This is a genomic window from Corallococcus exiguus, from assembly GCF_009909105.1.
Lineage (GTDB): Bacteria > Myxococcota > Myxococcia > Myxococcales > Myxococcaceae > Corallococcus > Corallococcus exiguus.
In genome coordinates, this window is sequence record NZ_JAAAPK010000005.1 from 514,395 (window position 1) to 626,938 (window position 112,544).

Genomic DNA, 112,544 nt, shown 5'->3' on the forward strand with positions numbered 1-112,544 from the left:
CATTGGAGGACCGGGAGCAGCCCGTGAGCGACAGCGCGGCCAGCACCGCCAGCGCGGCGAGGGGGTGAGACAAGATGCCACCTGTCACGGCGGGCCAACCTCCAGCACGGGGGAGTCCCCTGGCGCATACCATTGGAGTGCCGAAGGTGCACCCGTCGAGGCCTCGACACGCGCGGCGATTGAATCCGCGCGAACGCGGTGCGTCCTCTGCTACGCCCATGCCCATGAAGAAACGCGCGTTCCTGGTCCTCTTCGCCCTGTCGCTCACCACGCTCTCCGGCTGCGCAGCGCTGCAGAGCCTGCTCAACGGTGCCTTCAAGAAGCCCACGCTGAAGTTCAAGACAGCCCGGCTGGCGAACGCCTCCCTGTCCGACGCCACGGTGGACCTGGTGTACGAGTTGGACAACCCCAACAGCCTGGGCCTGAAGCTGGCGTCGGTGGACTACGCCTTCTTCGTGGAGGGCAAGCAGCTGGTGGCCGGCAAGCCGAAGGAGGGCTTGAACCTCAAGTCCAACGGCAAGAGCCAGATTGTCTTCCCCGCCAACGTGAAGTTCGCGGACATCGCGCCGGTGGTGACCACGTTCCTGGACAAGGACGTGGCGGCCTTCAAGGCGCAGGGCTCGCTGGGCATCCAGACGCCGCTGGGCGTGCTGAAGTTCCCCCTGGAGAAGGAGGGCACGTTCCCCGTCCCCAAGATTCCCCAGGTGCAGTTCCAGGCGCCGCGCATCACCAACGTCACGCTGAGCGGGGCCACGGTGGAGTTCCCCCTGGCCATCACCAACCGCAACGCCTTCCCCCTGCCGGTGGCGGGCATCACCGGTGCGCTCAAGGTGGCGGGCGCCAACGTGGGCAACCTCTCCACGGGCAACCTGGGCATGCTGGACGGAAGTGGGACGAAGCAGGTGACCCTGCCACTCACCATCAACTTCGCGAGCGCCGCTTCCGCGGCCATGGCGCTGCGCTCGGGTGGTAACGCGCAGGTGAGCCTGACGGGCAACCTGACGTCGGACGCGCAGTCCGTGCCCCTGAACCTGAGTCAGCTCGTGAATTTCACGAAGTAAACAGCAGGGCGTGCAGGGAGGCAGGCGGTGCGTGGGACACCGGGGATGTTGTCCCCGGGCAGGGGAGCCGTTACGGTTGCGCCGCTTCCCGAGGGCCCCCCATGCGCCGCATCCTCTTCAAGTCCAAGATCCACCGCGCGACGGTGACCCAGGCCGACCTCGACTACGAGGGTTCGGTAACCATCGACCGAGATTTGCTGAAGGCGGCGGACATCCTCCCCTTCGAGAAGGTCGCGGTGTGGAACGTCACGCGCGGCACCCGGCTGGAGACGTACGCCCTGGAGGGCGAGTCCGGCAGCGGTGTCATCTGCATCAACGGCGCGGCCGCGCACCTGAACCAGCCGGGCGACCTGGTCATCCTGGCCACCTTCGCGGAGGTCGAGGAGGCGGAGGCCGCCCACTGGAAGCCCACGGTCGTCTTCGTGGACGGAAAGAACCGGGCGGTTCCCGGCGTCACCGAGGAAATCCCCGGGCCCGCGCGCCGTATCGCGTAGAGACGCCCACGGGTCCTTCCGGCACCTTTTGCCGCACCCAGCCCTGTCTGCCATGCTTCCCGCCCTTTCCTTGTTGGCGCGGAGGCGCGGCGACGCGCGTCCCGGAGGCGATGACGCGATGAAGTGGACGTGGGCGGGCCTGACGGTCCTGGTGGCGGTGACGGGGTGCAAGCAGGTGGGCTCGTATCAGCGCGACCCCAACCAGGAGGACGCGTTCATCTCCAACGTGCCGGTCATCCGGGCGCCCGCGCAGGACCGCTGCGCGGCGTTGGGGAAGTCCTCCGTGCGCAGCGGCTGTGACGACGCCCTCTACCTGGCCCAGGAGTACACCCGGCGCCTGTCGGTGGGGGACGAGGTGTGCCTGGAGGGCGGCTTCGGCGAGGAGCCGGGCGCGGCGTGCAAGGCGCGCGCGGCGGTCATCGACACGGGGCCCAACCGGGTGAAGCTGGAGGTGCGTTCGGCGCGTCCGGATTCGCGGTGGTTCAAGTCGGAGATGCGACACGGCTGGTACGAAGAAGGCGCGTTGGTGGACCTGTACCTGGCCGAGCGGGGTTACTAGAGACGACCGGCCGCGTGCATCGCGGCCAAGGAGGAGGACATGGCCTTCTACGACGGCGTGACAGAGCGGCTGGGCTTCATGAAGAAGCTGACCCCCGCGGAGCTGAAGAAGCTGGGGTCGCTGCGCCTGTCGGACCTCATCCAGGGGGAGATCGGCCGGGCGCGAGTGCGCGTGGCGGCGCTGGAGAAGCGCTACCCGTCCGCGACGACCAAGGAGCTGGCGCAGCGGCTGGTGGACGAGAAGAAGAGCCTCGCGAGCATGGTCGGCGGAGTGAGCGGCGTGTTCGGGCTCATCTCGCTGCCGGCGGACCTGACGTTCATGGCCTACCTGCAGCTCGTCCTGCTCACGGACGTGGCCACGCTCTACAAGGCGAACCTCAAGACGGACCGGGCGCGCGGGGAGATGTTGGACCTGTTCGGCTACGCCAACGGGCTGGGGCCGCTGCACCGCTCCGGGCCGAAGGTGCTGGGGAAGCTGGCGGCGCTGCTGCTCGCGAAGGGCGGCATGACGACGCTGGGCCGCGCGATGCCGCTCGTCGCCGCGCCCATCACCGCGTACCTCAACAACCAGCACATCCAGATGGTGGGTGAGCAGGCCGTGCGGTTCTACGAGGGCTTCGACAAGGCGCACGCGAAGGCACGTAGCGCGAAGCGCAAGGCGGCGAGTGGCGAGTAGAGCGCCCCGAGAAAATCCGGTCAGAAACCAGTTCGATATGTCCGTCACGTATTTCCGTTGATGTCTTCGCGGTCCCAGGGGGCCGCGGGATGCCGGATGCGTCGCACGCGGGGCCGGACGCGGCGCTTGCTCATGGCAGGGAGGGGTGCATGACGGAACTCTCGGCGGAGGTGCGCGTGCAGGTGGCGCGTTGGCGGAATCTCCTCGTGGACGCGGCCCGCTGCGGCGCGCTGGAGAGTCCCCTGGACGTCCTGAGCCATCCCCACTGGGAGCCTCGGGAACTCCAGGCGATCTGGTGGCTGCGCTCGGAGAGCCTGCTGCCCGTGGGCGTGCTCGCCACGCGCCTGGGGGGACTGGCCATGCCGCGCTTGAGCCGACTGGTGGACCGGCTGGAGGACGGCGGCCTCGTGCGGCGGGAGCGCTCGGTGCGGCATGATCGCCGGCGCGTGCGCGTGCGCCTCACCGACGCGGGCCGCGCGCTCGCGGATCAGCTGGATGCGCAGGTGCAGGGGCGCATGGCGCAGCGGCTGGCCCCGCTCCAGGGCGAGACGCGCAGCGCGCTGATGGATGTCCTGGAGCTCTGGGTGCAGGCCCTGACCATCCAGGCCCGCACCGCCGAGGAAGTGGCCGAGGAGAACGCCGAGCTGGCCAACGCCCCGGACGAGCTTCTAGCGGCGTCGGCCGCCTGACGAATCTACAGCCGCACCTCCACGACGCCCGAGCGGAGGCAGGCTTCCGCTCCGTCGCCCTCCCATTCATTCCCGGCGCCCTGCACGAACATCGGCAGCACGTCCGAGGTCACGGCGCCCAACCGCCAGTGCCCCGCGCTGTCCGTCTCTCCGCGCATGGGAGGCATCGAGCGATACTTTCCGCCCACCATCACCAGGGCTCCCGCCACGGGACGTCCTTGATGGGTGACGTGAACCTCACAGGACGCGCCGGCGGAAGGCGCTGGCGACAGCCGCACGTCCACGCTCGTGTCGTCCGCGCCCATCTGCGCCACGCTGCTGGGCCGTGACGCATAGGGCGCTGACGCGACCTGGACGCGGTAGGTCCCGGGCTCCAGCAGGGACACCGCCATGCCGTCCTCCTCCGGAACAAACTCCCGCGAAGGCACCGCGCTCCACAGGCCCTGCGCGTCGCGACGCTCCAGCAGGTACACCGGATAGGGCGGCACCACGCGCTCCTTCAACTGCGCTCGCGTGAAGCCATCCATCCTAACGACCAACCACCGGTACAACGGCACGCGCCACTCGACGTCCACCACGCCCCGCATCTCCTCCGTTGGCGTGAAGTCGAAGTCCCACATCGAAGGCGCCGCCGGACGGCCTTCCTCCTTCAGTCCCCGATAGACGTTGAAGCGCGTCGCTCGCCATGCCGGCACGTCGGGGATCGTGAAGCGCCCGTCCGCGTCCACCGGCTCCTCTCCGCCCGGCCAGCTCACCATCCGCCCACCGGACCGGGACGTGTTCCCCAGCAGGACCCGTCCGCGAAGGGTCACCGCGCGACTCAGGCCTTCGGGGAACAGCCGCGCCACGTCCAGCGTCACCGGGGTCACGGTGCCTTCCCGCAGGCGCACCTCGACCGGGCCACCCTCCCGCCCCGAGGGCGCGCGCAACCACAGCCTCACCCCGCGGTCCGGAGGCAGCGGCGCCAGGCGCGTGTCCGCGTCCGGGCTCAGTGGCACCGGCGAGCCATTCACGAGCGCCCAGCCCAGGTCCGGGTTCACCAGCGCCAGCATGGGCTGAAGGGCGCTGGCCCGCTCGGCGTCGTGGGGATCCACGTCGCGTTCGATGCGCACGGAGAACGCCCCCTCCATGTTCCGGGCACCGTCCAACCGGATGCTCACGCCCGTGGGCCGGTTCGCTCGCAGCACGCCCGCGTTCAACGTGCCCGTCTTCGGCAACGCGCCCGGCACGAAGTCCGCCCACCAGAAGGTCCCGTCCGGTTCGAACGCGACCACCTGGTAGCGCGGCGCGGGCGGCACGGCGACGGGCCCCACCACGCCTCCCTGCGACGAAGCGGTGGCCGGCGCAGTCATCCACTCACGCACGTTGGCCAGGTCCTCCAGGCTCGAAGGGCCCACGAGGCTGATTGCCTTCTGCCGCTTCTCCTCCTCCCACCACCCCTCATCCCCTTCAATGATGAACGCCGCGCCCACGCGCGCCTCACCCGCGAACGGATGCGCCCCCTCCAGCGTCGCCGTCAGCCACAGGCCCGCGTCCGAGGCCGCCGCGGCCTCCACTGGATGAGCCGCCTCCAGCACACCAGCGTCCTCGACCCACGTGGACACAGGAGCTGATGGCGGCGCCAGCGGTGACGCGGGCTCGGGACGCAACAGCATCCACAAGCCCACGCCCACGAGCACCACCACCAACATCCCGCCCAGGACCCGCTTCAAGCGCATGCGGCGTCAGTCCGTGTCGCTGTTGGAGTACAGGGACAGCCACACCGGCGCGTGGTCCGACAGCCGGGTGACGTAGTCCAGCGGGTTCGCGATGTAGTCGCGGCCCGTGCTGGAGAACTCCGTCACGTACGTGTCCTGCATCCAGAAGTGGTCGTACGCGTTGGCGTAGCCACCGGACGTGTTCATGGTGGTGGCCACGTCCAGCTTGCACGTCACCGCGGGCGACAAGCCCTTCAGCTGGCTCCAGGACGCGTGGGTGCAGGCCATGTTGTGGTCGCCCACGAGGATGACGTCCTGGTCCGAGGTGCTGGCCGACTGCACGGACGCGAACACGCCGTCGATGGCCTGCGCCTCCAGCGTGCGGTCCGCCGCCGTGCCCCACACCGCGTGCCAGTTGAGGAAGGTGTAGTCAGCGCCCGTGGGCACGTGGCGCACCTTCACCACCTGCGGCTCGCGCTCGAACAGGTCCCCCGTGTCCGTCCACACCGTGGAGGACAAGAGCGACACCGTGTCCGTCCGGTACAGCACCGCGTAGTGCTCCTTGTAGGACGACCGGCCGATGAGCGGCGTCACCACCGCCGTCCACGACACCCCGGAGACCTGCGTCAGGTTCGTCGCGATGGCCGTCGCCGCGGACGCGTCCATCACCTCCTGGAGGAACACCAGGTCACAGCCATTGTTCGAGTTGCTGTTCGCACCGAACTGGTTCCACAGCTGCTTCGCGTCATCCAGGTAGGTCTGCTCGGCCGCCCATCCCTCGTGGCGGAGGTTCCAGCTCACCACCCGGAGATACGAGCCCGCCTGCGCCAACGCAGGGAGCACCAGCACGGACAACACCAGGACGCGCGACAAGAAGGACGGCCCTCTCATTTCACGGCACCTCCAGCCCTACGGGAGAAAAGCGCCCCATCTTCGGCATGCCAGCGCCCCAGGAACAGCCCTCCTTCGTGGAATCGAGGTGACAGCCCGCCCCGCACGACACTCCCCGGACACCGCCCATTAAATGCAACTTGATTGCATGTGAATCCCTATGGCACTTATTACGGGTCCTGCCTTCACCCGCGGTACCCACCCAAGGCCCCCCATGTCCATGTTGAAGCATGCCCTGCTCGCCGCTGGCGCCGTCGTCCTGCTCGCCGGATGCGGGACCGAAGAAGCTCCCGCCCCGGAGTCGCAAGCCCCCGTCACCCAAGAGTCGGAGCTGCTCGCCGCCTGCGAGGACACGGAGGAGTTGGAGGAGGTCGCCGAGCACTCCTGCATCCACGCCGAATACGGTCCCTTCGAGTCCGTCACCGCCGCGCCCCATGGCGGCCCGTCCTTCGTGGACGTGAGCGTGGGGCACACCGCGTACAACGTCACCCTGCCGGCCATCAGCTACCAGAAGTGGACGCTGGGCTACGCGGGCTCCGTCATCTTCACGCCGGAAGAGTCCACCGAGTACGCCTTCCTCACCTCCGGCTACCGCGCCGTCCGCGTCTTCAACGCGGCCACGAATGAGGAGGTCGGCCTCGAGTGCCGCTACCACGTCCCGCAGGAGGTCTGCGGCAACCTGCGCACCGCCGTCACGGCCGACCTGGAGGGCGGCGTGGACTACCGCCTGGACTTCGCGGCCGTCGTTCCCCAGCCCGCCACGTTCCTCCTCGTCGTCGAGGAGACGGGCCACGACCACCACGAAGAGTAGGCCCTCGTGAGTGAAGGCCCGTGGACACCTCCAAGGCCCACGGGCCTTCCCAACATCCAAAAACTTCTGTATCTCAATTGCATCTACATCACGGATTCCGATGAGGCAGCCCCATGCGCACCCCGTTTCCAGCCCTCCTCCTGGCCGGCGGCCTCGCGGTCCTGACCGCCTGCGGCGACGACGCCTCGCCCAGCCCGGACGACACGCCCCAGGAGCAGGGCGACCCATGCGCCCCCAACGGCCACATCCACCGCGAACCTGAGGGCGACTGGTGCCACTGCAACCGGGGCTACCTGGCCAGCGAATCAGGCCTGTCCTGCGTGGCGGACCCGGACTACGTGCCGCGCACGGACTTCGACTTCGGGGACAATGGCGAGCACGCCTGCTGGCACGTCACGAATGGCCCCTTCGCCACCGTCACCGCGTCGCCGGAGCGGCAGCCGCGCGTGGACGACTTCCACACGCACTACACCGTCCAGCTGCGCCCGGAGAACGGCCAGTCCGTGGGCACCTTCAGCTTCAAGGCCTGGGCGAGCGGTGACTTCATCCTCTACCTGAGCACGCCCGACGTCGCCGTCGCCGTGAAGGAAGGCGAGCGCGTCGTGGAGCCCATGGGCACCCAGGCCACGGGCGGCTTCTGCGATGGCCTGAGGCAGATGGTCGGCTACGAGCTGACGGACAAGGTCCAGTACACCGTCACCTTCGGCCCCACCGCGCTCACGAATCTCGGGCTCGTCATCGAACACCTCCAGTGATGGGCTGAATCGCACCGGGCATTATTGCAACCAAGTTGCGTTTACGGCATGAGTGAGTCACCGGACGCACCGGCGGCTTCCTGTCCGCCTGGCACTCCGCCGCGCCCGGCATCCCGAAAGGAAACACCCATGTTGAAGATGAAGCGCATCGCGCTGGGCGCGTTGTTGTCGCTCGGCCTGACGGCCTGCGGACCGATGGAGGAGGCGCCGGAGGCCTCCTTCGAGGCGCAGGATTCACAGGAGTTGGAGGCCGGTTGCACGTCGCTGGGCACGGGCATCACCACGCACGCGTGCACCCACTCCGGCAACCCCACGGACCACGTGTCCGTCACTGCGAGCGCCACTCGCGTCACCAGCGCGCCCGCCATCAGCACGAAGCACAAGGCCTATGACCTGGCGCTGCCGTCCGGCGCCGAGGGCTCCGTCACGTACGTGCCGGCCACCACCGGTTCATACGCATTCTACCGGGCGCAGAACGTGGCCTTCACCGTCGTCAACGGCGCCACCAGCGCCACGGTGCCCTCCGCGCTGACGCACACCGTGTCGTCCTCGGGGTGCTCGCTCACGCACGTGTCCGTCTACGACCTGACGGCGGGCACGACGTACATCCTCGCGGCGGGGCCGGCGTCCGGCAACGCGCTCACCGTGGTGCCGGAGTTCCTCAACGACACGCGCACGCGCTACTACCAGGACGCGGACGGTGACGGGTACGGCAACAACGCCACGTCCGTCCTCACCGCGTGCACGCCGCCCTCCGGCTACACGACGCAGCGCTTCGACTGCAACGACACCCCGGGCTCCGGCGCCAGCATCAACCCGGGCGCCACGGAGATCTGTGGCAACGGCATCGACGACAACTGCGATGGGTCGCAGTGCTGACCGCGCTCCCCTGAGCGGGTCCGCTCCCGCGCCGGAGCATCTCACCTCGGAACGGTGCTCCGGCGCGGGCCTTTCCCTGCATGCATGAAGGACTCCCCTCGATGCGTCTCTCCTCCGCCACCTTCCTGTTCGCCACCTGTGCCGCCCTCGCGCTGAGCGGCTGCGATGACGACGCCCCCATCGTCACGCCAGACGCCGGCCTCCCGACGGACGCGGGCTCCGATGCGGGCACCGGCACCGACGCGGGCACGACCGCGTCCACCGCCACCGTCACCACCGCCCATCCTTCCGAGGGCGAGACGGACGTCTACCCACTGGAGATGTACCTGGACGCGTCCGGACAGACGCCGGTCATCGCCTTCCGCAAGGTGCTGATGCTCACCTTCAGCGAGCCCATGGACCCGTCCGCCGCCCAGGTCACGCTGCACGACCGCACGGACACCACCGTGCCCGCCCGCGTCCTGACCGGCACCTGGTCCGAGGACGCGCGCACGCTCACCGTCACCGTGCCGCGCACCGAGGAGAGCACCCGGCCGCTGGAGGTCTCCACGCACCACGCCCTGGCGCTGGACGCGCTGAAGGACGCGGCCGGACGGGCGCTGGCAGCGGCCACCGTGGGGCTGGGCGGCGACACCGCGCTGGACTTCACCACCGGCGAGCGCGCCCCGGAGCTGGAGCACGCGTGCACGCACACGCTCGTCAACACGCCGGAGGCGGTCACCGCGGGCCGCACGCCCTTCGACTTCCCGCCTGACACGCACACCGGCCACGCGCGCTACGACGTCACCTTGCGCCCGGGTGAGTCGGGCTTCGGTGGCTACACGGGCTTCATCTCCGACCCGGAGAACGCCGAGCACGTCACGCTCTACCTGAACCAGCAGGTCCCCACGAAGGTCACCAACGACACGGCGGGGACGGACGTGGCGTCGGTGCTCGCCCCCGCGCGGTTCATCTGCGCCGGCATCACGCACACGGTGACGTTCACGTCGGAGCCGGGGGATCAGATCCACCTGTTCCAGTTCGGTCCCGTGGCCACGGAGCACCTCCAGTTCGTGCTGGAGCGCGAATAGCAATCCCCCTCAGCCCGAGGGGAGGGCGTGCGTCCACCAGGACAAGGTGGGCCACCCCGCCGGTCCAATGCCGCGTGAAGGTCTGCCCGCTACGGTGACGGTATCTCTCGGACCCGGAGGCCTACCGCATGCGCCACGCCGCTCCCCGAAGGACGCTCGCCCCTCACGAGGAAGTGCAGACGTTGCCCCACTACCTGGTGGGCGAAGCACTGGATGGCATCCTCTACGTCTCGTCGCCACCCATCACGCGCAAGCAGGGCATGACGCCGCTCATGGGACGCGCGCCGGAGGGCTGGTGGTGGACCTCCGAGCCCCGGCTGCTGTTGGGCGAGGACGTGCTCGTCCCGGACCTGGCGGGCTGGATGAGCGGACGGCCGCCGACACTGCCGGATGGCTCGTTCATCGACCGCGTGCCGGATTGGGTCTGCGAGGTGCTTTCGCCCGCCACCGCGAAGCTGGACCTGACCATCAAGCTGCCGCGCTACGCCCGCGCGGGCATCCGACACGCGTGGATCATCAACCCCGTGCACCGCGTGGTGGAGGTGTTCCGCCAGGACCACGAGCGCTGGGTGCTGCTGAACACCTTCGTGAGCGAGGACCGCGTGCGCGCCGACCCCTTCGGCAAGGCGGACCTGGTGCTCGCGCCGTTCTGGACGCAGGTGTGAATCACACCGCGGGCTCCCACGCGCCCGTGAATGCGTCGAAGCGGCGCACGTTGACGCTCAGCGCCCGGTACACCTGCGTGTCCGTCCCCACTTCCACCGGCGTCCCATCCGCGGGCACCGTCAGCCGCTCGAAGCGCGCGCCGGTGAACCAGCGGTGCGGCTGCGGCTCCAGGACGAAGAGGCCCTCGTCATCCAGGTCCACCTCGATGGGCACGAAGTCCACGCGCTGGAGCTCCACGGGCGGCGGGAAGTCCATCGCGACGCGGAAGGGCACGCGCACCGAGTCCTGGGTCGCGACGCCCTCCAGGAACAGCGAGCGCCCCTCCATCACGTCCGCCTCCGCTCCCAGGGCGCTCGATGGCGGCTGGAGCAGCAGCGACAGCGACAGCGCCATGCCCGCGATGCCAGGAGAGCGCCCCAACACGCGCGCCTGCCCTGCGTCCGCGAGCAGGTCGAAGACCCCTTCTCTGTCCCACTCGCCCAGCACGCGGCCCCCGGAGAAGAAGTCCCCTTCGTGCGCGTGCGCGGTGGGCAGCAGCACATCTCCCAGGCGGCGCAGCAGGGCCTGGGGCTGGAGGGGCGAGGCCTTCTCGAACAAGTAGATGGGCCCCAGCACCAGGCGCGCGGTGGTGAGCGTCACGCGCCAGCCGGTGTCGGTCGTGAAGGCGCCGACGGTGGACTCACCGGACGCGAGCGCCGTGCGCAGCCCCATGCGGAAGGTGATGCTCCGGCCTCCAGTGCCGGACAGGCCACAGCCCGCCGCGAGCGCTCCGCCCAACATCCACGTGAAGGCACGACGCGAGTAGTGCTTCATGGCCGGTCCTCCTGGAGGTCCAGGTACACGGTGAGGGTGCCGCGCACGGTGCGGGGTGCACCGGCGGAGAAGTGGCGCGTGGCCAGCAGGGACGCGGGCGCATCGGGGCCACGGAAGTTGGACACGTAGTTGAACTCGGACTCCCGCCAGCGCGCGTCCAGCAGGTTCTCCACGGACAGGCCCAGCTCCACGGCGCGCCAGCGCGCTCGGGCCGCCACGTCGAAGAGGAAGATGGACTCGCTGTAGCGATCCAACGGCAGGGGCTTGGGCCCGATGGCGCTGTGCCCCAGCGCCACGCTCCACCCCACCGGCTGCCGGGCCACGGTGGCCGTGCCCCGCCACGACGCGTCCACGCGCCCCAGCAACTGCGGGATGTACGGCAACACCGCGCCATCCCACAGCCTCCATGAGGGCGCCCCGGGCAACGGCTGCGTCGCGCGAGCCCACGCGAGGCTCGCCTGCACGTCCAGGTGTTGCTCCCACTGGAAGCGCGCGCTGCCGAACGCGCCCAGCCGCTGCGATGGGCCAATGGGCTGGTTGCGCCCCGTCGTCTCGCTGAACACCAGGTCCTGCGACACGCGCGTGGCGAACACCGCGCTTCGCAGCTCCAGCGAGGACGGACCGTCGCCCCACCGCCAGCCCAGGCCCGTCTCCCCGGATGTCACTCGCGCGTAGGGCGCGAACTCCGCGTCGGACAGGCCCGCCGCGTCGCTGGAGCGCGCCCCCAGGCCCGCGCTGGTCAACCACGTGAGGCGCGGCGTCAGGCGCACCTCCGCGCTGGCGCGAGGGCTGGCGAAGAAGCCATAGGCCTCCACGGACTCCTCCGGGATGCGAGCCCCCTGCCGGTCCTCCGCCGGCCGGTTCAGGTCCTCCACGCCGAACAGGAACGTGTCCACGCGCACGCCGCCGCGCAGCGTGAGCCATTCCAGTGGCGCGCCTCGTAGGGACAGGTACGCGCCCAGGTTCGTCACGCGCACCTGGTTGTCGAACACGGTGGCGTAGGGCGCGCCGCCCTTGTCGCGCAGGCGCCGCGCGCGGGTGTGCACGTTGTCGTAGCGGGCCACGTAGCCCAGCTCCACCGGCTGCGGCTGCCCCCACCAGGTGAGGCCCGGCGTGTAGCGGCCGCGCAGGCCCACGGTGGTGCCCTGATAGGACTGCTCCGTGTTGTCGCCGCGCTGGGCCTCGCCGATGGGAGGCGTGTCCTGGAGGAAGCCGGTGAAGTTCTCGCGGCTGCGCATCTGCCGGGCGATGGCGAAGGCCTGCTGCACGAAGCGGCCTCCGCGCTCCAGCCGGGACGTCAGCTCCACGGAGGCCATGTGGCGCTGGCTCGCGCCGCCCTGGTTCGGATCGTAGAGGCAGAAGAACTGCGAGTCCGCATCCGGCTCACACGGCAGCCGAGCGTCCACGACGTCTGTCTCACGCACCACGCCTGCGGAGCCATAGCGCGCGCCGTAGCTCGCGCCGAACAGGCGCAGCTTCGTCTCCGGGCCCAGGCGCAGCTCCGTCTGGGCCATCAGGCCCGCGTTCGCGTACGCGCGGTTGGGACCGAAGCCGTGCCCCTGGCGCAGCAGCACGCCGACGAAGGTGGCGGCGGTGGACTCGGGTGGGCCCCACACCAGGGACAACCGGCGCGACGCGAAGCTGCCGTAGCTGGCGGACGCGGTGATGCCCCGCTGCTCCAGCCCCAGCTGGTACTCCACGGTGCCCGCCACGCCGAAGTCGCCCTGGGACGGATCGTACGGACCCTCCGTCACGCGCAGCGACTGCACCAGCTCCGGGATGATGAAGTACGTGTCCGCGTAGCCGTGACCGTGGGCGTTGGAGACCTCGTTGAGGGGCACCCCGTCCAGGCGGATCTCCACGTCCTTGCCTTCGCCCGCGTCGAAGCCGCGCAGGTAGACAGTCTCCGCGTGCCCTTCCCCGCCGTGGTTGGCCAGCATCACCCCCGGCGCCAGCAGCATCAGGTCCGTGGCTGAATTGCGAGGCACGTCCGCCAGCTGCCCCACCGTGATGTGGAAGTCGCCCACCGCGACTGGAGGCGGAGCGACGGACTGCCCCCGCACCGTGGTGGAGAACGCGGGTGGCTCCGGCTTCGGAGGGGGTGCGGACTCCTCCACCTCCACCACAGGCGACGAGGCCACCGGCTCGAACATCACCGGCACGTCCACCCGCACCTCCAGCGGTTCTTCTCCCTGGCACGCAGGCTGGAAGCGCCAGCGCAGGGCCGCCGACATCGCGGCCCGGTCGAACGCGGTGCCCCCGGACTCGCGCACCTCCACCTGGGACACTTCGCCCCCGCTGTCGATGGTCAGCCGCAGCAGCACCCGCACGGCCTCTGTCAACGGTGGGACGTCCGCCGGCATCACGGGCGGCGGTGCCTCCACGGGAACGGGCGGCGTCACGGGCGCTTCGGGCGACGCGCTCAACAGCCAGAGCACCAGCGTCGGGATGAACACGGGCAACGACCTCGGCCTTCGGGGCCCACCCGGCACGGGCAGCCTCTCCAACGGCCGTCCGTGGATATCGCAACCCAGACTTGACTTGCAACATAGTTACAAATACCAACCGGATGCATGAACCGACGAAGCAAGTGGACCCGGGGCCTGCTGCCAGGCGCGCTGGCGCTCATGGCCTCCGGCTGCGGTGACGCCGTGGCGCGAGGCGACGTGCGGGTGTCGTTGAGCGGCGGGGACGGCACGCAGCGCGGCTACGCGGATCACCTCTTCCAGGACGGCTGGTCCGTGCAGTTCACGAAGTACCTGGTGTCCCTGGGCGACTTCACCCTCACCTCCGCGGCCGGCGACGTGCACGCCACGACGGAGCACCTGCTCGTGGACGTGCAGAAGGGGGACGTGCCGCTCACCGGCCTGACGGGCCTGGAGGCGGGGCGCTACGGCGTGGCCTTCCGTGTGAGCCCTCCGGAGGCCCGCACCGTGGCGGGCACGTCCGTGTCAGCGGACGACCTGGCGATGATGCGTAAGCGCGGCTTCAGCTACTTCGTGGAGGGCCGCGCGCAGAACCGCGACCCCACGCTGGGCCTCTACACCTTCCGCATGGGCTTCCCCGTCGACGCGCGGATGGTGGACTGCATCAACGGCGTGGACGGCACCCAGGGCATCGTCGTGCCGGAGAACTCCGTGGCGGAGGCGGAGGTCACCATCCACGCCGAGCACATGTTCTACGACCGGCTGGGCACCCACCGCGGCGTGCAGCTGCGCTTCGAGGCCATCGCCGCCACCGCGGACGCGAACCACGCCATCACGCCGGAGGGACTGGCCTCCCAGGACCTGCTCGACCTGCGCGGGTTGGACGGCGGCGAGCTGCGCGACGCCCAGGGCCAGCCTGTCGTCTACCAGCCCGGCGCCTACGCCCTGCGCACGCTCCAGGAGTTCGTCACCCAGAGCATCGTGGATCAGGCGCACCTCAACGGCGGCGGCGTCTGCACCGTCGCCGCGCCGTAGGGCCTCCCCGTCACGCAGGAAGGCCCCGGCGGGACCTCAGGCCTTGGGGGCTTCCTTCGCGGCGCGCTGCGCTTCGACCTCGCGCCGCACGTCATCCATGTTCAGCCCGCGGACCTGCCGGAGCAGATCCTCCAGCGCCGCCGCCGGCATCGCGCCCGGCTGCTCGAACAGGAGGATGCCGTCCCGGAACACCATCAGCGTGGGGATGGAACGGATCTCGAAAGCACCAGACAGCTCCGGCTGCGCGTCGGTGTCGATCTTCCCGAACACGATGTCCGCGTGCTTGGTGGAGGTGCTCTCGAAGATGGGCGCGAACGCGCGGCAGGGACCACACCAGGTCGCCCACCAGTCCAGGATGACGATGCCGCTCTTGCCCACCGTCTCCTTGAAGTTGTCCTTCGTGATTTCGAGCGTCGCCATGAAGTCCTCCTACTTGACGTCCAACAGCTCCACCTCGAACAGGAGGGTGGCGTTGGGGGGAATCACACCGGCCGCGCCGCGCGAGCCGTAGCCCAGCTCCGGCGGGATGGTGAGCTTGCGGACGCCGCCCACCTTCATGCCCGCGACGCCCTGGTCCCAGCCCTGGATGACCTGGCCCGCGCCCAGCCCGAAGGTGAAGCCCTGACCGCGGTCCCGGCTGCTGTCGAACTTCTTGCCGTCCGTGAGGGTGCCCACGTAGTGCACCGTCACCCGCTTGCCCGAGACCGCTTCCGCCCCGGTCCCGACCTTCACGTCTTCCACTCCCAAGCTCATGCCAGGCTCCTCAAGGCGGAAATCCGCCGTGGAAAGATGGGCACTCTAATGCCGGGCGCAGCCTCCTGCCTCCCTGAATGCCCCGCCCTGGACCGGAATAAAGGTGACGGCGGGGCCCCGGATGATTCCGGACACCCCGCCGCCAGGTCCTGCCATGGACTTCAGGTCAGAACGTGCCACCCACGTTCAGCGTGGTCGTGTAGCTACCGCCGCCCGACGGGTCGCTGCCGCCCGGAGCGATGTCCGGAGCGAACTGCTTGTCGAACAGGAAGTTGTAGTAGCCACGCAGGTCCGCGGTGAAGCGGCCGAAGTGGCCGCGCACGCCCACGCCCGCCGGGACGTTGCCCACGGTGTCGTCGCTGTAGCCGAGCGACTCACCGCCGCGGAAGTGGTAGTTGCTGATGCCGATGCCGCCCAGCAGGTAGGGCTGGACCGCCGTCGGAGTCACGGCCAGGGTCAGGGCCGCCTGACCACCGTTGCGCACCAGGTCCGGACCGTCATCCGCGCCCGCCGAGCCCGCGTTCTTGATGTTGTTCAACGCGCCGGAGTAGCCGACTTCGATGCCCAGCACGGACGTCGGCTTGAGCGACGCCGTCACGGCCGCGGAGGGACCGGGAGCAAGCTGCGGAGCCAGGGCGCCGGTGTAGCCTTCCACACCGCCACCGATGAGGAGCGTCAGGCCCTTCTTGTTGTTCTTGCTCTTCTTCTCCACCTCCAGCGGCTGGATCTCCTCATTGGCTGACGCCGAGGGCGTGTAGCTCGGAGGCGGCGTGGTCACGCCGCTGCCGCCCGTGGCCGGCTCGCCGTGCAGCGAGCTGTCACGCTGGCTCATGCCACCGCTGCTCGTGCCGGACGGAGGCGGAGGCGGAGCGGGAGGCTGCGCCGCGGGAGGCGGCGCCTGAGGAGCCGGCTCGATCGGTTCGCTCTGCGGCTCGACGCCGCTGGAGCCACTGCCGCCCACGCCGGACGGGTTCACCGGCTCGCAACGCATCGGCGTGTTCAGGTAGACCACGCCGCTGCTACCGGTGCCGCTGGAGCTGGGGCTGCTCAGGCCCTGGTCGCTGGTGCCCAGGTTCTTGCTGCTCTTCGAGGACTCATCGATCGACCCGGACGAGCCGCTGCCGCCCGTGCCCTGAAGCGATTCATCCACCGGCGCCTCCTCGATGGTGAGGTCCTCCTCCTGGACCCCGCCCTGAGGGGATTGCGCCGACATGTCCTTGTTCTTGTCCTTGTGCACCGCGGCCTGCCCTGGAGGGCAATCCTTCTCCGCCGCACCCGCGCCCGTCCCATACATGAGCGCCGCGATGGCGCCCGCCAGAATCTTCGCTTTCATCCAACCCTCCTTCGTCGACTGACTGACATGAAGGTTGTCGTGCGAGGGACATCCGGCAAGCCTTGCACAGGTGGTTAAAGACAGCCGACCTGCCCGCTTGCCCTCCAGGGGGGAAGGCGTGGCTTCAGAGCCACTTCACGGGGGCGGGGGGCTTGAACGCCTCCCCGTCCACCGTCAAAGACAGACATCAATAGACATCCGTCACGCTTGCCGCAGCCAGGCCGAACCGGTGACGACAGGCAATTGCAGCGCGCGTTCGCGGTCCAGGTCCAGATTGCCGATGTGCAGCGACAGCGGCGCCTGCACCCACTTGTAGATGGACTGATGGAACAGGCGCACGAAGCGGTCCACGTACCCGCCCAGCCGGTCCGCATCCACCTCCGGGAACATCGCGGTGAGCGCGGTGCGCATCTCCGACGGGGTGAGCTTCTCGCCCGCGTGCAGGTAGAAGCACGCGTCCAGGATGGGGAAGGGCATCAGCTCCTCCTCACCCACCTGATCATGCGCCAGCTCCGGCCCGGCGGGCTTGGCCAGCACCTTGCGGATGCCCTCGTAGCCGGTGGTCTCCTGCAGGTAGTCCAGCAGGTACATCACCACCGTCTTGGGGACGTTGGCGATGACCGCGAGCGCGCCCATCAGGTCGCCGCCGATGGTGGTGTAGCCCACGGACTTCTCGCTCATGTTGCCCGTCTGCAGGAACAGGCCGCCGCAGGAGTTGCTCCAGTTCCACATGCGCTGGGCGCGGATGCGGGCCTGGATGTTCTGCTCGGTGATGGGGGTGAGCTTCGTCTCGCCCAGCATCGTCTGGGCGGCGGCCTTCTCCCGCTCGAAGGCCTCTTCGATGGAGACCACCTGGAAGGGCACGCCCAATTCGCGCGCGATGGTCTCCGCCGCGTCGCGCGTCTGCAGACTGGAGTACGGGCTGGGCATGTAGAACGCCTGGATGAGCGAGCCCGGGTTGTCCGGCCGCGCGCGCTTCGCGTACCGGTGCGCGACGAGCAGCGTGAGCAGCGAGTCCCGTCCGCCCGACAGCGCGATGCCGAACAGCTTGAAGGCGCGCGTCTTCTCGAAGTAGTCGCCCACGCCCAGCGACAGCGCGTCCAGGATGTCCTCGCACAGCGCCACGCGCGCGGTGCGGCGGGTGTCCGGCGCGGGCAGGAAGAAGCTGCGGTGCGCGGGCACGGGATACGTCAGCTTCTGGCGCTGCGTCTTCACCGCCTGCGTGCAGTCCAGGGTGGGCACCTTCCTGCCACCGGCCGTCACCCAGTCCTCGCGGTCCACGCGCCAGGTGGTGTTCTCCGTGCGCAGGCGCAGCGTGCGGTCCAGGTCCACCACGGCGGAGCTGAAGCCCTGCTGGAAGCGCGGCGTCTCCAGCACGTGGCGGCCGTTCTGGTTGATGAAGCCGCCGCCGTCGAAGATGAGGCCGTCGTTGCTGCCCACCGCGTTCGCGTAGGCGATGGTGACCTGGTGGTCGGACGCGCGCGTGGCGATGAGCTCGCGGCGCGTCTCCCAGAAGCCCAGGCGGAAGGGGGACGCGGACAGGTTCACCACCAGCTCGCCGCCGGAGTACGCGCGCCGTCGCATGGGGCCGTCCGCGCTCCAGATGTCCTCGCACACCTCTGGCGCCAGCGTGCCGAAGTCGAACTGGAAGAGGTAGTCACCCAGCGGCACGCCCCGGTGCGTCTCCGCCATGCCCGGCTGGCCGTGGCCGAAGGTGCGGCCCTCGTAGAAGACGTTGTACGTGGGCAGCTTCTCCTTCGGCACCAGGCCCAGGACCTTGCCGCCCGCCACCACCGCGGCGCAGTTGAGGCGCACGCCCTGGTGGGCCACGCCCACGCCCACGATGCTCACCAACGGCAGCGCCGCGGTCTCCCTCGCGAAGCGCTCCAGCTCCGGCCACTGGTGGTCGATGAAGCCCTGCCACTGGACCAGGTCCTCCGCGGGGTAGCCGGCAATCACCTGTTCGGGGAAGACGCCCAGCGTGACGTCGTCCGCCGCCATCTTCCTCGCCAGGTCCAGCACCCGGTCGGTGTTCGCCTGGAAGGCGCCCACGGTGGTGTTGACGCTGGCGATGCCAATCTTCACGAGCCGCATGGTGCGTCGCTCTCCCTCAAGAAGGCGTGACGCCCCCGAGCAATGCGCGCATGGGGGGGCCAGGGCAAGCGGATGATGCGGCCCTGGGCCCCGAGGCGTTCAGTTCCCCCGCCAGGAGGGCCTCTGGCTAGTTCAGCGGTCCGCTGGGGCGCACCGGCTGCAACTGGCTCAAGAGGTCGCTCACGTCCACCAGCACCTGCTCCAGGCGGCGGCGCACGTCCAGCTCGCCCAGCAGCTCCTGGCGCCGTCCGGGCTCCGGCACCAGCGCGGACGCCACCACGTCCGCCAGCATGCCCCCACCGGCGCGGGCGGCCACCGGCAGCAGGCTCTCCGCGAACGAGGGCGGAACCCTGCCCGCCAGCTCGAAGACGGCCTGACGCAGCTGCTCCTCCTCCGGCCCGGTGTAGAGCGGATCCGCCAGCACCTGGGCGCGCACCTGACGGTAGAGCGTGTCCGGCGACAGCTCCTTCACCATCTGTACGCGGCTGACGCCCTGCAGGAGGATGTTGTAGCGCCCGTCCTCCACCTGTTCGTCCCAGACGATGACGCCCGCGCACATCAGGGGCTGCAGCGGCGGACGGCCCTCGTAGTTGCCCTCCCAGCCCGGCTCCAGCTGGCCCAGCGCCAGCACCCGGTCCGTGGCCAGGGCGTCCTTCACCAGCGCCCGGTAGCGCGGCTCGAAGATGTGCAGGGGAATCACGGTGTGCGGGAACAGGACCGCCGACGGCAGGGGAAACACCTTCAGCGCACCGGCGGCGCGTTCCACGGTTTCTTGTGCGGTCATGGTCACCCTTCCCCGTGTGTAAGCCCCCGGGGCATGGGGCGCATTCCAATCAGGCAGGCGCCCGGGCCCGGGGTCCCGGTGGCAAGGGCCCCGGGTTCCGCTAGGGTGCGCCCCCGAATGTCCTCTACCGAGCCTTCCTCCCAGACCTCCCCGGCCACCCCGGCCGCTGACGCCCCGAAGCTGTCCTGGTACCGCCGGCTGTACCTGCGCGTGGAGGCCGCCTCCTCCACCCCGCACGCGCTCGCCACGATGATGGCGGTGTCGGTGGTGGATGGCTCCGTCTTCCCCATCCCGCCCTTCGCGGTGCTGGTCCCCATGGTCCTGGCCCAGCCGAAGAAGTGGGTGCGCTACTGCCTGCTGGGCACCCTGGCGAGCCTGGTGGGCGGCCTCATCGGCTACGGCCTGGGGGCGTTCGTGGGCGAGGGCATCACCCAGCTGCTGCACATCGACCTGAACGTGCGAGTGGACCGCTTCGGCGTGTCCGGCACGGTGGGCGAGCTGCTGGGCCAGAACTTCTGGGTGCTGGCGCTCCTGTGCTCCATCCTGCCCACGCCGTTCAAGATCGTCGCCATCGGCAGCGGCCTGGTGTCGGTGCCGCTGGAGCGCTTCCTGCTGGCGTCCATCATCGGCCGCTCGGTGCGCTTCTTCCTGGTGGGCGGAGTGGTGCGCTTCTTCGGCCCCACCGCGCGCAAGTGGCTGCGCGTCTGAGCTGACTCAGCGGGCCTGGCCGCGGCGCGTACCGCCCACCGCCAGCTTTGGGGCGCTGCCCTCCAGCACCGCCTCCACCGTGGACAGCAGCACGTCCGGGCGCACCGGCTTCTCCAGCACCTGGAGGGCCACCGTCTCCACGAACGCGCGCGCCTCCGGGGATGACGCACCTCCGGAGATGAACACCATCCGAGACGCCAGCGCGGGCGCCTCCTGCTGGAGCCACCGGTACACCGCGATGCCGTCCATGCCCGGCATCTGAAGGTCGCACAGCACCACGTCGAAGGACTCGCCCGCGGCCACCTTCGCCAGCGCGTCCTCGCCGCGCGTGACGGTGACGACCTCGTGGGCAGGCTCCAGGAGCAGGCGCATGGACTGCGCCAGCCGGGGCTCGTCGTCCACGATGAGCACCCGCCCGCGCCGCCCGGAGGCCGCCGGCTCTGGAGTCTCCTCATCGCGCGCCACCGCGTGCAGCGACGGCGGGCTCCCCGCGCTCTGCACGGGCGCGGGCGGAAGGAGCAGCGTGAAGGTGGCGCCCTGGCCCGGCACGCTGTGCACGCTCAGTTCGCCCCCGTGCGTGCGGACAATCTGCTGACAGATGGCGAGCCCCAGGCCGGTGCCCTCGTCGCTCCCCTTGGTGGTGAAGAACGGGTCGAAGATGCGCGGCAGCACGTCCGGCGGGATGCCGCCGCCCGTGTCCTCCACCTCCACGCGCGCATGGCCGGACGCGTCCGTGCGGGTGCGCACGCGCACCTCGTGGCGGCCGGGGTCCCCTTCCGGGATGGCCTGCAGGGCGTTCACCAGCAGGTTGAGCAGCACCTGCCCCAACCGCGCCTCGCTGCCCATCACGCGCGGCACCGGTCCGAAGTCCTCCACCAGCCGCGCGCGCGAGCGCAGGGCGTGCAGCACCACGCGCACCGCGGGCGGCACCAGCGCGTTCAGGTCCACCAGTCCGCGCTCCGGCGCGCCCTCGCGGCTGAACACCTGCAGGTCCCGGACGATGAGGCGGATGCGCTCCGCGCCCTCCTGGGCCCCGCGCACGCTGGAGAGCGCGTCGCGCACCCCAGACGGAGGCTGCGCCCCTTCCGCCGCGAGGCTCGCCGCCAGATTCTTCCGGGCGGCCTCCAGGTTCAGCGCCAGGTAGGCCAGGGGGTTGTTGATTTCATGGCCCACGCCCGCGGCCAGCGTGCCCACGGCCGCCACGCGCTCGGCGGCCACCAGCCGCGCCTGCAGCTCCTTGGTCGCGGTGACGTCGCGGTGGGTCGCCACGAAGTGCGTCACGGCCTGGCCGTTGGCGCGCACCGGGGACAGCTGCATCTCGCTCCACACCCGCGTGCCGTCCGGCCGAGTCAGCGCCACCTCCGCGCGCAGCGAGCGCTCCTCGCGCAGCGCCTCCAACAGCCGCTGCCGGTCCCCGCCGTCGGCGGACGCCAGCAGCTCCCCCGGCTCCGCGCCGACGAGCTCCTCGCGCCGCCGGCCCACCAGCGCGCACAGGGCCTCGTTGACGAAGACGGTGTGGAGGCCGCCCGACTCGCGCACCTCGCAGATGAGCACGCCCTCGTGCACCGCGCGCACGGTGGTGGCCAACAACTCCAGCAGCTCCACCGCCTGGCGGCGCTCCGCGCGCGCCGCCGCGAGCAACAGGCCCGTCAGCGCGGTGATGCCGATGAAGAGCTGCAGCACCACCAGCCCCCGGTGCGGCAGGTCCACCGTGAAGAACGGGCCCAGCTCCCGCGCCGTGCCGGCGATGGCCGCCAGCGCGATGGAGAGCGAGGACAGCGCCGCCCCCCGCTGCCCGAAGCCCAGGGCCCCCCAGGCCATCAGCGGGAAGAGCAGGAACGTCATCGCGTGCGCCGCGGCGGAGCCCGGCCGAGGGAAGGCGAAGACGCCCACGCACACCATGACCGTCAGCGCCGTGAGCAGCAGCACCTCCCACGAGCGCGCCATGCGCCGCGGCCTGCGCAAGAGCAGCACCGGCGTCACCAGCAGCATGCCCAGCAGGTCCGCCATCCACCACAGCCAGCCGGAAGCGCCCCACTCCGCGGCGGGCACCACCCCGCCCAGCACGAGCCCCAGCGTGCCCATCCCCGAGCCCAGGAGCGCCCCCAGCCCCGCGCCCGCGCCCAGCCACACCACGTCGCGCACGCGGTGCAGCTCCCTCGCGCCCCCCATCCGTTGGAACAGCAGCGCTGGCAGCACCGCCTCCAGCGTGGAGCCCAGCACGACGGACAGCCCCACCCCCGGAGTCACCCCCATGGCGTACGCCACCGCGCCCGCGCCCAGCGCCACCGCGGGCCAGCGAGACACGCCCAGGAGCAGCAGCCCACCCAGGGCGACGCCCGACGGCAACCACACGGGACAGATGTGGCTCTGCTCCGCGGCCAGCGACAGGGCCACCCTCGCGGCCACCAGATACACCGCCGCCAGCGCGAGGACCTCCACGAGGCCCCGGACCGGGAACGCCGCCACACGGGCCTGAGGACGACCTTGGATGATGAATCCCCCCGTCCCTTCCAGGCCGTGACACCAGGGCCGGAGGAACATGCGTCATGCTAGCGGGGAACGCAGTGCGTTGCACCCCATCCGCCAGTACGCCCGCCCGGCGGGCAGGCGGTGTCCGGCAGGGGATGCAATGGACACACTTGGGGGCCGTAGGAAGAGGCAAGGAGGAACGAAATCCATGTCGCGTCCCGGTCTTGCTGCGCTGCTGTCGTTCTTCATCCCCGGCGTGGGGCAGATCTACAACGGTGACATCCTGCGCGGGGTCTTCTGGCTCATCATCACCCCCGGCTTCTGGTTGGGCACGGGCGGCATCCTCGGCTGGGTGTGCCACGTCATCGCCGCGGCCACCGCCTACAACCGCGCCGAGGACAAGGAGCGGATGAGATACGGCATGGGCTAGTCACGCGATTCCGGAGCTCGGGAGCCCGAACGAGCGCGGACATGAAAAAGGGGCCCACCGGCCCCTTGCCCACCGCCGCCCCGGTGCCCTCATGGGCCGGGGCGGTGTCGTTGCATCAGCCTCAGGTGTTGAACGCGTCGGGCAACGGCTGCGGGCCCGGGATGATACCGGCGATGTCGGGATCTTCTTCGCCCGGCCCGCGAGTCGGACGCTGGTCCTTCTCGGTCTTGCGCCCGGCCTTCTTGGCGTCCTTCTCGCGCTGCTTCTGCGCGCGCGCCATCTCCTTCTGCCTCTTCGTGGACCTTCCCTGCATGGAACCTCCTGGAAAACATTGGCCGAAAAAGAGGCCCGGCCCCGTCAAGGCCGGACCTCGTGGATGCGTGAAGAGCAGCCGAGCCGGTAGGCTCAGCCGACCGGGCGGACGTTCTCCGCCTGGAGCCCCTTGGGGCCCTTCTTCACCTCGAACTCCACCTTCTGGCCCTCGGCCAGGGTGCGGAAGCCGTCCGACTGGATGGCCGTGTGATGGCAGAACACGTCCGGACCACCGCTGTCCTGCGTGATGAAACCAAAGCCCTTCGCATCATTGAACCACTTCACCGTACCACTTGCCATGATCTGCTTCCTTGTCCCACTGGCAACCCTGCGAAATCGCCGGACTGCCCGCCCCCATATTTTGGGGCGAAGACCGCGCCTTAACCCTGAACAGGCATGAAGTCGAGCCGGGAACCACTCCCGGTCTCCCTCACGCCGACGAAGGTAACAACCTCGATCTCGGGGTGAAACGCCTTCTCGGGGCGGTACATTTCCCGCTGGCTGACGCTCCAGGCAACCAGGGGTAACAGGTTTCGGGCCCGGCGGTGTTTTGGAATAGTTTCTACCCCCGAACACTTCCGCCTGGACGTGTCCTATCGTGGAGTCCGCTCGTCCCGCTCCACCTTGCCGTCCCCTCTCGTGAGGCGTCCCTCCCAGTGACAAACCCGACCCGTGTGACCTTTGGCCAGCGCGATGCCTCTTTCGCGGAAGACCTGAAGCGGCGCGTCTCCGAGTACTTCGAGACCCGGAACCTCTCGCAGCGGGCCAACAAGGCCATGTACGTGAAGGCCCTCTCCATCATGGGCTTCACGGGGGGCGTCTACGGCCTGCTGCTCAGCGGCTACTTCAACGCCTGGGGCATGCTGGGCCTGGCGGTGCTGATGGGCGTGGCCATCGCGGGCATCGGCTTCTGCATCGGCCATGACGGCGTGCACGGCTCCTACAGCGACGACGCGCGGGCGAACGCGGTGGTGGGCCTCGCGTTCGACGTCATCGGGGCGAACAGCTACATGTGGCGCATCACCCACAACGTCCTCCACCATACCTACACCAACATCCAGGGCATGGACGAAGACCTGACGGTGAGCCCGCAGCTGCGGCTGTCGCCGCACAGCGAGTGGAAGGCGTACCACCGCTTCCAGCACCTGTACGCGTTCGTGGCCTACTCGCTGACCACCGTCTTCTGGGTGTTCGCCAAGGACTACAAGTACTTCTTCCAGAAGGACCTGGGCCCCTACAAGGACAAGAAGCACGCGCCGGCCGAGTGGGCCCGCCTGATTGCGATGAAGGCCGTGTACTACGGCTGGACGCTGGTGATTCCGTGGCTGGTGCTGGACGTGACCTGGTGGCAGTTCGTGGTGGGGCAGCTGGCCATGCACATGACGGCGGGCTTCATCCTGGGCATCGTCTTCCAGCTGGCCCACGTGGTGGAGGACGCGGAGTTCCCCCTGCCTGACACGGAGGGCAAGGTGGAGGACGCGTGGATGGTGCACCAGCTGCGCACCACCGCGAACTTCGCCCGCAAGAACCGCCTGCTGAGCTGGTACGTGGGCGGGCTCAACTTCCAGGTGGAGCACCACCTGTTCCCCAAGGTGTGCAGCATCCACTACCCGGCCCTGAGCGAAATCGTGCAGGCCACCGCCCACGAGCACGGCCTGCCCTACATCGAGGCGAAGACCTTCCGCAGCGCCGTGGCGTCGCACTACCGGATGCTCAAGATGCTGAGCCGCCCGCCCGCGGTGGACGCAGCCGCGGAGCAGTCCAAGTCGAACCTCGCCGTGGCCGCCTGATCCACGAAGCCACCTTGCGGTAACCCAGGGGCCGTTCTCCTTACGCTCACGCGAAGGAGGCGGCCCCTTCCGCTTTCTCAGGGGGCCGCGGTCCGGAGCGCGGCCAGCAGCTCGCCCGCCGAGGAGACCACCGCGCGAGCCCCGTGCGCGTGCAGCTCCTCCGCCGTGCGGAAGCCCCAGGTGACGCCCACGCCGTACATGCCCGCGGCCTTCGCGGTGTCCATGTCCACGGAGGTGTCCCCCACGAAGCCGCACGCGTCCGGCGCCACGCCCAGCTCCGCCGCCAGGGCCAGCGCCGCGGTGGGGTCCGGCTTGCGCGGGATGCCCGGCCGCTCGCCGTACACGGCCGTGAACGTCACCCCCGGCAGGAGCCGCGCCGCCAGCCGCTTCACGAAGTCGTCGGACTTGTTGCTGAGCACGCCCAGCCGAGTGCCTTCCGCCGCCATCTCCGCGAGCGCGGCCTCCACGCCCGGGTAGGCGCACGTCCGGTCGAACAGGTGGGTGTCGTAGTAGGCGTGGTAGGTGGCCAGCACCTGCCCCTGGAGCGCGGCCGGCGCGCTGGCCGTGGCCCGCTCCGCGAGCTTCGCCACGCCCTCTCCCACGAAGCGCAGGTAGGCGGCCTCCGGGTGCGGCGGCAGGCCATGCTGCGTGAGCGCCTGGTTCATCGCCGTGGCGATGTCCCCCAGCGAGTCCACCAGCGTCCCATCCAGGTCGAAGAGCACGGCGCGCAGGCGCATGACGGCGGAGAGCCTTTCTTTGCAAAAACGCGAACGCCCCGACCCATGCAGGGTCAGGGCGTCTTTTGTAAAGCGCGGATCCCGGAACCGGCCGGGATCCGCCGCGAAGCTGGGTTACGGGGTGGCTGCGGCGGTCTTCTCACCGGCCGCGGCGCCACCGGCCTGGATGACGGCGAAGTTGATGTTGTTGTAGCCGGCCGTGGCGCAGCTGAACATCACCCGCTTGATGACCTTGAACTGAACGTCCTTGTTGGCCTGGATGTTGACGTCACCCTTGAAGGTTTCGCCACCGCCGGCCATGGAGTGCAGGTCCTCGAACTGCTTCTTCATGTCCCGCAGCTTCTCTTCCAGCGCGGGGATGTTGAGGTACTCGTCCTTGGTGAGGTCCTCCACCCGGCCCACGATGGTGCCCGACACGCTGACCTGGTCGTTGGACACCATCACCACCGGGTGCATCTCCACTTCCTTCACGTTGACTGCTTCGGGAAGGACGATGTCCTTGGTCATCATCAGCACCTCGCCCGTCGCGGAGAAGTTCGCGATGAGGAAGAGCACGATGATGACGAACATGTCGACGAGCGGGGTGATGAGCAGGTCCGCGTTGCCGTTCTTCTTGCCGTGACCGCCGTGGCCGAAGACCTTGGAGTGCTCCAGCCGCTTGCCGTACCGCTTACCGGGAACCTTGATGCCCATGGCTTGGGTGCTCTCCTGTTAGCCCATCGCCGCGGAGACCGACACCTGGGGCAACCCGGAGCCGATGCACTCGTCGATGATGCGGACCAGGTCCTCGTAGCGGACCAGGTCCTCGGTCTGAAGGGTGATGGCGGACTGGTCCGGCAGCTGCGCCTTCAACTCCTTGAAGCGCGCCACCAGCTTGGTCAGGTCCGGCCGGCCCTTGTCATCCCGGGTGAGGGGAATGGGGTCGAAGGTGCTCTGGTCGGCGGTGAGGCGCATCTCCGTGGCGGACACCAGGAGGGTGAGCTGGACCGTCTTGGTCGTCTCCTCCTTCTGCTCTTCGTCCGTGGAGGCCCCGCCGGCCTGCGACACCTGGAGACGGCCAATCTGGGTCCAGACCGCCGTCATGATGAGGAAGCTGATGGTCACTGCCATCAGGTCGATGAAGGGCACCATGTTGATGGCGGTATCGAGCGGCTTCTTGCCACCCTTCCCACCTGTGCCCAGGTCCATTCCGCCGGCCATGGCGACTACCTCCCTGCTCTACCGCGCTCTTCGCGCACGAACGACGTTCAAGAAGACTCTGGGGACGGACGCGCCTGTCTGGGTCCACCACTTCGGGGCTACCAGACAGCGCGCCGGTACATCCGGTTCCAAACCGGCGCTGCCGTGAGGAGGACTACTCCTCGGCGTGCGCGTGGGCGGACGCGGGGATGTTCAGGTTCTTGAACTTGTCGCGGTTGGCCACGATGAGGTTCAGCACGGAGACGCTGGTCTCGTTGATGTCGTTGATGAGGCCCTGGGTGCGGCCCATCAGCACGGAGAAGGCGATCAGCGCCGGGATGGCCGTGAGCAGACCGAAGCCCGTGCAGTTCATGGCTTCAGAGATGCCGTTCGCCAGAATGGTCGCCTTGTCGGCCGGGTTCACGTTCGCCACTGCCTCGAAGCAGGTGATGAGACCGTTCACCGTGCCCAGGAGGCCGGCGAGCATCGCCGCGTTGCCGAGCATCGCCAGGTAGCCCGTGCGAGCCTCCAGGCGGGGCGTCTCACGCAGGCTGGCCTCGTCGAGCGCCGCCTGGACCTCGTCCTGCCCCTTCGGCACGTTCATCAGACCGGCCTTGATGACGTTGGTCAGCGGCGTGTTCTTCTGGCCGGCCACGTAGTTGATGGCCTTGTCCAGGTCGCCCGCGTAGATGTGCTTCTTCAGGCCGCGCAGGAAGCCTTCCTTGTTGATGGAGGCCTTGCCGAACAGGACGATGCTGCGCTCGATGATGATGGAGAGCGCGACCACCAGGCAGACCGCGATGGGGTACATGCCGGCCTGACCGGATTCCCAGCGGCGCCCCAGCTCCTGCAGGAAGGTCTCATTGCTTCCGCCGGCGTTGGCGAGAACGGACAGATTGGCTACAAACCCCAGGTTCATCACGGAAAGCCTCCAGATGGGCGGCGCGGCGCGCGCTTGCGAGCCGTTCCGCACTGCTACCGGCCGGGTGGACATCCACCCAGGTCAGCAGCAGGAATTTTGGATCACGGTGGCGCCGAGTCTAGGAACCGCTCCCAGGCGTGTCAAGGCAGGCACCCTCAGCGTTAGTTACTGAAATCTCACAGGAATTTTGCGTTGGCTCGCGGCTTGCCAAGTCGCTCCACAGGGCAAGTACCAGGCCCTTTCCAGCGGCTTGCGCAACAGGCGTGCCAGCGATTTGGGCACCTTCGGGTGACGTGTTAGGCGGGGAAACCATGGCCAGGAAGCGCATTGGTGAGCTGCTCGTGGAGCGCGGCGCGATCACCCCCGAGCAGTTGGAGGCGGGGCTCGCGGCGCAGCGGCAGACGCGGCAGCGGTTGGGCGTGACGCTCATCGGTCAGGGCGCCATCACGGAGGCCACGCTCGCGCAGGCGCTGAGCGAGGCGCTGGGGATGCCGCAGGTGGACCTGGCGGCGATCACCCCGGACTGGGCAGCGGTGCACCTGCTGCGCGCGCGCTTCTGCGAACAGCACGACCTGTTCCCCTACGCGTTGGAGAGCGTGGGCGGCAAGCGCCAGCTGGTGGTGGCCATGGCGGATCCGCTGAACATCACCGCCATCGAGGAGATTGAGTTCACCAGCGGACTGAAGGTCAGCGGCCGGGTGACGGCGCTGTCCGCGGTGCGCGGCGCCATCCTGCGCTACTACCACAAGGTCCCCGTGGCCTCGGGCTCCCGCCCCGCTCCGGCGCGTCCGCCCGCAAGGGCCGCTCCGGCGCCCGCGCGGCCGGCCGTGGTGGAGGACGACGAGGAGGTCATCGTCGGCGAGGAGCTGCCCGCGTCGGAGAAGACCCAGCGCACGTCGCTGGCGGACCTCATCCGCGAGCGCGAGGAGCAGGCGAAGCGCAAGCGCGGCGGCGCGGTGGACAAGGGCAAGCCGCGGGCTCCTGCGTCCGGCGGGGGCGGCGGCGTGCTGGACGACCTGGACTACCTCTTCGGCCAGGCGGCGCGCGAGGAGCCGGACCGGCTGGAGGAGCTGGAGCGCCGCTTCTGGGCGCTGATGCGCATCATGGCGCGCAAGGGCCTGCTCTCGAACGAGGAGTTCCGGCGAGAGCTGGACGACGAGGGCGGCGAGGGCTGAAGCGCCCCGCACCGCTCGCGCTCAATCCGCGGCCAGGGGCAGCCGCACCGTGAAGGTGGTGCCCTGCCCCAGCGTGCTCTCCACGGTGAGGCGTCCGCCGTGGTTCTCCACGATGCCCTGGCAGATGGACAGGCCCAGGCCGGTGCCGCGCCCTTCGGGCTTGGTGGTGAAGAAGGGCTCGAAGATGCGCGACAGGTTGCGCTGCTCGATGCCGGTGCCGGTGTCGCGCACGCGCACCACCGCCTCCGGGCCCTCCTGCAGCGTGGACAGGTACACCCCTCCGCCGGGCTGCATGGCGTGGCAGGCGTTGGTGATGAGGTTGACGAACACCTGCACCAGGTTGGCCCGCACGGCGGCCAGGGGCGGCACGTCGCTCGCGTATTCGCGCTGCACGCTGACGCGGGCCTGGGAGACGACGTGCTCGCAGAAGCCCACCGCCATGTCCACGACGGCGTTGAGTGACACGCGCTCTGGCCGGTCCTGCGCGGGCCGCGCGTAGCTCACCAGGTCGCGGGTGAAGCGCAGGATGCGGTGGCTGCTCTCCAGGATTTTCTTCAGCTTCTCCTGGTCCGCGGGGTTCGCGCCCGGCGTCATCCGCGAGCGCTGCAGGAGCGCGTCCGCGTAGGTGGCCACCGCCGTCATCGGGTTGTTGATTTCATGCACCACGCTGGCCGCGAGCTGCCCGATGGAGGCCAGCTTCTCCGCGTGGATGATGCGCTTCTCCAGCTCCTTCACCACCGTGACGTCCTGGCCAATGGCGATGACGCCCTCGACCTCACCCGGCTGGGTTTGCATGGAGGAGGTGGCGAAGGACACGCGCACCTCGCCGCCGTCGCGGGTGAGCAGGCGCGTCTCTAAGTTGTTCACGGACTCGCCGCGCATGGCCGCCGCCAGCACGGGCGCCAGCCGCAGCTGCTCGCTGTCCGCCACCAGCGAGGACAAATCCCGCCCCAGCACCTGCTCCTTGGTGAGGCCGGTGAGCGCGCTCAGCGCCTGGTTGAAGACCACCACCTGCTTGTCCCGGTTCACCACCAGGATGAGGGCGTTGGCCTTCTCCAGCAGCTCCTCCAGGTACTTGCGCACGAACGTCAGCTCGTCGATGAGCTTCGCGTTCTTCACCGCGACGGCGACCTGGCTGGCCAGTTGGAGCAGCACGCGCTCGTCGTGCGCGGGGTCCGCGTCCAGGCCCTCCGGGTACTCCATGTTGATGGCGCCGAAGAGCTGGCCGCTCGCGACCAGCGGGGCGCTCACCGCGCGGGTGCTGCCGTGGAAGAGCAGCGGCACCTCTTCGGAGATGGTCACCCGCCCCTGGGGCAGCGCCGTCTGCGTGAGGTTGGTCTTCTCCACCGAGCGCTGGAAGAGGACCAGCGGTTCATGCGCGCCCTCCTTGAGGCGGCCTTCCGCGTAGAGCGACGTGAGGCCGCCGGTGCGCGCATCCACGATGCGGATGCAGAAGGCGCGGCCGGGGAAGAGCTCCTTCACGCCGCGCGCCACCGCGGCCACCAGCTCCTCCTCGCCGCCCGCTTCCGCCACGCTGCGGCCCAGGTCCAGGAGCACGCCTTCCGTGCGCGCCTGCTCCAGCAGGGCCCGCTCCGCCACCACCAGCCGGCCGCTGATGATTTCGGTGTCCACGCGGACGCGCACCGCCACGGTGTCCGCCCGGCGCGACAGGGTGAGCACCAGCGACGTGCCGCTCTGGAGCACGAGGTCGAACTCGTGGGACTGCCCGTCCTCCGGCGCGACGGCGCTCGCCAGCACTTCGGCCACCACGTCCACGCTGATTTCGTGCATGGCGCAGAAGCGGCGCAGCGCGGGGTTCACGGCCGCGATGCGCAGGGACACGTCGCAAACGGCGGCCGGCTCGTCCAGCGCGTCGAAGAAGGCCTGGAAGGCGTCGGGGGCCAGATTTCCGGACGGGCGCACGGCGAGGACCTCACTCTTCATGGGAGCTGGCCTTGTCGAGGTCGAGGATCTGCTGCGCCCCCACGTACGACTTCGTCTCGTAGCGGGTGATCTTCCCGATCTTCCGGACGATCTCCGCCATGCGCTCCGCCTCGCGGTAGATGATGTCCACCGGCCTCCAGGCGAAGTCCTCCTCCTTGAGCTTGCGCTTGAGCAGCTCCGCGTAGCCCATCACGGAGGTGAGAGGCTGGTTGAGTTCGTGGGCCGCGGTGCCGGCGAGCGCGACGATGACGGCGTTCTTCTCGCTCTCCTCCAGCCGGTTCTCCACGTCCGACAGCTTGCGCTCCAGCTGCACCCGGTCCCGGAGGTCCGTGAAGATGCCCACGGTGAAGGACTCGCGGCCGCCCTCGTAGACGATGGAGGCCGTCATGTTCACGGGCACGCGCTCACCGGAGCGGTGCATCAGCTCCTGGCGCGTGAGTGACAGCCGGCCCTTGCCGCCCATGTCGGGCCCGCGCAGCTGGGCCATGATTCGCTGGGCGACGCCGGGCGGGTAGAGCTGGAGCGCGTTGAGCTTCTCCTGGGCCTCCTGCGGGGTGTAGCCGCACATGGCCTCCGCGCCCTTGTTGAAGAGGATGATGCGCCCCTTCAGGTCGGCCGCGATGATGGCGTCCACCGACGAGTCGATGAGCCGCTCCAGGAAGTCCTTCGTGTTGCGCAGCTCGTCCTCCAGCTTGCGAGCGTGCGTCACGTCGCGGAAGGACAGGATGGTGGCCGCGTCCTCGTCGCGCAGCGGCGCCGCGGACATGGACAGCGTGAGGCAGCGGCCCGCGGGCGTGCGCACCACCACGTCCACGCCCATGCGCGCCTCGCCGCGCGACGCGGACGTCACCAACTCCATCAGCACGCCGTCGTCCACCGGCTGGGTGATTTGATTCAGGTGCTTGCCACGCGCCTCGCCGGCGGTCGTGTCCAGCATCTGCGCGCCCGCGGGGTTGAGCGACAGCACGGCGGCCTCGTCATCGAGGATGGCCACGCCCTCGCTCACGTGGGCGAAGAAGAGCTGGTAGGGCTTGAAGGACGCGGCCTTCTCCTCCGCCGCCAGCCGCGCCGTCTGCACGGACTGGAGCACCGACGCGCTCCGCAGGGCCACCGCCGTCGCGTGGGCCACCGTGGTGAGGAAGTCGATTTCGCGAGTGCTGAAGGCCCGCCTGCGCCCGGCCGCGCGGAGCAGCAGCACGCCGCGCACCTGGCCTCGGATGGGCAGGGGCAGCGCGGCGATGGCGTGGATGCCTCGCGCGGCCACGGCCCGACGCTCCAGGTCGCCCAGCAGCGGGTGCGTGGCGGCCTCCTGCATGACCACGGGCTTGCCGGTGCGCACCACCTCGCGGATTTCCGGGTAGCGCGCCAGGTCGATGCGCAGGTCCTTCATGCCCGGGTCGTCGCTGGCGGCGACGATGACGCCCTCGTCCACGCCGCCGCCCACCATCACCAGCGTGGCGCGCGCGATGTCCAGCTGCTCCGCCAGGCGTCGCGTCACGCCATGCAGGAGCGCTTCCACGTCGGAGCTCTCCGCGTAGTCGGCGGTGAGCTCCAGCAGCAGCGCCAGGTCCGTCTGGCTGCGGGCCTGCTCCTCACGCTCGCGGTGGCGCTCCGCGGCGCGCTGCAGGCGCCAGGTGAGCTCGTGCGGAAGGCCCTGGTGGGTGACGATGTCCGCGGGGCGCAGCGTGTCCACGGCGGCGAAGCCCCGCGGCTCCGGGGACACCACCGCGAGGAGCGTGAGGTGCGGCCCGTTGAGGGACGTGAGCAGTTCCACCACCGCGGGGCCGCAGCCGGGGGCGGTGAGGTCCACCAGCGCCAGGGCTGCGTCGTCCGGGTCGTCCACCACGCGCAGGCCCGCGCGCTCGGCGGCGGCGTTCAGGGGTTCTCGAGCCACCGACCCTGGGGGGACCAGGACGATGCCGAAGGCGGGTTCCGACGGGGCCGACACGGGGCGCTGGACTCCGGAGCGAGGGGCCCCAGAGTCTACACAACCCCCGGGGTCAGGGGCAGCCTGACTCGAAGGCACCCTGGTCCGGCGCCGCCCCGCAGAAGGGCAGGCCCAGGGACAGGCCCGCTTCGCGCGCGGGGGACTGCGTGGAGAGCTGGTAGTCGTCCGAGCCCGTGTCCACGAAGCCGGGCGCGCGCTCCTGGGAGCGCTTGTCCAGGCCGGCCTTCGTGCGCCAGTCCGCCAGGCCCAGGGTGGCACCCTCCAGGTTGAACACCGCCGCGCCACTGGTCCGGAAGTACAGGTTGCCGTCCACCACCGCGCCGCTCCGGCCCGCGCCGCCGCGCGCGGTGATGCCACAGCCGGCGAAGATGTTGTTGCGCACATCCAGGCCCTGGCTCGCGCCGTTGGAGCCCGTGCCGAAGATGAGGCACGCGCCGCTCAGGTTCCACACGGTGTTGTGCTGCACCTTCACGTCCACGGACGCGTCGATGCGGATGCCGGTGCCCTCTTCTCCGTCCGCCTCGCCCAGGCCGTCGTGGATGAGGTTGCGGCGCAGGATGACGCGCGTGGGGGGCGCGCCCTCGCGGTTGCCGCCAATCTGGATGGCGCGCGCGTTGGCGTAGAAGACGTTGTCCTCCAGCGTGACGTCGGACGGGGACATGTGGACGATGACGCCCTCGCCCGCGGAGGTGGACACCTCGCGGTGGTTGTAGATGGTGTTGCCGCGCAGCGTGACGCGGGTGCACGTCTTGATGTCCGCGCCGTTCTCCCGATTGTCGTGGAGCTGGTTGTCCTCCACGAGCAGGTTGTCGAACGGCGTGCCTGGATTGGTGGCGCCGCCCTCCGGCCCCAGGCACTGCACCCCGTCGCCGGAGTTGTGGTGGATGTCATTGCCGCGCACCACCACGTTGCTCGCGGAGGTCTGCACACAGACGCCGTGGCTGTCCACGTCGCCCTTGTCGAAGTGGGAGATGTCGTTGTCCTCGATGAGGACGTCGTGCGCCTTCTCCGTCACGTAGACGCCCGCGCCCTCCGTGCCGTTCTTCACGATGCTGTCCCGGAGCACGCCGTGGTGCGCGCCCGCGCCGCGCCACATCACCGCGAAGGCGGACTCGCCGCCCACGTCCACCGTGAGCCCCTGGATGTTCCAGTACGCGCCGCTCACGTCCACCAGCGCCGTCTCGCCAATGGAGCCGCCCTTGAGGATGGCCGTGGCGCCCGGTGCGGCCCTCAGCGTCAGCGGCTTGTCCGCCGTGCCCTGCCGCTCCGTCAGCGGCACGTGTTCGCGCCAGGTGCCGGACTTGAGGAACACCGCCTCGCCGGGCTTCACCAGGGACAGGGCTCGCGCCACCGTGCGCAGGGGCAGCGCTTCCGTGCCCGCAGCGGAGTCGTTGCCGCTGGGAGAGACCCAGAGCACGCGCGTGTATTGCGGCTCGGCGGGCGGCGGCGGTTCGGGCTCCTGGGGCTCCTCCGTGGGCGGTGGGTCCACTGGATCCGTGGGGGTGGTGCCGCCGTCCGTGGCGACGCCTCCGTCCTCGTCCGGAGACGTGCCCGCGTCGGTCGGCGTCTGGGGCCGCCCAGGCGGAGTGATGATGGGTGGACCGGATGTGCCCGGAGGTGTGGCTGTCGCGGGCGCGGGCTCGACCTTGCCGGTACAGCCGACGGTGCCCGCGAGCATCCCGGTGGCACAGACGATGGTCGTCAGGGTCTGGCGGAAGCGCATGTGGACTCCTCGTAGGGGTTCACGGCGCGGGGTGCGCTCGCGGGGTCGGCGGGCAACGGGAACATGCGTGCCGGGCATTCCCCGTCAGCCGTGGGCATCACCGCCGCCCGGTCGCAGGGCAGGCGGGCAGGAGTGTGAATCCACGCGGTTGGGCTTGGCGACAGCGGCCCGCGGATGTGCCGGAGGGTGGGCACCGCGCGCAGGACGGGCTTCAAGGCTCCTACCGCGAGGCCCCGTCCCAAGAGCGCGACAAGTTCCGCCGCCGGCCCCGTCCCAGCCACTGCCCGGAGGGGCGACGCGAGCGCCCGGGAAACACGCAGGCCGTGTCCCCCGGCAGGAGGAACACGACCCGGACGCGACGGCGGAGGATGGCTTCAGGGTGAGGTGGAGTCCTGGGCCTTCTGGCCGAGGAGCGCGTCCAGTTCCCCGCGTGCCTCCAGATCGTACAGGTCATCGCAGCCACCGACGTGGCGTCCCGCGATGAAGATCTGCGGCACGGTCTGACGGCCGCAGCGCCGCAGCATCTCCTTGTGACGCTCTTCGTCCGCGGCGACGTCGACCTTCTGGAACTCGCAGCCCTTCTCGTTGAGCAGGTCCATGGCCTGCCGCGAATAAGGGCAGGTGCGCTTCATGTAGACGACGACCTCGAGCATCACGACCTCCTGCATCAAAGGGTGGGGACTCCGTCCACGGTCCGCAACCCGGCACGAGGGCGCTCACGCCCCTGTCCGTTCTCCACGAACAACATCCCCGTGCCTCGCATGGGATGGCATCCCTCCCCTCAAACGGGTGCCCGTCCGGGGTGGAGTGGACAGGTCGCAAGAGGGGAGCGGCGGGAACGGGCGTGCTAGGTAGGAGTCATGTCTCCCCGACGCCCCGAAATCCTCGCCCCCGCTGGTGACCTGGAGTCGTTGCGTGCCGCCCTGGCCAGTGGCGCGGACGCCGTCTACTTCGGGCTCGATGAAGGCTTCAACGCGCGGGCCCGTGCGGAGAACTTCTCGCTCGAGCGGTTGGCTGAGACGGTGGGGCTCATCCACCGGGCCGGCGCGCGCGCCTACGTGACGCTGAACACGCTGGTGTTCGAGCCGGAGCTGCCGGTGGTGGAACACCTGCTGCGCGGCGTGGCGAAGGCCGGGGTGGACGCGCTCATCGTGCAGGACCCGGCGGTGGCGCTGCTGGCGCGAGCCATCTGCCCGCAGCTGGAGCTGCACGCCTCCACACAGATGACGCTGTCCAGCGCGGAAGGGGCGCGGTTCGCCACGGGCCTGGGCTTCACGCGCATGGTGGTGCCGCGCGAGCTGTCGGTGGCGGAGATCCGCCGGCTGGCGTCGCAGACGGACATCGAGCTGGAGGTCTTCATCCACGGCGCGCTCTGCATGTCGTGGAGCGGTCAATGCCTCACGAGCGAAGCGTGGGGCGGACGGTCCGCGAACCGGGGCCAGTGCGCGCAATCGTGCCGGCTGCCGTACGACCTGGTGGTGGACGGCGAGACGCGCGACCTGGGCGAGGTGAAGTACCTGCTCAGCCCCAAGGACCTGGCGGGCGTGCGCGCGGTGCCGGAGCTGGCGGACATCGGCGTGCACAGCCTGAAGATTGAAGGCCGGCTCAAGGGGCCGGCATACGTCTCCAGCACGGTGCAGGGTTATCGCCGCTGGTTGGATGGCGTGATGGTGGGCAAGCCCGACAGCGCGCGGCTGGCGAAGGACCTGGCGGAGATGTCGCTGTCGTACAGCCGTGGGTTCTCTCACGGCTTCCTGGCGGGCTCCGACCACCAGACGCTGGTGGAAGGTCGCTTCCCGAAGCACCGCGGGCTGTACCTGGGCCGGGTGCATGCGGTGGCTGGCAAGGACGTGCTCGTGGTGCCGGACGACCGGCCGTGGACGGGCGCGCTGGGTCTTGGCGACGAGCGCCCGGAGGCCCCGGCGGGCAACGTGTCCGCGCCGCTCACGGGCGAGCCCGACCCCGCGGACGTGGATCCGCGACCGGGCATGGGCGTGGTGTTCGACGCGGGAGCGCCGGAGGACAAGCACGAGCCGGGCGGCCCCATCTTCCGAGTGGAGCGCGAGGGCGACGCGTGGGTGCTGGGCTTTGGCCATCCGGGTCCGGACCTGGGCCGCGTGGCGCCGGGGCAGCGCGTGTGGCTGAACAGCGATCCGGCGCTCGCGCGGCGCACGGGAGACCTGCTCGCGGAGGGTGAGCCCGAGGGCCGCATCCCGCTGTCACTGGTGGTGTCCGGCGCGGAGGGCTCACCGCTGCGCGTGCGGATGAGCACCGGGCGGTTCACGCGTGAGGCCGTGGGTACGACGGTGCTTGCGCCGTCTCGGGGCGCGGGCGTGGACGCGGCGCTGCTCAAGGACAAGCTGGCCGCGCTGGGCGGGACGTCGTTCCACCTAGCGGAGCTGGATGCGTCTGGATTGGCGCCGGGGCTGCACCTGCCGGTGTCGGAGCTGAAGGCGCTGCGGCGGCAACTGGTGGCGGAGCTGACGGCGGACGTGGAGCGCGGCCCCGTGCGGACGGTGAGCACGGAGCCGGTGGAGGCCAGCGTGCGTCAGGCATTGCTGGCGAAGGTGGCTTTGCGGCCTTCGGAAGAGGCTCCCCGGTTGCTGCCGCTGTGCCGCGACGACGCGCAACTGGAGGCGGTCATCGCCGCGGGCCTGCGCGAGGTGGAGCTGGATTGGATGGAGATGGTGGGGCTCCAGAAGGCAGTGGAGCGGGCGCGCGCGGCGGGGCTGCGCGTCACCATCGCCACGGTGCGCGTGCAGAAGCCCGGCGAGGAGGGCTACGACACGCGCCTGGACCGGCTGCGCCCGGACGCGGTGCTGGTGCGCCACTGGGGCGCGATGATGCACTTCCTGGAGCAGCCGGCGGGGGCGTCGCGGCCGGTGCTGCACGGGGACTTCTCGCTGAACGTCACGAATTCGCTGACGGCGGCGCACCTGTTGAGCCTGGGGCTGGACACGCTGACGGTGTCGCACGACCTGGATTCGGAGCAGCTCTTCGCGCTGCTGGAGCAGGCACCGGCGCACCGGTTCGCGGTGGCGCTGCATCACCACATCGCGACGTTCCACACGGAGCACTGCGTGTATTCACACACGCTGTCCAACGGGCGCGATTACAAGACCTGTGGACGGCCGTGTGAGAAGCACGCCATCGCGCTGAAGGACCGGCTGGGATTGGAGCATCCGGTCATCGTGGACGTGGGGTGCCGCAACACGGTGTTCAACGCGCAGGCACAGAGCGCGGCGTCACTGGTGCCCCGGCTGCTGGAGCGCGGCGTGCGACGCTTCCGCGTGGAGTTCGTGCGCGAGACGCGCGAGGAGGCCACGCGAGTGCTGGGCGCGTATCAGGAGCTGCTCGCGGGCCGACTGTCGCCAGCGGAGGCGGTGAAGCGCGCCGCGGTGCACGAGCAGTTCGGCGTCACGCGAGGCACGATGCAGGTGCTCAAGCACCCGGCGTCGAACGCCCGCTGAAACACGGTGTGAGCAGGGCTCCTGCTTCGAGCCCTGCCCCTTTTGTTCGTTCAGGCGATGTGGAGCACGTCCCCGTGGGACGAAGCACTCCGCAGCCACTTCATGCGCACGAGGACGAACAGCAGCGTCATCGCGGCGAACCACTTCCAGTGGGTGGGGTCGATGCCATCCCCTTCCCGCGCGACAGGCTCCACCAGCATGGCCTCGCTGATGAGGATCGCCATGCCGAGCAGCAGCGGTCCGATGAAGGCCACCGCCACGCAGCCCCAGGTCAGAAGGTCACGGAAGGCCGAGACGGAGCTCCGGGACGACGGTGCCATCAGGCCCAGGACGTCATGGCCGTCGCGGGCTCCGCGCCGCAACCATCGCAGCAGCAGGAACACCACCACCGGCGAGAGCCAGAGTGCGTAGAAGAACCCTACCGTCGGCGGCGGTGGACCACAGACATCCGCGAGCGTGAACTGCATGGGGCACCCTCCTGTCGCTGAAGCGGAACAGAACCAGGAGGCGGGTTCAAGCCGACCACGGTCCGCAGACCCTCTACCGCGTTCAGGCTGCGGCCGCCGACGGGGGCTCGGCCTTGGTGGTCACGAGGTTCACCGGCTCACCGTCCTCGCCCAGCACCACCGGGGCGATGCCCAGCTTGCGCTCCACCAGCGCGTGCCCCAGGTAGACGAGCGGCGTCAGGCCAATGGCCACCAGCAGCTTCACCGCGTACGAGGTGAAGATGATCCGGAAGATGACCTCCCGCGGCAGCACGCCCGTCCAGGCGATGAACTGCACCACCACCGTGTCGATGAGCTGCGACACCACCGTGGAGCCCGTGGCCCGCAGCCACAGCATCCGGTTGTTCGTCACCCGCTTGAGCAGGTTGAACACCGAGATGTCCAGGAACTGCGCCACCAGGTACGCCACCATCGACGCCGCCAGGATGCGCTGCGAACCGCCGAAGACGTTGTTGAACGACGCCGCCACCGTCCCGCTGTAGTCCTTGGCCTCCGTCATTGGCGCCCACGGAATCTGGCCCGCCAGCGCGACAATCACGAACGTGAAGATGGCCATGACAAAGCCCACCCACGTCACGAACCGCGCGACCTTCTTGCCGTAGAACTCGTTGAGGATGTCCGTCAGCAGGAACGTCACCGGGAACGGCAACATCCCCACCGACATCACCGCCACCACCGGGCCCAGGTGCACTTCGAACAGCTTCACCCCGATGATGTCGCCCACCACCAGCGAGGTGATGAACAGCCCCGCGAGCACCACGAAAAGCTGAATCCGCCGGTCCAGGATCATCCGTTGCGTCCTTCAAGAACGAGGCGCCTCTACAGCTAGCATACCCTCCCGCCCCCGTCGCTTGGACGCCCGGGGCCTACTCGGGCAGGTAGTACAGCGTGCCCGCCCCTACCGGCGCGGCCTCTCCGGAAGCGCCCCCTTCGGAGAGCACCAGGCGCGGCCGGTACACTCCCAGCACTGTCTGCTCGGTCGCCGTCGGGTTGTCGTAGCCGTGCCCGAAGACCTCCGGTCCGCTGAACGCCATCCCCCGCCCCACTGGCTGCCCTTGCAGCACCAGCCCCGCGCCCAGCACCAGCTCCATTCCTTCCGTGTGGCCGTCCGCGCGCGGCGGGATGCTGCCTCCCGGATCCACCCGCAGCCGGTACACGCCGTAGGTCGCTCCTTCGTGGATGACGTCCACGTGACCGAAGGGCTTCGCCTCCGTCCGGTACACCATCTCCTCCGCGGTGCGGTGCACCTGGAGCGACGGGATGGCCCAGCCCGTCAGCGCCTCCGGCTTGGTGACCCGCACCGTGGCCGCGTGCAGCAACGCGTGCGGCGCGGCGTCCGTGGGCGGCGCCAGGAGATAGCGACACACCGCCTCCGCCGCGGACTCCAACAACTCGAAGCGGCACGCATCCAGGAGGAAGCGCAGCTCTCCGGCCAGGCGCCCGTAGTGCACGGTGTTCGCCAGCCTCCCGCCCACCGCCGCCTGCCTCGCGTCCAGGAAGAGCGCCACGTCCAGCCGCAGGGGCTGCGGCGTCACGCGCTCGCGGTTGTAGAGGCCCACGATGACGTCCACCGTGAGCCCACGCAGCTCCATCACGTCCAGCGGACGGCCCTGCGCGTCGGTGACCACGGGGTGCATCCACACGGGTTCATGGCTCACAGCTGCGCGCTCCTTCCGCCATCCACGGCGATGACCTGCCCGGTGAGGTACGGCGCCTCGCGCGCGAGGAACACCACCGTGCGCGCCACGTCCTCCACGCTGCCCTCGCGGCCCATGGGCACGCGGTCGAGCACTTCCTTCCGCGCCGCTTCGTCGAAGTGCTCCGGGAAGGCCACCACGCCCGGCGAGATGGCGTTGACGCGCACGTGCGGCGCCAGCTCCACCGCCAACGCTCGCGTCAGCATCACGAGCCCTGCCTTGCTCACCGAATAGTGCGAGTAGTGGCTCACCGCCCGCTCCCCACCGATGTCCGTGAGGTGCACCACCAGCGGGTCCTTCCCCGCGCGCAGCGACGGCAGCAGCGCCTGCGTGAGGAAGAAGGGCGCGTCCACGTTCACGGCGAGCATGCGGCGGTACTGCTCGCGCGTCACGGCTTCGAAGTCCACGCGTTCGTAGAGCCCCGCGTTGTGGACGACCACGTCCAGCGCGGGGTGCGCCTCCCGGACCCGAGCGCCCAGCGCGTCCACGGCCTGCGCGTCGGAGAGGTCGCCGCTGTACAGCGTGACGCCGCGGCCCAGCTCCCGCAGCTCTTGCGCCAGTGCTTCCAGCGGCTCCATGGAGCGGTTCGCGTGAAGCGCCAGGTCGTAGCCGGCGCGGCCGAGTGCTCGCGCCACCGCGCTGCCGATGCGCACGCCCGCGCCCGTGATGAATGCGGTCCCCATATGCGGGCCCTGCCTAACAGGCCCGCCCGCGAAAAAACACCGCGGGGCGACACCTGGAGTCCCCACACCAGGTGCCGCCCCGCGTTGTTCCCCTGCTTCCCCTTTGCGTCGTCCGTCCCGCCTCGTCTCCTCGTGTTGGCTACGGGTAGTAGACCACCGTCTGCCAGCGGCGCCCGCCGTACGGCACCCAGACCCACTCCGTCACCGCCTGGTAGCCGCCCGCCACATAGCGCTGGTCGTAGTAGCCCGGCGAGCAGCTCACGTGGCGGCCGCGGCGGCCACGGGACACGCACTGCTCGGGGACCCAGACCTGCTCGTAGCGCGCCGGCACCCAGCGCTCCACCGTCTGCAGCTCGTAGCGTCCGCGCGAATCCACCGGGCGCGGCATGGGGCCGTAGTTGCCGCAGTTCGGGCCGCGGCAGCCCATGAAGCGGCGCGTCTTCGCGTCGTCATTGTCGTAGCGGAACGCCTGGCCCTGCGGCGCGGAATCCCAGCCGCCGTTGTACCGCTGCTGGCCGCCCCACTGCGCATCCGCCCGGGTCGGGCCGCGCCAGTCCGCCGCGAACGACGTGGAGGAACCGAGCAGCATTGCACCGAAGGCCAGGGTCGCGAGTCCGAGCTTGAAAGCCATGTCTTCCATCCTCCGTCCGAGTTGCTTGTCCTGACTGACGGGGCCCCCGCCGGAACATTCAAATCCCATCGAGTCCCTCTCCACCCCGGTGGCGGGACCGGGGGGATGTGGGTACACCTCGTCCCATGTTCCACCGCGACGGCCCCACCTTCCGCGAGCTTGCACGGCAGGCCCTCACCTCCGTCGAGCAGGGCTACGACCTGCTCGCGCCCAAGTTCGAGCACACGCCTTTCCGCACGCCGGATCCGGTGCTCAAGGCCGCGCTCGCGCACATAGGGCCCGAAGGCAGCGTGGGCAGCGCGCTGGACGTGTGCTGCGGCACCGGCGCCGCGATGCGCGTGCTGCGCCCGCTGTGCCGTGAGCGCGTCGTCGGGTTCGACCTGAGCCAGGGCATGCTGGATGAAGCGCGGCGCAGGCTCGCGGATGCCCCGGGCAGCGCTGCGCTCGACTTCGTCCGGGGCGATGCACTGGCGCTGCCCTTCGACGCGACGTTCGACCTCATCACCAGCTTCGGCGCCTTCGGGCACATCCTGGAGGCGGACGAGCCGCGCCTCGTCGAGGGCATCGCGAGGGCGCTGAAATCCGGTGGCCGCTTCGTCTTCGTCACCGCTAGGCCGCCGTCCGCGCTCAACCCCGGCTACTGGGTGGCGAAGGGCTTCAACGCCGCCATGCGCGTGCGCAATGCGCTCTGGAAGCCGCCGTTCGTCATGTACTACCTGACGTTCCTCGTGCCCCGCGCCCGCGCGCTGCTGGAGGCGGCGGGGTTCGACGTGGAGGTGCGCGAGGGCGACATGCCGGAGCCCTTTGGCCGGCTCGTCACCGTCATCGCCACGAAGCGCTGAATCACGGCGCGGCAGTGGCCGATTCGGACTCCGCGTACTCCACCGCGAGGATTTCGTACTCCACCGTGCCGCGCGGACGCTCCACCTGCACGGCCTCGCCGGACTCCTTGCCCAGGAGCGCGCGCGCCAGCGGGGACTCCACGCTCAGCCGCCCCGCCTTCACGTCCGCCTCATCCGGACCGACGATGCGATAGCGCATGCGCGCGCCGTCCTCGTCCTCCAGCACCACCCACGCGCCGAAGAAGACGCGGCCCGCCTGCGATGGATCCGGCTCCACCACCCGCACGTCCTCCAAGATGGCGGTGAGCTCGCGCGCCCGTCGCTCCCGTTCGCGCTTGCGCACTCCCGCTTCCAGTTCCGGCCAGTCCTGAGGAGCGGGGCCCTGCGACTCCAGCAGCTCCTCCTGGAGCGCGCGGTAGCCCTCCGGCGTGATGTAGCGCTGCTCCGCCGACGTCGACCGTGGACGCGCGGGGGTGAGCCCCTCGTCGCCGCCCCCGTCTTCCTTGGTGAATGCCTTCGACATGGCCCGCTCCCTCCTCCCAGGAGATTTCTCAACGAATCTCAGGCTTTGCACGCCGGGTCCGCCTGCCGCCTGCTTTCTATTGGCGCAATTTTACTCCCCAGACGGAATCGGACAGGATTCGAGGGCATGCATCTCCCCCGAGCCGTGCCTCGCTTCGAGCATCGCCTGGCCGTCCGTCTGCGCGGCATGCTGCCGCTCTACACGCGGGATGTGTCGGAGAGCGGCTTCTGCGCGGAGATGCTCCAGCCGATGAAGGCGGGCGATCTCGTCGAAGGCGCGTTGCTGCTGGGGGACGAGGAGGTCCCCTTCCAGGCCCAGGTGATGTGGTCCCGACGTTCCGCCGGGGAGCGCACGCGGGGACGCTGCGGCGTGCGCTTCGTCACCATCGGCGAGGACTTCCAGCGGCGGCTGGGTGCGTTCAGGCGCTTGCAGGGCAGGCGCCTGATTCGCTGGTTCACCTGACGAACCGGACCTACTTCGCCGTTTCGGAGGCCGCCGGGGCCGCGGTCTCGGACGGAGCGCCGGGCGTCGCGGGCGTGGTGGACGGCTCCACGGCGGACTCGGCCGGGGGAGCGATGGGGGCGCCTTCGGGGGCCGGGGCCTGACCGGAGGGCACCACCTGGAGCTTGTAGCGGGCCACGCCCTTGGGCAGCACGACCTCCACCAGGGGGTTCTCCTTCACCAGGCCCGGGTCGAGCTGGAGGGAGAACTCGCCGTTCTCGTCGGTGGTCGCGTTGATGTGGTTGCGGTACTCGCCACCGAGAATCTTGGCGCCCTTCACCGGCTGGCCCGTCGCGGCGTCCGTCACGCGCAGCACCACGAGCTGGCCCGCCTGGAGCTCGGTGGCGCCGTTCGCCTGGATGACTTCGTTGTAGCGCGGGCGCAGCGCGCAGGCGGACAGCAGCGCGGAGGAGAGGACGGCGATGGTCAGCAGGTTGCGGCGAAGGCTCATGGAATCCATCCAGGCTGGGAAGCGGTACGGCAGAGGCGCGGCAGCATAGCCGCCAGCCACCGGACGCCAAGTCTCCGGTGCGTTACAGCCCCCGTGTGCGGCATCCGCCCCCACGCCGGGTCGGGAAATTCCCGGCGGGCAGGCACGGCATGCGCCTTCCTCCCCGAGGACCGGTGGAGCCGTCAGCCCTTCCACCCGCCCGCTTCCAGCACCATCTCCCAAGGTGTCCGGGCACGTTCTTCCCCCGCCCGCACGGAGGACAAGCTCCATGGATGAGACCTATACGGAGGAATCCGGACGCGTCGCGCTTCCGGAGCGCCGCTTCGAGATGGAGAACGGGCGGTCCGAGTACGCGACCCTCCCGCCCGACACGCGCGTGGAGGAGAGCCGCGTCGTCTGGAAGCACAACCGGTTCGACGTGAGCGTGCTGACGATGGTGCTCATCAGCGCCGTCACGTTCTTCATTCCGTTGTTCAACGGCCTGCTGGCCGGCACGTTCGGCGGCTTCCACGCGGGACGCCCCCGCCGGGCGCTGGCCGCCGCGCTCGTCGCTTCGGTGGTGGTGCCCGCCGCGTTCTTCGTGGCCTTCAACGTCTTCAGCGTGGGCTCCGTGCGCGTCTTCTACGGCCTGGGCTGGACGAACTGGACGATGCTGCACGTCATCGGCCTGTTCATCGGAGCGCTCTGCGGCGCCGCCAGCCGCCCGGTGTTCACCGGTGAGGTCCCCGTCTTCCGCTCGCAGTACGTCAGCGGACCTCCACTCCTAGCGCAAGGCGATGTCGCGCCAGCCCTTCCGGAAGGCTCGCGAGACTTCTCCCGGGACCTGCCCACGACGCGAGTGTCCCCTCCCAGTGGACCTGTGCGCGGGGAGTGAGCAGCACGCTCCACCGGGAGATGCGCCCCAGGTACCACTCCACCTGGAGCGTCGCGTCCGCCTCGTGCGTGAAGCCCGGCGTGATGCCCGTGCGCCACGACGGCACGTACGTGGCCTCCAGGCGCAGGGCGCTGTTGCCCGGGCCGGGCAGGCCCATGCGATGGGACAATGACAGACGGGGCCCCACCGTGGGGACCGTCTCCCTGGGGCTCCAGGCCATCGTGGCCTGGGCGCCCAACCCCACCGCGAGGAAGGTGTCGAAGCGCTCCGAGGCCGCCACCACGCCCAGCGCCTCCGCCTCCACCGTCGCGCGGTAGGGCAGCGGACGGTCGATGTCCGTGGACATCTTCGCTTCCGCGCCCCAGCCCAATGAGTCGGAGAACGACCGTTGCTGCTGGGGCAGTTCGGGCAGCAGCGTGCGGTAGCCCACCAGCGTCAGGCGCGAGCCGAGGATGCGAGGGACGCCCCAGCGCGGCTCCACCGACAGCTCTCCGTCCAGCACGCGCAGCTCGCTGCTGGACTGGAAGCCGTGCAGGCGCGCGTCGCCCAGGGCCTCGTTCATCGCGGAGGTGCGCAGGCTCACCACCGGCCGCGCGGCGCCCACCTCCGGGAAGTCCACGCCGCCGCTGACCACCGTGCGGGCCGCGCCGGATTCGCGCAGCGCGCCCCGGGCCCAGGTGGTCTCGAGCTCCACCTTCTGTTCATGGTCCTTCGCGAGGAAGGCCCGCGGATCCACGTCCGCGAGCGGTCCATCGTTGAGCTCGCCCTGCGCTTCGGTGGCCGCGGCGAAGGAGGCTTCGGTGTGCTCCGCGCGGACCAGGGCCTTGAGCTCGTCTGGCGTGGGCGGCCGCTTGATGGCGGTGTCCAGGGCCTGCTGGAGCAGGGCCGTGCGGTCGAGCACCGCGAGCTTGCGCTGCATGTCGTCCTCGCGCTCGAAGAGGAGTTGCCGGTCCTTGACGCCCTGGGCGGCGCCGCCCTGTCCCTTCAGCTCGAGGGCGACGAAGCGCTCACGTTCGATGGCGAGCTTCTCCCCTTCGGCCTGGTCCACCGCCGCGCGCTCCACCCGCACCGCGTGCGCCACGTAGGCGTGCAGGGCATCGCGGGCTTCGGCGCGCGCGGATGGAGGAGCGGCGTCGAGCGCTGTCGTCACTGCGTGAGGCAGCAGTTCGTAGGCCTGCCTGCGCACGTCGGGTTCAGGGGACTGGAGGCGGCGGTGCAGGTGGTGCAGCGGCGCGAGCGAGGTGGATGGAAGCAGGGAGGCCAGCTTCGTGAGCAGCCGCTCCTCTTCCACGAGCGCGCGCCGGGCGCGGTCTCCCGTGGATTCGAGGGCGTCCGGGACGTGCTCCAGCAGCGGCACCGTGAGTCCCTTCGCGTCCACGACGTTCGTCTTCGCCAGCGTGTCCAGCGTGGCCGTGGGCAGGACCCACAGCGTGCCGGGGGCGCTCACGTGACGGCCGTTCTCCAGCGAGCCATTGAGGAGGAAGAGCAGCGCGGCGGCGCAGTTGTCGGTGAAGAAGTAGTAGCCCAGGTAGCCGCGACGCTCGAGCTCCCAGATGCGCTCCAGCATGCGCTGGGACTCGCCGGGCGTGAGGTTCAACCGGAAGCGGCGGATGGTGCGCTGCTCCAGCTCCAGCGACTCGTGGGTGACGTCGCCCAGGGTGCCCGTGAGGAAGACGGTGCTGTAGCCGCCCGTCATGCCCTTCATCAGGTAGCCCAGGCCCTTCTCTTCCATTCCGGTGAGGGCCACGAGCTGCACGACGCGCTCGAAGCCAGGGCCCTGCACCGTGGCGCCTTCGCGCCAGACCGGGCGCAGGAGCAGGTGGCCGAAGAGGGACTGGGGCTGACGGCCCGTGGCCGCGACGAGCAGGACCTCCAGATGGGAGAGCGCATCCGCTTCCGCCCACGTGTCGAAAGCCGGGCAGTCTCCTCGCGAGGACAGCGTGCCCAGGCGCGCCTCCGAGATGAACTCCGACAGGGCGCGCGTCTTGGACAGCTCCTGACAGCGCACCTGATCATCCTCGGGCAATGCGTCCGGACGAAGGGACTCCACCGGGACGAACAGCTCCTCCGCGAACGTGACGAGGTCCAACGAGGCGCTGACCTGGCCCCGGGCGCGGCTGAAGGCTCCCGCGTAGGTGATGCTCGCGGACTCCTTCCACGTGAGCGGGCGCTCGAAGGGGAGCAGCCATCCGTCCAGCCTGCGCCACTGGGGACGCCGGCTCCAACCGCGCGCGTCGTCCCAGCGCTGCATCACGGCGTGCACCACGGCACGGCGGCGCCACACGTGTTCGGCCTCCGTGTCGGTGAGGCGTGACAGGCGCAGCGTGGCGCGACGCTCCTCGGAAGGGGCGTAGCGGTAGAGGTGGAACTGCTCGCGCTGCTCCGACCAGTCCGGACGGGCCTTCGTGCCGTCACCCAGGCCCAGCGGCGCAGGCTCCGGGTGGAGCGCGAACTCCAACTTGCCTCCTGGGGGACGGCGCATCGCGGGAGGAAGGGCGGCGAGCCCCGCCTCCACGTCCGAGACCAGCGAGGCATCCCGCGCCGCGGCACCGCGCAGGAGGATGCCCGACGTGGCCTCCAGTGCCGCGACCCGTTCGGCCAGGACGACCTCCGGGGACAGCCCCTTCAAGAACGCCGGCACCGCGAGGTGGCCCAGGGGTTCTTCGAACGGTGTGTCCTGGAGCTGCTCATGAGCCTGCGCGCTCACCGGCAACAGCATCACCGTGAGCAACCCCATCCAGGCTGTGCGAGGCCTCACTGGAGGGCCTCGGCCGCTTGGGTCGCACCCTCCTGTTCCAGGATGAAGGCCTGACGGTCCTCTTCAAGGCGCGGTTCGGTGCGCGCCAGCTGGCCCACGCGCTCCAGCCAGGCACGGGCGCGCTCGGGCGTCAGCGTCTTCGCGTCCGCCATCATCAGCAGCTCCTTGCGGTGCGTGCGCAGCAGCTTGCCGAAGACATCCAGGTTCTCACGGCGGATGCGCGCCGCCTGCGCCAGGTCCTCCACCGTCGGGCCCGCGCCCAACGCCAGGTCCTCTCGCAGCTGGTGCGTGCGAGCCCGCAGGTACACCTGGGCCGCGTGCCCCACCTCCTTCGGTGAGGGGCGCTTGCCCTTGCGCCGCTCCGCGCGCGCGTACGACTGCCAGATGATGATGCCCAGGCCCATCACCGTCAGCGCCACCGTGGCCGTCGACAGGAGCTGGTTCTCGCGGCCGTTGCTGCTCTCACTGCGCGTGCGCGAGTCGTCGCCCTGGTCCACCTGGTTCGACTCGCTGGTGCCCGCGTTGCTGTTCTCGCTGGAGCCGGAGTGGCTGGAGCCCCCTTCTCTGGAGCTGTGGTCGCTGGAACCCGAGGAGTCGCCCGAGTCCGACTTGCTCGAATCCCCCTGGCTGGAGTTGCCCGAGTCGGAGTCGCTGGACTCGCCCGAGCCCGACTCGCTGGAGCCCTCGTCGCTGGAGCCATTGGAGCCCGACTTGCTCGAATCCCCACCGCTGGAGTTGCCCGAGTCGGACTTGCTGGACTCGCCCTGGCTGGAGTCACCCTGGCTGGAGTCACCCTGGCTGGAGTCACCCTGGCTGGAAGCGCCCGAGTCCGACTGGCTGGAGTCACCCTGGCTGGAAGCGCCCGAGTCCGACGAGTTGCCCGAGTCCGACGCCCCCGCGGCCCTCAAGCCCACGGCGGGCGTGCGACACCCCACGGCGAGCATCAGCATCGACGCCGTCACCGCGCGCTTCCATGAAGACTTCGTCCGCATCCATCCCCCTCGAAAAGGCGCCACCGGGCCTGGCGCCAGCCAGTGCCCTAGCCAACCGCATGCCGGGCGCTGGATTGTGCATTATCGAGAGGTTGCTGGATCGTCTGACGCGATACGACGCGAAAATCCGCCTCCAAGGTGCGTCACGCGCTTCGCGCCTTACGCGAGCCTCGCGCTTCCGATTTCACCCCGGGTCCGGTGGGAACCCTCCTCCAGGAAGAGACGTTTCAGATAGGGATTGAGGAAGCGTCCCTCCGGGTCCAGTTGCTCGCGCACGCGCTGGAAGTCATCCCAGCGGGGATACAGGTGTTTCAGTGTCGCAGCCGTCTGGGTGTGCAGCTTGCCCCAGTGCGGCCGGCCACCGTGGTTGCGGAAGATGGCCTCCGCGCCGGAGAAGTAGGGCTCCAGCGGCATGCCCCGGTATTGATGCACCGCGATGAACGCGCGGTCCCCGCCGTGCGCCGGGCTGAGGAACACGTCGTCGCCGCGCACGAAGCGGTACTCCACCGGGAAGTGCACGGGCAGTTGCTCGCGCGTGATGTATTCGGACAGCTCGCGCAGGCAGTCAGGCCCTCGCTCCACCGGCACGGCGTATTCCATCTCCTGGAAGCGCACGAGCCGCGGCGTGGCGAACAGCGTGTGGCTCTGCCCCGCCAGCACGCCTTCCGACGCCAGCTTCGCCGACAGCCGGCTCACCGGCGCGCACCACGCAGGCCGCATCCGGCACGCACGGCTCACCGCGCCGAAGACCGCGTTCTCCATCACCATCTCACTGAACCAGCGCCCCATGCCCACCCCGTGCGGGGTCTCGTCCGTGAGGTCCATCGCCTTCGTCATCACGCGGTCGGAGTGCGGGAACCAGAAGAACTCGTAGTGCCGGTGGCGCGCACGCGCCTCATCCAATCCCGCCAGGCACTCCTCCAGCCCCAGGTTCCGCCGCGTCAGCCGCAGCCGGTACTCCGGCAGCAAGCGCAGCCGCACCCGCGTCACCACGCCCAGCGCGCCCAGGGACACCCGCGCGGCCTGGAGCAGCTCCGGCGACGTGTCCTCCGAGCACGTCACCTCGTCCCCGCTCGCCGTGACGAGCGTCATCTCCGCCGCCTGCGTGGAGAGGATGCCCAGTCCCACGCCCGTGCCGTGCGTGCCCGTGCTCAGCGCGCCGCCCAGCGACTGCTTGTTGATGTCGCCCAGGTTCTCCATCGCGAGCCGGTGCGACGCGAGCAGCATCCCCAGTTCGCGCAGGCTCGTGCCCGCCCACACCACGGCCTCGCGCGTGCGGTCGTCCACGGACACCAGGCCCCGCAGCGCTTCGAGCGACACCATCGTCTCGTCCGTCGCGCACAACGGCGGGAACGAGTGGCCGCTGCCCACCACGCGCACGGTGCGCGATTGAGCGCTGGCGTCGCGGAGCGCGGCCTTCAGGGCGTCCACGGAGTCCGGCTGGAGGAAGCCGGAGGGATGGGCCACCACCCCGCCGGACCAGTTGCGCCACGTCTTCGTCTTCGCCGCCTCGGTCGTCATGCCGTCACCCCCATTCGCCCCGGTAGGTCGGGACCTCTTCCACGACGCGGCCGCCGGAGATGAGCAGCAGCGTGCGGAAGTGCTCACACACCTCGCCCGCCTTCGCGTGCCGGAAGAACACCGGCGCGCCCAGGGGCAGCGGCACCAGCCCCGCGTACGCGATGGGCGTCTGTACCTCGCCCGCGCCCTCCAGCGGGAGGAGCTTCGCGCCCTCGGGAAGGTAGGGCACGGGCAGCTTGTCCACGCCCGCCGAGCCGGAGGCCACGAAGCCTCCCCCCTGCAGCGTGAAGAGGCCCGGGCCGGGACGTCGCGTGACGGGGATGGCGAACGCCACCGCGGGCTGATGGTGGAAGCCGCGATAGCCGTCGAAGAGCGCCGGCGAGTACAGGCCGCTGCCCGCGGTGAGCTCCGTGACGCTCGCGTCCTCGCGCGTGGACTCCAGGCTGCCGGTGCCACCGCCGTTCACGAAGCGCGGCGCGAAACCCGCCTCCTTCAGCGCGGCCACCACCGCCTGCCTGCGCGAGTGCACGCGGCCCACCGAGCCCCGCTTGAGCGCGCGGATGACCACGTTCTTCGGCCCCGCGTGCGGCGCGGCGTCCGGCACACCCGCGAGCTGCGCCTCGTAGCCCATGACGCCCGCGAGGAACACGGCGTCCCCTTCCGCCGCGATGCTCCGGGCCACCACCAACGCGTCCTCCGGCGAGCGCACCGGCGAGCGGTGCACCCCGAAGCGCAGGCCCGGCAGGTCGACGGACAGGTCCACGTCCAGGCACAGTGGCGCTCGGGTCCCATGCTGGCGGGCCGCGCGGGCGGCGAGCGCCACGTGTTCCACCGAGTCCACCATCAGCGTCACGGGCGCTGGCGGCCGGCACAGCTCCGCCAGGGCCTCGGCATCCACGACAGGGTAGCCCATGAGCAGGTCGGTAAAGCCGCGCTCACGCAGGTGCACGGCCTCGTCGGCGCTGAAGCACATGAGGCCCCGGAAGCCGGGATGCCCGTCGAGCACGCGCCGCAGCAGCGCGACGCACCGCACCGACTTCGTGGCCACCCGCACCGGCAACCCGCCCGCGCGCCGCACCAGCGCCGCCGCGTTTTCGTTCAGCAGGTCCAGGTCCGCGAAGGCCAGGGGCAGCCTCCGTCCCTCCAGCGCCTGGGCGTAGTAGGCGTAATCACGCGGCATGTCAGTGCCTCCGGGCGCGGACATCATCGCCGCGCCCCCTCGGGTCCGGAGCATGATGGCACCGGGCGCGTGGGGTGGTGGACAGGCAGGGAGAGGAGCCGCAAAAGGGGCAGCGCGCCGGACATCCCTGGGGGAACGCCCGGCGCGCGCACACGCGGATACTTCGACTCCTAGGTCGGCCCACCCCCCCGGAAGGGCACGTGACGCCATGGTGCCGTCAGCCGAAAGTCATTTCTATTGAGGAAATCACGCGAGTCTCAAACGACTCGGGGGGCAGGAAATCGCTTCCGACCTGGACAGGCGGAAGAAGCACTGATTCCACTCCCGACCTCACAAGTCTTCCAATTGTCCCCAACGGCTATAGTAAGAAAATCGTGATTGATTTGATTTCCGAGGACCAACGTCTCTTGCAGGAGTTGGAGGGCCTGCTGGAGGGATTGGAGCCCGGCTCCGAGGCCCTGCCGACGGTCCTCGCCGCGCTCCGAAGCGCCCTGCGCGCGGAGCGGACGGCGGCCTACGGCGTGGACGTGGGCCCAGACCGCTATCACACGGCGTTCGTTCACGGCGTCGGCTTCCCGCAGCCGCCCTCCATCCTCTCCGAGGCCTTCGACGCGTCGCTGCCGCCGGCGGGGAGCCGCTTCGGCTACTTCGATCCCGCGCGTCCGCCGCTGGCCCAGCGCAACCGGGCGATGCGCTTCTCGCCCCTGGGAATCTCGGAGACGCTGCGGGCCCTGCCCATCACCGGCGAGGGCGAGGGCCCTCTGTGGGAGCGGCTGGGATTGAGTGAGGCGGAGTGGGAGCACGCGCGGACGCAGCTGGCCGGGTATGCCTTCAATCTCTACCGGCAATTGGGATTGGAGCAGTTCGCGCAACTGCGGGTGCTGGTGTGTGAAGGCGACATGATGCTGGGTTGGGTGGGCGCCTTCCGGGCCGAGCCCTTCACGGAGCGGGAGCAGCGGCTGTTGCAGGCGCTGACGCCCGCCATCCAGCGGCGGATGGCCATGGACCGGCGGCTGCGCGAGGCGGGCCTCTTGGGGCCGGCCCTGGGCGCGGCGCTGGAGGTGCTGGGGCGGCCCGCATGGGTCGTCACGTTCAGCGGCCGGGTGATGCACGCGAACAAGGCGGGGCAGGCGAGGTGGGAGCAGGACTCCCAGGCGCTGGCGACGCAGGTGCGCGAGTGTCTGCGGAGCCCCCCGGGCGCGGGGCCGCTGTTCTCCTCCGGCCCGCTGCGCACGCAGGGGCTGCCTGACCACTACCTGGTGCTGGACCCCGGACCGCCGATGGATCCGACCTCGCGCCTGCCGGTGCTGACCCAGCGCTGGGGGCTCACCGCGCGCGAGGCGCAGGTACTGGAGCACGTGGTGCAAGGGGAGACGAACAAGGCCATCGCCCTGCACCTGGGCTGCGCCGAGCGCACGGTGGAGGTGCATGTCACGCACCTCCTGAACAAGGCACAGGTGGAGAGCCGCTCCGCGCTCATCTCGCGCTTCTTCCAGTCCTGATGGGCCGGTGGGCACTGCCTGGCGCATGACTAGGATGGAGGGATGGACGACGTGCTCTTGAGGAAGGCGCTGGCCCGCGCCGACGCGGCGGTGGCGAAGGGGCCACACGCGCTGGCGGCGGATGGCCAGCGCCGCACGCTGCACGTGGCGATGGGAGACCCGCAGGCGGACTTCGACCGGGTGCTGTCCATCCTGTCGCTGCACGGGCTGCTGGACGAAGAGGGAGGGCTGCGGCCAGACGTGTGCCTGGTCTCCGTGGGCGACCACTTCGACTGGGGTCCCGCGGCGGACCGGGAGCGCGTGGCCCGAAGCGCGCTCCGGCTGGTGGCGTGGCTCGCGTCCCATCCGGCGGACCAGGCGGCGATGCTCCTGGGCAACCACGACCTGGGACGCGTGGGAGAGCTGGCGGACTTCACCGATGCGTCGTTCCGCGCCGCGCAGGTGGAGGCGGACCGCGTCTATGCGGGGGACGACACCGACGCGGCGGCGGAGCGGGACTTCCTCCAGCGCTGGCCTGGATTGCCCACGGCGGAGCTGGCGGCGCGGGACTTCAGCACCTGGACCGAGGAACAGCGCGCGTGGGTGGAGTATCTGCTGCGCGCACGGCGCTTCCGCGTGGCGCATGCGGCCGGGGGTTCGCTGCTGGTGCTGCACGCGGGTGTCACGCGCGAGGACCTGGGAGTCGTGGGGCTCGAGCCCGAGCGATGGGGGGATTCGCGCGCGGTGGCGGAGGCGCTCAACGGTGTGATGGACAGGGCGGTGGCCGGGTGGAAGGGCGGGCCGCTCGTGCTGCCGGGGCTGCACCATCCGGGCAACGCGAAGGATGGCGAGGGCGTGGGCATCTTCTACCAGCGGCCCAGCCTGGCCGCGGAGGACGACGAGCGCGTGCGGGGGACGCCTCGTCGCAGGTTTGATCCCCGGCGGTTGCCACTCGGACTGACCCAGGTCGTGGGCCACACGCGCGACAAGCGGGTGCGGGAGCTGGTGTCACCCGGTCCCGTGCGAGATGGAGTGCTGCGCCACCTGGTGACGGATGGGACGCGTGTGGACTACGCACACGGCCCGCCGCCAGTGACGGGCCCGAGCGAGGCGGTGATGGTGTTCACCGACGGCGCCATGCGCGAGGGCCGCGCGGAGGACTTCGAGCTGCTCGACCTGGACGCGCGTCGCGCGGTGCCGCTGGCTCGGTGAACGTTCGCGCGTGCCTCATGCAGGGCACGCGCGAAGACTCGTGCATTCGCTACGGCGCCGCGCCAGGCACAGCCGCCGGCGTCTTGAGCCCGGCGAGCTTCTTCTCCAGCGACTCCACCTGACGCGGGGACACCTGCGCGGCGGGCAGCGTCTTCGCGAAGGTCAGCGCCTCCTCCAGCGTCTTCACCGCGCCCGCGGTGTCCTTGCGCGCGACCTGGATGTCCGCGCGGCCGGAGAGCACGGACAGCCGCCGCGCTCCCTGCACTCGCGCCAGCGCCCGGTCGTTCGCGGCGAGCGCGTCGTCCAGCCGGCCCGACAGGCGGTACAGCGTCGCGAGCCGCGCGGGCGGGTTGTAGTCCTGCGGCAGGTCCTTCTCGCTCTGCTCCAGCGCGGGGATGGCCCGCTGCGGCTGCTCCAGCGTCATCGCCGCGAGCATGCGGTGCGAGTCGAACACGCTGCGCGCCTCGGGGTTCGGCGCCTTCGCGGCCTCGCCCTCCAGGAACGTCAGCCACTCCTGGGCCACCTGCTTCGCGCCCGCGGCGTCCTTGTCCTGCTTGCGCGCCTCCACCAGCACTTCGTACAGGCCGGAGCGGTCATCCGCCTCCATGTCGATGGCCGGCGGCGCGAGCACCTCACGCGCCTTCGCCTCCAGCGCATGCCTCAGGTCCGCCGCCTCGGGCGTGCCTTCCGGGATGGCCAGCGCGCAGCCGAGGCCATTGAGGACGCCGTTGGCCAGGTTGAGCGAGCGCGGCACCCTCGGCAGCTCCACCACCGCCTTCTGCGCGCAGGGCACGTACTGCTTCGCCCCGTACTGCGCCATCAGCAGCGACTCCAACGCGCGGCCACGGCGGGACCAGTCGGCGGGGGCCTCCGCGAGCGCGAGCGACAGGGCCTCGGCGGCCTCCGCGGGCTTGCGCTCTCCGTAGAGGGCATCACCGCGAGCGAGCAGCGCCTCCGCGCCGGTGGCACCGCCCTGGTAGGCGCGCTCGCCGTCCTCGAAGAGGCGCTCCAGCTGCGGCACCGTCGCGCTGCCGGCGAAGCGCAGCAAGGCCTTCTCCTCGCGCGGGTCGATGATGAAGAAGGTGGGCCAGAACTCGACCGGGTACTTCTCCTGGAACGTCGCGTTCTGGGTCAGGTCGGTGTTGAGCTCCAGCCACACGAAGCGGTCCGCGTGCTTCGCCAGCGCCTTGTCCGTGAAGACGTACGCGCGCATGGAACGGCAGGTGTGACACCACGGCGCCCAGGTGTCGACGAACAGGGGCACGCCCTTCGCCTTCGCGTCCGCGAGCGCGCGGGCGTAGTCATCCGGGATGAAGGGCAGCGGGCCTTCGGCATGGGCCTCGGCGGACGCGGGCGCATTGGCGTTCGTGGCCGTGCAGGCGATGGACCCCGACAGGAGCAGGCAGGCGAGGAGGGAGCGCATGCGGCGCACCCTATCGCGCCTCTCCAGGGGTGTCCCCGGTGGACAGTGTACGCACACTGCGCTGGGCACCACGCCGCGTGCGTGCTGTCTTGCACATGGCCCCTTATGCCCATGAAGGACCCTCGCGCCCTGCGCACCGCCCTCGCGTCCGCCCTGGACGCCCTGCCCGCCTCCGAGCGCTTCCCCGACAGCGGTGACGCCGACGTGGCCCGCCGCCTGGCTGAACGCCTGCGCCGCGACCTGCTGCCCCGCCTGGGCTCCGGCGCCGAGGATGCGCCGCTGCTCCTCGTGGCCATCGCCGGCCCCAACAACGTCGGGAAGTCCACCCTCTTCAACGCGCTGGCGAAGGCGTCCCTGTCCCCCGCGCGTCCCGAGGGCGGACTCACCAAGCAGTGCCTGGCCGCTGCGAATCAAGAGACGTGGACGGGCGCGCTGAAGGACGTGCTCACCCAGCGCTACGACATCATCCCGGTGGCCGACGGCACCGTGGCGCCCGTGGACGAGCCCGGGCCTGCCGGCCGGCTGTACCTGGTGCTGTCGGATGCCGTACCGCGCGGACTGCTGGTGATGGACACGCCGGACTTCGACAGCGTGTACCGCGACAACCGCGAGCGGGCGGAGGCCCTGCTCGTCACGGTGGACGTGCTGGTGTTCGTGGTGAGCCGGCAGACGTACCAGAACGCGGCGCTGGTGGACTTCCTGCGCGCGGCGGTGGGCCACGGCAAGCCGTACCTGCTCGTCTACAACGAGGCCACGCGCGAGGAGGTGGCGCGCGGCCACCTGGACAAGCTGGCCCAGGACGTGGGCCACCCGCCCATCGCGCGATACCTGGCGCCGCACCAACCGGAGGTGGAGGCGGGGCTGAAGCCGCTGGCCACGGAGGCGCTGGATGGACGGCCGCCGCTCGCCGCGCTGCTGGGACAGGCGGAACATGCGCGCGAGTTGAAGGCACGGGCGCTGGAGGCTTCGCTGTCGGATGCGCGCTCGGAGCTGGACGCGGTGGCGCGAGCGGCGACCCGCGCGGCCCGTGAGCCGGAACGACTGCGGCAGCGGCTGCGGCACGACCTGCAAGGCATTGGCGCGCAGGCGGCGCTGAAGGCCGTGCCCGCGGACGTGCTCGTGGATGCGTTCCGCGACGAGTTGGATGCGCGCAGCACCTTCCACCGCTTCGTGCGCCTGCCGTTCCGCGGGCTGGCCACGGCGCTCTCGTTCGTGAGCCGCAAGGTGCGTGACTCCTTCACCGGCCCCCGGCCGAATGAGGCGCTGCCCACGCAGGCGGTGGATGACTCGCTGAAGGACGGGCTGCGCAGGCTGGTGGACGCCTTCGCGCCGGAAGTGGCCGCGTGGCGCGGAGACGCGGAGACACGGGAGAAGATGGAGCAGGCCTTCGGGCCCGCGATGCTCGGCAGGCTGGATGCACCGCTGGACCTTGGCGCGCTGCACGCGCACGCGGCGGACCGGGCCACGCTGTATGACTTCTGCCGCCAGCTCGTGGGCAGCGAGCTGCAGGGCGGCATGCGCGAGGAGCTGCTCCAGGCGCTCACCACGCTGGTGTACTCGGTGCCGTCCGGGGCGGCGGCTGTGGTGACGGTGGCCACCGGCGGCCTGGGCCATGACGCGGTGGTGTGGGCGGGGACGCTCCTGTCCACGCCGCTGCTGGAGCGCTTCGTGGATCTGCTGGGCGCCCAGGTGCGCGCGACGGTGACGCGCAAGTGGGCGGACGCGCACGGGGCCACGCTGGCTCAGGCCATGGAGAAGCGCTTCTTCGCGGAGCTGTTGTCCCACCTGGACGGCCAGGCGGAAGGCTGGCTGCGCACCGCCTCCACCCTGGAGACGGCACGGCGGGCGGCGGAGTAGGCGGCCGGCTCCTGACAGGGCCCGGCCTCCTCGATGGCGGCGAGACTTCGTGCCTCGTCGCCACCGATGCGTCATGCTGGGTCCGCCATGACCGGTCCGGGCCCGGAGGCGGGTTCTCCTCTCATCCTGTCGTTCCGTCACCTGCTGACCGAGTCCGTCAGTGCGTTCCTCGACGAGGCGGACATGACATGTCCGCAGACGGCGGACGCGCTCAGCGAACTGCTGGTGACGCTGTCGCGCTACCGCGAAGAGGGCGCGCTGCTGTTCCCCACCGCGTTCCTGGGTGACGACCTGGGCGCGATGCTGGAGATGCTGGGCGGGCACGACCCGATTCCCCTGGGCTCGGGGCCGCGCAACCGCGACACCATCCAGCGTGCGCTCAAGCAGTGCGCGCCGCTGGGACAGGGGCGCTGGTGGGCGCTGTACCTGCTGCGTGAGCCCTCGGGCCTCACCTACGGCATCTTCCGGACGGATCCGTTCCCCCTGGCGGAGACTCCGCTGGAGCGCCTGCGGCACGCGCCGGACCGGGGCGCACGGGTGGTGGGCGTGTTGCAGCTCGCGGACAACATCATCGAGCTGCGCGGAGGCGGCGGGCTGTGCCGGCACGTGTACCTGTCCGGCGCGCGCGTCGACCTGGAGCCGCCCTCCGCGGTGCTGGACGCGCTGGCGAGCGCGGTGACCGAGCAGGTCCTGCCCTCCAGCCGCGAGTACGCGCGGGGCTTCTTCCGGCGGGTGCTGTTCGAGGTGATGCAGTCCTCGCACGGCACGCTGGTGGCGGTGCTGCCCCGCGAGCGCGCGGGTTCAGCGCTGTTCGTGGACGGCATCCTGTTGCCCCGGCCCATGGACGTGGTGGCGTTGCTGGACCGGCACCACGCGACCCAGGACGGCAGCGCGGCGTCAGCGGTGCGGGCGGCCGCGCAGCTCTTGCGCGGCATGATGGCCACCGACGGCATCACCGTGCTGCGCGCGGACGGGTGCATCCTCGGGTACAACGTCTTCGTGCGTCACCCGGAGACCCTGGCGCGGCAGCCGGGCTTCTTCGGTGGAGCCCGCCGGCGGACGTTCGAGGTGCTGTGCGCGGCCCTGGGGAACGAACTCGCCGCGGCGTTCATCCGCTCGCAGGACGGGGACGTCGCGTGCCGTCGCGCGTGACGGTTTCCTGTTTTGCGCGCTGTCCGGATTGATGGCGGCCCTGAGGGACAGAGGACCCTGCAGGTCGCATTCGGGCACTGGGACTCGGGACGTGGGCGGAAGGTTGAGAACGTCAACTTAATCTGTAAGGCTGCGCGCGCTTTGCGCACAGCTCCCCTCCCGCTCCGCGCGTACGCCGCGCTGTCCCTGCTCGCCGTGTGCCTCGCGAGCGCGCCTGCCGTGGCACAGAAGCTGCCGGCCGTCGTGGTGACTGGGGCACCCGCGGCGCCCTCTCCGGTCAACGATGTCGGAACAGGGCTCTGCATGGCGTCCAACGTGTGGACGCGCACCGCGGCGGAGTATCCGCAAAGTCAGTCGCTCTATACGGACGTCCTGAATGCATACATGGAGGAGAACCGCGGTACGCGCATGACCTCCGTGCTGCGCTCCGCGTTCGACCTGTCGAACAACCTGAACGACGGTCGCATCCTGAGCTACGGCGACTTCATCAATGTGGTCTCGGGCTGCGCGCAGGGCGGCTGCCCATTCCACTACAACGATTCGACCACCCGGTTCGTCTCCCGCTTTCGCGGCTACTTGAACGTCACTCCGAGCATGGTCGGGCGGGTCCTGCACTTCGGCTTCTATGCCGACGACGCCATCAGCCTCGTGCTGTTCGACAAGGCCAGCGCGCGGTACGACATCGTCATCCGGCCACCGGAGCTCGGTGCGGCCACGCGACGCACCACCAACTCCGTCACCTTCACGCAGTCCGGCCTGTACCCCATTGAGTTGCTCTACGTGCAGATCGTGGAGCACGCGGCGCTGGAGTTCTCGGTTCTAGACGGCCCGTTCACGGACTACGACCGCCCGGCGAATCAAGTTCCGGTCGTCCCGCTCAACACCAATGGGTTCAACCTGGTCCAGCCCGCGCAGCTGTTCCAGACCGAAACCGGCCGACCGTCGTTCCCGGACAACCTGGACCAGTGCGTCCAGTGCAACCGCCAGTTCGCGAATCAGCCCGGCAATGGCAGTTGCGGTTCGTCCTACTACTGCAACTCCGCTGCGCTCTGCGCGCCCTGTGACACGAACCTCCTTTGCGGAAGCACGTGCACGCCGTGCGGACCAACCGCGCCCATCTGCGCCGAGGTCAACGGCCAGTTCACCTGCGTCGCTTGCACCCAGAACAGTGACTGCGCCACGGGCCGCTGCGACACCACCACCAACGTGTGCACCGGCTGCGTCCGCGATTCCGACTGCGGCTCCGGCCAGGTCTGCGACGAGCCGAACTTCACCTGCGTCCAGTGCACCTCCGACGCGGAGTGCCCCGGCAGCCAGGTCTGCGACCTCACCGCGAACACCTGCGTCGAGTGCAACAAAGACACCCAATGCGACCGCGGTGAGAGCTGCTCCAACAACGTCTGCACGCCTTGCAACACCAACGACGCCTGCGCCGGCAACTCCTGCAACTGCTGCCCCAATGGCACCCAGTGCGCCGCGCCCACTCCCGGCGCCCCGCCCTCCTGCGTCGAGTGCACCACCGACAGCCAGTGCTCCAACGGCCAGCGCTGCGACACCCTGAACGGCGCCTGCGTCGACAGCGTCGCCGAGTGCAACACCTCCGACCGCTGCGGCCCCGGCTGCTCCAAGTGCCCCGGTGAGCGCCCCTACTGTCTCGACGGCGAGGTCTGCGTCCAGTGCCGCAACGACCTGGAATGCGGCGACGGCCAGACCTGCGTCAGCGGTGAATGCAGCTCCTGCACCACCGACAAGCGCTGCGGCCCGCGCTGCGACTCGTGCGGCGAGGGCGCTCCGTTCTGCCTCTCCGACGGCACCGCGCAGAACAGCGTGTGCGTGGGCTGCGTCAACGACACCGACTGCGGCAGCGGCAAGTGCGACCCCACCACCCGCACCTGCACCAACACCGGCGCCTGCGCCGTGACGTGCGAGCAGGGGCGCGTGTGCGACGGCTCCACGTGCGTCGAGTGCTTCGCCGATGCCCACTGCCCCTGCGGCGGCACCTGCGACCTCACCTCCAACACCTGCCTCGAAACCTGCGCCGACAGCGGCGACTGCCTGGGCGTCGAGTTCTGCTCCGCCGAAACCCAGCAGTGCGAACGCGGCCGCCGCAAACCCGGCACTGAACCCCAGGGCGGCGCCTTCTGCTGCGGCACCACCGCCGAGGATACCCCCACCGGCAGCACCGCCATGCTGGTCACCCTCGCCCTGGGCTTCCTCTTCCTGCGCTCCACTCGCCGCGTCCGATGAAGCCCTCCCGCGCGCCGCTCCTCCCGCTGCTGCTGGCCCTCGCGCTGTCCACCGCCGCCCACGCCGCGCCGGATCCGCGCTTCAACATCCAGGTCTTCCGCCCGTCCGGCGCGCCGCAGGACCTGGTGATGGTCACCCAGTCCCGGCCCCTGTCCCACCTGTCCGTCGCCGCCGGGCCCTACTTCAGCTACTCCCTCAACCCGCTCTCCCTCGTCCCCAAGGACGGAGACCTGGGCTCCATCAGCCTCGTGGGCAACCGGCTCCAGCTGGATGTCATGGCCACGGTGGGCCTCTTCGACTGGTTCGAGGTCGGCGTGGACATGCCGCTCGTGCTCCTGCAGGGCGGCCAGAACCTGGAGGTCATCGGCACCGAAGGGCCCGTGGAGAGCTTCGCCCTGGGCGACCTCCGCCTCATGGGCAAGGTGGCCATCCCCGGCTTCCGCCGCTCCGCGGAGGGCCACGGCTGGGGCGCGTCACTCACGCTCAACGTCAGCTTCCCCACCGGCGTGCAGGAGGCCTTCGCGGGCGACGGCGAGCTCACCTGGGCGCCGGGCCTGGTGCTCGACTACCGCTTCGAGTCCGGCATCCTCCTCGCCTTCAACGGCGGCTTCTGGAAGCGGCCGGACGTCATCTTCAGCGGCACGCAGCTGGGCGACATGGCGCCGTTCGGCCTGGGCACGGAGGTGCCCCTCTTGCGCGGCAGCGGCATCACCGCGCTCGGCATGGTGAACGGCGCGTTCGGCCTCAAGAAGGCTCCGGGCCAGGAGCGGCAGATTCCCGCGGAGCTGCTCATCGGCCTGCGCTGGTACAGCTCGCTGGGCGTCACCTTCACCTTCGGCGGTGGCCTGGGCTGCGGCTGCTCGCTGGCGTCGCCGAACCTGAGCTTCTTCACGTCCATCATCTGGGTGCCCGCCAAGACGCGCGAGTGGGAGGCCATCGAGCGCTTCAAGGAGCCGCCCGAGCCGCCCCCGCCGCCCGTGGACCCCGACAACGATGGCGTCATCGGTGAGCGCGACCGCTGCCCCAACCTCGCGGGCCCGGTGGAGAACAGCGGCTGCCCGGACACCGACGCGGACTCCGACGGCGTGGTGGACCGCATCGACAAGTGCCCGGACGTCCCGCAGGGCAAGCGCGGCCGCGACGGCTGTCCGCTCGCGCGCACGTCGGGGAACAAGATCGTCATCCTGGAGCAGGTGAACTTCGCCACCGACCAGGACGTCATCCTCTCCGAGTCCTATCCGGTGCTGGAGGAGGTCGCGCGGGTGATGGAGGAGAACCCGAAGATGGACCGCATCCTCATCGAGGGTCACACCGACTCGCGCGCCAGCGACCAGTACAACCTGGAGCTGTCCAAGCGCCGCGCCGCCAGCGTGAAGCGCTTCCTCATCGAGACCGGCGTCGCCGCGGAGCGCGTGTGCTCGCAGGGCTACGGGCGCAGCATGCCCCTGGCCGACAACGCCACGGAGGAAGGCATGGCCCTCAACCGCCGCGTCGAGTTCACCATCCAGCCGCCGAGCGATGGTCCCCGCCCGCCCTGCCCGGATGACGCGGAGGCCGCGTCCAAGAAGAAGGGCGGCAAGCAGCGCCCCGCGCCGCCCAAGAAGCAGCCGTAGCGGCCGTCGCCTCGGGGTCCGCCGCTCCCGTGCGGCGGGCCCGGCGTCGAAACGGCGGAGCTACTCGACGATGAAGTCCGCGGCCGTGCGGCGGCGGCCGGCCACCACCGACACCACCGCGCGGCCCTTGCCCACGGCCGTCACGCGGCCCTCGGGCGATACCGTCACCACGGCGGCGTTCGAGCTGAACCATTCCAGCGGCACCTTCTCCAGCGCCACGCCGTTGCGGTTGTACGCACGCGCCTGGACCATCACCGACTGGCCCTTCTTCTTGAAGGTGTACGAGGTGAGGTTCAGCCCCAGGCGCGCGAAGTCCGGCGGCACCACCTGCACAGCGATGGCGCGGTGCAGGTGCCCCAGCGTCGCGGTGACGGTGGCCACGCCGGCCGACGCGGCGATGAGCTCGCCGCTCTCCACGCGCGCCACGGCCTCGTTGCTGGAGCGGAAGTCGGGCGCCGCGTCGGGGATGACGTGGCCCGCTTCATTGCGCGCCACCACGCGCATCTTGAGGGTGCGCCCCACCTCCACGAAGTCCGCGCCCGGCGCGCGCACGTCCAGCGACGCGAGGATGGTGAGGTCCAGCGGCAGCGCCGCCTTCGCCCGTCCGCCCTGCACGCCGATGATGGTCTTTCCGGACTTGCGCGCCACCACCGTGCCGTCTTCCAGCACGGAGGCCACCTCCGGCGCGGAGCTGGTCCAGCGCAGGCGCGTGTCCATCATCTTGCGCCCATCCGCGTCCAGCACCGTGTAGCTGAGCGGCAGGTTCTGCCCCTGCGTGCGCAGGTAGCGCAGCTCGGGCGGATCCAGGGTGATGGTCGTGGGCGACGGTCCACACGCACCGAGTCCACCCAGCGCGAGGAAACCCAACAGGGAAAAGGAGATGGGACGTGAGGTCTTCACGAAGGCAGGCACGGGGGCAGGTGGGGAAGGGCCGAGTCTACCGGTGGAGCACTCAAAGGGCGTGAAAACCGCGAGCGCCCGCGTCGAAGTCCGCGCGCCTGCACGCCTGCTGACGACTACTGCCCACTTCCACGGCGCGGGGTCCGGGCCTCCATCGCCCCCAACACCTGCGCGGCCAGGGCCTCCCCCTCCCGCCAGCCCGCCACCCGGGCGCGCTCCCTCGCCTGCTCCAGCCGCTCGCGCGCCTCCGGCGCCCGGCCTCCCGCCACCAGCAGGCGCCCGGCGTTGTAGTGGATGCGCGCCACCTCCTGTGCGTCCCCACCCTGCTCGGCCAGGGCGAGCGCGCGCTCCAGGTCCGACAGCGCCTGGGCCGGCTCGCCCGCGAGGACCCGCAGGCCCGCGAGCTGCGACAGCGCCCGCGCCTGGCCCACCGCGCTGCCCACCGACCGCGCCTGCTCCGCCGCGCGCGTGAAGGCCACCCGCGCCCGGTCCAGCTGCCCCAGCCGCTGCTGCAGCCGGCCCAGGAGCAGGTAGTGCTCCCAGAAGAAGTCCGCCACGTGCGGGGTCCGGTTCCCCATGCGCTGGAAGGCGCGCGCCAGCAGCTCCACCGCGGCCGTCGTCTCGCCCTTGGCCTCGCGCACGCGCGCGAGCTCGCCCAGCACCAGGGCCTCGGCCTCCGGATCCGAGCCCGCCGGCCCCTGCGCCATGCTGAGACGCACCTCCGCGTCGTCCACGCGCCCCAGCTTCAGCTCCGCGACGGCCAGGCGCCGCGCGGCCTCCGCCCACCGGCCGGGCGTCTGCATCACCGGCACGCGGTCCAGCCACGGCGTCACCAGCCCGTCCACGGCGGCGGGGTCCGTCTGCGTGAGACATCCCGCCGCGCGCGCGAGCACGTCCAGCTGCCAGCGCACCACCGCCGCCGTCGCGCCGGGCGCCCGGCCCAGGGCCCAGCGGAAGAACTCCACCGCCGAGCGCCACTCGCCTCGCGCCGCGAACCAGTCGCCCGCCCGCTCGCACGCGACCGGCGCGCCGGAGGCATCCGCGCCCAGCAGGTGGTCCGCCACGCGCACCTCGCGGGCCGGCTCCTGCACGAACGCCTCGTCCTCCAGCGTCTCCGCCAGCTCCTGGTGCGCGCTCCGCAGCTGCGGGGGCGACAGGCGCTCGCGCAGCACCTGCCGCGCCTCCTCGCTCGTGAAGCGGAAGATGCCGGGCTGCCCGGGCACGGGCACCACCCACTCCGCGTCCTCCAGCACCCCGGCGCCGTCCGTGGCCGTCAGCGACGCGCGCACCAGCTCCGCGGAGAAGAGCGAGCCCTCCACCGCGGCCCGCTGGAGGAAGCGCAGCGACGCGGCGGGCAGCAGCTCCAGCCGCGCGCCCAGGGCCTGCCCCAGGCCTTGCGGCAGCGCTGCGGGGGACAGCGGGCCATTGGACTGGAAGCCGCCCTCCGTGCGCTGCAACACCCCCACCGACACCAGCAGCCGCACCAGCGCCAGCGCATGCGCGGGATTGCCGCGCACCCGGTCCGCCACCGCCCGCTCCAACGACGGCGACAGGGCCAGGCCCAGGCTCGCGGTGAGCAGCGCGTTCAGCTCCGACGGCGACAGCCCCTCCAGCACCGTCACGGGCAGGGACGCCAGGGACGTGGGCACCGCGTCCACGTCACCCGTGGCCACCAGCGACACTCCCAGCTCCTTCGCCGTGAGCAGCCCCGCGAGCATCTCCAGCGACGGGCCGTCCACGCGGTGCACGTCGTCCACCAGCAGCAACAGGCCGGACGGCTTCGCCACGCGCTGGATGGCGTCCACCACCGCTCCGTCTCCCGCCGGCAGGAGTCCGCCGCCCACGGGCGCGCCCCGCGCGAGCCTCCGCCAGAGCGCCGCGGCCTCCGATTCGGAGAAGCCCAGCCCCGACAGCGGCGGCAGCGACGCGTCTCCGCCCGTGGCGGTCCGCGACAACGCGGCGAGCACCGTGCGCCACAGTCCCAGCGCTCCCGCGGAGCGAGGGTCTCCACCCCACGCGTACACCACGCGCGGCGAGGCGCCCGCGGCCAGCTCCGCCACCGCCTCCAGGAAGCGGCTGCGTCCCACGCCCGAGGGCCCCACGAAGAGCCGCGCGCCGCCTTCGCCCTTGCACGCCGACTCCACCACCATCGCCGCCTGGGTCAGCGCCTCGTCGCGCCCCACCAGCGCGTCCACGCGAGTCGCGGGCGCTCCGGACTCCACCCGCCACGCCGTACCGCCGGGCAGCTCGCGCGCCACGCCGATGCGCACCCCGCCCGCCTCCACCAGCAGCGCCTTCACCGAGGCGCCCACCAGCAGTTCGCCAGACACCGCCGCGTCCGCCAGCGCCTGCGCCCGCTCCAGCCCCAGGCCGGACAGCCGGGGCGCCCCGGCCTCCGCGCTCGAGCGCACCACGCCGGACTCCAGGCCCCGCCTCACGCTCAGGCCCGCGCCGCCCAATTCCTCCGCGCACTTCAGCGCCCGCGTCGCGTCGTCCGCGCGAACCTGCGGCAGGCCGAACGGCAGACACCAGTGCGTGTCCGACAGCGCCATCGCCTCCACGTGGTGGCGCGCGGAGACCTGCGCCACCACCTCGCGCAACCGGGCCGCGTGGGCCGGCTCGCCCGCGACCACCAGCAGCGTGAGCCGGCGCATCTGCGCCTGCGCGTCCATCGCGCGGATCTTCACCGTGGGGCCCGGAGCCTCGTCTCCCAGGGCCGGAGGTCCGTCGTCGTCCCCGGTGGCGGACGGCGGCGCGGCCAGGATGGAAGCCAGGGGCGCGGGCACCTCCATCGTCGGGTCGGTGGGCGGCTCGTGCACGGCGCCGTCGCCGCGACGCGCGGGCGCCTTGGCCGTCGGCGCGTCGGGGAGATCCTCGTCGCCCAGGTGCATGGGCGGCTCGCGCAACGCGGGCATCAGCGGGAGCTTGGGCGCGGCGCCTCCGGACGAGGGCGTGAGCAGCTTCTGCGCGGCGTCCACGCCCATGGGCGTGAGCGAGTTGCCGCACGCGGGACAGAAGCGGCTGGTCGCGCTGGTGGACTGGCCACAGCGCGGGCACGACACGTTGGAGGGCTCGCGGACCTGGGGCAGCCCGGGCTCGCCGCTGCCCGCGTCGCGCAGCCGCGCCAGCACCGTGTCGCCCACCAGCCGCGTCACCACCGCGGGGACGCTCTCCTCCGGCGGCTCCGGCGTTTCATCCAGATAGGACTGGAGCGCGCGGGCCACGTCCGCGCAGCGGGCGAAGCGCTGGCCGGGGGCGCGGTGGAGCATGCGCAGGATGATCTGCTCCAGCAGCGGCGACAGCCCCTCCACGAACTGCGAGGGCCGGGGCACCGCCGCCAGCGCGATGCGCCGCATGGCCTCCGCGGGGTTGTCCGTGTCGATGAACGGCCGGCGCGTGCACAGCTCCCATAGCACCACGCCCAGCGCGAACTGGTCGCTGGTGCCGGAGACGGGCTCGTTGCGCACCTGCTCCGGCGACATGTATCGCAGCTTGCCCTTGAGCACGCCCGTGCGCGTGCGGCTGGCGCGGATGGTCGCCTTGGCCACGCCGAAGTCCACCACCTTCGTCAGGCCGTCCAGGCGCACCATGATGTTCTGCGGGCTGATGTCCCGGTGCACCAACTCCAGCGACGCGCCCTGGCTGTCTCGCGCGTGGTGCGCGTGGTCCAGCCCCAGCGCCGCGTCGCGGATCATCTGCGCGCAGACGCGGTGGGGCAGCGGCGTGCCGGCCCGCTGCGACGCCTTCGCCAGGCGGCCCAGGTTCTCGCCCTCGATGTACTCCATGGCGATGTAGAACGTGCCCTGCCACGCGCCGACCTCGTACAGCGAGACGACGTTCGGATGGTTCAGGTGCGCCGCGACGCGGGCCTCGTCGAGGAACATCTCCACCGAGCCGTCGTGCTCCAGCAGGTCCGGCAGCAGGCTCTTGAGGATGACGGGGCGCTCGAAGCCGCTGACGCCCACCTGACGTGCCAGGAAGATTTCTCCCATGCCCCCCACGGCCACGCGGCGCAGCACCGCATACCTGCCGAAGATGAGGGAAGACGGGGATGCACCGGACACCATCGCCCTTGAACCGTACCCAGCGATCCCCATCCCCCGCCAGTCCCCGGCCCTTCGCTTTCGCACGGGGAGCCATTAGCCGTTCCTCCCCCGTGTGGGGTCCTGGCGTACCGGGCGCGAGTTACATGGACCCAGGCATGTTTCAGACGTGCCAGGTCAGCCGCCCCGCCTGCTCGGACGACCCGGGCGCGAGGGTCAACGGCGACACATACAGCCCGCGCCGCTCCCGCTTCCACCAGGCCCCGGTGCGCTGGCGCTCCGTCCGGGACGTCATCCGGTAGTCGTGGAGCACCGCCCGTACGAGCCGGGGCGGACGGGCTGGGAACGGGTTGGACGCGAACAGCCCCAGCACCTCCGGCGAGCCCTCCAGCAGCCGCTCCATCAGGGCCAGGAACCACGAGGGCGGCGACCCCAGCGCGGCGAACCACATCTGCCAGTCCAGCCGGGGCTGATGCGGGGCGACCTGTCGCGGTGGGCGGTCCACGCCCGACGTCTTGTATCGGAACGGGTACTCCAGCCAGTGCTCGCCGTCGTCCGAGCCCTCCACCGTGATTTCCGGCCGGTCCACCGTCATCACCGCGAACAGGCCGTAGGAGTTCACCGAGTGCAGCGGCATCACCCGGTCCTCCAGCCAGTCCACCGCCCGCACCAGGCGCTCCGGGCCGCGAGGCCACCACCCCATCCGGCGCAGCTGCTCCACGGTGCCCAGCATGAGCAACGGCACCGCCGCGGCCACGGACAGCGCCATGCCTGGCACCGACGGCCGCCGCGCGGGCCCCGCATCGCGCCACAGTGTCTCCGGCAGCACGCGCCGCAGGGCCGCGTCGTCCAGCAGCCACAGCCCCAGGGCCAGCGACTGGACGTTGAAGAAGCCGTAGTTGCCCGTGGTCATGATGGCCGCCTGCAACGCGGAGAGGATGCCGAACGCGGCCTGCCGCACGCGCCGGGGACCGAAGGCGAGGAAGGGCACCGCCGTCTCCGCCGCCAGCACCGCCGCCGTGCCCGTGTGGCGCACCTGGCGCGGAAGCTGGTGCGCGGCCCAACCGCCGCGCGTGGGCAGGGGCGCGGTCTCGAAGTACACGTCGCACGCGCTCAACTCGCGCCACGTCCGGTCGCCCGAGTGGAACTTGCTGATGCCCGACCCGAAGTAGAGCCGGAACACGAGCATCCGGAAGAGGAACACCTCCAGCGCGGACACGTCCCGCTTCCCCAGCCCGGGCCTCACGCCGACCGGCGCGGTGAGCGCGCCCACCAGCCCCATCTCCAACAGCAGCACGTCCCACTGGAACGACAGGAACTCGCGCCCCAGTGACACGTAGGACAGATACAGCGCCCACAGCGCGGCGGCACTCGGGAGCGGGGCCACGTTGAGGAGCAGCGCCAGCGACAGGGCCTGTCCCACGCGGCAGCCGCGCACCAGCGCCGCGTCCGACGCGTCCTTCCAGAACACGGAGGGACGGCGCCAGCGGCCCTGCGCGGCCCAGCGCTCGGACTGGGCGACGTCGCGGATGGGACGGATGCCCTTCTCCCCGTAGAGCCCCAGCACCTGCTTCCCCAGCGACGTGAAGGCGATGAGGAACGTGCCGCCCAGCAGTCTCATGAAGGCCCACCGCACCAGCCGGTGCTCCGCGGGCTCCGTCACGCGGCTGAACAACCAACTGTCCCACCGCGACGCGCGCCGGCGGTGGTGCGCGATGACCGAATACACCGCGCCCGCCACGTGCCGGACGCCGGGCACCAATCCCAGACGCGCGGCCAGACGCGTGCTCCAGCGGGGCGACCAGGCGAGCATGCGGAAGACGGCCTCCGCGCCGGACGAGCGGCGCCCCGACGGCTCCACCAGCTGCATCGCCCGCCGCATGTCTTTCTTGGAGATGCCCAGGAGCTTGAGCAGCCATCCGCTCCCGCGCGCGAAGCGCACCCGGCCACCGGTGTCCTGGCGCCAGCGAGCCACCCAGCGCATGCAGAAGCCGCAGTCCCCATCGAACAGCACCAGCGGTTGCATCTCGCGCATCGGGTCGCTCCTTCGTCCAACGACAAAGGTGCGTGCGGAGAGCGGGATGCGAAGGGGACAAGAGGGCTCGCTGGAGGAGCAGGCGGGCAGCGGAGCGCGCATCCCTGTCATCCGGGGACAGGTGCCTAGCTTTGTCCGCATGAGCGAGCCCAAGGCCCAGGCGAAGAAGACGGATGAAATCGTCCCCGGCGTGCACCATTGGACCGTCTCCGACGACCGGCTCGGCGGCATCCGCAGCGACGCCTACGCGGTGGTGGATGACGACGGCACCGTCACCCTCATCGACCCGCTGCCCATCGACGAGAAGCTCCTGCGCAAGCTGGGCGACATCGACGCCATCGTGCTCACCGCGGGCAACCACCAGCGCTCCGCGTGGCGCCTGCGCAAGGTGTTCGGCGTGCCCGTCTGGGCTCCCGAGGGCGCTCAGGGCCTGGAGGAGAAACCGGACTTCGAATACGTGAACGGCACCACGCTGCCGGGCGGCCTCAACACCTTCCAGACACCAGGGCCCACGGAGGCCATGTACACGCTGTGGCTCCAGAAGAGCCCGCACGCCGTGGTCTTCATCTCCGACCTGCTGTCACACGAGGGCCGGCGCACGCCCACCTTCGTCCCCGGCGAGTACCAGGACGAACCGCTGCGCACGCGCAGCAGCATCCAGCGCATCCTGGACCACCTGCCCATCCAGACCGTCTGCTTCGCGCACGGCGCGCCCATCCTCAAGGACGGCGCCAGCGCCCTGCGCAAGGCCCTGGAAGAGGACGACGAGTTCCCGCACGCCCCCGCGCCCTGAAGCCTCAGCCCAGAGGCACTTCGCGCACCAGCACGTGGCCCGCGTCCTGGCCCGGAGGCACCAGCTCCAGCCGTGCCCCGGCCTCCGACCGGTCCAGCAGCGTGCCCAGCGACAACAGGTCCGTGACGGGGATGCGCGTAGCGGGCGCGGGCGCATCGCCCCGGAGCATCGCCCGGGCCACACGGGCCTCGTCGGAGAGGTCCGTCTCGTAGACGAAGGTGCGCTCGTCGTAGTCGTGCCCACCGGGGACACGCCCCACCAGCCGCATGGGCCCCAGCCGCGAGTGCACTCGCACGGCGGGGTTGTCCCACTGGGTGACGCCGCGCAGCCGCTTCGCGCGCACCATGCCCAGCGTGAGCAGCTTCACCCACGCGGACGCGCCCCGCCCCGGCAGGAAGCTGAACAGCGACACGCCCACGAACAGCCCCGGCGTCAGCGACGGCGCCACGTAGCAGGCCGCGCCGATGGCCGACTCTTCATCCGCCAGCAGCAGCCGCTCGCGCGCGGGCGCCTTGAGCAGCCGCGCGGGACAGCGCAAGAGCCCGATGGCGCCGGGCAGCAGGTACAAGTCGGACAGCACCCAACGCGGCACGCCGATGCCGCCGAACGCCAGCTGGTTGAGCGTGAGGTATTGCCGCGCGAGCTCCGCGTTGTGCTCCGCCAGCAGGTGCGTCACCGGGATGCCGTACGGCGCCAGGTCCAGTGATGGGACGTGCACGCCGGAGCCCAGCGCCTGCAACGACAACTCCGGAGTCGAAGCGAAGAACGCCTGGGCCTGCGCTGCGAGCTCACCCGCCATCGGCTTCGATGTCCTTGGCCACGACGTCCAACCGGTACTCGGGCGGAAGCGAGATGCGCGAGGCGTCCACCGACGCGCGCGACACGAGGCAGCGCGACGAGCCTCCGCCCTTCTCCGTCAGCTCCGGCATCGGCATGGACACCACGCGCATGCCCAGGCGCTCGAAGGTCTCCACGATGTGCTCGGGCATCACCGTGGGCGCGAGCAGATCCCTGCCCAGCGGCAACCCATTCGTCGCGTAGCGGCGGATGTCCGCCTCCGTCACCCGCACCAGCCGGTTCGCCCCAAAGCGCTGCTCCAGGAGCGCCACCGACTCCGGCGCCATCACGTCCGGGCACACCACCAGCCGGTCCACCGCCGGCAGGGGCAGCACCGCCATGTTCCCGTGGAACGCGGGCTCGCGCACCTGCACGCGCAGCACCTCGCCGGGGAAGGACTTCTGGGCCGCCTCCAGCCCGTCGAGCGTCGTGCGCCCGCCCCAGAACAGCAGCGTCACGCCGTCGAACGTCGCCACGTCGCCGTGCGCCTCCCAGATGCCCACGCCCGGATCCACGACCTCCAGGCCCAGGCGCCGGGCCAGCGGCGTCCAATGGTCACGCTCCGCGAAACGATGCGCGCTCATCATCTTGGGCAGGAGGAACAGCGGGGCCTGGCCCTCGCGCGCCACCACCTGGCCGCACTCGGCCGCGTAGGGCATGCCCGTCAGCGCGTCCGACGGCGAGGGCAGCGCCACCACCGTGCCACCTCGGGACTCGATGTGCCGGGCGAGCGTCAGCCACTCCCGCCGGGCACCACGCGCATCCGCCGGAGCGGCCTCACGGCTGCGGAAGTTCGAACGGCCTCGCAGCGCCCAGCCCCGGCCCGGGGGTGACATCAGGAAGAGGTCCATCATTCCTCGCTTCTAGCCACCGCCCCGGAGCCTCACAACGCATCCGTCTCCAGGCTTGAGAAAACAGTCTGGCAAAATGCAACGCCCGCCTGTCCCCTCTCATTTCCCTCCGAAAGGGGGTTGCCCCACCGCCCCGCGTGCATGGCATCCTCGCGCTTTTTGAGCACAAACGGGGCTGGGGATTCATGCACTTCGAGTTGGCCTTCGTGCTGCTCTTCTCCATCGCGACAGCGGTGGCGATCGCGGCGCGCTACTTCAAGTTTCCGTACACGGTGGCGTTGGTGCTGGCGGGCCTGGGCCTGGGCATCGTGCAGGCCTTTGAACCGCCGCACCTGACGAAGGAGCTGCTGTTCGCGGTCATCCTGCCGGGTCTGCTGTTCGAGGCCGCGTTCCACGTGGACTTCCGCAAGTTCATGAAGAACAAGCTGGCCATCACCTCCATGGCGATTCCGGGCGTGGTGGCGTCCATGGCGCTCACGGCGCTGCTGCTGTCCCCGGCGATGAGTGGGCTGAACGCGCTGGAGGGCTTCGGCCTCATCCACGCGATGGTGTTCGCGTCGCTCATCGTGTCCACGGACCCCATCGCGGTGGTGGGCCTGTTCAAGGCGCTGGGCGCGCCCAAGCGGCTGGCCATCCTGGTGGAGGGTGAGAGCCTGCTCAACGACGGCACCTCCGTGGTGCTCTTCACGCTGGTGGTGAGCGTGGCGGCGGGCCAGGAGTTCACCGTGGGCGGCGCGGTGATGGACTTCATCAAGGTGGCGGGCATGGGCGCCGTCATCGGCGCGGCGGTGGGCTTCGTGGTGGGCAAGGTCATCCTGCGCGTCGAGGACGCCATGGTGGAGATCACCTGCACGGTCATCGCCGCGTACGGGTCCTTCGTGGTGGCGGAGCACTTCCACTACTCGGGCGTCATCGCGGTGGTGGTGGCGGGCATGGTGTGCGGCAACTGGGCGGCCCAGGAGGGCATGGGCCCCACGGTGCGCATCGCGGTGGAGAGCTTCTGGGAGTACCTGGCGTTCGCGCTCAACTCGGTGGTGTTCCTGCTCATCGGCCTGGAGGTGAAGCTGTCGTCGCTGCTCGACTCGTGGCTGCCCATCCTGCTGGCCTACGGAGCGGTGCTGCTGGGCCGCGCGGTGGTCGTCTATGGCGTATCCGGCCTGCTGCGGTTCACGACGGAGAAGCTGCCCTGGAAGTGGAGCGCGGTGCTCACCTGGAGCGGCCTGCGCGGCGCGGTGTCCATGGTGCTGGTGCTCGGTCTTCCGAACGACTTCGCCCACCGCGAGCTGCTGGTGAACATGACTTTCGGCGTGGTGGTGCTGTCCATCATCGTCCAGGGGCTCACCATGGCGCCGGTGCTCAAGGCGCTGGGCATCACCGGCATCAAGGACGTCTACCAGGAGCAGTACGAACTGGCCCGGGGCAAGCTGGGCGCCATCCACGCGGCGCTCGCGTCGTTGGAGACCATGCGCCGCGGCCGGGAGATTCCGGTGGACGTGCTGGAGCCCCTGGAGCGCGACTACCAGCAGAAGGCGCAGGCGGTGGAGCAGCAGCTCACCGCGCTCAAGCAGCAGTCCAACCGCTTCCATGACGAGGAGCAGCAGGAGGCCATCCGCCGCGTCCTCATCGTGGAGAAGGAAGCCCTCTTCAGCGCCTACCAGCAGGGCACGCTCAACAAAGAGGTCTTCGAGCACCTCACCGCGGAGCTGGACGAGCGCATCGCCAAGGCGAAGGACGCGGAGGTCCACGTCCCGGAGGAGGACACCCCCGCGTCCCCGCCGCAGGCCCTGGCCTCCTGAGCGGCCGGAGGAGGGCGGCCCCTCAGCTCGCGCCGCCCTCCACGCGCGACTGGAGCACCGCGCCCAGCACGTCCGCGGTGTCCTCGCGCAGCCGCGACAGGTGCGTGTAGAGCACGTCCTCCACCTGGGCCACCGCCTCCTTCGGCGCGCCCGCCTCGCGCAGCCCCGCCAGCACCGCGTAGGTGGCCACCGCCAGTGGCCCCACGTAGCCGCGCGACTCCTCCCAGAACTCCTCGAAGCACGGCACTGCTTCCCCCTCCACCACGCGCGCCAGCCGCCCCAGGCACGCCTCCCAATAGGCGCGGTGCGCGTCCCGGGCCGCGTCGTCCGCGAACGGGCCCTGGCGCAGCTCCAGCCGCGTGCCGTCCTCCGCGAGGTGGAAGGTCAGCTCCGCCCGGGTGCGTCCCGGCGGCACCGGCCCGCCACCCTCCCAGTCCATCTCCAGCGCCAGGAACCGCCCCGGCTCCACCTGCACGATGCAGCCCACCTGCGAGAACGCACGACCCGCCGGGTCCCTCAGGCCTATCCGGTAGGGCTGGCCCAACGCACCGGGGTCCGGCGCGTGCGTGCGGTAGCAGCCCGGCGGCGCGCCGAACCAGCGGCGGATGAGCGCGGGCTCGGACAAGGCGGGGAACACCGCGTCCGGCGGCGCGGGCAGCTTCCACTCCAGCGTCAGGTCGCTCACGCCCGCACCCCCGAGCGCGTGCGCAGCTCGAAGCGCGGCACGTTCGCCAGCTGCTCCGCGGGCGCGCGGTACTGCTCCACCACCAGGCTGATCCGCGACTCCTGCATCGACTCCGCGCCGGAGGTGATGGCCTCCACCTCATGCAGCAGGTCGCCCCGGAACATCACCAGCGCGTTCTGCTGCGGCGTCAACTCCGCCACCCGACCTCCCCGGTGGTACAGCCGCAGCGCCCCGCCCCGGAGTTCCTTCGGAACCTGGACATACAGCACGCTCACCGCCACCGGGCAGCCGATACTCGGACCGTAGAACTCAAGACTCCGGTCGATGTGCGCCGCGACGTTCCGGCCCTTGCCCACCAGCAGCGGGTTGAGCAGGAACGCGTTGCACTCCGGCAAGAGCGTCTTCGCCAGGTACGGCGCGAACGCCGGGAAGCGCTCGTGGACCTCCGGCAGCGCGTCCCGGCGGAACGTCAGCGAGAAGCCGTACGTGCCAGAGAACTGCCCCGACAGGTTCGACTCACCCAGGAGCGACGAGCCCAGGATGGCCGAGCGGATGGAGGCCATCGTCTCCTCGGGGAGGACGTCCGGAGTGCGGTGGAAGAAGGTGTCGAGCCGGAAGGCTCCACCCCACGGTGGCTGGAAGCGCATGGCCCCGGAGTCTATCCACCCACGCCGCGCTGCCCCATCCCTCGCCGTCACTCGGGCGGAAGCCCTCCACGCCCCACGCGCAACACAACGCGTCAACCCCTGACAACACGGCGCGTCAGGGATGATATCAATTTCGCTTATTTATCAGTTATCAGGCCTAAGTCGAATTCTCCGACATCCCACCTTGCGGCTCCCAGGCGTTCAGACTTTCTTCGGACAAGCTACGAAGTCCCCTTCGCAGCGCTCGCCGTCCCACGCCCCATCCACCCCCACAATGGAGTTGCAACCATGAGCCGAAGCAGACTCACGGGAATCGCGCTCGCATTCCTGGCCGTCAGTTGTCTGGCGGTTCCCTCCGCAGAAGCCGCCACGTATGGCGTTACGCCGTCGGGCTCATCCGCCGTCTTCTACGTCGACACGACGGATTGGGCGGACATCCACTACAAGCTCAACGACGGCTTGCAGCAGAACATCCGCATGGCGGTGACGGGAGGCCGCAACCAGTACACCGTCACGGGCCTGAGCAACGGGAACTACATCGACTATTTCTTTACGTACTGGGACGTGTCCTGCAACTGCGCGAAGGACACGGCCTGGACGCGCTACACGCATACCGGCACGGGCGGTGGCACGGACGCGGGCACGGGCACGCCTGACTCCGGCACGGGCACTCCCGACGCCGGCCCTCCGCCCAACGGCGACGCGGGCCCGGTGGTGCCGCTGTTCACCAGCGCCACGGCGCTGGAGCCGGCCACGGTGGAGAACACCTCCGCGGCCATCATCACCCGCGTGGGCGACCGCGTTCGCGACCGCCACATGCGCGAGGACATGTACCAGGCGTACGACCACTACCTGAAGCTGTACTTCGAGAAGCGCACGCACTGGATTGAAATCGTGGACGAGGTCGCCAAGGGCGGCAGCGTCATCACGGTGAACCTGTACACGATTTATCCGTATGACTCGCCGGACTTCCGCGCGTTCTTCCGCGGCCTCAACACGGTGGCCGAGTACTTCCACAACGCGGACTTCGTGAAGGTGAACGACTACAAGTACACGTCGTCGGTGAACTTCAACGCCAAGGAAGGCCGCGCCATCCGCGTGGGTGACCGGATGGAGATGGAGATTGGCGTGTTCCTCCAGGCGCCGGTGGAAGGCCGCTTCAACTACTACTCCACGGGCATGCTCTACATCGTGGGCCAGGGCGGCATCGTGCCCTTCGAGGGCCAGGGCGGCATCCGCGACTCCTTCCCGCTGCCGGACAAGGCCTGGGCGGGCGGCCGCACCACGCTGCACACGCCGTTCTCCAACGAGCCGGACAACCGCTTCCTGCAGATGGCCACCAACATGGCGCCGGTGAACGCGCAGCCCTTCGTGGAAGGTCGCCGCCTGCACCACACGAACTTCCGCGACGGCACCCACTCCGAGCCGGACAACCCCATCTTCAGCGCGCACGCGAACAAGCTGGGCAACAACTACGTCAACGTGGCCTGCATCTCCTGCCACAAGCAGAACGGCCGCGGCCTGCCGCCCACCACCACGAACACCACGCTGGACAACTACGTGGTGAAGGTGGGCAAGGTGAACGGCAGCACCGTGACGGTGGACCCCGCGCTGGGCTTCCGTCTGCAGCCGCGCGCGGTCAGCGGCACGCCGGAGGCGGACGTGCGCATCGGCAGCTGGACGACGACGGCGAGCGGCACGCTGCCCGGCGGTACGGCGTACAGCCTGCGCAAGCCCAACTACAGCTTCCTCAACGTGACGCCGACGAACTTCTCCGCGCGCATCACGCCGCAGCTGGTGGGCATGGGCCTGCTGGAGGCGGTGCCGGAGACGCAGATTGCCGGCCTGGCGGACCCGAACGACGCGAACGGCGACGGCATCTCCGGCCGCATGCAGACGGTGAAGGACCCGGAGACGGGCGTCACCCGCATGGGCCGCTTCGGCTGGAAGGCCGGCACGGCGCGCGTGAAGCACCAGGTGGCCGAGGCGCTCAACAGCGACATGGGCGTGACGACGAACGTGTTCAAGACGCAGGACTGCGGCTCGGCGCAGCAGGGCTGCGCGGGCACGAGCACGGAGCTGGCCGACAGCGAGCTGGACAAGATGACCCGCTACATCGCCCTGCTGGGCGTCCCCGCGCGCCGCGACCACTCGGACGCGACGGCGATGCAGGGTGAGACGGTGTTCACCAACGCGGGCTGCGCGAAGTGCCACGCGCCCACGCTGACCACCAGCCAGTACAGCGCGATGAACGAGTTCCGCAGCCAGACCATCCGTCCGTACACGGACCTGCTGCTGCACGACATGGGCGCGGGCCTGGCGGACAACCTGCCGGAAGGCCAGGCCTCCGGCGCCGAGTGGCGCACGGCTCCGCTCTGGGGCATTGGCCTGACGGCGGGCGTGTCCGGCGGTGAGGCGTACCTGCACGACGGCCGCGCGCGCAACGTCACCGAGGCCATCCTCTGGCACGGCGGCGAGGGCGAGGCCTCCAAGCAGGCCTTCGTGAACCTCAGCGCAGCGGACCGCAACGCGCTGCTGAAGTTCGTCAACTCGCTGTAAGGCAGCAGGCCGGTTTCAAACACAGACGCCGGGCGGGAGGGGTCATCCGTACCCCTCGCGTCCGGCGTCATGTCGTTCCAGGGGAGCGGATGTCGCGCTCCGCACGGTGGGACCACATCGCCGGATGCCACCTGACACCCCGGGTGGGCCAGACGACTGCGCACGGGAGCACGGTCGGCGTCCGTGATGCGCAATGGCAGACATGTGCGGTGGAGTCCCCACTCCCGGCCTCATGAAGCGTTCCGACCTTTCCGGTGTCCCTTTTCCCGGAGAACGCCCATGGAGCATCGTCCCGCCCCTCCGCCGCCGCTTTCCGACAGTGAACTCCAGGTGGAGGCCGTGGCCTTCATGGATGCACGGGGACACTGGCTGACCGCCGTCGCGGCGCGGCGGGTGGCGGCGGTGCGCGAGTTCTTCCGGCAACACGCCCACCTGCGGCGCGACTTCCTCCGGGAGCGGGCGGAGGAGGAGCGCCGGGAAGGGCGGCTCGCGCTGGAGCTGTTCTCCCGCGCGGTCCAGCGCGTCCGGTGGCTGCTCACCACCGGCGAGGAGCCCATCACGCGCATTCATGGCGCGGAGGCCGGGCGCGACCTGGGCCTGCTGTTCGCGGGCACGGACTCCGGACTGGATGGCCTGACGTCGGAGCGTGACCAGCGCTGGAACCTCAACCACCCGCACCCGCTCCCGCCCACCGGCTTTCGCACCAGCCGCATCCATCACGACGGCCCACGGGAGGACCAAACCCACCACCTGGCCTTCTACGCGATGTTCGGCGCCTCCAACGACAGCTTCCCGGAAGAGCAGCTGAACAAGCTGACGGGGGCGCTCAGCGACATGGGCCCTCCGGAGGATCAACACCTGGCCTGGGACGGCATCGACCTGGGACGCCATCTGAGCGACCCGCGCTTCGACGTGAACGCCTGGCTCTGGAAGACCGTGGGGGACACGTGCCAGGTCCCACAGGCCGCCGAGGCCGTCGCCAGCTAAGGGCCTGGCGTCAGCGGCAGCAGCACGAGTTCCTCGGTGTATGGCTTCTCGCGGGAAATCCGCACGTATGACAGCCAGCGGCCATCGGGCGACGCCATGGCCGCGAGCACGGCGTAGGCCTCGGACTCCAGGTCCAGGTTCCAGCACATCCACGGGCGCACCGCCGTGCACAGCCACGATGAGCGTTCGTTCTTCGAGCCGTGCAGCAGGAACCTGCCCTCCCCCAGGGAGGCAGAGCCTGCGCCGGCCCGCGCCGCGAGCGCCAGCTCCTCCACGGTGGGTGCACGCGTGCGCACCGGGCCCGCGCCTTCGGGGACTTCGATGACCTTGAACTCCGGGGCCAGGGCGCCGCGCGAGGTGTCCGCGAACAGCGAGGCCCGCGACGACAGAGGCAGGACGTCGCGCACGTCCTCCGAAGTGGGAATGGAGCGGCCTCCCAGCGGGTAGCACGGGCCCGAGACATCCTGTGACTTCAGGAGCAGGTCCTCTCGCGGGAACGGGCGGTCCTGCCTGGCGACCGCGGGCCCCCACTTGCGCGCCGCCGGGTCGTAGCAGCGCACCTGCTGGGTCCCATCCTCCTGGACCAGGCACAGGGTGCCAGCCCTCCAGTACAGCTGGGGCTGGCGCTCCGGAGGGATGCTGGGGACGGACCGCACCCGGCCGATGACCTGCGCCTTGCCCTTCAACGCCCCGACGCGCAGCGGAAGCGGGAGCGTGGCGGCCTGGAGCCGCTGCTGGAGGGCGCGCATGCCGTAGCGCTCGGCGCACATGCCGTCTGTCTTCAGCAAGGCATGCTGCTCCGGGTGGACCCCGTCCGCGAGCGCCCGCCGGGCGGAGATGGCCTCCAGCGCCGTGGCGAGACAGCCCATGCGGGACACATGCCCGTCGTCATTCGGCTTCATCCCGGCCGAGACTTCGCGCGCGTCATCATTCAGCTTCACCAGCCGCGCGAAGGCATCCAGCGCATCGAGGGCGGGCGCGTCGTCGCGGGCGAGCAGCGCCTGGAGCCGGGTCTCGGTCTCCGGCGCCAGGTCCCAGCGCACCGCGCCGAACGCACCCATGTTCGCGGTCAGCGACAGCGCAGGAAAGTCGGGCACGCCTTCAATCCACAGCGACAGGCGGCCCGGCTGGCAACGCACCTTCACATCGCCTTCCGGTGACTGGCGGTCCCCAGCGACGGCGAAGGCGCGGCGGACGAACGTCAGACCTCCGGGCACGGTCAGCTCTTGATGCATTTGCACCCGGTTGTCGCGGCATCCCCCCGCGCTACCTTCCCAGGGGTCCTGGGACACGCTGGTGTGCTTCTCCAGTTCGAAGGGGATGCGCGCGTCCTGGCCCAGGTCGCAGGAGATCCGCGCGCGGAAGAGGCGGTCGTCGTTCTCCCCCAGCGCGGGTTCCCCCCAGACCGGCTTCTCCATCACGACGTCCGTCCGCACGACGCGCGGTGCCGTCGAAACGGGCTCGCGAGGCGCGACGTACGGACCGAGCTCCAGGGAGCGCACGACCAGCGCCCGGGTTTCGTCGTCCGAGTCCGCCTTGCTCGGAGCGGGACCGCGCAGATAGGCAATCCACCGGCCGTCTGGGGACACACTGGCTTCCGACAATGAGGCGGGACCCTCATCCTCACGCCGGCCCTCCCATCGGAGGGACCAGCACCCCAGGGGCCTGCGCACGGAGCAGAACTGCTTGCGGTCCTCGTCCAGGATGAACCGGCCTTCGCCGAGGAGCCGCGAGCCGGTGGACGCGAGCACCGCCTTCTTCAGCTCCTCCGCTTCCGGCGCGCGCAGGCGCGGTGGACCGTTTCCTTCAGGGACCTCCATGACGAGGGCCTCGTGGTCCCACCTGCTCCAGAGCAGGACGGCCCGGGGCGACAGGCGCAATTCAGGCTGGAAGTTTTCGGGAGGACGGACGTTCCGGGCCCCCAGGGGAATGCCGCAGCGACCCACGCGAGGGCTCCAGGCGGACTGTTCACCCCGGTTCACGGAGACGGCCTTGCCCCAGCGCCGCGCCACCGGGTCGTAGCAGCGCATCCGCTTACCGGTGTCCTGCTGCACCACGCACAACCGTCCCTGACGCCAGAACAGGTCCGAGTCCGCTGTCGAGTCCGGCTCGGGAGGCTGGAGCTCGCCAATGGTTTCGGGAGCGCCTGTCTTCAACGGCGGGCGGTCTGCCTCCAGGTCCGGAGCCAGGACATCGCGAGGGATGTACGTCCCCAGGTCGCCGCCCGCGGCCAGGACGGCGTGATTCCGGGCGCGCTCGAGCGCGGCGGCCAGCCCCGCGACGCTGTCCGCCTCCGGCAGTCTCGTGTCACGGCCGGACAAGCGCGAGGGGACACCCTTGCCGACCAGGAAGTCCAGCTCCTCCAGTGCCCTGCGAGCCCCGGCGTCGTCGCGGATCAGCAGGGGCAGGATGCGCGCTTCACTGTCCCGGGGCACCCGCAGCCTCAAGGGGGTGGCGGTGGCGGTGGTGCCGATGGGCTCCAGCGTCAGCAGGGGTGCCTCGGGCACGCCTTCCACGGCCAGCTCCAGCCGCCTCGCCTCACAGCGGACGCGGATGCGGGGGCGCGGGGGTTGCGGTGGAAGTTGGGTGCCAGGAGCGTCATCCACGATGCGAAAGCCGCGTTCGACGTGTGAGCCATCTGGCAGCGACAGCGTCTGGGTGATGACCGCTTCGGCGGGCCGGCAGAAGTCCGGGATGGCCTGCGTCACCTCCACGGTCTGGGAGACGGTGATGTCGGCCGTCTTCCCTGGCCCCAGGTCGCAGGCAGCGGACCCGGTGAGCTTGTCAGGAAGCACCTTCGCCTCCGCGAACGTCAGCGGCTCGGCGGCGAGGACCACGCCTTGCGACGGCGGTTCCGCTGCGAAGGCCAGGGGCGCGGACAGGGTCAGCAGGAGCCCCAGGCACCACCCACGAACGGTACGAAAGTGCATGTGCCCCGGACCGTATCAGCAGGTCATCCCCCACCGTCCAGGGAGGGGCCGGTGAGCGCGAGCCGCGGGGGAATGCACGCTGGCGCACCGTCACCGCTCATCCTGGTAGCCAGCACGCGCGCGCCACGCCACGCTGGCCCTTCCGTGGACGACACCCGCCTTCCCGACCCCGAAGCCCTCCGCCCGCTGCTCACCGACGCCCTGTCGCTTCCCGCGCTCCAGCCACATGGCCCACGCCTGGAGCGGCTGCTGGAGGACTACGCGCGGGGCGTGGCCCGGAAGGACGCGCCGCTCGTCGTCGCGCTCGTGGGCGCCACCGGCGCGGGCAAGTCCACCCTGCTCAACGCCCTCTCCGGCCAGTCCCTGTCCCGTGAAGGTGTGGACCGCCCCACCAGCACCGTCTCCACCCTCTTCGCGCCGGAGGGCACGCCCACGGACGAGCTGGCCCGCACCGGCGCGCGCGTCGTGCGCTACACGCCCGGCCCGCAGGGGCTGTGGAGCGGGCAGGTGTTCATCGACACGCCGGACCTCAACAGCGTGGCCACGGCGCACCGCGATGTCGCGCGCGCCGCGCTGGACAAGGCGGACGTGGCGCTCGTCGTCATGCACCGGGGCAGCGTCGCGGAGGCCACCCAGGTGGAGTTCCTCGCCGAGTTCGCCCGCCGCCGCGCGCTCGTCTTCATCCTCAACTTCGCGGACGAGCTCTCCGCCGAATCCCGCGACGCGCTGAAGTCCCAGGTCCGCCGCGTGGCCACGCAGCACTACGGCCTGGCCGCGGAGGACGTCCCCGTCTTCGCCATCAGCGCGCGCGCCGCGAAGGACGGTCAGGACGTCTCCGGGGAGTTCGGCCCGCTCCTCTTCCACCTGCGGGGGCTGGCCACCCAGGCCGTCGCCGCGCGCGTGCGCCACACCAACGCCCTGGGCGCGCTGGAGGAGCTCGCCTCCACCGTCCAGACGGCGCTCAACGACACGGACGCACTGCTCGCGAAGACGCGCACCGCGCTGGACGCGGGGCTCGCGCGCGCGGCGGAGTCGCTCCAGGCGGACTTCGACGCGCGGCTGTCCCTGGCCCACGGGCACCTGGCGTCGGAGGTGCGCCGTCAGGCCGCGGGCCGCTTCTGGGGCCCGGCCGCGTGGGGGCTGCGGCTGTCATTGTGGGGCGCGTCCGGCATGGGCGTGGGTGCGCTCGTCGCGCGCCGCAGCCTGCCCGCGGGGCTCGCGGTGGCGGCGGCCTCCACGGTGGTGGACGCGGTGAGGGACCGCACCCGCGCTCGCGCCGCGGAGGTGGCCGTGGTGGAGCCCTTCGAGGACGACTTCCTCGCGGAGTCCGCCGCGCGCACCGCCCTGGCAGAGGCGCGCAGCGTGGCGCGCACGCAGGGGCTGGAGGCGGAGCGCCTGGGCGTGCCGGACGTGGAGGTGATGCTGGCGGAGCTGCGCGTGGCCCGCGCGGGCGCCTGGCGCTACACGGCCTCCACCGCCGTCGCGGAGGCCGTGGCCCGCTGGTGGCGCACGGCCCGGTGGCTGGTGTTGCCGCTCATCAACCTGCCCCTGCTGGCGCTGCTGGGGCACGTGGGGTACCGCGTGGTGCGCGGATACGTCGAAGGCCCCCTGTTGCCGTTGGAGTACTTCCTCAACGCGGGGGCCTTCTTCGGGTTGCTCGCGGGCGCCGGAGCGCTGCTCGCGTCAGCGAGTCTCGTCGGAGCCGCTCGCCATGCGGGGAGAGCGGGCCGGAGCCGGTTTGTCGAGGCCCTCGCCGCCCTGGGCAGGAGGCTGGGAGAGGCCGTCGATGATGGCCTTGGCACCGGGCGGCAGGCCGCGCGACGCATCCTGGAGCGGATTCGCGCTGTCGGGTGACATGGACATGACCGCCTGGCCCGGCAGGTGGACGCCACCGTTGGAGGCCATCATCGGCTGCGCGGAGTCCCTGCACAGCGGCGCCGACACCAGCGTCTCACGCACCGGATCGCCAAAGCCCGCGATGCGCGCGGGCACGGAGGGGTTGTTCCACCCGGCGCCCTGCTCCTTGGCGACCTTGAAGTGCAGGTGCGCGCCGCACGCCCAGCCCGTCGCGCCGGAGAAGCCGATGAGCTGGCCCTCCTTCACCTTCTCACCGGCCTTCACCACCACGGCGCTGAAGTGCAGGTACTGCGTCTCCAGCCCGTCGCCGTGCGAGATGACGACGTAGTTGGCCAGCGGCGCGAACTGCTCGCCGCACCCGCCCTGCTTGCTGTCGCCACGCGCCATGCGCACGACGCCGTCGTGCGACGCCACGATGGGAGTGCCTTCCGGCATGCGGAAGTCCCACGCGAACGTGTCGTTGTGCTGGTGGCTGCCGGTCTCATGACCCTGGCTCACCGTATAGATGCGACCACATGCGAACGGTACGCCCACCTCGGGCATGTTCGCAGCCGCCTGAGCGGGAGGAGGGAGGACAGGAGCCGAAGCCAGGAGGGAGCCGACGAGAAGAGCGGTAATGGTCATATCGGGGCGGGCGGACAACCGGCACAAGGGCTTGCGCTATTTCCTCGTGATTTTCGCTCAGTCCCGAACGGATCACTAGCAGCCGAGCCGCGCCCCGCTCCGTCCCAAGGGGGCGACCCTTGACCACATTCCAGAGGGAAAATGTCTCGAAAGCACAGGAGCGCCTGTCTCCCTGTCTGCTGGGTTGGCAGGCCTGGTGCCTCTCAACCCGTGCCGCTCCAATCCCTGTCACCTGTCCAGAGGTAAAGACAGACGCCCGCCTGCTCGAACGCCCCACGGGCAGGCTTTGGAAGGCCCCTGTCCCGCGATCACCCGTCGGCCCGCGGACAGCCCCAACAAAGTGACTGGTCACTTTTTAAGTGAACGGTTATCCTCCCGGTATGCCCCCGAAGTCCGCCCCCAGGAAGGTCGAGGCGCCAGTGCGCCGCACGCAGGCGGAGCGCCGCGAGTCGACGCGCCGCAAGCTGCTGGACGCCACCATCGAGGCGCTGGTGGAGCAGGGCTATGCGCGGCTGACGACGGTGGAGGTGGCGAAGCGGGCGGGGGTGTCGCAGGGGGCGCTCTTCACGCACTTCGAAACGAAGGAGGAGCTGCTCGCGGTGGCGGTGGAGCACCTCTTCCCCCGGCTCATCCAGGACTTCCTCGCGGGCGTGGGAGCGCGTCCGTCCGGAAAGGACCGGGTGGGGGCGGCGGTGGACATGCTGTGGACCGCCTACCAGCGGCCGGAGCTGCAGGCCGCCATCGAGCTCTACGTCGCGGCGCGCACCGTGCCGGAGCTGCAGAAGGCGCTGGCGGTGGTGGACGGGCCGCACCGCCAGAACATGCACCGCGTGGCGCGCGAGCTGTTCCCGGACGTGGCCGCCACGCATCCGGACTTCGACGGGGTGGTGGAGCTGGCGCTGGACGCGGTGCAGGGCGCGGCGGTGGGCGGCGCGGCGCGCCCGGCAGACCCCGCGCACCGCCGCATGTTGGACACGCTGGCGCGCTTCATGCGCGTCGCGTTCGCACCCAAGGATTGATTCGCAGGAGGTCAGCAGCCATGGACATGTCGCACATCCCCGACCTCATCACCCCGGCCATCCCGGTGTTCGTCATCACCGTCATCGCCGAGGCCCTCTGGGTGCGCAAGCTGCGGCAGGAGCGCGGCGAGAGCATCAAGGGCCACACGTGGAAGGACACGTTCGCCAGTCTCTCCATGGGCCTGGGCAACGTGGCGGTGAGCGTGTTCTGGAAGGGCGTGGCGTTCGCGGGCTACGCGGCGCTCTACCACCTGACGCCGCTGCGCATGGGCCACGGGCTGGTGGCGTGGGTGCTGCTCTTCTTCCTGGAAGACCTCTGCTACTACGCCTTCCACCGCGTCCACCACGAGAGCCGCCTCTTCTGGGCGTCGCACGTGGTGCACCACTCCAGCCAGCACTACAACCTGTCCACGGCGCTGCGGCAGACGTGGACGCCGATGACGGGCTGGGTGTTCTGGGTGCCGCTGGCGCTGCTGGGCTTCTCCCCGGAGATGATCGTCACGCAGCAGGCCGTGAGCCTGCTGTACCAGTACTGGATCCACACGGAGGCCATCGACCGGCTGCCGCGCCCCGTGGAGTGGCTGTTCAACACGCCGTCGCACCACCGCGCGCACCACGCCTCCAACGCGGCCTACATCGACGTGAACTACGCGGGCATCCTCATCATCTGGGACCGCCTCTTCGGCACGTTCGTCCCGGAGACCGAGCGCCCCATCTACGGGCTGACGAAGAACCTCACCACGCACAACCCGGTGCGCATCGCGTTCAACGAGTTCGCCGCCATCGCGAGGGACGCGGCCCGCCCGGGACCGTTGAGCCAGCGGCTGGGCTACATCTTCCGCAACCCGGCCTGGAAGCCCAAGGGGGCGCTGCCGCCGTCGGAGTCCCCGCCCGTGGAAGCCGCGCCCTCGGCACCGTAGGGCCCGCGCCCTTCCGGGTAGAGGACAGCTTGGGGGGTGGAAGCGACGTCCAGGCAACGCGGGCCGCGACATCGTTGCGTCCGCGCCGTGCGGGCCTTGCTACGGTGCGCCGCGACGGTTCTGGCGGGCGCCGCGCATGAGGTCGGCGCCCCTTGCAAGGGAGTCGGGTCATGACGGAGCGCGAGTTGTGGGAGCGGTACCAGCGGCACCTGTGCGTCGTCCCCTCCGTGGGGCTCACGCTGGACATCTCCCGCATGAACTTCGGCGCGGACTTCCTGGACGGGATGCGCTCGCGCATGGACGCGGCGTTTCAGGCCATGGACGCCCTGGAGAAGGGCGCCGTCGCCAATCCGGATGAGAAGCGCCGCGTGGGCCACTACTGGCTGCGCGCCCCGGAGCTGGCGCCGGAGGCGGAGCTGAAGACGGCCATCACGGACATGCAGGCCCAGGTGGCCGCGTTCGCGAAGGACGTGCACGCGGGCAAGGTGAAGCCCGCGAAGGCGGCGAAGTTCACGCAGGTGCTGATTGTCGGCATCGGCGGTTCGGCGCTGGGTCCGCAGTTGGTGGCGGACGCGCTGGGCAGCGGCCGGGACGCCATGCAGGTGCACTTCCTGGACAACACGGACCCGGACGGAATGGACCGGGTGCTCAACGGCCTGGGCGAGCGGCTGGCGGAGACGCTCACCGTGGTCATCAGCAAGTCCGGCGGCACCAAGGAGACGCGCAACGGCATGCTGGAGGCGGAGGCCGCCTACAAGCAGCGCGGCCTGGACTTCGGCGCGCACGCGGTGGCGGTGACGGGCGACGGCAGCGAATTGGATAACTACGCCAAGGGCCACAAGTGGCTGCGCACCTTCCCCATGTGGGACTGGGTTGGCGGGCGCACGTCGGTGATGTCGGCGGTGGGGCTGCTGCCGGCCTGGTTGCAGGGGCTGGACGTGGACGGCTTCCTCGCGGGCGCGAAGGACATGGACGCGGCGACGCGCGTGCATGACGCGGCGGCGAACCCGGCGGCGCTGCTCGCGCTGATGTGGTTCCACGCGGGCGGCGGCAAGGGCCAGAAGGACATGGTCATCCTGCCGTACAAGGACCGGCTGATGCTGATGTCCAAGTACCTCCAGCAGCTGGTGATGGAGTCCCTGGGCAAGGAGCTGTCGCTGGACGGCAAGGTCGTGAACCAGGGCATCGCGGTCTACGGCAACAAGGGCTCCACGGATCAGCACGCCTACGTGCAGCAACTGCGCGAGGGCGTGAACAACTTCTTCGTCACCTTCGTGGAGGTGCTGAAGGACCGGGACGGCAAGTCCCTGGCGGTGGAGGGTGAGAACACCAGCGGCGACTACCTGCTGGGGTTCCTGCTGGGCACGCGCCGAGCGCTGTTCGAGAAGGGCCGCGAGTCGATGACGCTCACCGTGCCGGACGTGAGCGCGCGCACCGTGGGAGCGCTGATTGCGTTGTACGAGCGCGCGGTGGGCCTCTACGCGAGCCTGGTGAACATCAATGCCTATCACCAGCCGGGCGTGGAGGCGGGCAAGAAGGCCGCGGGGCGCGTGCTGGAGCTGCAGGGCAAGCTGCTCTCGAAGCTGAAGGCAGCGAAGGCGGAGGCGCGGTCCGCGGATCAGCTGGCGCAGGACATTGGCGCCGCGGATGAGGTGGAGACGGTGTTCAAGCTGCTGCAGCACCTGTCCGCGAACGGCGACCACGGCGTGAAGCGCTCGGGTGGCGCGCGTCCGGCGGAGGCCCGCTTCCAGTCCGTGTGACAAATCATTGCCCGCCAGGGCAATGCCTGACGGTTCCAGGCCACGGCTAGCCTGGACCGTCATGGGCCGAGCACACGCGGTGGGGCTGTGGCTGTGCGTCCTGGGCGGGCTGGCGGCATGCCCGGAGGTGCACCGCCCGGACGGCAAGCTGGACCGGGCGGCGCACAAGGACGCGCTGGAGCTGATCCAAAAATCCATATGTAGTGAGGAGGATTACAGGCTGCTCTGTCCCGATGACGCTGAGCCGAGCAAGGAGTGCATCACTCGGTGTGGTGGCTCATGACGCGGCCCTGGCACGTTCCCGCGAGCCTGGTGGCCTGCCTCGTGCTCCTGGCTCCCGCGATCTTTGTCCTCCAGCAGGTGCGGGAAGCCAGTGCGACCCCCAGGCCGGAGCCGGCGGAGGGCCTGGTTCCCATGCTGACCTACGACGAGCGGATGCGGCGGGTGACCTATCACCACACCTGCTCGAAGCAGGCCGACTGTGAGGCCCCTCTCGTCTGTTACCGCGACATCCGCTTCCGGCGCTATTGCACGGACAGCGCCTGCACCACCGACAGCCAGTGCCCCGAAGGGCAACGATGCACGAGCCTGCCGGTCCCCAGCGCGGGCGGAATCCTGGTCAGGCTCTGCGCGCTCGTGGGCATTCGCCAGGAGGGGGAGCGCTGCTTGGAGACCGCTTTTGATGCGACCTCCGCATGCAGGGCGGAGTTCGAGTGCGTGGGAAGGGATGGCTACTGCGCTCGTGCCTGCACCCCTGGCCAACCCGGGACGTGTTCGGAGGGATTCTTCTGCGCGGACGTGAAGCCGAAGCCCTCGTGTCTCCCTACGTGTGAGGAGCACGGCTGCCCTCAGGGGGAACGCTGTGTCCCCTTCGCGGAAGGCACCTCCATCTGCGCATCCATCTATGGTCCGAACTGCCTGGATACCCTCTGTCCCGAGGGCCGCAAATGCGAGGTGGTCTCGAACTCGAAGTTCCCGGGCAAGGTCTGGGCTGAATGCATTCAACGTTGCTCCGCCACGAACCCGACGTGCGGCGAAGGACAGGTCTGTGACCGCTACCACTGCATCCAGGCCTGCGACCCGAACGAGCCCAACCCTTGTGACGAGGGCTATCACTGCGACCGGCGGGGCGAGAAGCTCCCGTGGTCCTGTCAGCCAGACACCTGGCGCGGCGGCTGATCAGCACCCGACGCTCTGACTGCCCCAGGGTCGACACCTTCACGGCCCCGGGCGCACGGGATGTGGAGGGCTTGAGTGGGTCCCATCGTGAGGATTCGACATCCTCCAGGACCCCTCTCGATGAAATCTTCACCTGCCTTCCTGCTGGCCCCTCCCCTCCCGACTCAAGAAGCCGAAGACCCGTGGCCCTTCGCCGCGCACGGCTGCGTGCGCAGCCGCGATGACGTCACCCTGGCATCGCTTCCCCGCGCGCACTACCGCTCCGCCCTGGAGATTGGCGGCGCCATCGGCCTGCTCACGGAGAAGCTCCAGGCGCGCTGTGACGCCCTGCTCTCCCTGGAGACCTCCGACTCCGCCCAGGCCCGCGCCATCCACCGCTGCCGCCACCTGTCGCACGTGCGCTTCCAGCGGATGAACGTGCCGGAGCGCTACCCCGAGCAGACCTTCGACCTCACCCTCGTATCCGGGCGCGGCGCATACTGGAGCCTCCCGGAGCTGGCCCTCGCGCAGCAGCGCATCCTGGAGCACCTGGAGCCCGGCGGGCACCTGGTCCTCGTGCACTGGACCGGCCAGACGCGCGACATGCGCGGCAGCGGCCACGAGGTCCACGACTCCTTCCGCCGGCTCACCCCCAGGCGCCTGCGCCATCTGCGCGGCGAGATGGAGGGCACCTGGCGCCTGGACATCTTCGAACGGCTTTGAACGCCCCGGTGAATCCCGTCCCCCACCCGGCCCTGCCTGGCGGTAGAAGGGACGGCATGGAACTGGGAATCACGGGAAAGACGGCGCTCGTCACCGGCAGCAGCCGGGGCATCGGGCGGGCCATCGCCATGGTGCTGTCGCGGGAAGGCGCCCGGGTGTGCGTGTGCGCGCGCAATCCGGAGCCGCTGGAGGTCCTCGCGAAGGAGCTGCGCTCCGAGGGCGCCCAGGTGGCGACGGTGGTCACGGACGTGGCCACGCAGGAGGGCGCGTACCTGGCGGTGGACTCCGCGGTGCGCGCCTTCGGTTCAATGGACATCCTGGTGAACAACGTGGGCGGCAGCGGCGGCGCGGGCGCCTTCGACGCGGCCAGCACCCAGCAGTGGAACGACGTCATCCAGCGCAACCTGATGTCCGCCGTGTGGTGCAGCCAGCGCGCGGTGCCGCTGATGCGCCAGTGCGGCGGCGGCAGCATCGTGCACATCAGCTCCATCTTCGGCCGCGAGTACGCCACCAGCGCGCCCTACAGCGCGGCCAAGGCGGGCCTCATCGCGCTCACCAAGGAGATGGCCGTGGACCTGGCGTCCCACCGCGTCCGCGTCAACGCCGTGGCCCCGGGCTCCATCTTCTTCCCTGGCGGCAGCTGGGACCGGCGCAATCAGCACGACCCGGAGGCGGTGTCCAAGATGGTGCGCGAGCAGATTCCCTGGGGCCGCTTCGGCACGCCCGAGGAGGTGGCGGACGTGGTCGCCTTCCTCTGCTCGGAGCGGGCGAAGTGGGTGACGGGCTCCACCGTCCCCGTGGACGGAGGCCAGGGCCGTGCCTACTGAACCCGGTTGCGGTATGGAGTCCGCGCGAATGAGGCCAACGCATTGCTGAAGCTCTACATGAAGGACGGCGACACCCTCCGTTACTGGGAAGCCTGGGAGCACGAGGGTGTCGTCACGGTGCACTGGGGCACCGTCGGTGATGGAGGCGAGCAGAAGACCGTTCCCGTCCCCCCGGACGAGGACCCCGACATGGTCATCGCCCAAGAGGCCGAATCCCTGGTGGACGCCGGCTACGACGAGCCCGAACCGGACGCCATGGCCGTGCTGCTCGTCGAGTACGCCGTGCAGGGCAAGGGCACCGGCCACGACTTCGAGCAGCGCAGCGCCGTGGAGGAGCTGCTCACGGACGCGCTCGGCTGGACGGGCAACGGCGAGGTGGAGGGCGGCGAGACGGAGGAGGGCGTCATGCGCGTGCACTGCCGCGTGATGGATGCCGACAGCGCCGCGCGCACCGTGGTGGAGGCCCTGGACTCGGAGGACCTGCTCGAAGGGGCCCGCGTGCTGGTGGCGCGAGGCGACGAGAAGCCCCGCGTCGTGCACCCGCCGCTGTTCCCCGTGCTCAAGTCGTAGGCACCTCCGGAGCCTGGGGAGCCTGGGGAGCCTGGCCCCGGGGACCGAAGACGCGGAACAGCAGCACCAGCGACGGCACCACCGTCACCAGGCCCACTCCAAGCGCCACCAGGAGCAGCCGCTGCACCACCGGCTGCGCCGCGGCGCTCTGGAGCGTCAGGTTCGGATAGACGAGGTACGGCGCCTGCGACACCGCCCACCCCAGCACGATGAGCCCGCCCTGCGTGGCCGCCGCCACCCGCGCGGCCCGGAAGCGCCGCGTCCACAGGAGCGCGAACGCCGTCAGCGCCGCCATCGCGGTCCCCACATGCAGTGCCAGCGCGAACGGCGTCTGTAGCAGGCCCGTCCACACCCGGGGCGCGCCCTCGCGCGACAGCAGCAGGGCGGCCAGGGCCAGCGGGAACAGGAGCCCGCCTGTCACCAGCGCCCGGCGCCGGAAGTCCTCCGCCAGCTCCGGCGTCGGCGCTTCATGCGTGAGGTACACGGCCGCCAGGAACGCGAACAGGCCCAGCGTCAGCACGCCCACGGACAGCGCGAAGGGCGACAGCCACGACGCGAAGAAGCCGCTCACCACCGCGTGCCCCTGCATGCGGATGGCGTCGCTGGCCACCGCGCCCACGCACATGCCCAGCAGCAGCGGCGCCACCACGCTCGCCACGCTGAACACCACGCCCCAGCGGCGCTCCACCGCGTCCCCGCGCGTGTCGTAGGCGCGGAAGGTGAACGCCGTGCCCCGGAACACGATGCCCAGCACCAGCAGCGTCAGGGGCACGTGCAGCGCCACGCTCAGCGCCGCGAAGGCGCGCGGGAAACCGCTGAAGAGCAGCACCAGCCCCACGATGAGCCAGACGTGGTTCACCTCCCACACCGGGCCGATGGCGCGGGCGATGAGCGCGCGCTGCTCCGCCTTGCGAGGCCCGCGCGCCAGCAGGTCCCACACCCCGCCGCCGAAGTCCGCCCCGCCCAGGAGCGCGTACAGCACGAACGTACCCGCCACCGCGAACCCCAACGCCGTCGTCTCAATGGGCATGGGACACCTCGCCATCCGCGGGCGCGCCGGGCGTCTTGGACCCGGGCAGCGTGCCCGCCACCTGCCGCCAGAGCACGAAGAGCACCGTCACCCCGAGGAACAGGTACACCGCCGTGAAGGTGAAGAACGGCGCGGCCAGGTGCGGCACCGGCGTCACCGCCTCGCCCGTGCGCATCACGTCCCGGACGATCCACGGTTGCCGGCCCCACTCCGTGACGAGCCACCCCGCCTCCAGCGCCACCAGCCCCAGCGGTCCTGCCCAGAGCCACGCGCGCATCATCGCCTTGCCGTGCGGCCACTCGCGGCCCCGCCACCTGCGCCACAGCGTGGCCAGCGCGAGCAGCGCCATCAGGCTGCCCGTGCCCACCATCACCTGGAAGGCCATGTGGACCTTGGGCACCGGCGGCCAGGTGTCGCGGGGGAACTCCTCCAGCCCCTTCACCACCGCGTCGGGATCCGCGAACGCCAGGATGGAGAGTCCCTTTGGCAGGTCGATGGCGCCCGGCACCGTGCCCGTCTCCACGTCCGGCCATCCGCCTACCTTCAGGGGCGCACCCGCCTCCGTGTGGAAGTGCGCCTCCATCGCGGCCAGCTTCACCGGCTGCTCGCGCGCCACGTGCTTCGCGGACAAATCCCCCACCAGCGGTTGCGCGAGCGCGGTGACGCACGCGAGCGGCAGCGCGATGGACAGCGCCTTCTTGTGGAACCCAGCGCCGGGGTGCTTCAGCAGGATGAAGGCGTGGATGCCCGCCATCGCGAACGCGCTGGCCTGATAGCAGGACAGCAGCACGTGGGCCGTCTGGTACTGCCAGCCGGGGCTGAACATGGCCACCAGCGGCTGCACGTCCGTGGGCCCCGACGGCGTGGGCGTGAAGCCGGACGGGTTGTTCATGAACGTGTTCACCAGCGTGACGAAGAACGCGCTCGCCGCGCCGCTCACCGCCACCATCACGCCGCTGAAGAGGTGCAGGCCCGGCGACACGCGCTCGCGGCCGTACAGGTAGATGCCCAGGAAGATGGCCTCGGTGAAGAAGGCCACGCCCTCCAGGCTGAAGGGCAGGCCAATCACTTCGCCGTAGCGACCCATGAACTCCGGCCACAGCAGGCCCAGCTCGAACGAGAGCACCGTCCCGCTCACCGCGCCCACCGCGAACAGGATGGCGGTGCCCTTGGCCAGCTTCTCGCTGAGCTTCCGGTAGTCCGCGTCCCCCGTGCGCCGGTGCTTCAGGTCGCTCAACACCATCAACACCGGCAACGCCACGCCGGCCGCCGCGAACACGATGTGGAACGCGAGCGAGAGCCCCATCTGCGCGCGCGCATAGAGCAGGTCCGTCATGGACATCAGTTTGCTTTATGCGCGCATTTTGCGCATTCAGGATTTCTTATCTTTGTCCGCAGGCACCTTGGCGATGGCCCGCGAGGGCACCAGGGTCTGGATGGAGTTGCGGGCCACGGCGGTGGCGAGCGAGGTGGCGAAGATCATCACCACCTTGCGGCCCAGCTCCGCGCCCAGCGGCTTGTCCTCGATGCTGGTGGCCACGCGGTCCGGGTGGGCCCAGGCACGCTCCAGGGCCTTGCGGCGCATGCGGCGCACGCGCTCGTCGTGGTGGCGGGCGCGGTAGATGGCGAAGCCCACGCCCAGGCCCACCGCCACCAGGGCGGCTGCGCCCACGGTGATGAGCAGGTCCTTGTTCTGGTTGACGTGGTAGCGCACGTCCGTGGCGCGGGTGCGCCGGCGGTCCAGTTCCTCCAGGGTGAGCAACAGCTCGTCGCGGATGCGGTCCGCGGTCTGCTCCACCTGCTCTCGGTCGCCCATGCGCTTGGTGATGGCATGGTCGACGTGCGCTTCGGTCTCGGGTGCCTGGCTCATTGCAGCGTCTCCCGGGTCATTTGAAGGTCCGTCTTCAAGCGCTCCTGGGTGTGGACCAGCGGCTTCTTGGGGATCCGCTTCGTGCCCAGGAACAGGAGGAGGCCGGCCACGGCCAGCAGCACCGCGCCCACGATGAGCACGCCCACGGCGGCCCCCAGGGGCAGCGCCAGGCCCAGCGCGACGAAAAGCACCGCCAGTGACGTGAGGGCCAGCACGGCTCCGGCGCCCAGGAAGATGCCCGCCAGCTTGGCCGCCTGCAGCTCCTGCTTCAGCTCCTTCTTGGCGTGCATCACCTCCGCCTTCACCAACAGGCGGGTCTCCGACAGCGCGTGCCGGATGAGTTCGGGGGTGGAGAGCGTCTCCAGTTGGCTGCGCTCCAGGCGTTCTGATTCGAGGTCCACGACCGTGCCTCCGACAGGATGACTTCCAGGGCACCACCGCCGAACGCCTGCCTGGCGTCCCGGCTGCCCCGGTCTGTCCCTCAAGGTGGTCAGGAAGGGTGTGTGGGAGAAGTCCCGCCGCACACCCCATTCACGTCCGGCTGCCTGCCTGGTGCCCCCACCCTCCCGGGCGGGCCGGGCGGGGCCGACAGGGTCGGCCGGGGCCAGGCGACTAGCGGCGGCTCTTCTGATGCGCGATGGCCGTGGCCAGCGTCTCGCGCACCTGGCGGGCCCGGAACAGGCGGTCCGCGGTGTCCAGCAGGTTCTCCGCGTACAGCACCTGCTTGCGCAGGCGGGCCGGGATGGCGCGGGTGCCCAGGTGCGCGCCCAGCAGGGCGCCGGTGAGGGCCGCGGCCACGTCCGCTTCGCCGCCACAGCGCAGCGTGAGGACCACGGCCTCGCGGAAGTCGTGCGGCACCTTCAGCGTCGCGTACAGCGACGTGAGCAGCACCGGCACCACGTGGCACGGCAGGCCGTCCACGCCCTTCAGCTCGCTGGGGGGCACGCCCACCTTGCGCAGCTGGTTGAGCGCGCGCTGGGTGTCCCAGGTGAGCAGGCGCGGCAGGTGGCGGATCTCCTCCGCCAGGTTCTTGTCGTGCACGGCGGCGGACAGCGCCAGGGCCTCGCAGAAGGCCGCGGGGGTGAGGGCCTCCTGCTCCATGCCCAGCGCCACGGCCTGCGCGAACGCGGCGGCGGCGGCGGCGCAGACCGGGTCCTTGTGCGTGATGACGGTGAGCACACCCGCGTCGTGCGGCAGACGCGCGCGCTGACCGCTTTCGAAGAGGCCCACCACCAGCGCGCGGCTGAGCACCGACGGGCACCGGGTGCCCAGGGGCGCGCCCGCGCTCATCCACGGCGTGCCGCTCGCAAGGCGCTGCAACGATTCCGACAGGCTGCGCGGCGGCTGGAGGATGATGCCCTCCTGCCACAGCCACGCCAGGTGCAGCGCCGCGCTGCGGCCATCCACCTTGCCCTCGCGGATGACGCTCTCCGCGGCCGCGAGCAGCAGCTGCGTGTCGTCGCTGAACTGGCCCTTGGCGAACTTGCCGCGCGGCCGGGGCGCGAAGTCCTCCGCCAGGCCGGGCAGCCGCGCCAGGCTCGCCGGGGGGATGCCCCTCAGCGGAAAGCCGAGCGCATCCCCGATGGCGAGCCCCAGGAATGCCGCATGAAAACGGTCCTGGCGGTCTGCGGGAGTCAGCGGCATCGGAGGAGCAGAGATTACCCGAGCCTCAGCCAAGGACGAGCACCGAGATGAACGCTGCGATGGTGCGCGACGCGATGGCGGATCGATCATGGGGCCTTGACGTGCACGGAGTGGCTGCGGTGGAGCGCTGGACAAGAAAGGTCCCGCTGGATTGCACCACGCGCGTCGCCACTGTCCGCCTCCTCCGCCGCAACCACGGCGCAACCGGGGGCGCGGTAGCTATCGCATCCCGCTGCGTTTCAGCAAGCAGGCGGGCCTGTTGAAACGCGCGAGCACGCGTGCATGTCCAACTTCGAATGCTGCGCATGGACCGAAAGGGACGCACGGGTGGCCTCGTGCGCGTGCGCTGCCCACGGGCTCAGGTGTTCACCTTGACGTGTGCGACTTCACTTCATCCAAGCGACGCACGAGCGTGGGCGCGCGGATCACGCGTCGTCACGGCCCAGGTTCACCACCGCCATCAGCCGCGCCACCACGGCCTCCGCGCCCTGGTGCAGCCGTGAGCCGTCCCACAGCGCGGGGGACGTGTGGCCGCCGCGCTCGCGCCAGTCCTTCTCCACCTCTTCGTAGGTGAGGTTGCGGAAGCGCACGCGGTCCTCCAGCGCGTGGTCCGTGACGAAGCGGCGCGCGGTGGCGGACGGCGGATCCGCGATGCGGTGGAACAGCTCCAGGACGGGCGACTCGGGCGTGCTCATGGCTTGAGCCGCATCATGCTTCGTCCAAGCCCCGGAACGCGAAAAGGGTGGAGCGCCGGTCCCCACGTCCTTGGGGGATTCGGAGCACCACCCTTCCGGTACCGCACGCGCGCCCAAGGAAGGGGCGCGCGGGTGAGCCCCTTAGCGGGACTCGGAGGCGCTGATGCGCGCGGCCTCGCGGCGCACCGCGGCCTGCTCCAGCGCGTAGCGCGCGTCCGCGGCGTTCAGGTCCTTGAGGCGCGCCTGCGCCTCTTCCATGCGGCGGCGGGCACCCGCGACGTCGATGCCGTTGACGTGCTCGGCGGCGTCCGCCAGCACCAGCACCTTGTCGTTGCTCACCTCCACGAAGCCTCCGGCCACGAAGTAGCGGTCCTGCTTGCCCGCCTCGATGAGGGTGAGCGTGCCCGGCTCCACCAGCGACAGGAACGGCGTGTGGCCGGGACGCACGCCGAACAGGCCCTCTCCGCCCGGCACGATGGCCTCGTCGGCCTGCACGGACAGGATGCGCTTCTCGGGGGTGACGATCTCGACAGTCAGCTTGGCCATGAAGGTCCTCGTGCTACCGCACTACCGCATCAGAAAGTCAGCCGCTGGGTCTTCACGCCCACCGGCTCGAACTCCACCACCCCGGCGTCCGTCAGGCGCGGGCCCCTGCCCGGGATGCCCAGCGTGCCCTCCAGCCACTTGAGGTGGTGGGCCAGCTGCCGCACTTCCGACAGCTGCTTCGTCGTCATCAGCTCCGTCAGCCGCCGCTCCTGGAGCTTCTGCCCCGTGCGGTCGAACTGGGCGGCCACCATCACCCGCGCCCACGCCAGGCTCTGGCCCTTCGCCTTCTTCTTGCCCTTGCTGGGGAGCGGCTTGCCCTTCTCCACCAGCGGGTACACCACCCAGACCTTCTCCCCGTCGTTGGACGCGAAGTAGAGGTCATCCACCGTCCCCACGCACACGTCCGCCGACCAGTGGGGCCCGCTCTCCTTGAGCACCTCCAGCCGGCACTTCCCCACGCCCACGTCCACCGAGCGGACGCTGTAGAGGCCATTCGCGCTCACCCGTGCCCGGCTGCCGCGCTCCTCCGCCAGGGCGGAAGGCGCGGCACCACAGACGAGCAGGGCGAGCGCGACGGTCAGGCGCATGGGAGTCTTACGCCGCCGCCAGCTTGCGGGCCTTCTCCTGAGCCTCTTCGATGGCGCCCACCATGTAGAAGGCGGACTCCGGGAGCTCGTCGTGCTTGCCTTCCGCGATCTCCTTGAAGCTGCGGATGGTGTCCTTCAGCGCCACGTAGCGGCCGTCCAGGCCCGTGAAGACCTTGGCCACGAAGAACGGCTGGGACAGGAAGCGCTGGATCTTGCGGGCGCGCGCCACGGACAGCTTGTCCTCTTCGGAGAGCTCGTCCATGCCGAGGATGGCGATGATGTCCTGGAGCTCCTTGTAACGCTGCAGGATGCCCTGGATGCGGCGGGCCACGGCGTAGTGCTCGGCGCCCAGCACGTCCGCGGACAGGATGCGGCTGGTGGAGTCCAGCGGGTCCACGGCGGGGAAGATGGCGAGCTCCGCGATGGAGCGGTTGAGCACCGTGGTCGCGTCCAGGTGGGCGAACGCGGTGGCGGGGGCCGGGTCCGTCAGGTCGTCCGCGGGCACGTAGATGGCCTGCACGGAGGTGATGGAGCCCTTGGTGGTGGAGGTGATGCGCTCCTGCAGGCCGCCCATCTCCGTGGCGAGCGTGGGCTGGTAACCCACCGCGCTGGGGATGCGGCCCAGGAGGGCGGACACTTCCGAGCCGGCCTGGGTGAAGCGGAAGATGTTGTCCACGAAGAGGAGCACGTCACGGCCCTCCACGTCGCGGAAGTACTCCGCCATGGTCAGCGCGGAGAGGGCCACGCGGGCGCGGGCGCCGGGCGGCTCGTTCATCTGGCCGTACACGAGGACCGCCTGGCTCTTCTCCAGGTTGTCGGTCTGGATGACCTTGGTCTCCTGCATCTCGTGGTACAGGTCGTTGCCTTCGCGGGTGCGCTCACCGACGCCGGCGAACACGGAGAAGCCGCCGCGCTCCACGGCCACGTTGCGGATGAGCTCCTGCAGGAGCACCGTCTTGCCCACGCCGGCGCCGCCGAACAGGCCGATCTTGCCGCCACGGGTGTAGGGGGCGAGCAGGTCAATGACCTTGATGCCGGTCTCGAACATCTGCACGCGCACGTCCTGCTCCGTGAACGGCGGGGGCGCGCGGTGGATGGGCCAGTACTCGGTGGCGTTCACCGGGCCCATTTCGTCCACCGGCTCGCCGGTGACGTTCATGATGCGGCCCAGGGTGGCCTTGCCCACCGGCACCTGGATGGGGGCGCCCGTGCTGCGCACCGGCATGCCACGGCCCAGGCCCTCGGTGGAGTCCATGGCGATGCAGCGCACGGTGTTCTCGCCCAGGTGCTGCGCCACCTCGATGGTGAGGTTGTCCTTCTCCGCGCCCAGGTTGGGGTTGGTCAGCTTGAGGGCGGCGTACACCTCAGGGAGCCCGCCGGGCGGGAACTCCACGTCGACCACGGGGCCGAGAACCTGCGTGATCTTGCCAGTCGTCGGGACTTGAGCGCTCATGGGACTCCTCTGCCTTGTCTCGTGTGGCGAGCGGCCGGGGCGCCGCCGCCCGTCAGGAAATCGAACCCCGAAGAGGGGTGTGGGCGGGCCCCCTTTACCGGGGGGTGCCCGGCAGGGTCAAGCCTCCCGGGTCCGCGCACGTAAGTCCCGCTTAGCGGAGCGGTGTCCCGCACGCCAGTCCCTTGCTGTTTCCCTCTGTCCCGCCTGCCCGGTGGGGGCCTGAGTGGGGGGGCTGAGTGGGGGGCTGAAAATACGAAGGGCCCGTGCTCCGGTCGCTCGTGGGAGCGCGAAGCATCGGGCCCTTGAGTCTGGAGCCGGGGGACGGCCGGACGGGAGGCGGGCTACTTGAGGGCCTCGGCGCCGGAGACGATCTCCATGAGTTCCTTGGTGATGACCGCCTGGCGGGTGCGGTTGTAGAGCAGGGTGTAGCTGGAGATCATGTCCGTGGCGTTGTTGGTGGCGTTCTCCATGGCGCTCATGCGCGCGCCCTGCTCGCTCGCCACGCTCTCCAGCAGCGCCCGGTACAGCTTGATGTTCACCGCCTGGGGCACCAGCCGGTCCAGCACGGCCTGGCGGGACGGCTCGTACTTGAAGTCTACCAGGGCGGGCGCGGCGGCCACGGTCTCCGGGGTGGGCGTGGCGGCGGCCTTCGCCGTGGCGGGCTGCAGGGGCAGCAGCTGCGACACGACCACGTTCTGGGTGATGGCGGAGACGAACTCGTTGTAGACGACGTAGACCGCGTCGACCTCGTCGTTGAGGAAGGCGGCGGACAGCTCTTCCGCGACGTTGGCGGCGGAGCGGTAGTTCAGCGTCGCGTACAGGCCGGCGAAGTCCTTGCGGATGGACTGGCCGCGGTTGCGGAAGAAGTCGTTGCCCTTGCGGCCCACCGTGGAGACGCGCACCTGGAGATTGCTGTTCTCGTACAGGTAGCGGTTGGCGCGGCGGATGACGTTGGAGTTGAAGCCGCCGGCGAGGCCGCGGTCGGACGTGAGGAGCAGCAGCTCCACGCGGCGGATGGGGCGGGTGGCGAGCAGCGGGTGCGCCAGTTCCTGGTCGGCGGAGCGCACGGCCAGCTCGGAGATGATCTGCTCCAGCGTCTGCGCGTACGGGCGGGCGGCGAGGATGGCGTCCTGCGCCTTCCGGAGCTTCGCGGCGGAGACCATCTTCATGGCCTTGGTGATCTGCCGCGTGTTCTTCACCGAGCGGATGCGCTTGCGGATGTCGCGAAGGGACGCCATGGACCGGAAACTCCTCTGAGACGTGCGGCGCGCGCCCCGTGACAGCCCGGGCTGGCCATGAGGGACGGCGGGCCCCCTATATAGGCGGGGCGGGGGCCGGTCAACGGCGGGGTGCCCGGACGTAGCCCCCCTGCCGGCCTCCAAAGCCCGCCGCCACAGCCGTCCGGAGGCCGGGCGGGCGTGACCAGTTCCCGGCAGAGGGTCGCGAGTGGTGCTTTCCGACCGGGGGGCGCCGGAAGAGAATGGCCCCTTCCGACTGTTCCGCGGGGTCCATGAAGGCTGGCGGCACGACCAGGGTGTGGGTACGCAGGGGCCTGGGGCTGCTCGGGCTGGCCCTGGCCGTCCTGCTGGGTCTGTCCCACTTCGTGCGCCTGCGCTACCAGGGCCGCATCGTGCCGCTGGCGGTCGCGCCGGAGGCCCCCGTGGCCCTGGTGTTCGGGGCGGGGCTGGCGCCGGGCGCGGTGCCCTCTCCGGTGCTGGCGCAGCGGCTGGACGCGGCCATCGCGCTCTGGCGGCAGGGCAAGGTGCGGTCGCTGCTGGTGAGCGGGGACAACTCCGCGCCCTTCCACAACGAGACGCGGGCCATGCGGCGCTACCTGCTGGAGCACGGGGTGCCAGAGGACGCGGTGGTGGGGGACGAGGCGGGGCTGTCCACCTACGACAGCTGCTTGCGGGCGCACTCGGTGTTCGGCGCGAACCGGGCGGTGCTCGTCACGCAGCGCTTCCACCTGTCGCGGGCGCTCTTCATCGCCAACTCGGTGGGCATCGACGCGTGGGGCGTGGCGGCGGACGAGGGACGGGCGACTCCCTGGCGCTACACGGTGCGCGAGACGCTCTCCCGGGTGCTGGCGCTGGGGATGGTGCTGCTGGAGGTGAAGCCCGGCAGCACTGACGGCCAGCCGCCGACGGCTCCCCGCTGACGGGGGCCGGGCCCGCCAGGCAGGCGGGCGGCGTCCATTGCCGCTCGCGTCCGGGGGGCCCATTTTCGTGGGGACACGGAAGCTTTTCTCAACCGTCCCTGTCGAGGAGACCCCATGAAGTTCAACAAGCTCGGAGACGAGGATGTGGGCGAGTCCACCTCGCTGCGCCACCGGAACCCGGACACCGGAGAGGATGAGATCAACATCACGGACCAGGACCTGGCGCTGTCGCCCCCCATGGAGGAGGAGGCGGACGCGCGGGACATCCTGCCGGATCAGATCCAGCGCTTCGGCCGGGGGGATGAGGAGGAAGAGGAGCGCGAGCTGACCGCGCAGCCCGACGAACCCGGCCCGCGCGCCCAGTCGCCAGACCTGCTGCCCGAGGGGTAGCCGGGTCCAGCAGGCGGGTGCGGCGTAAAAACAGGGCGCGTCCCGGACATGGGACGCGCCCCTTGTTTTCAGGCGGGGCCTCCGAGGGAGGCCCCGTGCGGCTCAGGACCGACGGCGCGAGGACTTCTTCGCGGCGGCCTTGCCCGTAGCCTTCTTGGCGGCCCCGCGCGTGGATGCGCCCTTCTTGGCGGCGGCCCCCTTCTCCGGGGCAGCCCCCTTCTTCGCGGCGGCCTTCTTCGCGGTAGCGCCCTTCTTCGGGACAGCACCCTTCTTCACGGCGCCCTTCTTCGCGGTGGCGCCCTTCTTCGGGATAGCACCCTTCTTCACGGCGCCCTTCTTCGCGGCAGCCTTGCCCGTGGCCTTCTTCGCGGTGGCAGCCTTCTTCGCGGCGGCCTTCTTCGCGGTGGCGCCCTTCTTCCCGGCCCCACGCGCGGGCGCGGCCTTCTTCGCGGTGGCCTTGCCCGTGGCCTTCTTCGCGGCCCCACGTGCAGGCGCGGCCTTCTTCGCGGCGGCCTTCTTGCCAACCGCCTTGCGCGCTCCCGCCCTGGTGGAGACGGCTTCGGTCGGCGCCTCCGCCTCGGCGGCTTCGGCCTTCTTCGTGGCGGCCTTGCCCGTGGACTTCTTCGCGAGGGCGGACGGCGTCTCGGTGACAGCCTTCTCGCGGCGGGCCTTCTTCACGGCGGGGCGCTTGGGCTCGGGCTCCTCGAACAGCTCCTCCTGTTCGGCGGGCTCGGCCTCCTCCTCACCGGTGTCCTCGGCCAGTTCCGCCTCCAGCTCCTCCTCGCTGGACACCTCGGCCTCCTCGTCGGCGGACTCCGCGGCTTCGAGCTCCTCCTCCTCGTCCTCGCCCGCGTCACGGGCCAGGGCGGCCAGGGCGCTCGAGTAGTCGCCGCCACGGCCAGCGGGAGCCTCCTCGTCCTCCTCCGCCTGCGCGGCCGCACCGGACAGCGCGCCCTGGAGCACGGCGTTCATGGCGCGCGCGAAGGTCCGCTCCCCGAAGCTCTCCACCTCTTCCACGGGCGGAATCAGCACCTCGAGCATGTCCTTGAGCGCGCGGTACAGCCGCATCTCCTTCTTCTCTCCGTCCCAGGTGCCGAAGACCCAGGTGTCCCCGTCCAGCGCGTCCACCCAGCCGGGCAGCGGCCCACCGCCATCCCCCTGCTCCTCCATCGCGGACTTGCGCGCGACGAACAGGTGCCGGTGCGCCCCCTTCAGCCCGAAGCGCCACACGCCCGCGGCCGGCAGACCCACCACCATCAGGCGGGTCTTCTCCAGGACGCTGGGCTCCCCCTCGTCGCCACGCAACGGGAACAGCCGCACCTCACCCTGGAACTCACCGCCGTTGAGCGCCTGGTACAGGTCCGACAGGTCCTCGGGGAACGGGACGCCGCACTCCGTCTCCGCGCGGCGGACCTCCTCCACCTGCACACCCACCGAGGTCGCCTTCGCCGACTTGCGCAGTGCCTCCAACCACTCGTGCATGACCCCTCCACGACATCGACAGCCACCAGGGCTCGCACCTTACGGCGCCTTGGGCCCTCGTGAGCAGTGTGCATGTCGGGTTTCGTCCACCCGACGTCCTGTAGACATACCTGGACAACCTGACACGCCCGCCCCTCCATCCCTCCCGGCCGCCTGCCCCGGGTCCAGGCAACCCGGATGGAAGCCCGTCCCCCCGGGCGTTAGGAAGGGCGCCATGGCGCATCCCGTAAGCATCGAGGCGACGACCGAGACCTTCGACTCGCTCGTCATGGAGCCCCGCGACGAGCTGGTGGTGGTGGACTTCTGGGGCCCCGGCTGCCCGAACTGCGACATCTACGCCGCCGCCGAACCGGAGCTCCTCAAGGAGCTGGACGGCGCCCCCATGCGCGTCGTCAAGGTCAACGCCTACGAGCACGAGGCCCTGGCCACCCGCTTCGGCCTGTACGGCATCCCCACCTTCCTGCTGTTCCGCAACGGGAAGCTGCTGGGGAAGATGAGCCAGTACTACGGCAAGCCGTACTTCCTGGGCGTCATCCGGGACCACCTGCCCGGCGGCGCCAAGGCCCAGGCCTGAGCCCTCAGTCCCGGTAGCCGCGCGCCTGCAGCCGGAACAGGTGCGCGTATCGCCCGTCCAGCGCCATCAGCTCGTCGTGGCTGCCCAGCTCCTGCACCGTGCCGTTGTGGAGCACGGCGATTTGATCCGCCATGCGCACCGTGGAGAAGCGGTGCGAAATCACGATGGCGATGCGGTCCGCGGCCAGCGCCTGGAAGCGCTCGAAGAGGGCGTGCTCGGCCTCCGCGTCGATGCTGGCCGTGGGCTCGTCCAGGATGAGCACCTCCGCGTCGTCACGCATGAACGCGCGCGACACCGCCAGCTTCTGCCACTGGCCGCTGGACAGCTCCTGGCCCTTCTCGAACCAGCCCCCCAGCATCGTGTCGTACTGGGACGGCAGCGTCGCGATGACGGAGCTCGCCCCGCCCTGCTCCGCCGCCCGTTCGATGGCGGGCCGGTCCTCCAGCGCGGGCACGTGTCCCAGGCCGATGTTCTCCGACACGCTGAACTGGTAGCGCACGAAGTCCTGGAACACCGCCCCGAAGCGGCCGCGCAGGTCGTCCGCGCCCATCTGGGCCGTGTCCACGCCGCCGTAGAGAATCTGGCCTTCGGTCGGCTCGTACATGCGCAGGAGCAGCTTCACCAACGTGCTCTTCCCCGCGCCGTTCTCCCCCACCAGCGCCAGCTTCTGGCCGGGCTTGAGCGTGAGGTTCACGTTGCGCAGCGCCCACGCGTCCTTGCCCGCATAGCGGAAGGACACGTCGCGCAGCTCGATGGCGTTGCTCCTCCCGCGCGGCGGTGAGACGGCGGGCAGGAGCCTCGGCGCGTTCTCCAACGTGGGGATGTCCAGGTAGGCGAAGAGGTTGCTCATGAAGAGCGCGTCCTCGTACATGGAGCCCACGCTGGTGAGGATGCCCTGGAACGCGGCCTGCCCCTGCCGGAACACGGCCAGGTACAGCACCATGTCACCCACGGAGATGCCGCCATCCGCCGCGCGGCTCGCCACGAAGAGGTAGCAGCCGTAGAAGGCCGCCAGCGACAAGAGGCCCAGGCCCAGGCCCCACACCATGCGCTTGCGCGCGAGCGCCCGGTCCTCCGCGAAGAACTTCTGGAACAGGTCGCGGTAGCGGCCCAGCACCAGCGGCCCCAACCCGAAGAGCTTCACCTCCTTCACGGTGCTGTCGCGCGTGAGGATCCACTCCAGGTAGTTGAGCTTGCGGCCCTCCGGCGCGCGCCACGAGTACAGCCGGAAGCCCTCCGCCGCCAGCCGCGCCTCCGCGATGAACGCGGGGATGGACGCGGCGAGCAGCACCACCACGCTCCACGGCGACAGCGCCACGAGCAGCACCGCGTAGGTGGACAGGGTGATGACGTTGCGCACGATGCTGAACGCCTGCATCACCAGCGACAGCGGGCGCGCGTTCGCCTCCCGCCGCGCGTTCTGCATCTTGTCGTAGGTGTCCGAGTCCTCGAAGTGCTTGAGCTCCAGGTCCAGCGCCTTCTGGAGGATGCGCTCGTTGAGCAGGTTGCCCAGGTGCGCGCGCAGGAGGTCCTTGGTGAGCGTGAGCCCCCGCTCCACCACCGCGGAGGCCACCATCAGCGCGAACTCCGTGGCCACCAGCCCCACCACGCGCGAGTTCGCCGCCACGTCGCCCTTCGCCGCGGCCACCACCGTGTCGACGATGAGCTTGCCCACCCACGCGATGCCCGCCGGCAACACCGCCGCCACCAGCGTGAGCACGCCCAGCACCACCGCGCCCCGGGGGCTCGCCCGCCAGAAGAGGTGGAAGGTGCCGGGCAGCTGCTTGAAGAGGACGCCCGCGTTCTTCAGACGGGCCCGGAGCGATGGCGGTGTCGACGGCGTGGGAGGTGGCAAGGTGCCGCCCCTCATAACGCCTCGACGCCCGCCGCGCTGGACTTCCCTGCTTTCAGGAAGCCGGTGCGCCCCCGCCGTCCGGCAGGGCGGCGGGCGGGGCGGCGTGCCGCGAGATGAGCACGTCGCAGAGTGAATGCCGCAGCACGCCCTCGGTCAACGTGGTGGGCGGATTCGCGGAGGACATGCCCAGCGTGAGCAGGTCCGAGTCGCGATCCCGGGCCTCCGCGAGGATGCACTCGCACGGGTCTCCGAAGCGCAGGCGGATCTCCAGCGCCCGGCCGGTCTCCCGGTACGGCGCCAGGAAGCGCCCGAGCGCCCTTCGCGCCGCGTCCTCGCGCTCCTGCAGCAGCCCCAGCTGCCGCGTCAAGGGGACATCCTCACGGCGCAGGGCCTCCTCCTCCTCGCGCAGGTCCACCACGTGCAGCACCTCGATGGGGGTCGAGACCGGACACAGGCGCATCGTCAGCTCCAGCGCGCGGCGGGACTCCCGTGAGAAGTTCACCGCGACGAGGGGTCGGTGGTAGACGCGGCCCGGGTGCGGCATCACCACCAGCACGGACGCGTCCACCTCCCGCACCAGCCGCATCACCATCGCGTCGTCCGGCAGCGGCTTCGCCGGTTGGGGCAGGTGCGGCCGGCCCACCACCAGCACCTCCACGCCCTGGTCCTTCGCCAGCTCCGCCGCCTCGTGCGGCGCGTCACCGGTGCGCAGCTCCTCGCGCACGTCCACGTCCGGCCGCTGCCGCAGCCGCTTCGCCGCGGACGTCACCGACCGGCGCAGGCACTGCTCTCCGTCCACCGTCCCATCCGGGCCGGAGTGGCCATCCAACCGCGGGCTCACGTGCAGCACGCTGAAGGCCGCTCCGTGCGCGAGCGGAAGGCGCAGCGCACGGGCGAGCGCGAACTCGGACTGCAGGGAGAAGTCCAACCCCACCGCCACCCGCCGCAGCCCCCGCTGAGCGCGGAGGACGCCGTCGGGCAGCAGCGGCAGACTCCTTCGGGAAGACACGTTTGGCCTCATCTCGACTCCCTTCCACCTCACCGCTGGAACGCACCGCGCGGAAGGGCTGACCGCCTACGCGGGCCCTCATGGACATACATTCAGACCCGTCGGCGGATGTGCCACCCGTCTTTTGCGGGGACGCTGGGTCCGCAGCCTGGCGGCGGAGCACGCGAGCGGCCTGGCCCGGCGGGACGCTCCGGCGAGGGCAGGCGGACAGGCCTTCCATCCTCTGGACGCCGTCCTGTTTCTGTAACGTTTTCAGGGCGCCCCACCGCTTCGTTCAAGGACTCCAGGGCAGGCATGCGTTCAGGGCCGCCATTTCAACGGTTTGAGACGTTCACCGCAGGACCTTGGGGCATGGGGGTGTTTTCAGAGGCTCGGCCAGCCCTTTGCAAAGACCTCTGACCGGCTTCTCACGAGGCCATGGGCGGCGGGTCGGACGGCAGGTCGCAAGGGAGCGGGAACATGCGCGGGGTCATCACCGGACGTGAGGTGGTTTCCAACCTGGGACTCATCTACCGGGAGTTCGGGACAGCCTGTGTGTTGCGCTGCCTCTGGGTGATGCTCAGCGGGAAGTCCACCACCTTCCTGGAGGTGGCGTGTCCCTGCGAGAAGATGCGGCAGTGAGCACGCGCCGCTGAAGACAGCTCGGGCCGCGGGAAGCATCAGCTTCCGCGGCCCGAACGGTTTCAACGGCGGTGTGGGGTGTGTCGCTAGCGCTGATACGGATCCGCGTCACCGCGACGCACTTCCTCGCGCTCGTCGACCTTGTCCTTGATGGCGTGCTTCACGTCCTCGACCACGCCCTTGACCTTGCCCTTGAGCGTGTCCGCCTTGCCTTCGGCTTCCAGCGAACGGTCGCCCGTCGCCACGCCCACGGTTTCCTTCACCTTGCCCTTGGCCTTGTCAGTCCACTCGCCCATGGCGTCCTCCTGACGTCGGTGTGTGAATCGTTGTGGAGGACAACGTGCGCACGTCATGGGCGGGCGGCAGGTGACGGTGGCTCGTCCGCACGGTCGCCCTGCTCGGGCCGCGACAGGTCGGAATGTCAGGCAATGGACAGTGTACGGCGCGAGCTGAAACGACACGCGCCCTGCCCTGCCTACCCGTTGCGTCCCTGTTATTCGCGGAGACCCGGGAGTCTGGCTCGCAAGACGAAGACGTTGCATTGACGCATCCGCACTTCGCCCGCAGGCTTGAGCCGTTCAACCGGATCCGTCACCTGATGACACAGCCATCCCCCCCTTCGACCCAGGCGCTGCTCTTCAAGCTGCTCTTGCTGCGCACGCTGGTCGTCACGGTGGCGGTGGCGCCGGCCATCTACGTCGACATGCAGCTGCTGGACGTGGACGCGAGCCACACGGGGTTCGTGCTGGGCGTCGTCACGCCCATCGTCATTGGCGGGCTGGCGCTGGTGGTGCCCATTGGAGCGGTGGGCGCGCTGTTGCGGTACGCGGTGGAGGCGAAGGCGAGCCCCGCGGAGCGGCTGGGACGGCTGTTGCGGCTGCCAGGCGTGCTCACGTTCGTGGAGGCACAGTCGGGCTGGTTCCTGGGCGGCATCTTCTTCAACGGCGCCATTGGTCTGGCGCTGGACCGGCCGCCGCGCGTCATCCTGGTGGGCGTGGCGGTGGCGATGAGCGCGGGGCTCTTCAGCGCGCCCATCATGTACATGCTCTACGAGAAGGCGCTGGCGGCGGTGACGCTGGAGGCGTTCCGCCGCGCGCCGCACGAGCGCCCCGCGGGAGAAGGGCTGTTCCTGCCCCGGCAGAGCTGGTTCCTGCCGGCCATCGTCGTGTCCGCGCTGTTGATTACGTGCATCACGAGCATCGCCACGTTGCAGCTGCGGCTGGAGAAGAACCTGTCGTCGCTGGCGGACGACCTGGAGCTGTCGGGCGAGTACCGGGGCGCGGCGCGGGTGCGCTCGCGCATCCAGCCGTTGCAGCGCGACCTGACGTTGCCGGTGGCGTTCCTGGGCGGGTTCGCGGCGCTGGGGGCCATCTTCACGGCGGCGTGGGCGGCGCGCCGGCTGGCGCAGGGCGCGAGGGCGGTGGGGGCGTCGCTGGACGCGCTGGTGGAGGGCCGCGCGGCGCCGCCGCAGTGGGTGTCCACGGATGAGCTGGGCGACCTGTCCGCGCGCACGTGGCTGCTCTATGAGCAGTTGCAGGAGCTGCCCCGGGCGCTGAGCTCGTCCGCGGGGCACCTGGCGAAGGCGGGCACGCGGCTGACGGAGGCGAGCGACCAGCAGAACCGCACGCTGTCGCGGCAGGCGTCGGCCATCCACCAGGCGCGCACGACGGCGCAGGAGATCCAGCAGATGTCGAAGCTGGCGGCGAGCCGCGCGGGGAGCGTCCTGCAGGTGGCGGAGCGCGCCGCGGCGATGGGCAAGCTGGGCGAGGAGTCGCTGGCGGGCACGGTGCAGGGGCTCGACGACATCCGCGGCCTGACGCACGGGCTGAACCAGCAGGTGGTGGACCTGGGCACGCGCGCCCGCGAGGTGGGCCGGGTGTCGGAGGTGGTGAAGTCGCTGGCGGACCAGTCACACATGCTGGCCATCAACGCGGCCATCGAGGCGAGCCGCGCGGGCGAGCAGGGCCGGGGCTTCGCGGTGGTGGCGCGGCAGATGCGAGAGCTGGCGGACCAGTCCATCAAGGCGACGGGCCAGGTGCGCGGGTTGCTGGAAGGCATGGAGACCGCGACGGGCGAGGCGGTCGTGACCGCGGACAAGAGCTCCGCGGGCGTGGAGGCGGCGCTGGTGCCACTGCGCAAGAGCGGCGAGCGGCTGCGGGAGCTCATCAAGCTGACGCACGAGTCCGCGTCCGCGGTGCGGCAGATTGCGGAAGCCGTGGCGCAGCAGCACGCGGGCGTGGATCAGCTGTTCGGTGCGGTGAGTGAGATGGATGAGCTGATGGCCGCGACGCTGCGTCAGCTGGGGACCACGCAGGAAGCGGCGACGGCGGTGGCCCAGGCGACGGGGCAGGTGTCGGAGCTGGCGGAGCGGTACGTTTCGTAGTCTGGCATTCCGTCTGCCATTGCATTAGCCTCTCTACCGGTCGAAAAACGGCGGACCGGTTCGGTGAGCCCCGGTCACTTCCATGGTGGAAGCACTTGTCCGTCTCCTTCGGGATTCAGGACCCACGGCCCTTCGAAGGCATTCGTGTGCCTTCGCGAGGTCCACCATGAAGCTGAATCACCTTGATCTGCAGGTCCCCGACGTCCAGGCCACCGCCCGCTTCTTCATGCGCTACTGCGGCTTCACGTCGCACGCGAAGAACCATGACTCGCCCGCCATCGCCATGCTCGGCGGGACGGATGGCTTCGTGCTCATCCTCCAGCGCCGCAAGCGCGACTCCGACGTCTTCCCCGAGGACTTCCACGTCGGCTTCCTCCAGGACTCCGAAGCCCCCGTGCTCGCCTTCCATGAGCGCGCGAAGGCCGACGGCCTGGAGGTGTCCGACGTCATCCGCAACAACCGGGGCACCCTCGTCTACTGCCGCGCACCGGGCGGCCTCCTCGTGGAGGTGAGCTGCCGCCCCTGAAAAGGGTCAGCCGGTGCTCTGAAGCGTGAGCTCTTCCCGGGACTTGGACCTCCACTCCCGGGAGTGCCAGTCGAGCTGCTGGGGACGCGGCAGCTTCCATTCGAGCTGACGCACCTGGGGAAGCTCGACGGGCCTCGGCCGCGTGGCCATCCCCTTCCCGCTCACGATGCGGATCAGGCGCGTCAACTGGTCCCGGTCGAGACGGATGCGCCCGTAATGGGAGAGCTGAATGGCCTCCAGCTCCGCCGCATCGATGCGGGAGCCATGGTGGGCAACGTAACGCGCGAGCCGGGGTCCCAGTGCGTAGTGGAGCTTCCGCGCCGTGAGCAGGGACCGGACCACACAGAGGCCCGCGTAGGGGTTCTCCTCCAGGTTGATGTCGAGCACCTGCTCACGGACCGCGCGGAAGAAGGGTTCTCCGTAGACCCGCCGCGCACGACCCTTCCGGGTGTCCAGCTCCGCGGCCACGGCCTCCACGTTGAGGAACGTCGTCCGGGGCAGGTGCGCGAAGTCCCCGCCGTGCACCAGCTTCTGCTGGAAGGCCCAGGTGGATTCCAGGGTCCAGATGTCCACGGGGAGTTTCCGCACCTGGAGATGCAGCCCTCCAAACCGGTTGACCCGGACCAACTCCCGGGAGAACGCGGCTCGCAGCGCGGACCCCGTCGCGCCCGCCACGACCAGGTCCACATCCCGGGGCGCCGCCGTCGCCGATACAGCCAGCAGGTCCCGCAACGTGCCGCCGAAGACGAAGACCTGCCAGTCATGCTCCCGGAAGACGTCCAGGAGCGTCCGCATCGCACCGTGCCAGGGATGCGGCACACGGGTGACGAAGTCGCTCAGACGCTTGCGCAGGACCCGCCGCGGGTCGTGGAGGATGGCGCTATCCGTGGGTGAGCTGCGCATGGAGGCTGCAAGCAAAGGTGTCTGTCATTCCACAGACGTAGTCGGTCACCAACTGGATGCGATGGTACAGCGGAGGAAGGCTCGAGTTCTCGCAGGCGGACTCGAACGCGGTCCGGTAGTTCCTCGACAGCAGGTTGTAGACCTTGCCTTCAGGGCTCTTGTTGAACTTCTTCCAGTCCTTGCCCGCCGTGTCCACGGGGACCGGACACCCCTGAGCCCCCTCCCAGAAGATGTCCATCAACCCATGGATGACCCGGCGACCCAGGGTCTCCAGCCGGAGCGTCTCCGGGGCGTTGTAGACGCGCTCACGCCCGAAGCGCTTGCACACCTCGATGAGCCGGGACGCCCCACTGGCACCGATGAGGTCTCCCTGTTCCAGCGCCTCTCCCTGCATGAGCCGCGCGTAATGCCGCTGGAAGGCCGCGAGGATTTCCCGCTTGGCGTGACCAATGACCATCGTCCGGAAGTGCTGCGCGAGGGCCTCGTCCCGAGCCCGCCCTTCCAGCGGCGTGTCCGCCTTCTCGATGTAGTCATGGACGCTCTTGAGGACGGTCTTCGCCATGCCCGAGTCGTCGTGCTTCTCCAGGAAGGCTTCGACCTCCGGCCAGCTCACGAGGCCCTTCTTGACCCCGTCCTCGATGTCCACGGTCGCGTAGACCATGTCGTCACAGGCCTCGACGAGGTACGCGATGGGGTTGCGCGCGGTCCCGGTTCCGGTGAGCGACCGGACCCTGTCCACAAGGCGCTGCTCCGAGGCGAAATAGCCGGGCTTCTTCCTGTCGGCGGGACCGGTGTCGGACGTCTCATCCGAGGCCGCCGTGTATTTCATCGCGGCCGACAGCGTGCCCACCGTCAGGTTCAGCCCGTAGGAATCCGCGAGCAGTTGAAGGCGCGACACGATGCGCAGCGTCTGGGCGTTTCCCTCGAACCGCAAGAAATCACTCCGGAGCTGGCCGGCACGCACGGTGGCGGTCTCCGCCTCATGAAGAAGCCCCTGCCCCTCCGCTCCGAAGTGCGTCCGGAACCAGCTGCCAATGGCTTCTTCGCCCGCATGGCCGAACGGAGGATTTCCCAGGTCGTGAATGAGGCCGCACGTCGCCGCGATGGCCTCGATGTCGAGCACCTGCTGGCTGGAATCGAGGTGGCCCTCGCGCAGCATCCAGCGGGCCGCGCCACGCGCGAGTCCCCGGGCCAGCGTCGAGACCTCCAGGGAATGCGTCAGGCGCGTCCGGACCGCGTCGTTCGGCTCCAGCGGAAACACCTGGGTCTTGTCCTTGAGGCGCCGGACCGGAGTGGAGAAGACGGTCCGGTCATAGTCCCGATCGAACTCGGACCGGCCATCGTCCTCCAGCGAAGCAGAGGCCCGTCCGCCCTCGGCCTCGCGGATCCGCGTGTCACACAGCAAGCGCTTCCAATCCAACGCCATGGTGTCCCCCCATTTCGACGACGCCGCCGAACCTAGCGGGGAGGTCTGACATGAGAGGACCCGGCGCGTGTCTTCAGCCGCTCCGCGCCATGCGGAGCGGCGCCTGTTCTCCGGCGTCCTCCATGGGCGGCACGTAGGGCCAGCCCTTCAGCGGACCCTTGCCGGCTTCACGCGTGAGGTAGTCCGCCGCGATGTTCGCGCTCTCCATGATGGTCAGGAGCCCGCTTCCCGGGTGCGTCCCTCCGCCCACGAAGTACAGCCCCTCCACCTGCGCGTTCTTCACTCGTGGCCTCAGCGGGCCCAATTGCATCCAGGTGTGCGACAGGTTGAACACCGCTCCCCGGAACACGTTGAAGTCGTCCCTCCACGTCTCCGCCGTGAAGTAGCGCTCCGCCTTCACGTGCTCTCGCAATCCCTTGATGCCCACCTTCT

General features: G+C 70.3%; 100 protein-coding genes and 1 pseudogene (2 of these 101 cut by a window edge). 42 read left to right on the plus strand and 59 right to left on the minus strand.

The genetic code is table 11. The annotated features are described in order from the left end of the window. On the minus strand, positions 1-133 hold the beginning of the coding sequence (locus GTZ93_RS22285) for an alpha/beta hydrolase (protein ID WP_257979070.1). The gene continues 1,400 nt to the left of window position 1, outside the view; the window shows 133 of its 1,533 coding nt (coding positions 1-133); it begins with the start codon at positions 131-133; the stop codon falls past the left edge of the window. Positions 134-218: 85 nt separating this feature from the next. On the opposite strand from GTZ93_RS22285, the gene GTZ93_RS22290 reads away from it, so the two are divergent. The 5 genes from GTZ93_RS22290 (at position 219) to GTZ93_RS22310 (ending at position 3,478) form a co-directional block, all read left to right on the plus strand. Next, a complete protein-coding gene (locus GTZ93_RS22290) occupies positions 219-1,061 on the plus strand; it encodes an LEA type 2 family protein (protein WP_120578487.1) in 843 nt (280 codons plus the stop codon). A gap of 101 nt (positions 1,062-1,162) precedes the next feature. Then, positions 1,163-1,555: an aspartate 1-decarboxylase gene (gene panD / locus GTZ93_RS22295; protein WP_120578486.1), complete on the plus strand. Its 393-nt coding sequence runs from the start codon at positions 1,163-1,165 to the stop codon at positions 1,553-1,555. Positions 1,556-1,673: 118 nt separating this feature from the next. Continuing rightward, positions 1,674-2,114 carry a hypothetical protein gene (locus tag GTZ93_RS22300; RefSeq protein ID WP_120578485.1) on the plus strand — a complete coding sequence of 147 codons (441 nt, stop codon included), beginning with the start codon at positions 1,674-1,676 and terminating at the stop codon, positions 2,112-2,114. Between the two features lie 39 nt (positions 2,115-2,153). Further along, a complete protein-coding gene (locus GTZ93_RS22305; protein WP_121751999.1) occupies positions 2,154-2,789 on the plus strand; it encodes an EcsC family protein in 636 nt (211 codons plus the stop codon). Positions 2,790-2,938: 149 nt separating this feature from the next. Then, on the plus strand, positions 2,939-3,478 hold the full coding sequence (locus GTZ93_RS22310; RefSeq protein ID WP_139916785.1) for a helix-turn-helix domain-containing protein: 540 nt from the start codon (positions 2,939-2,941) through the stop codon (positions 3,476-3,478). A 5-nt stretch (positions 3,479-3,483) separates the two neighbouring features. On the opposite strand, the gene GTZ93_RS22315 is transcribed toward GTZ93_RS22310, so the two are convergent. Together GTZ93_RS22315 and GTZ93_RS22320 are read right to left on the minus strand one after the other, a co-directional pair. Further along, positions 3,484-5,196 carry a carboxypeptidase regulatory-like domain-containing protein gene (locus tag GTZ93_RS22315; RefSeq protein ID WP_139916787.1) on the minus strand — a complete coding sequence of 571 codons (1,713 nt, stop codon included), beginning with the start codon at positions 5,194-5,196 and terminating at the stop codon, positions 3,484-3,486. 6 nt (positions 5,197-5,202) lie between these two features. Beyond that, the gene (locus GTZ93_RS22320) at positions 5,203-6,066 is read right to left on the minus strand and encodes an exonuclease/endonuclease/phosphatase family protein (protein ID WP_120598118.1); all 864 of its coding nucleotides are present in this window, start codon (positions 6,064-6,066) and stop codon (positions 5,203-5,205) included. A 214-nt stretch (positions 6,067-6,280) separates the two neighbouring features. On the opposite strand from GTZ93_RS22320, the gene GTZ93_RS22325 reads away from it, so the two are divergent. The 5 genes from GTZ93_RS22325 to GTZ93_RS22345 all read left to right on the plus strand — a co-directional run bounded on the left by GTZ93_RS22325 (position 6,281) and on the right by GTZ93_RS22345 (position 10,246). Next, on the plus strand, positions 6,281-6,877 hold the full coding sequence (locus tag GTZ93_RS22325; RefSeq protein WP_257979071.1) for a hypothetical protein: 597 nt from the start codon (positions 6,281-6,283) through the stop codon (positions 6,875-6,877). A 113-nt stretch (positions 6,878-6,990) separates the two neighbouring features. Continuing rightward, the gene (locus GTZ93_RS22330; protein ID WP_139916789.1) at positions 6,991-7,632 is read left to right on the plus strand and encodes a hypothetical protein; all 642 of its coding nucleotides are present in this window, start codon (positions 6,991-6,993) and stop codon (positions 7,630-7,632) included. A 129-nt stretch (positions 7,633-7,761) separates the two neighbouring features. Continuing rightward, positions 7,762-8,511 carry a putative metal-binding motif-containing protein gene (locus GTZ93_RS22335; protein ID WP_139916791.1) on the plus strand — a complete coding sequence of 250 codons (750 nt, stop codon included), beginning with the start codon at positions 7,762-7,764 and terminating at the stop codon, positions 8,509-8,511. A 101-nt stretch (positions 8,512-8,612) separates the two neighbouring features. Next, positions 8,613-9,581, plus strand: coding sequence for a hypothetical protein (locus tag GTZ93_RS22340; protein WP_139916793.1), 969 nt, complete (start codon positions 8,613-8,615; stop codon positions 9,579-9,581). Positions 9,582-9,709: 128 nt separating this feature from the next. Further along, entirely contained in the window at positions 9,710-10,246 is a 537-nt protein-coding gene (locus GTZ93_RS22345; protein ID WP_120580398.1) for a Uma2 family endonuclease, read from the plus strand. A gap of 1 nt (position 10,247) precedes the next feature. Here GTZ93_RS22345 and GTZ93_RS22350 read toward each other — a convergent pair whose 3' ends face one another. Together GTZ93_RS22350 and GTZ93_RS22355 are read right to left on the minus strand one after the other, a co-directional pair. Then, positions 10,248-11,060, minus strand: coding sequence for a hypothetical protein (locus tag GTZ93_RS22350; protein WP_139916795.1), 813 nt, complete (start codon positions 11,058-11,060; stop codon positions 10,248-10,250). After that, on the minus strand, positions 11,057-13,516 hold the full coding sequence (locus tag GTZ93_RS22355; protein WP_180946035.1) for a TonB-dependent receptor domain-containing protein: 2,460 nt from the start codon (positions 13,514-13,516) through the stop codon (positions 11,057-11,059). The genes GTZ93_RS22350 and GTZ93_RS22355 overlap by 4 nt, the downstream gene beginning before the upstream one ends. A gap of 117 nt (positions 13,517-13,633) precedes the next feature. On the opposite strand from GTZ93_RS22355, the gene GTZ93_RS22360 reads away from it, so the two are divergent. After that, entirely contained in the window at positions 13,634-14,521 is an 888-nt protein-coding gene (locus GTZ93_RS22360; RefSeq protein WP_139916799.1) for a hypothetical protein, read from the plus strand. Positions 14,522-14,557: 36 nt separating this feature from the next. Here the strand turns inward: GTZ93_RS22360 and trxA are convergent, their stop codons facing one another. The 5 genes from trxA to GTZ93_RS22385 form a co-directional block, all read right to left on the minus strand. After that, positions 14,558-14,941 (minus strand): thioredoxin, encoded by a 384-nt coding sequence (gene trxA / locus GTZ93_RS22365; RefSeq protein WP_120580394.1) that lies wholly within the window; start codon positions 14,939-14,941, stop codon positions 14,558-14,560. A gap of 9 nt (positions 14,942-14,950) precedes the next feature. Continuing rightward, entirely contained in the window at positions 14,951-15,274 is a 324-nt protein-coding gene (locus GTZ93_RS22370; RefSeq protein ID WP_120580393.1) for an FKBP-type peptidyl-prolyl cis-trans isomerase, read from the minus strand. A gap of 166 nt (positions 15,275-15,440) precedes the next feature. Beyond that, entirely contained in the window at positions 15,441-16,607 is a 1,167-nt protein-coding gene (locus GTZ93_RS22375) for a hypothetical protein (RefSeq protein WP_180946034.1), read from the minus strand. A 201-nt stretch (positions 16,608-16,808) separates the two neighbouring features. Beyond that, positions 16,809-18,701, minus strand: coding sequence for an NAD(+) synthase (nadE, locus tag GTZ93_RS22380; RefSeq protein ID WP_139916803.1), 1,893 nt, complete (start codon positions 18,699-18,701; stop codon positions 16,809-16,811). A 127-nt stretch (positions 18,702-18,828) separates the two neighbouring features. Further along, positions 18,829-19,485, minus strand: coding sequence for an LON peptidase substrate-binding domain-containing protein (locus GTZ93_RS22385; RefSeq protein WP_120580390.1), 657 nt, complete (start codon positions 19,483-19,485; stop codon positions 18,829-18,831). A gap of 117 nt (positions 19,486-19,602) precedes the next feature. Here GTZ93_RS22385 and GTZ93_RS22390 point away from each other — a divergent pair, with 117 nt between their 5' ends. Continuing rightward, positions 19,603-20,193 (plus strand): YqaA family protein, encoded by a 591-nt coding sequence (locus GTZ93_RS22390; RefSeq protein ID WP_121762262.1) that lies wholly within the window; start codon positions 19,603-19,605, stop codon positions 20,191-20,193. A 6-nt stretch (positions 20,194-20,199) separates the two neighbouring features. On the opposite strand, the gene GTZ93_RS22395 is transcribed toward GTZ93_RS22390, so the two are convergent. Continuing rightward, entirely contained in the window at positions 20,200-22,662 is a 2,463-nt protein-coding gene (locus tag GTZ93_RS22395; protein ID WP_315967342.1) for an ATP-binding protein, read from the minus strand. 211 nt (positions 22,663-22,873) lie between these two features. Between GTZ93_RS22395 and GTZ93_RS22400 the strand changes: the two genes are divergently transcribed. Further along, on the plus strand, positions 22,874-23,095 hold the full coding sequence (locus GTZ93_RS22400) for a hypothetical protein (RefSeq protein WP_120560975.1): 222 nt from the start codon (positions 22,874-22,876) through the stop codon (positions 23,093-23,095). Between the two features lie 121 nt (positions 23,096-23,216). On the opposite strand, the gene GTZ93_RS22405 is transcribed toward GTZ93_RS22400, so the two are convergent. Together GTZ93_RS22405 and GTZ93_RS22410 are read right to left on the minus strand one after the other, a co-directional pair. Further along, entirely contained in the window at positions 23,217-23,408 is a 192-nt protein-coding gene (locus GTZ93_RS22405) for a hypothetical protein (RefSeq protein WP_120560974.1), read from the minus strand. 92 nt (positions 23,409-23,500) lie between these two features. Further along, a complete protein-coding gene (locus GTZ93_RS22410) occupies positions 23,501-23,707 on the minus strand; it encodes a cold-shock protein (protein ID WP_120547587.1) in 207 nt (68 codons plus the stop codon). 356 nt (positions 23,708-24,063) lie between these two features. Here GTZ93_RS22410 and GTZ93_RS22415 point away from each other — a divergent pair, with 356 nt between their 5' ends. Continuing rightward, a complete protein-coding gene (locus GTZ93_RS22415) occupies positions 24,064-25,197 on the plus strand; it encodes a fatty acid desaturase family protein (RefSeq protein ID WP_126933053.1) in 1,134 nt (377 codons plus the stop codon). Between the two features lie 77 nt (positions 25,198-25,274). Here GTZ93_RS22415 and GTZ93_RS22420 read toward each other — a convergent pair whose 3' ends face one another. The 4 genes from GTZ93_RS22420 to GTZ93_RS22435 form a co-directional block, all read right to left on the minus strand. Further along, a complete protein-coding gene (locus GTZ93_RS22420; protein WP_139919471.1) occupies positions 25,275-25,934 on the minus strand; it encodes an HAD family hydrolase in 660 nt (219 codons plus the stop codon). A 114-nt stretch (positions 25,935-26,048) separates the two neighbouring features. Then, positions 26,049-26,627 (minus strand): ExbD/TolR family protein, encoded by a 579-nt coding sequence (locus GTZ93_RS22425; protein WP_120574843.1) that lies wholly within the window; start codon positions 26,625-26,627, stop codon positions 26,049-26,051. An 18-nt stretch (positions 26,628-26,645) separates the two neighbouring features. Then, on the minus strand, positions 26,646-27,134 hold the full coding sequence (locus GTZ93_RS22430) for an ExbD/TolR family protein (RefSeq protein ID WP_139919472.1): 489 nt from the start codon (positions 27,132-27,134) through the stop codon (positions 26,646-26,648). Between the two features lie 154 nt (positions 27,135-27,288). Continuing rightward, the gene (locus GTZ93_RS22435) at positions 27,289-28,032 is read right to left on the minus strand and encodes a MotA/TolQ/ExbB proton channel family protein (RefSeq protein ID WP_120574841.1); all 744 of its coding nucleotides are present in this window, start codon (positions 28,030-28,032) and stop codon (positions 27,289-27,291) included. Between the two features lie 314 nt (positions 28,033-28,346). Between GTZ93_RS22435 and GTZ93_RS22440 the strand changes: the two genes are divergently transcribed. After that, positions 28,347-29,210 (plus strand): GspE/PulE/PilB domain-containing protein, encoded by an 864-nt coding sequence (locus GTZ93_RS22440; RefSeq protein WP_139919473.1) that lies wholly within the window; start codon positions 28,347-28,349, stop codon positions 29,208-29,210. A 21-nt stretch (positions 29,211-29,231) separates the two neighbouring features. On the opposite strand, the gene GTZ93_RS22445 is transcribed toward GTZ93_RS22440, so the two are convergent. From GTZ93_RS22445 to grxC, 4 genes are all read right to left on the minus strand, one after another. Further along, the gene (locus GTZ93_RS22445) at positions 29,232-31,154 is read right to left on the minus strand and encodes a GAF domain-containing sensor histidine kinase (protein WP_139919474.1); all 1,923 of its coding nucleotides are present in this window, start codon (positions 31,152-31,154) and stop codon (positions 29,232-29,234) included. Then, positions 31,144-33,102 carry a PAS domain S-box protein gene (locus tag GTZ93_RS22450; protein WP_180946094.1) on the minus strand — a complete coding sequence of 653 codons (1,959 nt, stop codon included), beginning with the start codon at positions 33,100-33,102 and terminating at the stop codon, positions 31,144-31,146. The genes GTZ93_RS22445 and GTZ93_RS22450 overlap by 11 nt, the downstream gene beginning before the upstream one ends. 52 nt (positions 33,103-33,154) lie before the next feature. Beyond that, a complete protein-coding gene (locus GTZ93_RS22455; RefSeq protein ID WP_139919476.1) occupies positions 33,155-34,825 on the minus strand; it encodes a right-handed parallel beta-helix repeat-containing protein in 1,671 nt (556 codons plus the stop codon). Positions 34,826-35,199: 374 nt separating this feature from the next. After that, the gene (grxC, locus tag GTZ93_RS22460) at positions 35,200-35,478 is read right to left on the minus strand and encodes a glutaredoxin 3 (protein WP_139919477.1); all 279 of its coding nucleotides are present in this window, start codon (positions 35,476-35,478) and stop codon (positions 35,200-35,202) included. Positions 35,479-35,685: 207 nt separating this feature from the next. Between grxC and GTZ93_RS22465 the strand changes: the two genes are divergently transcribed. After that, positions 35,686-38,295 carry a U32 family peptidase gene (locus GTZ93_RS22465; protein ID WP_139919478.1) on the plus strand — a complete coding sequence of 870 codons (2,610 nt, stop codon included), beginning with the start codon at positions 35,686-35,688 and terminating at the stop codon, positions 38,293-38,295. Between the two features lie 50 nt (positions 38,296-38,345). Here the strand turns inward: GTZ93_RS22465 and GTZ93_RS22470 are convergent, their stop codons facing one another. The 5 genes from GTZ93_RS22470 to GTZ93_RS22490 form a co-directional block, all read right to left on the minus strand. Further along, positions 38,346-38,762, minus strand: a complete 417-nt coding sequence (locus tag GTZ93_RS22470) for a hypothetical protein (RefSeq protein ID WP_121751979.1) — start codon at positions 38,760-38,762, stop codon at positions 38,346-38,348. Between the two features lie 82 nt (positions 38,763-38,844). After that, on the minus strand, positions 38,845-39,591 hold the full coding sequence (locus tag GTZ93_RS22475) for a queuosine precursor transporter (RefSeq protein ID WP_126933047.1): 747 nt from the start codon (positions 39,589-39,591) through the stop codon (positions 38,845-38,847). 76 nt (positions 39,592-39,667) lie between these two features. Beyond that, positions 39,668-40,438 (minus strand): dihydroneopterin aldolase, encoded by a 771-nt coding sequence (locus GTZ93_RS22480; protein WP_120574834.1) that lies wholly within the window; start codon positions 40,436-40,438, stop codon positions 39,668-39,670. A gap of 17 nt (positions 40,439-40,455) precedes the next feature. Next, positions 40,456-41,181, minus strand: a complete 726-nt coding sequence (locus GTZ93_RS22485; RefSeq protein ID WP_139919479.1) for an SDR family NAD(P)-dependent oxidoreductase — start codon at positions 41,179-41,181, stop codon at positions 40,456-40,458. A gap of 139 nt (positions 41,182-41,320) precedes the next feature. Continuing rightward, the gene (locus GTZ93_RS22490; protein WP_167548269.1) at positions 41,321-41,812 is read right to left on the minus strand and encodes a hypothetical protein; all 492 of its coding nucleotides are present in this window, start codon (positions 41,810-41,812) and stop codon (positions 41,321-41,323) included. Between the two features lie 125 nt (positions 41,813-41,937). Between GTZ93_RS22490 and GTZ93_RS22495 the strand changes: the two genes are divergently transcribed. Continuing rightward, positions 41,938-42,654, plus strand: a complete 717-nt coding sequence (locus tag GTZ93_RS22495; protein WP_139919480.1) for a class I SAM-dependent methyltransferase — start codon at positions 41,938-41,940, stop codon at positions 42,652-42,654. A 1-nt stretch (position 42,655) separates the two neighbouring features. Here the strand turns inward: GTZ93_RS22495 and GTZ93_RS22500 are convergent, their stop codons facing one another. Next, positions 42,656-43,177 (minus strand): GreA/GreB family elongation factor, encoded by a 522-nt coding sequence (locus GTZ93_RS22500; protein WP_139919481.1) that lies wholly within the window; start codon positions 43,175-43,177, stop codon positions 42,656-42,658. 126 nt (positions 43,178-43,303) lie between these two features. On the opposite strand from GTZ93_RS22500, the gene GTZ93_RS22505 reads away from it, so the two are divergent. Next, positions 43,304-43,639, plus strand: a complete 336-nt coding sequence (locus tag GTZ93_RS22505) for a PilZ domain-containing protein (protein WP_139919482.1) — start codon at positions 43,304-43,306, stop codon at positions 43,637-43,639. A 10-nt stretch (positions 43,640-43,649) separates the two neighbouring features. Here GTZ93_RS22505 and GTZ93_RS22510 read toward each other — a convergent pair whose 3' ends face one another. The 5 genes from GTZ93_RS22510 to GTZ93_RS22530 form a co-directional block, all read right to left on the minus strand. Next, entirely contained in the window at positions 43,650-44,129 is a 480-nt protein-coding gene (locus GTZ93_RS22510) for a transthyretin-like family protein (protein ID WP_120574829.1), read from the minus strand. 746 nt (positions 44,130-44,875) lie between these two features. Next, positions 44,876-47,761 carry an Lnb N-terminal periplasmic domain-containing protein gene (locus GTZ93_RS22515; RefSeq protein ID WP_139919813.1) on the minus strand — a complete coding sequence of 962 codons (2,886 nt, stop codon included), beginning with the start codon at positions 47,759-47,761 and terminating at the stop codon, positions 44,876-44,878. After that, positions 47,758-48,753 carry a hypothetical protein gene (locus GTZ93_RS42895; protein ID WP_257979304.1) on the minus strand — a complete coding sequence of 332 codons (996 nt, stop codon included), beginning with the start codon at positions 48,751-48,753 and terminating at the stop codon, positions 47,758-47,760. Before GTZ93_RS42895 ends, GTZ93_RS22515 begins: the two co-directional genes overlap by 4 nt. Before the next feature lie 159 nt (positions 48,754-48,912). Next, positions 48,913-50,274, minus strand: a complete 1,362-nt coding sequence (locus GTZ93_RS22525) for a D-arabinono-1,4-lactone oxidase (protein ID WP_139919812.1) — start codon at positions 50,272-50,274, stop codon at positions 48,913-48,915. A gap of 4 nt (positions 50,275-50,278) precedes the next feature. Next, positions 50,279-51,454, minus strand: a complete 1,176-nt coding sequence (locus GTZ93_RS22530) for an amino acid deaminase/aldolase (RefSeq protein ID WP_139919811.1) — start codon at positions 51,452-51,454, stop codon at positions 50,279-50,281. Positions 51,455-51,828: 374 nt separating this feature from the next. Here GTZ93_RS22530 and GTZ93_RS22535 point away from each other — a divergent pair, with 374 nt between their 5' ends. Together GTZ93_RS22535 and GTZ93_RS22540 are read left to right on the plus strand one after the other, a co-directional pair. Then, on the plus strand, positions 51,829-52,956 hold the full coding sequence (locus GTZ93_RS22535; RefSeq protein ID WP_120574824.1) for a helix-turn-helix transcriptional regulator: 1,128 nt from the start codon (positions 51,829-51,831) through the stop codon (positions 52,954-52,956). 42 nt (positions 52,957-52,998) lie between these two features. After that, a complete protein-coding gene (locus GTZ93_RS22540; protein ID WP_139919810.1) occupies positions 52,999-54,147 on the plus strand; it encodes a metallophosphoesterase in 1,149 nt (382 codons plus the stop codon). A 49-nt stretch (positions 54,148-54,196) separates the two neighbouring features. Here GTZ93_RS22540 and GTZ93_RS22545 read toward each other — a convergent pair whose 3' ends face one another. Beyond that, positions 54,197-55,570, minus strand: a complete 1,374-nt coding sequence (locus GTZ93_RS22545) for a thioredoxin family protein (RefSeq protein ID WP_139919809.1) — start codon at positions 55,568-55,570, stop codon at positions 54,197-54,199. A 111-nt stretch (positions 55,571-55,681) separates the two neighbouring features. On the opposite strand from GTZ93_RS22545, the gene GTZ93_RS22550 reads away from it, so the two are divergent. The 4 genes from GTZ93_RS22550 (at position 55,682) to traB (ending at position 62,439) form a co-directional block, all read left to right on the plus strand. Next, on the plus strand, positions 55,682-57,427 hold the full coding sequence (locus GTZ93_RS22550) for a GTPase (protein WP_139919808.1): 1,746 nt from the start codon (positions 55,682-55,684) through the stop codon (positions 57,425-57,427). Positions 57,428-57,514: 87 nt separating this feature from the next. Next, positions 57,515-58,579 carry a hypothetical protein gene (locus GTZ93_RS22555; RefSeq protein WP_120574821.1) on the plus strand — a complete coding sequence of 355 codons (1,065 nt, stop codon included), beginning with the start codon at positions 57,515-57,517 and terminating at the stop codon, positions 58,577-58,579. A 186-nt stretch (positions 58,580-58,765) separates the two neighbouring features. Continuing rightward, positions 58,766-60,826 (plus strand): outer membrane exchange protein TraA, encoded by a 2,061-nt coding sequence (gene traA / locus GTZ93_RS22560; protein ID WP_139919815.1) that lies wholly within the window; start codon positions 58,766-58,768, stop codon positions 60,824-60,826. Next, positions 60,823-62,439 (plus strand): outer membrane exchange protein TraB, encoded by a 1,617-nt coding sequence (traB, locus tag GTZ93_RS22565; protein WP_161662977.1) that lies wholly within the window; start codon positions 60,823-60,825, stop codon positions 62,437-62,439. Before traA ends, traB begins: the two co-directional genes overlap by 4 nt. Positions 62,440-62,499: 60 nt before the next feature. Here traB and GTZ93_RS22570 read toward each other — a convergent pair whose 3' ends face one another. The 3 genes from GTZ93_RS22570 to GTZ93_RS22580 form a co-directional block, all read right to left on the minus strand. After that, the gene (locus GTZ93_RS22570; protein WP_139924263.1) at positions 62,500-63,339 is read right to left on the minus strand and encodes an Ig-like domain-containing protein; all 840 of its coding nucleotides are present in this window, start codon (positions 63,337-63,339) and stop codon (positions 62,500-62,502) included. Between the two features lie 116 nt (positions 63,340-63,455). Then, complete coding sequence (locus GTZ93_RS22575; protein WP_261778748.1) at positions 63,456-67,436, minus strand: protein kinase domain-containing protein; 3,981 nt, start codon at positions 67,434-67,436, stop codon at positions 63,456-63,458. Positions 67,437-67,545: 109 nt separating this feature from the next. Beyond that, positions 67,546-69,417, minus strand: a complete 1,872-nt coding sequence (locus GTZ93_RS22580) for a lipase maturation factor family protein (protein ID WP_161662978.1) — start codon at positions 69,415-69,417, stop codon at positions 67,546-67,548. A gap of 121 nt (positions 69,418-69,538) precedes the next feature. Here GTZ93_RS22580 and GTZ93_RS22585 point away from each other — a divergent pair, with 121 nt between their 5' ends. Further along, the gene (locus GTZ93_RS22585; protein ID WP_139917657.1) at positions 69,539-70,210 is read left to right on the plus strand and encodes an MBL fold metallo-hydrolase; all 672 of its coding nucleotides are present in this window, start codon (positions 69,539-69,541) and stop codon (positions 70,208-70,210) included. Positions 70,211-70,214: 4 nt separating this feature from the next. Here GTZ93_RS22585 and GTZ93_RS22590 read toward each other — a convergent pair whose 3' ends face one another. Beyond that, positions 70,215-71,009: a hypothetical protein gene (locus tag GTZ93_RS22590; RefSeq protein ID WP_139917624.1), complete on the minus strand. Its 795-nt coding sequence runs from the start codon at positions 71,007-71,009 to the stop codon at positions 70,215-70,217. Beyond that, a complete protein-coding gene (locus tag GTZ93_RS22595; protein ID WP_257979120.1) occupies positions 70,999-71,901 on the minus strand; it encodes a dimethylarginine dimethylaminohydrolase family protein in 903 nt (300 codons plus the stop codon). The genes GTZ93_RS22590 and GTZ93_RS22595 overlap by 11 nt, the downstream gene beginning before the upstream one ends. A gap of 182 nt (positions 71,902-72,083) precedes the next feature. Here GTZ93_RS22595 and GTZ93_RS22600 point away from each other — a divergent pair, with 182 nt between their 5' ends. After that, positions 72,084-73,694 (plus strand): Na+/H+ antiporter, encoded by a 1,611-nt coding sequence (locus GTZ93_RS22600; protein ID WP_139917626.1) that lies wholly within the window; start codon positions 72,084-72,086, stop codon positions 73,692-73,694. A 22-nt stretch (positions 73,695-73,716) separates the two neighbouring features. Here GTZ93_RS22600 and GTZ93_RS22605 read toward each other — a convergent pair whose 3' ends face one another. Both GTZ93_RS22605 and GTZ93_RS22610 read right to left on the minus strand, forming a co-directional pair. Continuing rightward, a complete protein-coding gene (locus tag GTZ93_RS22605; protein WP_139917628.1) occupies positions 73,717-74,379 on the minus strand; it encodes an SRPBCC family protein in 663 nt (220 codons plus the stop codon). Next, complete coding sequence (locus tag GTZ93_RS22610; protein WP_139917630.1) at positions 74,376-75,026, minus strand: 2OG-Fe(II) oxygenase; 651 nt, start codon at positions 75,024-75,026, stop codon at positions 74,376-74,378. The genes GTZ93_RS22605 and GTZ93_RS22610 overlap by 4 nt, the downstream gene beginning before the upstream one ends. Before the next feature lie 288 nt (positions 75,027-75,314). On the opposite strand from GTZ93_RS22610, the gene GTZ93_RS22615 reads away from it, so the two are divergent. Together GTZ93_RS22615 and GTZ93_RS22620 are read left to right on the plus strand one after the other, a co-directional pair. Then, entirely contained in the window at positions 75,315-77,585 is a 2,271-nt protein-coding gene (locus GTZ93_RS22615; protein ID WP_139917632.1) for a di-heme oxidoreductase family protein, read from the plus strand. 279 nt (positions 77,586-77,864) lie between these two features. Beyond that, entirely contained in the window at positions 77,865-78,572 is a 708-nt protein-coding gene (locus GTZ93_RS22620; RefSeq protein WP_139917634.1) for a hypothetical protein, read from the plus strand. On the opposite strand, the gene GTZ93_RS22625 is transcribed toward GTZ93_RS22620, so the two are convergent. Next, positions 78,569-81,502 carry a hypothetical protein gene (locus GTZ93_RS22625; protein ID WP_139917636.1) on the minus strand — a complete coding sequence of 978 codons (2,934 nt, stop codon included), beginning with the start codon at positions 81,500-81,502 and terminating at the stop codon, positions 78,569-78,571. The two genes, GTZ93_RS22620 and GTZ93_RS22625, sit on opposite strands and share 4 nt — an antisense overlap. 144 nt (positions 81,503-81,646) lie before the next feature. Between GTZ93_RS22625 and GTZ93_RS22630 the strand changes: the two genes are divergently transcribed. Then, entirely contained in the window at positions 81,647-83,356 is a 1,710-nt protein-coding gene (locus GTZ93_RS22630; protein WP_139917638.1) for a GTPase, read from the plus strand. 222 nt (positions 83,357-83,578) lie between these two features. Here GTZ93_RS22630 and GTZ93_RS42900 read toward each other — a convergent pair. After that, positions 83,579-83,983 (minus strand): annotated as a pseudogene (locus tag GTZ93_RS42900) (M23 family metallopeptidase); the annotation flags it as partial. 380 nt (positions 83,984-84,363) lie between these two features. On the opposite strand from GTZ93_RS42900, the gene GTZ93_RS22640 reads away from it, so the two are divergent. The 7 genes from GTZ93_RS22640 to GTZ93_RS22670 all read left to right on the plus strand — a co-directional run bounded on the left by GTZ93_RS22640 (position 84,364) and on the right by GTZ93_RS22670 (position 90,960). Then, positions 84,364-85,002, plus strand: coding sequence for a TetR/AcrR family transcriptional regulator (locus GTZ93_RS22640; protein WP_139917640.1), 639 nt, complete (start codon positions 84,364-84,366; stop codon positions 85,000-85,002). Positions 85,003-85,022: 20 nt separating this feature from the next. Continuing rightward, a complete protein-coding gene (locus GTZ93_RS22645; RefSeq protein WP_120598326.1) occupies positions 85,023-85,922 on the plus strand; it encodes a sterol desaturase family protein in 900 nt (299 codons plus the stop codon). Positions 85,923-86,092: 170 nt separating this feature from the next. Then, on the plus strand, positions 86,093-87,682 hold the full coding sequence (locus tag GTZ93_RS22650) for a glucose-6-phosphate isomerase (RefSeq protein ID WP_139917641.1): 1,590 nt from the start codon (positions 86,093-86,095) through the stop codon (positions 87,680-87,682). Positions 87,683-87,961: 279 nt separating this feature from the next. Next, positions 87,962-88,861, plus strand: a complete 900-nt coding sequence (locus GTZ93_RS22655; RefSeq protein ID WP_161662979.1) for a hypothetical protein — start codon at positions 87,962-87,964, stop codon at positions 88,859-88,861. 120 nt (positions 88,862-88,981) lie between these two features. Beyond that, on the plus strand, positions 88,982-89,563 hold the full coding sequence (locus GTZ93_RS22660) for an SAM-dependent methyltransferase (RefSeq protein ID WP_139917645.1): 582 nt from the start codon (positions 88,982-88,984) through the stop codon (positions 89,561-89,563). Between the two features lie 56 nt (positions 89,564-89,619). After that, positions 89,620-90,390, plus strand: a complete 771-nt coding sequence (locus tag GTZ93_RS22665) for an SDR family NAD(P)-dependent oxidoreductase (protein ID WP_139917647.1) — start codon at positions 89,620-89,622, stop codon at positions 90,388-90,390. A gap of 42 nt (positions 90,391-90,432) precedes the next feature. Continuing rightward, positions 90,433-90,960 (plus strand): hypothetical protein, encoded by a 528-nt coding sequence (locus GTZ93_RS22670; protein ID WP_169820748.1) that lies wholly within the window; start codon positions 90,433-90,435, stop codon positions 90,958-90,960. Here GTZ93_RS22670 and GTZ93_RS22675 read toward each other — a convergent pair. From GTZ93_RS22675 to atpG, 10 genes are all read right to left on the minus strand, one after another. Next, on the minus strand, positions 90,950-91,990 hold the full coding sequence (locus tag GTZ93_RS22675; RefSeq protein ID WP_139917649.1) for a cytochrome d ubiquinol oxidase subunit II: 1,041 nt from the start codon (positions 91,988-91,990) through the stop codon (positions 90,950-90,952). The two genes, GTZ93_RS22670 and GTZ93_RS22675, sit on opposite strands and share 11 nt — an antisense overlap. Then, positions 91,980-93,326: a cytochrome ubiquinol oxidase subunit I gene (locus GTZ93_RS22680; RefSeq protein ID WP_276528794.1), complete on the minus strand. Its 1,347-nt coding sequence runs from the start codon at positions 93,324-93,326 to the stop codon at positions 91,980-91,982. The genes GTZ93_RS22675 and GTZ93_RS22680 overlap by 11 nt, the downstream gene beginning before the upstream one ends. A 36-nt stretch (positions 93,327-93,362) precedes the next feature. Then, positions 93,363-93,860 carry a hypothetical protein gene (locus GTZ93_RS22685; RefSeq protein WP_139917653.1) on the minus strand — a complete coding sequence of 166 codons (498 nt, stop codon included), beginning with the start codon at positions 93,858-93,860 and terminating at the stop codon, positions 93,363-93,365. Then, entirely contained in the window at positions 93,857-94,261 is a 405-nt protein-coding gene (locus GTZ93_RS22690) for a phage holin family protein (protein WP_120574800.1), read from the minus strand. Before GTZ93_RS22690 ends, GTZ93_RS22685 begins: the two co-directional genes overlap by 4 nt. A gap of 211 nt (positions 94,262-94,472) precedes the next feature. Further along, positions 94,473-95,504, minus strand: coding sequence for an ADP-ribosylglycohydrolase family protein (locus GTZ93_RS22695; RefSeq protein ID WP_120574799.1), 1,032 nt, complete (start codon positions 95,502-95,504; stop codon positions 94,473-94,475). 425 nt (positions 95,505-95,929) lie between these two features. Next, positions 95,930-96,199, minus strand: a complete 270-nt coding sequence (locus GTZ93_RS22700; RefSeq protein ID WP_120574798.1) for a hypothetical protein — start codon at positions 96,197-96,199, stop codon at positions 95,930-95,932. A 141-nt stretch (positions 96,200-96,340) separates the two neighbouring features. Continuing rightward, positions 96,341-96,745 (minus strand): F0F1 ATP synthase subunit epsilon, encoded by a 405-nt coding sequence (locus GTZ93_RS22705; RefSeq protein WP_120560927.1) that lies wholly within the window; start codon positions 96,743-96,745, stop codon positions 96,341-96,343. Between the two features lie 29 nt (positions 96,746-96,774). Next, complete coding sequence (locus GTZ93_RS22710; protein WP_126934398.1) at positions 96,775-97,332, minus strand: hypothetical protein; 558 nt, start codon at positions 97,330-97,332, stop codon at positions 96,775-96,777. Positions 97,333-97,339: 7 nt separating this feature from the next. Next, complete coding sequence (atpD, locus tag GTZ93_RS22715) at positions 97,340-98,785, minus strand: F0F1 ATP synthase subunit beta (protein ID WP_139923687.1); 1,446 nt, start codon at positions 98,783-98,785, stop codon at positions 97,340-97,342. Between the two features lie 341 nt (positions 98,786-99,126). Beyond that, entirely contained in the window at positions 99,127-100,023 is an 897-nt protein-coding gene (atpG, locus tag GTZ93_RS22720) for an ATP synthase F1 subunit gamma (protein WP_139923897.1), read from the minus strand. Between the two features lie 272 nt (positions 100,024-100,295). Between atpG and GTZ93_RS22725 the strand changes: the two genes are divergently transcribed. Beyond that, a complete protein-coding gene (locus GTZ93_RS22725) occupies positions 100,296-100,943 on the plus strand; it encodes a SanA/YdcF family protein (protein WP_169822710.1) in 648 nt (215 codons plus the stop codon). Positions 100,944-101,057: 114 nt separating this feature from the next. Continuing rightward, complete coding sequence (locus GTZ93_RS22730) at positions 101,058-101,333, plus strand: hypothetical protein (RefSeq protein WP_120577195.1); 276 nt, start codon at positions 101,058-101,060, stop codon at positions 101,331-101,333. A gap of 102 nt (positions 101,334-101,435) precedes the next feature. Here the strand turns inward: GTZ93_RS22730 and GTZ93_RS22735 are convergent, their stop codons facing one another. Further along, positions 101,436-102,815, minus strand: a complete 1,380-nt coding sequence (locus GTZ93_RS22735; protein WP_161662980.1) for an SMI1/KNR4 family protein — start codon at positions 102,813-102,815, stop codon at positions 101,436-101,438. A 214-nt stretch (positions 102,816-103,029) separates the two neighbouring features. Here GTZ93_RS22735 and GTZ93_RS22740 point away from each other — a divergent pair, with 214 nt between their 5' ends. Then, complete coding sequence (locus tag GTZ93_RS22740) at positions 103,030-103,389, plus strand: thioredoxin family protein (RefSeq protein ID WP_120599536.1); 360 nt, start codon at positions 103,030-103,032, stop codon at positions 103,387-103,389. A 4-nt stretch (positions 103,390-103,393) separates the two neighbouring features. Here GTZ93_RS22740 and GTZ93_RS22745 read toward each other — a convergent pair whose 3' ends face one another. Next, positions 103,394-105,259, minus strand: a complete 1,866-nt coding sequence (locus GTZ93_RS22745; RefSeq protein ID WP_139919795.1) for an ABC transporter ATP-binding protein — start codon at positions 105,257-105,259, stop codon at positions 103,394-103,396. Positions 105,260-105,296: 37 nt separating this feature from the next. Continuing rightward, a complete protein-coding gene (locus GTZ93_RS22750) occupies positions 105,297-106,253 on the minus strand; it encodes a universal stress protein (RefSeq protein WP_257979303.1) in 957 nt (318 codons plus the stop codon). A gap of 459 nt (positions 106,254-106,712) precedes the next feature. On the opposite strand from GTZ93_RS22750, the gene GTZ93_RS42180 reads away from it, so the two are divergent. Further along, a complete protein-coding gene (locus GTZ93_RS42180) occupies positions 106,713-106,874 on the plus strand; it encodes a hypothetical protein (protein ID WP_167548270.1) in 162 nt (53 codons plus the stop codon). An 86-nt stretch (positions 106,875-106,960) separates the two neighbouring features. Here the strand turns inward: GTZ93_RS42180 and GTZ93_RS22755 are convergent, their stop codons facing one another. Next, positions 106,961-107,170: a CsbD family protein gene (locus GTZ93_RS22755; RefSeq protein WP_120599533.1), complete on the minus strand. Its 210-nt coding sequence runs from the start codon at positions 107,168-107,170 to the stop codon at positions 106,961-106,963. Positions 107,171-107,472: 302 nt separating this feature from the next. Between GTZ93_RS22755 and GTZ93_RS22760 the strand changes: the two genes are divergently transcribed. Further along, a complete protein-coding gene (locus GTZ93_RS22760) occupies positions 107,473-109,257 on the plus strand; it encodes a methyl-accepting chemotaxis protein (RefSeq protein ID WP_139919797.1) in 1,785 nt (594 codons plus the stop codon). Between the two features lie 166 nt (positions 109,258-109,423). Next, complete coding sequence (locus GTZ93_RS22765) at positions 109,424-109,783, plus strand: VOC family protein (RefSeq protein ID WP_139919798.1); 360 nt, start codon at positions 109,424-109,426, stop codon at positions 109,781-109,783. A 6-nt stretch (positions 109,784-109,789) separates the two neighbouring features. On the opposite strand, the gene GTZ93_RS22770 is transcribed toward GTZ93_RS22765, so the two are convergent. From GTZ93_RS22770 to GTZ93_RS22780, 3 genes are all read right to left on the minus strand, one after another. Further along, a complete protein-coding gene (locus tag GTZ93_RS22770; RefSeq protein ID WP_139919799.1) occupies positions 109,790-110,686 on the minus strand; it encodes a hypothetical protein in 897 nt (298 codons plus the stop codon). Beyond that, positions 110,664-112,112, minus strand: coding sequence for a dGTP triphosphohydrolase (gene dgt, locus GTZ93_RS22775; RefSeq protein ID WP_139919800.1), 1,449 nt, complete (start codon positions 112,110-112,112; stop codon positions 110,664-110,666). The genes GTZ93_RS22770 and dgt overlap by 23 nt, the downstream gene beginning before the upstream one ends. Before the next feature lie 73 nt (positions 112,113-112,185). Next, positions 112,186-112,544, minus strand: the final stretch of a protein-coding gene (locus GTZ93_RS22780) for a phytoene desaturase family protein (RefSeq protein WP_139919806.1). Its footprint extends 1,225 nt past the window's final position; only the last 359 of its 1,584 coding nucleotides appear in the window; its start codon lies off the right edge, out of view — the gene reads right to left on this strand; its stop codon occupies positions 112,186-112,188.

What these genes read in the sequence shown, in the direction of transcription:
- GTZ93_RS22470 (WP_121751979.1), bottom strand. Translation starts at nt 38,762, where the DNA reads ATGCAGTTCACGCTCGCGGATGTCTGTGGTCCACCGCCGCCGACGGTA.
- GTZ93_RS22425 (WP_120574843.1), bottom strand. Translation starts at nt 26,627, where the DNA reads ATGGGCATCAAGGTTCCCGGTAAGCGGTACGGCAAGCGGCTGGAGCAC.
- GTZ93_RS22315 (WP_139916787.1), bottom strand. Translation starts at nt 5,196, where the DNA reads ATGCGCTTGAAGCGGGTCCTGGGCGGGATGTTGGTGGTGGTGCTCGTG.
- atpD (WP_139923687.1), bottom strand. Translation starts at nt 98,785, where the DNA reads ATGAGCGCTCAAGTCCCGACGACTGGCAAGATCACGCAGGTTCTCGGC.
- GTZ93_RS22505 (WP_139919482.1), top strand. Translation starts at nt 43,304, where the DNA reads ATGCATCTCCCCCGAGCCGTGCCTCGCTTCGAGCATCGCCTGGCCGTC.
- GTZ93_RS22445 (WP_139919474.1), bottom strand. Translation starts at nt 31,154, where the DNA reads ATGAAGAGTGAGGTCCTCGCCGTGCGCCCGTCCGGAAATCTGGCCCCC.
- GTZ93_RS22755 (WP_120599533.1), bottom strand. Translation starts at nt 107,170, where the DNA reads ATGGGCGAGTGGACTGACAAGGCCAAGGGCAAGGTGAAGGAAACCGTG.
- GTZ93_RS22390 (WP_121762262.1), top strand. Translation starts at nt 19,603, where the DNA reads ATGTCCTCTACCGAGCCTTCCTCCCAGACCTCCCCGGCCACCCCGGCC.
- GTZ93_RS22730 (WP_120577195.1), top strand. Translation starts at nt 101,058, where the DNA reads ATGAAGTTCAACAAGCTCGGAGACGAGGATGTGGGCGAGTCCACCTCG.
- atpG (WP_139923897.1), bottom strand. Translation starts at nt 100,023, where the DNA reads ATGGCGTCCCTTCGCGACATCCGCAAGCGCATCCGCTCGGTGAAGAAC.
- GTZ93_RS22550 (WP_139919808.1), top strand. Translation starts at nt 55,682, where the DNA reads ATGAAGGACCCTCGCGCCCTGCGCACCGCCCTCGCGTCCGCCCTGGAC.
- GTZ93_RS22500 (WP_139919481.1), bottom strand. Translation starts at nt 43,177, where the DNA reads ATGTCGAAGGCATTCACCAAGGAAGACGGGGGCGGCGACGAGGGGCTC.
- GTZ93_RS22575 (WP_261778748.1), bottom strand. Translation starts at nt 67,436, where the DNA reads ATGGGGATCGCTGGGTACGGTTCAAGGGCGATGGTGTCCGGTGCATCC.
- traB (WP_161662977.1), top strand. Translation starts at nt 60,823, where the DNA reads ATGAAGCCCTCCCGCGCGCCGCTCCTCCCGCTGCTGCTGGCCCTCGCG.
- GTZ93_RS22360 (WP_139916799.1), top strand. Translation starts at nt 13,634, where the DNA reads ATGAACCGACGAAGCAAGTGGACCCGGGGCCTGCTGCCAGGCGCGCTG.
- GTZ93_RS22745 (WP_139919795.1), bottom strand. Translation starts at nt 105,259, where the DNA reads ATGAGGGGCGGCACCTTGCCACCTCCCACGCCGTCGACACCGCCATCG.
- GTZ93_RS22475 (WP_126933047.1), bottom strand. Translation starts at nt 39,591, where the DNA reads ATGATCCTGGACCGGCGGATTCAGCTTTTCGTGGTGCTCGCGGGGCTG.
- GTZ93_RS22680 (WP_276528794.1), bottom strand. Translation starts at nt 93,326, where the DNA reads ATGACGGACCTGCTCTATGCGCGCGCGCAGATGGGGCTCTCGCTCGCG.
- GTZ93_RS22330 (WP_139916789.1), top strand. Translation starts at nt 6,991, where the DNA reads ATGCGCACCCCGTTTCCAGCCCTCCTCCTGGCCGGCGGCCTCGCGGTC.
- GTZ93_RS22625 (WP_139917636.1), bottom strand. Translation starts at nt 81,502, where the DNA reads ATGCACTTTCGTACCGTTCGTGGGTGGTGCCTGGGGCTCCTGCTGACC.
- GTZ93_RS22340 (WP_139916793.1), top strand. Translation starts at nt 8,613, where the DNA reads ATGCGTCTCTCCTCCGCCACCTTCCTGTTCGCCACCTGTGCCGCCCTC.
- GTZ93_RS22465 (WP_139919478.1), top strand. Translation starts at nt 35,686, where the DNA reads ATGTCTCCCCGACGCCCCGAAATCCTCGCCCCCGCTGGTGACCTGGAG.
- GTZ93_RS22335 (WP_139916791.1), top strand. Translation starts at nt 7,762, where the DNA reads ATGTTGAAGATGAAGCGCATCGCGCTGGGCGCGTTGTTGTCGCTCGGC.
- GTZ93_RS22685 (WP_139917653.1), bottom strand. Translation starts at nt 93,860, where the DNA reads ATGAGCCAGGCACCCGAGACCGAAGCGCACGTCGACCATGCCATCACC.
- grxC (WP_139919477.1), bottom strand. Translation starts at nt 35,478, where the DNA reads ATGCTCGAGGTCGTCGTCTACATGAAGCGCACCTGCCCTTATTCGCGG.
- GTZ93_RS22510 (WP_120574829.1), bottom strand. Translation starts at nt 44,129, where the DNA reads ATGAGCCTTCGCCGCAACCTGCTGACCATCGCCGTCCTCTCCTCCGCG.
- GTZ93_RS22620 (WP_139917634.1), top strand. Translation starts at nt 77,865, where the DNA reads ATGGAGCATCGTCCCGCCCCTCCGCCGCCGCTTTCCGACAGTGAACTC.
- GTZ93_RS22405 (WP_120560974.1), bottom strand. Translation starts at nt 23,408, where the DNA reads ATGCAGGGAAGGTCCACGAAGAGGCAGAAGGAGATGGCGCGCGCGCAG.
- GTZ93_RS22615 (WP_139917632.1), top strand. Translation starts at nt 75,315, where the DNA reads ATGAGCCGAAGCAGACTCACGGGAATCGCGCTCGCATTCCTGGCCGTC.
- GTZ93_RS22665 (WP_139917647.1), top strand. Translation starts at nt 89,620, where the DNA reads ATGGAACTGGGAATCACGGGAAAGACGGCGCTCGTCACCGGCAGCAGC.
- GTZ93_RS22410 (WP_120547587.1), bottom strand. Translation starts at nt 23,707, where the DNA reads ATGGCAAGTGGTACGGTGAAGTGGTTCAATGATGCGAAGGGCTTTGGT.
- dgt (WP_139919800.1), bottom strand. Translation starts at nt 112,112, where the DNA reads ATGGCGTTGGATTGGAAGCGCTTGCTGTGTGACACGCGGATCCGCGAG.
- GTZ93_RS22490 (WP_167548269.1), bottom strand. Translation starts at nt 41,812, where the DNA reads ATGGCTTTCAAGCTCGGACTCGCGACCCTGGCCTTCGGTGCAATGCTG.
- GTZ93_RS22655 (WP_161662979.1), top strand. Translation starts at nt 87,962, where the DNA reads ATGACGCGGCCCTGGCACGTTCCCGCGAGCCTGGTGGCCTGCCTCGTG.
- GTZ93_RS22375 (WP_180946034.1), bottom strand. Translation starts at nt 16,607, where the DNA reads ATGAAAGCGAAGATTCTGGCGGGCGCCATCGCGGCGCTCATGTATGGG.
- GTZ93_RS22735 (WP_161662980.1), bottom strand. Translation starts at nt 102,815, where the DNA reads ATGCACGAGTGGTTGGAGGCACTGCGCAAGTCGGCGAAGGCGACCTCG.
- GTZ93_RS22580 (WP_161662978.1), bottom strand. Translation starts at nt 69,417, where the DNA reads ATGCGCGAGATGCAACCGCTGGTGCTGTTCGATGGGGACTGCGGCTTC.
- GTZ93_RS22610 (WP_139917630.1), bottom strand. Translation starts at nt 75,026, where the DNA reads ATGCGCTTCCAGCCACCGTGGGGTGGAGCCTTCCGGCTCGACACCTTC.
- GTZ93_RS22420 (WP_139919471.1), bottom strand. Translation starts at nt 25,934, where the DNA reads ATGCGCCTGCGCGCCGTGCTCTTCGACCTGGATGGGACGCTGGTGGAC.
- GTZ93_RS22430 (WP_139919472.1), bottom strand. Translation starts at nt 27,134, where the DNA reads ATGGCCGGCGGAATGGACCTGGGCACAGGTGGGAAGGGTGGCAAGAAG.
- GTZ93_RS22305 (WP_121751999.1), top strand. Translation starts at nt 2,154, where the DNA reads ATGGCCTTCTACGACGGCGTGACAGAGCGGCTGGGCTTCATGAAGAAG.
- GTZ93_RS22530 (WP_139919811.1), bottom strand. Translation starts at nt 51,454, where the DNA reads ATGCCGCGTGATTACGCCTACTACGCCCAGGCGCTGGAGGGACGGAGG.
- GTZ93_RS22400 (WP_120560975.1), top strand. Translation starts at nt 22,874, where the DNA reads ATGTCGCGTCCCGGTCTTGCTGCGCTGCTGTCGTTCTTCATCCCCGGC.
- GTZ93_RS22710 (WP_126934398.1), bottom strand. Translation starts at nt 97,332, where the DNA reads ATGCGCCTGACCGTCGCGCTCGCCCTGCTCGTCTGTGGTGCCGCGCCT.
- GTZ93_RS22595 (WP_257979120.1), bottom strand. Translation starts at nt 71,901, where the DNA reads ATGATGGACCTCTTCCTGATGTCACCCCCGGGCCGGGGCTGGGCGCTG.
- GTZ93_RS22640 (WP_139917640.1), top strand. Translation starts at nt 84,364, where the DNA reads ATGCCCCCGAAGTCCGCCCCCAGGAAGGTCGAGGCGCCAGTGCGCCGC.
- GTZ93_RS42895 (WP_257979304.1), bottom strand. Translation starts at nt 48,753, where the DNA reads ATGCGGACGAAGTCTTCATGGAAGCGCGCGGTGACGGCGTCGATGCTG.
- GTZ93_RS22320 (WP_120598118.1), bottom strand. Translation starts at nt 6,066, where the DNA reads ATGAGAGGGCCGTCCTTCTTGTCGCGCGTCCTGGTGTTGTCCGTGCTG.
- GTZ93_RS22770 (WP_139919799.1), bottom strand. Translation starts at nt 110,686, where the DNA reads ATGCGCAGCTCACCCACGGATAGCGCCATCCTCCACGACCCGCGGCGG.
- GTZ93_RS22485 (WP_139919479.1), bottom strand. Translation starts at nt 41,181, where the DNA reads ATGGGGACCGCATTCATCACGGGCGCGGGCGTGCGCATCGGCAGCGCG.
- GTZ93_RS22480 (WP_120574834.1), bottom strand. Translation starts at nt 40,438, where the DNA reads ATGCACCCCGTGGTCACCGACGCGCAGGGCCGTCCGCTGGACGTGATG.
- GTZ93_RS22555 (WP_120574821.1), top strand. Translation starts at nt 57,515, where the DNA reads ATGACCGGTCCGGGCCCGGAGGCGGGTTCTCCTCTCATCCTGTCGTTC.
- GTZ93_RS22495 (WP_139919480.1), top strand. Translation starts at nt 41,938, where the DNA reads ATGTTCCACCGCGACGGCCCCACCTTCCGCGAGCTTGCACGGCAGGCC.
- panD (WP_120578486.1), top strand. Translation starts at nt 1,163, where the DNA reads ATGCGCCGCATCCTCTTCAAGTCCAAGATCCACCGCGCGACGGTGACC.
- GTZ93_RS22525 (WP_139919812.1), bottom strand. Translation starts at nt 50,274, where the DNA reads ATGACGACCGAGGCGGCGAAGACGAAGACGTGGCGCAACTGGTCCGGC.
- GTZ93_RS22740 (WP_120599536.1), top strand. Translation starts at nt 103,030, where the DNA reads ATGGCGCATCCCGTAAGCATCGAGGCGACGACCGAGACCTTCGACTCG.
- GTZ93_RS22325 (WP_257979071.1), top strand. Translation starts at nt 6,281, where the DNA reads ATGTCCATGTTGAAGCATGCCCTGCTCGCCGCTGGCGCCGTCGTCCTG.
- GTZ93_RS22590 (WP_139917624.1), bottom strand. Translation starts at nt 71,009, where the DNA reads ATGGCGGGTGAGCTCGCAGCGCAGGCCCAGGCGTTCTTCGCTTCGACT.
- GTZ93_RS22700 (WP_120574798.1), bottom strand. Translation starts at nt 96,199, where the DNA reads ATGAGCACGCCCGAGTCGCCCGTCCTGGAGCTGTTCCACCGCATCGCG.
- nadE (WP_139916803.1), bottom strand. Translation starts at nt 18,701, where the DNA reads ATGCGGCTCGTGAAGATTGGCATCGCCAGCGTCAACACCACCGTGGGC.
- GTZ93_RS22345 (WP_120580398.1), top strand. Translation starts at nt 9,710, where the DNA reads ATGCGCCACGCCGCTCCCCGAAGGACGCTCGCCCCTCACGAGGAAGTG.
- GTZ93_RS22650 (WP_139917641.1), top strand. Translation starts at nt 86,093, where the DNA reads ATGACGGAGCGCGAGTTGTGGGAGCGGTACCAGCGGCACCTGTGCGTC.
- GTZ93_RS22435 (WP_120574841.1), bottom strand. Translation starts at nt 28,032, where the DNA reads ATGAACCTGGGGTTTGTAGCCAATCTGTCCGTTCTCGCCAACGCCGGC.
- GTZ93_RS22675 (WP_139917649.1), bottom strand. Translation starts at nt 91,990, where the DNA reads ATGCCCATTGAGACGACGGCGTTGGGGTTCGCGGTGGCGGGTACGTTC.
- GTZ93_RS42180 (WP_167548270.1), top strand. Translation starts at nt 106,713, where the DNA reads ATGCGCGGGGTCATCACCGGACGTGAGGTGGTTTCCAACCTGGGACTC.
- GTZ93_RS22440 (WP_139919473.1), top strand. Translation starts at nt 28,347, where the DNA reads ATGGCCAGGAAGCGCATTGGTGAGCTGCTCGTGGAGCGCGGCGCGATC.
- GTZ93_RS22540 (WP_139919810.1), top strand. Translation starts at nt 52,999, where the DNA reads ATGGACGACGTGCTCTTGAGGAAGGCGCTGGCCCGCGCCGACGCGGCG.
- GTZ93_RS22385 (WP_120580390.1), bottom strand. Translation starts at nt 19,485, where the DNA reads ATGACCGCACAAGAAACCGTGGAACGCGCCGCCGGTGCGCTGAAGGTG.
- GTZ93_RS22725 (WP_169822710.1), top strand. Translation starts at nt 100,296, where the DNA reads ATGAAGGCTGGCGGCACGACCAGGGTGTGGGTACGCAGGGGCCTGGGG.
- GTZ93_RS22545 (WP_139919809.1), bottom strand. Translation starts at nt 55,570, where the DNA reads ATGCGCTCCCTCCTCGCCTGCCTGCTCCTGTCGGGGTCCATCGCCTGC.
- trxA (WP_120580394.1), bottom strand. Translation starts at nt 14,941, where the DNA reads ATGGCGACGCTCGAAATCACGAAGGACAACTTCAAGGAGACGGTGGGC.
- GTZ93_RS22660 (WP_139917645.1), top strand. Translation starts at nt 88,982, where the DNA reads ATGAAATCTTCACCTGCCTTCCTGCTGGCCCCTCCCCTCCCGACTCAA.
- GTZ93_RS22455 (WP_139919476.1), bottom strand. Translation starts at nt 34,825, where the DNA reads ATGCGCTTCCGCCAGACCCTGACGACCATCGTCTGTGCCACCGGGATG.
- GTZ93_RS22760 (WP_139919797.1), top strand. Translation starts at nt 107,473, where the DNA reads ATGACACAGCCATCCCCCCCTTCGACCCAGGCGCTGCTCTTCAAGCTG.
- GTZ93_RS22350 (WP_139916795.1), bottom strand. Translation starts at nt 11,060, where the DNA reads ATGAAGCACTACTCGCGTCGTGCCTTCACGTGGATGTTGGGCGGAGCG.
- GTZ93_RS22705 (WP_120560927.1), bottom strand. Translation starts at nt 96,745, where the DNA reads ATGGCCAAGCTGACTGTCGAGATCGTCACCCCCGAGAAGCGCATCCTG.
- GTZ93_RS22695 (WP_120574799.1), bottom strand. Translation starts at nt 95,504, where the DNA reads ATGCCGCTGACTCCCGCAGACCGCCAGGACCGTTTTCATGCGGCATTC.
- GTZ93_RS22290 (WP_120578487.1), top strand. Translation starts at nt 219, where the DNA reads ATGCCCATGAAGAAACGCGCGTTCCTGGTCCTCTTCGCCCTGTCGCTC.
- GTZ93_RS22765 (WP_139919798.1), top strand. Translation starts at nt 109,424, where the DNA reads ATGAAGCTGAATCACCTTGATCTGCAGGTCCCCGACGTCCAGGCCACC.
- GTZ93_RS22600 (WP_139917626.1), top strand. Translation starts at nt 72,084, where the DNA reads ATGCACTTCGAGTTGGCCTTCGTGCTGCTCTTCTCCATCGCGACAGCG.
- GTZ93_RS22310 (WP_139916785.1), top strand. Translation starts at nt 2,939, where the DNA reads ATGACGGAACTCTCGGCGGAGGTGCGCGTGCAGGTGGCGCGTTGGCGG.
- GTZ93_RS22300 (WP_120578485.1), top strand. Translation starts at nt 1,674, where the DNA reads ATGAAGTGGACGTGGGCGGGCCTGACGGTCCTGGTGGCGGTGACGGGG.
- GTZ93_RS22645 (WP_120598326.1), top strand. Translation starts at nt 85,023, where the DNA reads ATGGACATGTCGCACATCCCCGACCTCATCACCCCGGCCATCCCGGTG.
- GTZ93_RS22370 (WP_120580393.1), bottom strand. Translation starts at nt 15,274, where the DNA reads ATGAGCTTGGGAGTGGAAGACGTGAAGGTCGGGACCGGGGCGGAAGCG.